Source organism: Micrococcus terreus, assembly GCF_900116905.1.
Taxonomy (GTDB): Bacteria; Actinomycetota; Actinomycetes; order Actinomycetales; family Micrococcaceae; genus Citricoccus; species Citricoccus terreus.
The window spans coordinates 1-114767 of record NZ_FPCG01000007.1; the positions used below are offsets into that span (position 1 = coordinate 1).

Below are 114767 nucleotides of genomic sequence, written 5' to 3' on the forward strand. Positions count from 1 at the left end.
GATCCCACTGCTCGTCCGTGAACACCCGATACCGCGATCCCGTTGACCTCACCCGACCAGCCTGCCCCGAGCCTCATCACCGATAAGGGAGACACGCCCTAGTTGACCTGCTCTGGTCGTGGGCGAACCCACGTAGTCGCACCACGTGGGGGGCACCTGTTGCGCCGTCTTTGCTAGTTTTGCGAGTTTTGCCAAGCCCTCAAGCCTGCCGCTCCTGCTCCCTCACTGCGCCCGTGTTCCACGGTGACGAGTTCTCGCCGTCGTACTCCACCGCCACGGACCCTTCCGCGTAGTCGGCCTCGCCCAGAGCCTCGTCCACGGTGCCACCGGTGGCCGCCCCGCCACCGCGCACCTTCCAGTACAGGTACTCGCCGATCGCCGCGACGATCATCTTCGACGGGTCCCCGCCGCGCCCCACGATGTCCGTCATCTTCGCGAAGGCGTCCTCGTTCGCGTACACGGCGCCCATGGCGGACCGTTCCAGGTTGGGGCTGGCCAGGAACTGCTCCAGCGAGTTCGCTCCGGCCTGGCCCAGCAGCTTCTCGTCCTCCATGAGCGGCGCCACGAGGGCACTGACCCACGCCTCCTGCTGGGACGGGGAGGCGTCCACGCCTTCACCGGCGAAGATCTCGTTGATCTTCTCGATCACTTCCTCCAACGGACCGCGCTGCTTCTCCCGCACCTGCCCGCCACCCACAGCGGTCGTCCCCTTCAGCGCGGCCCCACCGGTCAGCCCGATGTCCCCCGAGGACGTCTTCTTCTGCCGAATGCTCACCAGCTGCACATCACTCAGGTCAATCAGCTCCTCACCGCCGGGCTGATCGCCCACGAGCTGCACCAGGTGCCGCAGGAACAGCGCCCGCTTGTAGTGCTCGGTGTCCCCGAACTCGTAGATCTGGGAGAGGAAGTCGTAGAGGCTGACGAAGGACCGCATGTCCTTGCGCACCAGCACGAGCTCAGTCACGCGCGTCTCGTCCTGGTTCATCCGCGCATGCGCCAGCTCCTTGCGGAACCGGTAGGCCACGGGCTCCAGCGCGGCCTGCAGGCCCTCCTGCCCGCTCCCCGGCTTCCATGCCACCCACACGTCGGCGAACGCGTCGACCTCGTCCCAGTCGTACAGGCCCGCGGCGTCGAGCTTCGTCCCCAGGTCATGGATCAGGTTCGGGTCCGTCACCGTCTCCAGCTTCGCGCCGGCGTAGTACGGCTCGAAGGCGGCCTGGATGTCGTCTTCGGTGTTCACGAAGTCCAGCACGTAGGTGGTGTCTTTGCCGGGCGCCGCACGGTTCAGCCGGGACAGCGTCTGCACGGCCAGCACGCCGGAGAGCTTTTTGTCCACGTACAGGGCGCAGAGCTTCGGCTGGTCGAAGCCGGTCTGGTACTTGTTGGCCACGATCATCACCTGGTAGCCGTCCCCGTCGAACGCCTTCGCCAGGTCGCCGGTCACGGACGGGTTCATGGACCGCTCGGTGACCTTCTCGAGCCCGAACTCGTCGTCGGTGATCTCACCGGAGAACGCCACCAGCGTGCCCACGTCCGTGTACCCCATGTCCTGGATGTACTGGTCCATCTGGCGCTTGTACCGGACGGCGGCGGCGCGGGAGTCGGTGACCACCATGGCCTTGGCCTGCCCGTCGAGCAGTCCGGCCACGTTGGCGCGGAAGTGCTCCACGATGATCTTGACCTTCTGCGCGATGTTCGTCGGGTGCAGCTTGACCCACCGCATAAGCTTCTTGCTCGCCTCGGTCTGGTCCACTTCGGTGGTCAGCTTCCCGACGGCGGCCCGGTCGCCTTCCGGACGGAACTCGCCCTTCTGTCCGGCCAGGGCCAGCTTGAAGGCGGTGTCATAGTTGGTGAAGTTCTTCAGCACGTCGAGGATGAACTCCTCCTCGATGGCCTGCTGCATGGTGTACCGGTGGAAGGATGCCGGGATCTCCTGGCCCTTCTCGTCGTACTCGCCGGAGGGGCGGCCGAACATCTGCAGGGTCTTGTCCTTCGGGGTGGCGGTGAAGGCGAAGAAGCTGATGTTCTCCGGGCGCCCCGTGGCGGCGACCTCGGCGGCGAGGATGGACTCGGTGTCCACTTCTCCCCCGTCGGCGAGGTCGGCCTGCTCGTCCGGGGTGAGCACACGCTTGAGCTTGGCTGCGGCGGAGCCGGTCTGGGAGGAGTGCGCCTCGTCCGCGATCACCGCGTAGGTGCGGCCGGCGAGCGTCGAGTCACCTTTGAGGAGCTCGAGCACGGCGGGGAAGGTCTGCAGTGTCACCACGATGATCCGGTTGCCCTGCAGCAGCGTCTGCTTCACCAGGGCGGACTTGCTGGTGGCCTCTCCCCCGAGGTTCTTGCGGTCCACGGCCACCACGGTGCCGGAGGTCCGCTCGATCTGCCGGACGGCCTCCTGAAGCTGGTCGTCCAACACGGTGCGGTCGGTGACCACGATGACCGAGTCGAACACCCGCTGCTCGTCCGCCCCGTAGGTGGAGAGCAGCCGGTGGGCGGTCCAGGCGATGGTGTTGGTCTTGCCGGAGCCCGCGGAGTGTTCGATCAGGTAGGACTGCCCGGCGCCCTCTTCGCGGACGGCGGCGAGCATCGTGGTGACGGCCTCCCACTGGTGGAAGCGCGGGAAGATCAGCGTGGACTTCCGGCGCGAGCGGCCATGTTCGTCCTCCACGGTCTCTTTCTTGAGGAAGACGAACTTTTGGAGGATCTCGAGCCAGGTGTCCCGCTGCAGGATCCGTTCCCACAGGTAGGCCGTGGAGGAACCGCCGTTCGGGTTGAGCGGGTTGCCGGCACGGCCGTTGTCGCCCTGGTTGAACGGCAGGAAGAAGGTGTCCTTCCCGGCCAGCTTGGTGGTCATCCAGACCTCGCGGTTGGAGACGGCGAAGTGGACCACGGCGCGGGTGCCGAAGCCGAACAGCGGCGTGGCCTTCGGGTTGCGCTCGCGGTACTGCTTCTTCGCGTGGCCGATGGACTGGGTGGAGTCGGTCTTCAGCTCGATCGTCGCCACGGGCAGGCCGTTGACGAACAGCACCAGGTCCACGGACTGGTTGGTGGCCGGGTTGAAGTGCACCTGACGCATCACGCGCAGCCGCATGCGCTCGTAGGAGGCGACGGCGGCCGGGTTCAGGTTCGTGGCCGGCCGCGGCTCGGCCATGCGCAGGGTGGCGGAGGTGCCGACCTTGAAGCCCTTGCGAAGCACGTTGAGCGTGCCGCCGACGCCGGTGTCCTGCGGCTTGTTCAGTACGTCGATCAGACGGGTGGTGATCTGGTCCCGCTGCGCCTGCTGGGCAGAGGCCGGGGCATCCGCCTTCACGATGCGCCCGTAGTCCTCCGGCTGGTTCTCGGCCAGCCAGGCGTGGACGTCCTCGGGGAAGATCGCGTTCTTGCGGTCGTAACCGTCATCGTTGGCCGAGTAGAGCCAGCCGTGCTGCTCCAGGTACTCGCAGATGTAGGTCTCGAGCTCGCTCTCGTTGTGGATGGCCATGGCGGTCAGTCCTCCGTGGGGATCTCGATCTGGCCGGTGACGGCGGCGGTGATGAGCGCGGCACGACGCTCCTGGGCGAGCTCGATGAAGCGTTCGGCCTTGGCGATGAGCGCGTCGATCTTCGCGGTCTCACGTTCCCAGCGCAGGACGATGTTGGCTCGAACGTCGGGGGCGGGCACCGCGATCGGCAGCTGCGCGGCAACCGTCGTATTCATGCGTTGGCGCGTCGATCCGTGCGCCAGCTGGAGCACCATCTCACGAGTCTGCGGAGCGTTCAGCGCGATCACCATGTAGCGGGGATCCGCTCCCGGCCGAAGTCGCAAGCGGAAGCAGTCCGCCTTATTGATCGCCGGACCAAGCCCGTCTGGGACTACGGCGGTTCGACCGAGTGGGACGCTAGAGTCCCCGAGCCCAGCCATGACGAGGTCGCCAGGGCGGACCGAGTACCGCTTCAGCCGCTCGCCATACTCCGGGGAGATATAAGCTTCGTCCTCGTTTTTAAAAACGCCAGCTCCGATATTGCCCAGACGGATGACGCGCACGCCCCCATCGGTGTAGTGGGCAGAAGTAAGCGCAGAGCCAAACGGGCCGTCCGAGATGGCATAGACATGACGCTTCAGCGGCAATGGAGGCACCGTCTCAAGAACTGTGGCGTAGATTTTCCGCCACGACGCCTCCATGCGCTCTCGCAGTCCCGCGATGAGATGCCGTTGTTTCTCGATCAGGGCGTCGATCGTGGCGGTCTCGCGGTCGAGGTAGTCCGCGATTCGTTGCTGCTTTGCGAACGCAGGCACCGGAATCGACATTCGACGGAACTTGCTCGCGCTGAAATTGTCGATGGTGGAGCGGACTGCCCCCAGCTCCAATTGATCGAGGTGGTCGCGCGATTGCGTCCACCAAGCCACGTAACGCGGGTGGACTTTCGTGGTGTCTGGCCGGAACCTGACGAGATAACCGGCAAAGCAGATCTCTTGGCCAGCAGGGACTAGATAGCTGGTGCCAAGCGAACCTGCAGCAGTCATGAGCAGGTCACCAGTTGAAGCCATGGCTGCACTCGCGATCTCAGCAGGAAGCCCCATAGCTTTCGACTCGTCGAGAGTAAACAAGCCGCTGATGTCTGTCGTCCGAACGTAACGAACCGATCCTTCGTCGAGCCCCTGGGCTGCTTCACCTAGGCCGTTCGCTATGGGCACTTTGCTTACGTACCCGAGATGTACACGCGGCGTTTTTTCAGGTTCAGATCGCGTACTCACCGCTCCACCTCCTGCAACAGCTGGATGATCTCGGCGGTGAGCTGCTTGAGCTCGGCGTCGATTTCCTCGAGCGGACGTGGCGGCACGTACCTATAGAACAGTCGGGTGAAGGGGATCTCGTAGCCGATCTTCGTCTTGGACTCGTCGATCCAGGCGCCGGGCACGTGGGGGACGACCTCGGCCTCGAAGTACTCGTGGATGTCCCGGCCGAAGGGCACGAGTTCGGTGTCGCGCAGCGAGGTGTCCGGCTCCGGCTCGCCCTTCCCGTTCTTCACGACCTCCGCCTCGGGGTCGTGCACACCGATCGCCCCGGTCAGGGCCTTCACCAGCGGGGCGCCGGCGGTCACGCCGTGCTCCTTCAGCGCCTTCTTCAGGTCGATCACGAAGGTGGGCTGGTGGTTCCAGTCCCGGCCACGCAGGGAGGCGAGGGCGGTTTCGAGAGCCGAGCGGCCGTCGTCGGGAAGCTTGTCCACCGGCTTGGTGGCGAGCGCCGCCGCGATGGTGGCGTCCTCCACCTCGAAGCGCAGCTGCAGCGGGCGCTCCACGGTGATCTCCCGGTAGCCGAAGTCCTGCGCGGTGAGGACCTTGGAGAATTCGGCGTTGGCCTCGGACTGGGCGTCGAAGTCTCGGTAGATGTCCAGCACACGCTGGCGGTCCGCCTTGGACAGCTCCTTGTTCTTCGAGCCCACGTTGCGGCGCAGCTTGGTGAAGAACGTGCGGGCGTCGATCAGCTGCACTTTGCCGCGGCGGTCTGCCGGCTTGTTGTTGTCCAGCACCCACACGTAGGTGGCGATGCCGGTGTTGTAGAACATGTCCGTGGGCAGCGCGACGATCGCGTCCACCAGGTCCGACTCCAACAGCCAGCGGCGGATCTCGGACGGGCCCGAGCCCGCCCCGCCCGTGAACAGCGGGGAGCCGTTCAAGACGATGCCGGCCCGACCGCCACCCTCCGAGACCGGACGGAGCTTCGAGGCCACGAGCTGGAGGAACAGCATCTGGCCATCGCTGATGGCGGGGGTGCCGCCCGGGAAGCGGTTCGTGGCGCCACCGGCGGCGATCTCCTTCTCCACCGCGGTGCGGGAGGCCTTCCAGTCGCCGCCATAGGGCGGATTGGAGAGGACGTAGTCGAAGCGTTCAGTCAGGTGGGCGTCATTCTTGAGGGTGTCCCCGCGGGCGATGCCGTCCGCGTCCTGACCCTTGCCGAGCAGCTCGGACTTGCAGATGGCGTAGGACTGGTCGTTGAGCTCCTGCCCGAACAGGCGAACCTCCGCGTTCGGGTTCATGCGGCGCAGCCGCTCGTCCAACAGGGACAGCATGCCGCCGGTGCCGGCCGTGGGGTCATAGACGGTGCGGACCGGGTAGCCGGTGAGGACGTCGTCGTCGTTGGCCGTGAGCAGGTCCACGAGGAGCTTCACCGCGTCGCGCGGGGTGAAGTGCTCACCGGCGGTCTCATTGGAGGCGGCGGCGAAGCGGCGGATCAGGTCCTCGAAGAGGGTCCCCATCTCCGCGTTGGACACGGTCTCCGGGGAGAGATCGATGGAGGCGAACTGCTGCAGGACCAGGAAGAGGCGGTCGTGCTCGTCCAGCTTGGCGACCGTCTTGTCGAATTCGTAATAGGTGAACAGGTCCGCCACGTTCTGGGAGAACCCGTCCACGTAGGCCAGCAGGTTCGTGCGGAGCAGGTCCGGCTCCTGCAGGATGCGGTCCAGGGTGAAGGGGCTGAGGTTGTAGAACGTCAGGCCCGTGCGGGACTCCACCAGGTTGTCCAGGACGAAGTCCGGATGACCCTTGGCCGCCAGCTCCGCGAAGAACTCCCGGTGCGGGTCCATGACCGCCTCCATACGGCGCAGGATCGTCATGGGCAGGACGAGGGTGCCGTATTGGTTCGGCTTGAACACGCCACGCAGCTGATCCGCGATCCCCCACACGAAGTTCGAGAGGTTCTGGGGAGAGGGCATGGCGGCGGGGCCTTTCGGAGCACGGCGGGGTGGTCTGTTCCGGCCATTCTTACACTGACAGGCCGTCCACCCCGGTGTCTTGGACTGAGTTGAGTCCCTCGGCGCCTCACCGCGGCGCGGAACCTCTACCTACAGTTCTTGTACGCATCGCTGACCGGCAGAGGCGATCTTCACGCGAAGAACGCATCCGTCCTGCAGAGCGCCTCCGGACGCTGGGACATCCCTCGCCCGCCCTGTCCGTCATTCCGGTCTGCCACAATGGGGCCGTGCCCCTGACGTCCCCGCTGCCCGTGCGCAACGGGGTCAATGCCACCCGGCTGCGCCTGCCGGACACCGGCTGGGACACCGCACTGGACTACGTGCTGCACCGGTTCGGGCACGTGGACCCGGAGGGCATCCGCCGCCGCTTCCGCACCGGGGAGGTCCGTGCCGCTGACGGCACCGCCCTCACCGAGACCACGCCGCTGGGCGTCCACGAGTTCCTCTGGTACTACCGTGAGGTCCCGCACGAGGACCCCATCCCGGGTGAGCTGACCATCCTGCACCAGGACGAGCACCTGCTGGCCGTGGACAAGCCGCACTTCCTGCCCACCACCCCCGGCGGCCGGTTCATCCAGCAGTCCGCCCTGGTCCGGCTGCGCAACGAGCTCGGCCTGGACCACCTGGTGACCATCCACCGCCTGGACCGGGCCACCGCCGGCGTGCTGCTCTTCTCCACCAACACCGAGACTCGCGGGGCCTACCAGGTGATGTTCGAACGCCGCCACATCCACAAGGTCTATGAGGCGGTCTGCGCGGTCCCGCAGGCCCCGTCCCCCCACGGTCAGGAGCGTCCCGACGACGCCACGCACCCGGCGCTGGCACGGTTCCCCCTGGTCTTCCGCAACAGGATGGAGAAGACCAAGGGCGTGCTGACCGCCCAGGTCATGGAGTACTCCGCGCAGGACTCCGGCCGCTCCCCCGGCGGAGCGGCCCGTTCCGGACGGAAGACGAACCGGCCGCCGGTGGGGGCGAACGCCGAGACCCGGATGGAACTGATCCGAGCGGGTGTCTCCGCGGGCACCTGGGAGGGGGCCGCCGTCGGGCATGTCAGGCTCTTCCCCCGCACCGGCAAGACCCACCAGCTGCGCGTCCACCTGGCCGCGCTGGGACTGGGGATCCTGGGCGATCCGTTCTATCCCGTCCTGCAGGATGTGGCGCCGGATGACCACTCTCGGCCGTTGCAACTGCTGGCCCGCTCGATCGGGTTCACGGACCCGCTGAGTGGTCAGGAACGGGAGTTCACCTCTGGACTGGAGCTGCAGGAGCGGCCTCGGTGAGCGGTGAGTCGCTGGACCCGGCGTGGGTCGAGTCCCTGGGCTGGTGGTTCCACGCCCTGACCGCCCTGCTGGTGGCCCTGGATGCGCCCATCCCGCCGGTGCCCAGCGAGCTGTTCGTGATCGGCTCCGGGGCGCTGGCGCTGAACGGGTCCCTCGGGCTGGTGCCGTCGGTGCTGGCGGCCTGGCTGGGCTGCTGGGCCGGGGATGTGGGTCTCTACGCCCTGTTCCGGCACCGGCTGACCGGACTGCTGGACCGCGCCTCCTGGGGCCAGCGGATCCACCGCGGGATCCTGCGCCTGCTGGACAAGGCCGGACCCGCCCCGAGCTACGCCCTGCTGTTCGTGCTGCGCTTCGTCTCCGGGGGTCGGACGGCGTCCATGGCCGCGGCCGGGATCGCCGGGATCCCCTGGCGGCCGTTCCTGTTGCTCTCCGGCGTGGGTTCCCTGGTGTGGGCGGTGTACATGGTGGGCCTGGGATGGTTGACGGGCTCGGCGACAGGCCTGCCGTTCTGGGTCAGCGCACTGATCGGGATGGGTTTGGGTACTCTTGCAGGGTTGATGATCGCGGGGATCATCGCGGTACGACGACGCTCCCGGGAGGCCTGAGTGACGGACGAGCAGTCCACCTCCTCTGCCGCGCTGGAACGCATGAAGGCGGCGGCCGAGGCACGGTCCGCACCGGCGAACCCGGTGGCGGAGCCCCGGACGAGCGCGCCCTCCGGCAGCTCTGCCCCCGTTGAAGCAGCCCCGACCGGTGAACCAGCCCCGCAGACCACCCGGCCCGCACCCCCGGCCTCTCAGCCCACGCGCTCGCCCAGCTCCGTCACGCGACTGCGCCACGCCCGGCTCGAGGAGCAGCAGGACACCCGCACCCAGGTGAACCGGTGGCTGGACTCCCTGGGCGGACCGGACTGGGACGAGGTCTCGGACGCGATCTATGAGTCGCCGGCACGCACCCGCGAGGCCCTGAGACAGGCCCGCGAACGCCGAGTGGAGAACCAGCGCCGCCGGGCTGAGGAGAAGGAACGTCTGGCCGCCGAGCGTGCGCGCGAGGCCGAGGAGCGGGCCGACCGCGAAGCCCGGGAACGCGCTCAGGCCGAGGCGGATCGCCGTGAGGCTGAACGCCTGGCGGCCGAACATGCGCGTGAAGAGGAGCTGCGCCGTGAGGCCGAGGCGATCCTGGAGCAGCAGCGCGCCGAAGAGCAGGCCCTGCGTGAGGAGATGGAGCGCGAGGAGGCGGCGGCCGCCCTGGTCCGTCAGCAGGAGCGCGAGACTGCCGCCCTGCGCCAGGCCGCTCGCGAGGAGGACGGTTCCGACCACGTCCCCCCGGCCCACCGCCGCCCCATGCTGCAGCAGCCCGGTGAGGACCTGACCGACGCCGAGCTGCTGGCACGTGCCCGCGAGTCCCTGCCCGAATGGCGCCGACGTGACCGGATCGTGGAGAAGGCCCAGGCGATCGAGGCCGCCACTCAACGGCATCAGAGTGCCCTGGCAGCCCCCGTCTCCGAGCCGATGCACGAGCCTGCGCCCCGGGCCTACATCCCCCCGTACAACCTGCCCTCCACCGATCCGGACCCGGAGCCCACCAGCGGTGACCTGCTCCGGCGGATCGCGGTGACCCTGGCCTGGGCCGGGTTCGTGGTGGCCGGCATGTGGAGCCTGGGCATGCTGGGCGAACGCCCGATGCTGCACGAGCTGGCAGACGGCCGCTACGGCTCCGACGTCTCCATGCTGTCCATGGCCAGCTGGCATCTGGCGATCTGGCCCATCCTGTGGCTGGCCCTGGGTGTCCATGTGATCCACCAGTGGCTGCCCTCCCAGATCTCGGCGGACCGGCAGCGCACCACCGGCTGGAGGCTCACCGCCGCGATGGCCGGAGTGGGCCTCTGGCTGCTGCTGACCCGGCTGGGCCTGGCCTGGTTCGACGTCTTCGTGTGGCTGGCGATCGGGTACCTGCTGGTGGACACCGTCCATCAGCTGAACCTCTACACCGCGCGGACACGCACCGAGCGCGTCATCACCGACGGCATGATCGGGCTGTTCACCGGCTGGGCGATCGTCTTCACCGCCTCGGTGGTCTCCACCTGGCTCCAGCGCGCCGGGGTGGACATCCTCTGGATCCCCGGGTCCCTCTGGGCCGTGCTGACCCTGGTGGTGGTCATCTGGGGCACCGCCATGCTGACCATGACCGAGCGCGGCCGCATCACCATCGCCCTGGGCCTGGCCTGGGGTCTGGCCGCCATCCTGGGCACGCGCCTGATCGGCCCCATGCAGTCGGTGTGGGTGGCGATCGTGGCGGCCATGGGCGCGTTCATCGTCCTGCTGGCCACCGAGAGCCGGCGGTACCGGATCAACCACGCCGAGCACCGGGCCGCCCTGGGCCACGAGGTCGAGGACTTCTGATCGCCTGAGGTGACCGGCCGTCGTCGGGACCCTCTGTGCACAGCCTGATCGGCCGCACTCAGCGGCTCAGCTGACCGGTTCCCAGCGGCCCCTGCTGCGGCGCAGGATCTCCAGCCGCCCCGTGGTGGCGACCTCCTGCACGGCCTCTCGCATCCGGTGCGCGGCGCCGATCGCGTCCCGGGCCTCGCCCTGCCAGGTGGACTCCGGCACCGTGAACCGCAGCACGATCCGCGGCACCCGGGCCACCACCTCGATGTCCTTGGCCTCCACGGTGTGCGTGGCGGCGACGGCGAGCTCGGCCTGTTCCATCACCTCGGGAGGGGTGTGGCCGGGCAGCAGGTCGCCGATCTGGAGTCGGGCGCGGAAGGAGGGCATGGGTCCAGTCTAGGAATCGGGGCAGACTGGGGGCATGCCTGAGACCGCACCGCGCACCGGACCGTACACCGCCGAGGAGACCGCCGCCTGGGAGGACTTCCGGCGGCAGCGGTGGGAGGGTCTGGCCGTGCGCCACGGGTGGCTGTCCCTGACCGGGTTCCAGTGGCTGGCCGAGCAGCCTGCTGCCCTGACGGTGGACGGTGAGGACCTGCCGGGCCGCTGGTGGACCCAGGACGGTCAGGCGGTGCTGGAGGCCGCTGCCGCTGACGGCTGGGTGCTGCGCGAGAGCGGTGAGCCCGTGGACGGCCAGGTGCGGGTGGGTGCCCAGGAGAACGGCTCGGTGATGTGGGTGGAGCGGGGCGCCCTGCTGGTAGAGGCCGGTCTGCGGGATGGCCGGTGGATGCTTCGCGTGCGCGACGGCGGCGCCGACCTCCAGCGGTTCGCTCCCCTTCCGGTGTGGCCGGCCGAGGGTCCGTGGCGGCTGCCAGCACGGTGGGAGCCGTGGGAGCGGCAGCAGACCCGACGGATCGGGACCATCCGCCCGGACACCGGCGGCTGGGCGACCCTGGACGGGGAGCTGGTGCTTCAGGTGGACGGTGTGGAGCACCGACTGGCCGGCAGTGCTGGCGGCGTGGAGGCGGACGGGACGTATGACCGGGTCACCGTGACCTTCCACGACCGCACGAACGGGGTGAGCTCCGCGGCATGGCGGTTCCTGACCGTGGAGCTGGACGAGCGCGCGCGGCCGGGCGGTCCGGCGGTGAGTGCCGTGGCGGACTTCAACCGGAGCCTGAACTACCCCATGGCGTTCAGCCCGCACGCCACCTGCCCAGCGCCCGTGCCGGAGAACCGGCTGCCCTTCGAGGTGTCAGCCGGTGAGAAGGCCGTCCGCCGCTGATCCGTCAGACCCTCTGCGACTCATCAGGGCGGATGCCGACCTGATGAGTCGCAGAGGCTGAGACGGACGGACCGGACGGTGCTGCCTGCGCTCGGAATAGCGCACGGGGCCTGCGGGGTTGTGCCGGGCATGACCAAGCTCTTCGATCCCGTGTCCCTCGGCGCCCTGACCCTGCGCAACCGTCTGATCCTGCCGCCCATGTGCCAGTACACCGTGGCCGCCAAGGACGGCGTGCCGGTACCGTGGCATCTGGCCCACCTCGGTGCGCGTGCCGCCGGCGGGTTCGGGATGGTGGTGGCCGAGGCGACCTCGGTGACCCCGGAGGGCCGGATCTCCGACCAGGACACCGGCCTGTGGAACGAGGCGCAGGCGGACGCCTGGAAGCCCGTGACCGAGTTCATCCGCTGGCAGGGTGCCGTGGCCGCCGTGCAGATCGCCCACGCCGGCGCCAAGGCCTCCACTCCCGCAGATCACCCCGGCAATTCCCGCCAGCCCCTGCCCGTGGGTGAGGGAGGCTGGGAGACCGTGTCGCCGTCGGGAATCCACCCGGTCTCCGGGCTGGGACCCACGCGCGCGCTGACCGATGACGGCGTGGAGAAGCTCATCGGCGCCTGGGGCGAGGCCGCACGCCGGGCGGTGGAGGCCGGGTTTCAGGTGGTGCAGATCCACGCCGCGCACGGCTACCTGATCCACCAGTTCCTCTCCCCCGTGACCAACCGGCGCACCGACCGGTGGGGTGGCTCCTGGGAGAATCGGACCCGGTTCCTGAAGCGGATCGTGGACGCCGTGGTGGACGCCGTCCCGGACGAGGTGCCCGTGGGCGTCCGGTTCTCCGGCTCGGACTGGCTGCAGGACAGCTGGGGCATCGAGGACACCGTGGCCCTGGTGCGCGAACTGGTGCCGGCCGGGGTGCAGTGGGTGGACCTGTCCTCCGGCGGGATCGGGGACACCTATCAGGGTCCGAAGGGGCCGGGCTACCAGGTGCCGCTGGCCGAGCAGGTCAAGCGCGAGACCGCCGATCTGCGCACTGTGGCCGGACAGCCCCTGCTGATCTCCGCCGTGGGATCCATCACCGATCCGCAGATGGCCGCCGACGTGGTGGAGGAGGGCCGCGCGGACGCCGTGGGGATCGGACGGGCGGCCCTGGTGCGCCCGAACTGGCCCGTGGAGGCCGCTCAGGCACTGGAGGACGAGCGCTACCGCGAGCAGATGGCCCCGGAGTACCACCGCGGTGTGTGGGGCCGGCTGGACCGCCCTGCGGAGGCCCTGGCCTCCCGCTGACCTGCGGGGCACCCCTGGTGCACCGTCATGCTCAGGTGGGGGCCGTCGTCGGGAACTGCGCATGTCCTGCCCGGATTAGGCTGGATCCGTGCTCCCCTTCCTGCTGATCCAGACCCGCTCCGACGACTCCGCCGCGGCCGATGAGCTGCGTTCCACCACCGAGCTGGGCGGGTTCGCGGAGGGGCAGCTGGCGGCGCTGCGGCTGGACCAGGAAATGGCCCCGCATGTGGGTGATCCCGGCACGGACCAGCGGCCCGGGTACGACTGGTCCGCCCTGCTGGCCGAGCATTCCGGGGTGATCCTGTGCGGCAGCCCCTACAACTCCTCGGACCCGGACGAGCTGAAGTCCGACCTGCAGCTGGCCGTGGAGGCGGAGCTGCGGCGGATGCTGGACGTGGTGGTGGAGCAGGACGTGCCGTTCATGGGGGCCTGCTACGGCGTGGGGACGCTGGGGCTGCATCAGGGCGCCACCGTGGACGGCACCTACGGGGAACCGGCGGGCGTGGTGTCCGTGAGCGTGACCGAGGCCGGGTCTGCAGACCCGCTGCTGGAGGGCTTGGACCCCGTGTTCGATGCCTACGTGGGCCACAAGGAGGCGGTGAGTCGGCTGCCCGAGCACGCCGTGGTGCTGGTGCGCGGAGAGAGCTGCCCGGTGCAGATGTTCCGGATCGGGCAGAACATGTACGCCACCCAGTTCCACCCCGAACTGGACCAGGAGGGGCTGCTGCACCGGCTGGAGGTCTACGCGGACCGCGGGTACTTCGACCCCGCCGAGGCCGATCAGCTGTTCGCCTCCATCCGCGCCTCCGTGGTCACCCAGCCCCAGCGCGTGCTGTCCAACTTCGTGCGCCGCTACGCGCAGTAAGGGTCTGCCCCGGCCAGTTCTGCGTCCCCACGGTCCGGCGGCGTGACCGTGTCCGTGGACTCGGGTAGAACAGAGGGCATGAGCGTGCGCACCCCTGACCCGAATCCCGGGTGGCTGTCGGAAGAGGATCTCTATGAGGCCCGACGCCGCCTGCCCATGGTCTACGTGGAGGCGCTGCCCGTGCGGCTGGACGCCCTCGGGTACGTCTCGGAGATCGGCCTGCTGTACGTGGCGGACACGGACGGCCACTTCTGCCGCACCTTCGTCTCCGGTCGCGTGATGTACCGCGAGACCATCCGCGCCGCCCTGATGCGCCACCTGGAGAAGGACCTCGGCCCCTTCGCCCTGCCCCAGCTGCCGCCCTCGATCACCCCCTTCACTGTGGCCGAGTACTTCCCGGCACCGTCCGAGACCGGGCTGACCGATGACCGTCAGCACGCCGTCTCCCTGGCCTACCTGGTCCCGGTGGCCGGTGAGTGCAGCCCCCGCCAGGACGCCCTCGAGCTGACCTGGCTGACCCCGGAGGAGGCTCTCAGCCCAGAGATCCAGTCCGAGTTCATCGGCGGCCGCGGGAACCTGGTGCGCCAGGCCCTGGCCCACGTGGGCTGGGGGCGCTGAGACATGGCAGAGTCACCTTCCCGTCAGTCCGCTTCGCGCCGTCCCGACGGCGGCGGAGACTACCTGAGGTCAGTCCGGGCCGCGCAGGTCCAGGCAGGCGATCGCTTCCTCACCCGGCAGGGTGATCCCTCGGCCCCGGTGGAGTCCGTGCGGACCACCCGGGACGACTTCGGCACCCCCGCCCTGGTGGTGGCCACGCTCTCGGACGGACGCGAGGTCCGGATCGCCTATGGCTCCACCATCCGCGTGCGCACCGCCCGGCCGGCCGCCGCGCTGGATGCCGCCACCGACCTGGCCGAGGTGGAGGAGGGTTCGCCGGAGGCCGTGATCGTGCAGATCGCCCAGCGGCATCCGGATGAGCAGCGGGTGCTGGGACTGGCCGCCAAGCTCTCCCGCGGGATCAACATGCGCTCGGGGTCCCAGCTGGAGGACATCGACACCCTGGCCAAGTACCTGTTCACCGACCTGGACGACTCCGACGGTGCTCTGCAGGCCACCGAGCTGCTCACGGACCTGCCGTTCGACGGTGCCATGGGCCGCTGGAAGTCGATCGAGTCCGCCCTGGCTCTGGCCGCGAACATCCACCACCACCGCGGCGAGGACGAGATGGCACGTGCGTTCGGCTCCCGCCTGGCCGAACCGGATGAGGCGGAGACGGACCACCTCAAGGCCAAGCTCACCGCGGAGTTCCGACAGCGCCAGCTCAACGAGCCGAACCTGTACGACCGGGAGATCGCCCGCGCCCACGCCATGGGCGATCTGGAGACCGAGCGCAGCTGGCGCGACCAACGCCTGGCCACCCTGATGTACCTGCGGGCCCGCGGCGGCTCCGAGACGCTGAGTGACGAGGAACTGGACCGCCGGGTGAACCGCGAGGTCGCTGCGGTGCGTGAGCTGGCCCAGCGCATCGCCGCCCAGAACCAGGGCTGAGCATCTCCCTTCCACGTTGACCCAGAAGTCGTGGTGACCATCAGAGGCCATGGTCACCACGACTTCTGGGTCAAGAGAGACCCGCACCCCGGCGGCTCCTGCACAGCCGCCCCTGCGTGCCTCGTTCTCCACAGTCCGCTCAGTCATCGCTGACCTGACGGCGCAACGCGGGACAGGGTGGAGCCATGCCCTCACGCCCCACCCCACTTCCCGACGATGCGCCGCAGACCGTGCTGAGCACGCGGCGTGCGAAGCGGATGGGCCTCTCCCGCAGCCGAACTCGTGCCTCTGACATGGATCAGCTCGGACGGGGTCTGAGGCTGCGCGCTGGCACGGTGCCGGACGAGTTCGAACTGCTCACAGCACTCCAGGAGCTGTACCCCCAGGCCGTGTTCTCGCATGAGACGGCGGCGCGTCTCTGGGGCATGTGGCTGCCCTCGAACGGCCCGCGTCCGAGGCCTCACCTCTCCCGAACCCGCAGTCGTGGAGGAACGGTCCGCAGCCCCCACGCCATCGGCCACGAGCTGTCGGATGCGGCACCGGTCCTGGAGCACCGGGGCCTCAGGGTCACCTCACCGGCCTGGACCTGGACTGACCTGGCCCATCCCCTTCCCACGGTCCATGACCTCGTCGCAGCAGGGGACAGTCTCCTCCAACGTCAGGACGGTCCCTCGGGGCAACGCCACGTCGGCATGCACCCGCTCTCGCAGCTCGACGACCTGCACCGACTGGTGTCCACTCGACGACGTTTCAGAGGACGCCGGGCAGCACTGGATGCGTTGCCACTGCTGGTTGAGAACGTCGATTCAGCCGCCGAGACGTCCACTCGGCTCATGGTGGTCGAGGCCGGGTTCCCTCCGCCCCTGGTCAATCCGCAGCTTCGGTTGGATGACGGGACCTGGTTCCGTCCAGACCTGGCCTGGCCGGATCTGAAGATCTGCATCGAGTACGAGGGAGACCATCACCGCACCGACCGTGACCAGTTCCGCAGAGACATCAGCCGAGACCGCCGGATGAGGGTGAACGGCTGGATCCAACTCCGAGTCACGGGCGCCATCTTCACCCACTACGGCCAGCAGCAGTTCCTGAAAGACCTGCGGGCCGCCTTCCGACAAGCCGAGTCAGGCTCACGTCCTTGAGCCAGAACCAATGGTGGGCATCAGAAGTGAAGGTCACCACTGGTTCTGGATCAACAGGGGGGCTAGGGCTGCGTGCGTCAGCGGCGTGCTACGGCAGCTCGCGGGCAGGGTCTGGGGAGCGGCGGACCCACTTGCGCCAGGCCCAGGGATAGAGCACGCACACCATGCCGACCACAGCACCGATCACCGTCTCCACCGCACGGTCGTAGATCAGGCCACCCCGGTCCACACCCAGACCCGGCACCCCAGCCTCTGCCGCAGCGCCTGCAGAGGCCAGCACGGTGGAGAGAAGCGCCAACGGCGTGACCACCATCTGCGCCAGCACGTACTGCCGCGCGATGTACATCTCCGCCAGGAACTGCAGCAGCGCGATCAGCACCACCACGGCCCACAGCGGCGGGTCCAGCCACAGCACCACGGCCAGCACCCCGAGGCCCAGGAACGTCCCGATGATGCGCTGCAGACCACGGTTGACGCGGTACCGCGTGGAGTGGCCCACCAGGGGCACCACGGCGGCCACCATCGCCCAGTAGGAGTGCCCGATCCCCAGCACCGGTCCCAACAGGGTGGCCAGCACACCGGCCACACCGGCGGCGATCACGTACCACATGGCCTCCAGGCGGATCAGCCGCCATCGACCCGCCGGAAGGGGTTCGCGTTCAGGCCAGTGGAATGGCGCACGCCGGGACGGCAGGACCCGGGAGGACATCCCCACGAACACCGAGAACGCCACCACCAGCACTGCCGTCAGCATGGCCTGGCCCAACGGCGGCTGATACGGGACGGAGGCCACCGCGGCGAACGCGAAGATGTGGAACAGCGAGCCCGCAGGCCGCTGGTCCCAGTACGCCGCGAGCACGGCGCAGACGCCGGCCACCACGGTGGCCCAGGCGACCAGGGCCCAGGGGGCGCGTGGCATCCGCCCACCCGGCGCGGGCCACCAGGGTCCCAGCCAGCAGCACCGCGACCATCAGTCCCCCGCCGCGCAGCTGCGAGCGGAGGCGCAGCCCATGCGGCTGGTTCCGCCCGTAGATGGCGGTGAACGCACCGAACGAGGCGAATACCGCCAGGTCCACCCGGTCCAGCACCAGCAGCAGGATCAGTGGGACGAACACAGAGACCGCACACCGCACGCCGACCTCGTGGTCGCGGTTCGCCGGGGCGATGGTGAACAGCGAGGGGATCGGGTTCACATCAGCCAGTCGCATGCTCCGTCACCTTCCTGTACACCGTGTCGTCATCGGTCGTCTGCTGCCCGCCCACGAGCACCTGGTGATCCAGAACCAGTGGCGAGCATCAGCTCTGATGGTCACCACGACTTCTGGTTCAACGGGGGGTGGGGAGGTTCAGGGCCAGCCCGGTCAGCCCCGGTCACCATCAGGCCCGTCCGATACATACCATGGAGACCATGCCCTCAGAACAGCCCTCGGCCCCCACTGTGACCGATCAGACGCCCGGATCCACGCTCGGCGAACCCGGCCCGGCACCTGCCGCCGCCTCACCGCGGGACTTCAGCTTCGCCGTCGGGAAGCGCCTGACCGGACCTGACGGGAGCCCGCGCCTGGGTCGGACCGGGACCATCACCACACCCCACGGGCAGATCCAGACCCCGGCGTTCATCCCGGTGGCCACCCAGGCCACGGTCAAGGCGGTGCTGCCGGAGGCCATGTCCGCCCTGGGGGCACAGGCACTGCTGGCCAACGCGTACCACCTGTACCTGCAGCCCGGCGCGGACCTGCTGGACGAGGCCGGCGGGCTGGGCGCGTTCATGAACTGGCGCGGGCCCACGTTCACGGACTCGGGTGGGTTCCAGGTGATGAGCCTGGGCTCGGGGTTCAAGAAGGTGATCGACATGTCCGGACCGAAGGCGCCAGAGGGCCAGGGTGCGGACGACGCCGTGGCTCCGGGCAAGGAGCGCCTGGCGAACGTGGACGAGGACGGGGTCTGGTTCACGTCGCACCTGAACGGGGACCGGCACCGGTTCACCCCGGAGGTCTCGGTGGGGATCCAGCATCAGCTCGGCGCGGACATCATGTTCGCCTTCGACGAGCTGACCACCCTGCACAACTCGCGCGGCTACCAGGAGGAGGCGCTGGAGCGGACCCGGAAGTGGGCCCAGCGCTGCCTGGACGAGCACGCGCGGCTGACCCAGGAGCGCGCCGGCAAGCCGTACCAGGCGCTGTTCGGGGTCATCCAGGGCGCCCAGTACGAGGATCTGCGCCGCAAGGCCTGCCAGGACCTGGCGGGGATGCGCACCGAGTTCTCGGTGGACCAGGCAGGGCTTCCCGACGACGGCCAGTCCACTCCCAGCGCGGCGTCCGGCACCCTGGAGAACGGCTTCGACGGCTACGGGATCGGGGGCGCGCTGGAGAAGGAGAACCTGGGGACCATCGTGGGCTGGTGCTGCCAGGAGCTGCCCGAGGACAAGCCCAAGCACCTGCTGGGCATCTCGGAACCGGATGACATCTTCACCGCCGTGGAGAATGGGGCCGACACCTTCGACTGCGTCTCCCCCACCCGGGTGGCCCGCACCGGCGCGTTCTACACCTGGGACGGCCGCTTCAACCTGCCCGGGGCCAAGTACAAGCGCGACTTCGGCCCGCTGATGGAGGGCTGTGACTGCTACACGTGTGCGCACTACTCCCGGGCGTACATCCACCACCTGATCAAGGCCAAGGAGATGGTGGCGCACACGCTGATGTCCATCCACAACGAACGGTTCACGGTGAACCTGGTGGACCGGGTGCGCGCGTCCATCCAGGACGGGACGTTCTACGAGCTCAAGGACGAGGTCCTGGGGCGGTACTACGCGGCCAAGGCGTGATCCGCGGCTGCACCGAGCCGGACTGGTGCCCTCCTGCGGTCAGGACAGCGCCTTGCGGACGGCCTCCACGATCTGCTCGCGGTCGGCGTGCTCGCCCACCAGCGTCACCACGGCCACGGGGCGCTGGGGGGCTTCCTCGATGGTTGACCGGGCCGCGTCCGGCCCGGCGGCATAGCCCTGCAGGAGGACCTGGATGAGCTTCTGTGCCTGCTCGGAGAGCTCGTCCACCACACCGTCCTGAGGGTCGCGGATCCAGCGGCGCAGGCAGGCGTTGTGCAGGGCCACCCCGGCTCCGGCCAGCGAGGCTGAGAGCGCCTCGGCATCGGCGGGACCCAGGCGCGGACCGCGCAACGAATCCTGCTCCAGCCGGCCGCGCAGCCACCGACGGAACACCCGTTCGTACCCGTGGGAGGTCAGCAGCTCACGGTTGCGCAGCGCCGGGGACTGACGCAGGAGACGATGCCGGACCTGCGTGCGATCCCGGTCCTCCAGGTGGTGGCGGAACACCAACAGCAGTCCCTGCCGCAGGGCGGAGGCGGTGTCATGGTCCGTGGTGGAGAGGTAGGCCTCGAGCTGCTCGAGCATGGTCTCGTGGTCCAGGAACACCAGGTCCTCCTTCCCCCCGAAGGTGCGGAAGAAGGTCGCCCTGCTCATGCCGGCCTCACGGGCCAGCTCGTCCACGGTGGTGGCATCCCACCCCTGAGTGTCCAGGCGTTGGAGCAGCGCGGTCAGGTGCTGATCCACCAGGGCTCGCTGACGCGTCCTGGCCAGCTCACTCATCGCAGTGGCCTCCATGGCACGCCTCCTCGGTCCGAACTGCCCTGCCCCTCATGATACTCAATACCTTGACATGAGACTCGGTCTCACCGCACAGTAGGGGAAGTTCCACCTGCCGTACCGATCACTCACAGGGAGACTCCATGAGCGCGCAGCACCCCACCGCCGAACCTGACTACCAGGTCAGCGACGCCCTCGACACCGATGCCTACGGCATCTACGCCGGGCTGACCGCCGAGGACCGGGCCGTGGCCGACCGGGTGCGCGCCTTCCTCACCCCGGAGGTGCTCGGTGAGATGCGCCAGGCCTGGGACCGAGCCGAGTACCCCCTCTCAGTGGTCCAGCAGATGGGGCAGCAGGACCTGCTGCGCGACGGCGTTCCCGTGGAGGGCATGCCCGAGGTCTCCCGCGTGGCCGCCGGCCTGGCCACCATGGAGATGGCCCGGGGTGACGGCTCCCTGGCCACCGTCATCGCCGTGCAGGGCGGTCTGGCCATGCGCTCCATCCAGCTGTGCGGATCCGAGGAGCAGAAGCAGAAGTACCTGCCCCCGATGGCCCGCGGCGAGCTGCTCGGCGCCTTCGCCCTGACCGAGCCCACGCACGGCTCGGACGCCGTGGGCCTGGAGACGACGGCGGACCGCACCGACGGCGGCTGGGTGATCAACGGACACAAGAAGTGGATCGGCAACGGCTCCGCCGGTGGCATCACCGTGGTGTGGGCCCGCTCCACCGAGGACCAGAAGGTCCGCGGGTTCATCGTCCCCCAGGAGTCCGAGGGATACAGCGCCAGCCCGATCCTGGGCAAGGTCTCCCTCCGGGCCATCCACCAGGCCGACATCGAGTTCCGCGACGTGTTCGTCCCCGAGGAGAACGTGCTGCCGGAGGCCACCTCCTTCCGGGACACCTCCCGCGTGCTGTTCTCCACCCGCGTGGGCGTGGCCTGGTCCGCCATGGGCCTGGCCCTGGGCTGCTTCGAGTCCGCCCTGCAGTACGTCCAGCAGCGTCAGCAGTTCGGCCGCCCGCTGGCCGCCTCCCAGATCGTCCAGGAGCGCCTGGCCCGCATGCTCTCCGAGCTGACCCAGGTCCAGCTGCTGGTGCTGCGCGCCGCCCAGCTGGAGGAGCGTGAGGAGCTCACCGGCGCCCAGGCCTCCCTGGCCAAGTACTCCGCCACGCGCGCAGCCCGCTCGATCGCCCAGAACGCCCGAGACCTGCTGGGCGGCAACGGCATCCTGCTGGAGCACCGCGTGGGACGGCACTTCGCCGACATCGAGGCCCTGCACACCTATGAGGGCACCGAGACCGTCCAGGCCCTGATCATCGGACGCGACCTGACCGGACACTCCGCCTTCGCCTGATCCGCCCGCCGAACCCCACAACGGCCCAGCCCTGGCCCGCCGACGGCCAGGAGCCCCGCGGCACACACCCCGAGAGGAACGGACCATGACCGCTGAGCAGCAGCCCACACCCCCGACCGACCAGGACCCGCCGCTGCAGGCCCAGCACGAGGCCCTGACCCCGCTGGCCTTCCTGGGGCGCTCGGCGGCCGTGTTCCCCGACCGTGAGGCCATGGTCTACGGAGACCGCCGCTCCACCTACCGCGAGTTCGGAGAGGAGGTCCAGCGCTTCGCCCGCGCCCTGCAGACCCACGTCCAGCCCGGTGCCACCGTCACCGTGATCGCCCCGAACATCCCCGAGATGCTGATGGCCCACTTCGCCGTGCCTCTGGCCGGCGGAGTGCTCAGCCCGCTGAACCCACGGCTGACCTCCCGGGAGCTGGCGTACATCCTGGACCACTCCGAAGCCGCCGTGGTCCTCGCTGATGGTGAGGTCTACGCCTCGGTGCGCGACGTCGTCGGGACACTGGACCGTGAGGTCCTGCTGGTGGAGATCGTGGACGAGCAGGCCGGGCAGAGTGCCACCGAGGGTGCCCTGACCTACACCGACTTCCTGGCCCAGGCGCCCGAGGGCCCGGAGCTGCCCTGGCGGGTGGCGGACGAGCAGGCCTCGATCAGCCTGAACTACACCTCCGGGACCACCGGTCCACCCAAGGGTGCCCTGTACACCCACCGCGGTGCGTACCTGGCCGCGCAGAGCTCGGTGTTCCACAACGGCTACACCGGCCAGACCCGCTATCTCTGGACCCTGCCGATGTTCCACTGCAACGGCTGGTGCACCCCGTGGGCGGTGACCTCCGCCGCCGGCACCCATGTCTGCCTGCGCGCGGTCCGTGAGGACGCCGTGTGGGATGCCTTCGACCACGAGGGCATCACCCACCTGTGCGGTGCACCGATCGTGTGCGCCATGGCCGTGGAGTCCCCGCGCGCCCACCCGCTGGACCGCCCCGTGCGGATGACCACCGCCGGGGCCGCACCGCCACCGAGCGTGATCGAGGGTCTGGAGGCGCTGAACATCACCCCCGTGCACGTCTACGGGCTCACCGAGGTGTACGGTCCCTTCACCATCTGCGAGCCGCAGGAGGACTGGGCTCAGCTGCCGGCCCAGGAGCGCGCGGTGCTGATGGCCCGGCAGGGCGTGCCGATGGTGCACGCCGGCCAGGTGGGCATCATGGACCCGGGCGGTCAGCTGCTGCCGGCCGATGGGCAGTCCCTGGGCGAGGTGGTGCTGCGCGGCAACGGGGTGATGAAGGAGTACTTCAAGAACCCGGAGGCCACGGCGGAGGCGTTCCGCGGCGGCTGGTATCACACCGGGGATCTGGGGGTGATGTTCCCCGACGGCTACATCAAGCTGATGGATCGGCTCAAGGACATCATCATCTCCGGCGGAGAGAACATCTCCTCGATCGAGGTGGAGTCCGTGCTGCACGCCCATCCGCAGGTGACCGACGCCGCCGTGGTGGGGGTCCAGGACGACAAGTGGGGTGAACGGCCGGTCGCCTTCGTGGTGTGCGAGGCCGGCTCCGGGCTGACCTCCGACGCTCTGCGCGCGCACTGCAAGGAGAGCCTGGCCGGGTTCAAGGTGCCGGACCGGATCGAGTTCGTGGACGAACTCCCCCGCACTGCCACCGGCAAGATCCGCAAGAACTCGCTGCGCTCGCTGCAGCAGGGTGGGCAGACGCAGGGCGCCTAGGGGCTCCTGATCAGTCCTCGATCTGCAGCTCGCCCATCTGGTCCCAGTCCTCGCCGTCCACCTGGCGGGAGATGATCTGCGGGGTCTTGACCAGCAGCGGGCGCATGGCCTCCAGCCCGGCCTGGAAGTGCTCGCTGCTCACGTGGGCCTCGGCGGCATCGTCCTTGAAGGCCTCCAGGAGCACGAACACCTGGGGGTCCTCCGGGGAGCGGTACCAGTCGAACCACAGGTTGCCCTCCTCGGCGCGGGTGGCCTGGGTGAACTCGGCCACCTCGTCCAGGAACCGCCCTTCGGCGTCGGGCTTGACGGTGAACTTCACGTTGATCAGGATCATGTCTCCAGCCTGTCAGGGGTGCGGCTGGGCTGCAACGTGGCCCCGGCCGATCAGCCGCCCACGCGGTAGTGCCGGCTCGGCGGGACGGCGTTCACCTCCCAGTCGCCCAGGATCCGCGCCCGGTAGATCAGCGGATTGTGGTTGGCCAGCACTCGGGCATTGCGCCAGTGCCGGTCCAGCCGCCGGGTGCCACTCACCGCGGATGCCCCACCCACCTCGAACCAGGCTGAGGCGATCTCCAGCACCTGCTGCGCGATCACCTGCTGGGCCTGGTAGACCCGCACGTAGACCTCGTTCAGCTCCGCCTCGGGGATCTCCACCCCCACGCGTTCCCCCGCCGCCTCACGGTCCAGCAGCCCGGCCAGCAGCGGCAGCACCGCATCGAACGCCGCCCGTGCGCCGAACGCACCGGCGGAGACCTCCCCCACCACCTGCAGCACCTGCGGGTCCTCGCGCGGCAGCCCACCGGCGCCGTGGCTGAACGAGCGCGTCCGCGAGCGCACGTACTGCACCGCATCCCGCACCACCGCCTGCCCGATCCCGGCCAACGTCCCCAGGTGCACCCACTGGGCGATCGCCTGACCGCCCACCACACTGGCCCCGTTGTCCAGTGGACGCTGGGAGACCTCCTCCGGGTCCACCGCCACGTCCTCGAACACCGTGGTCCCGGAGGCCGTCAGCTGCTGCCCGAACCCGTCCCAGTCATCCAGCAGCCGCACGCCCGGAGTATCGGCGCGCACCGTCACGGCGATCTCCTCGCCGGCCTCATCCACCGCGGAGACCATGATCCAGTCCGCGTACAGCGAGCCGGTGGAGTAGAACTTCGTCCCGTTCAGCCGCAGCGTCCCCGCCGCGTCCCGGGTCAGGCGGGTGCCGGAGGTCCCCACCGCATTGCCCACCTCGGTGATGGCATTCCCGACGACGGCTCCCTCACCGATGCGGCGCAGCCATCGGTCCCGCTGAGGTGAGGCCGGAGAGGTCAGCACGCCCTCCAGGTGCAGCAGGTGGGCGCGCAGCGCCTGGGCCAGGTTGGAGTCGGCGGCACCCAGGTCCACGAGCAGGGCCGAGGCCTGCACGAAGTCCAGCCCCGAACCGCCGAACTCCACGGGCACTCTGGCCGCGGTGTACCCGGCGTCCACGAGCGCACGCACGGCGTCCCGGTCCAGATGCCGGTCGGCCTCCCGTGCGGCCGCCCCCGCGGCGATCCGCTCGAACACGGGGGTGAGCCGTTCCCGCAGCCGAGCGAAGCGCTCGGCGCCGGACCCGTGGCACGGGCCGGCCGTCGTCGTGGTGTCTGAGGTGGGGTGGGTGGTGGTGGTCATGACTGGTCCTTCCGGTCTGCCGGAGTGGCCTCGGAGGTGCGGATGGTCATCGGCGGCACGGTGCCGCTGATTCGGTGGTCCCCGACGGCGCGCAGCCGGTAGGCCACCGGGGAGTGGGAGGCCACCGTGCGGGCATTGCGCCAGTGCCGGTCCAGCTGGTGGGCGGCGTCCAGCACCGAGGCGCCCCCGACGTCGAACACCTCGGTGGCCGCTGCCAGGGACAGATCCGCCACCACGGAATAGGCCTCGCTGACCGCCACATAGGCTCGCGCGTACTGCTCCGTGAAGGCGGGGTCGGTCAGGTCGGAGATGCCGCGGGTGGATTCGAAGGCCTCTGCCAGCGTGGCGGCGGTGGAGACCACGATCGCCCGGGCGGCGGAGGCCTTCGCAGAGATCTGTCCCACGGACTGCTGCATCAGCGGATCCTGCGCCGTGGAGGAGCCGGAGGCGTGCTCATAGGTGCGGGTCCGTCGTCGGGCGAAGGAGGCGGCGTCCTCCGCAGCCGCCCGGGCGATCCCGGCACCGGTGGCGGCCAGGATCAGCCAGACGAAGGAGAAGCCGAGCAGGTTGGCGGGAACGGCCATGGTCATCAACCGCTCCGCGGGTGCGGTGGCCCCGTGCAGGCGGGTGGTGCCGGAGGCGGTGAGCCGCTGGCCGATCCCGTTCCAGTCGTCCACCAGCTCCACGCCCTCATCCAGGGTGCCCAGGATCAGGGCAACCCGCTCCGGCGTCTGCGGGTCGGATCCGGCCAGCACCCCCTCAACCAGCACGTGGTCCGAGAGCAGAGTGCCGGTGGAGTAGAACTTGTCCCCCGTGATCCGGTAGGAGCCGTCCTGCAGAGGCTCGATCACCGCCGGCCGGGCACCGGTGCTGGCCGGCTTCTCCACGATCGCGTTGCCGAACACCTTCCCCGCGGCCACCTCGGAGAGCCACCAGTCGGTCAGGGCACCCTGACTCTGGTGCTGGTGGGTCTCGGTGAACAGGAAGTGCCCGTGCAGGGCCTGCGGCAGGTTGGAGTCGGCTTGGCCCAGGTCCACCAGCAGCTCGATCAGCTGCGGCAGGGTGGCGCCGAGCCCGCCGTGCTCCACGGGCAGGCGCACCCGGGTGAAACCGGATTCGGAGAGCAGCCGCACGGCCTCATGGCCCAGGGTGCGGTCCCGTTCGCGGTCCCGGGAGCCCTCGGCGATCCGGGCGAACACCGGGGCGAATCGCTGCTTGAGCTCAGCGGTGGTGGGGTGAGTGGTGGTCCGTGCAGGCGGGGCGAGGGTGAGTGTGGTCATGGGAGGTCCTTTCGCGGACAGAGGTGGAGGAACGCAGGATCACGTGCACGACAACTGCGGTCTGGCACGGCGTGTCGCCCGAGATAGAGCGCACGTGATCCCAAGGGGGAGCGAGGTGAGGCGGAGGGGTCAGACCCCGACGGCGGCCGGGGCCTGGCGCTCGACGCTCGCCTCGGCGAAGGCACCGCGGTAGCGCGCGGCCGGGTGGGTGTCCGGCAGGCGGTCGCGGCCGAAGAGCTTCTGCCGCAGCGTGCCCGGCCGGTACTCGCTCTGGGCCAGTCCGCGCTCGCGCAGCACCGGCAGGACCTTCTCGGCGAACTCCTCGAAAGAGCCCGGGATCACCCAGTTGATGACGTTAATCCCGTCCACCCCGGCGTCCTGCCAGAGCTGCAGCTGATCGGCGATCTGCTCCGGTGTGCCCACCAGGCGGTTGTTGCGGTGACTGCGCCAGGCCACATCCGCCACCACGGGCTCACGGTCGGTGATGGCCTTGGAGACCCACTCGGTGAAGCCCTTCTGCGTGTTGGTGTCCACTGCGGAGAGCGGGGTGTCCGGCGGGTAGACGCGGCCGTCGGGGTCCACCAGGGCGGCGTGGGCCAGGTAGCCGTCCACCGAGGCGAACTGCTCGGCCTCCGCCAGCTTGGCCTGCGCCTCCTCCTCGGTGTCCCCGATGATGAAGCTGAGCCCCTGGAAGAACTTGATGTCCTCCGGTGCGCGGCCGGCCTCCACCGCACGGCGGCGGGTGTCCTCGATCTGTTGCCGGGCGATCTCCGGGGTGGCCGCGATGATGAACACGGCCTCGGCGTTGCGGGCGGCGAAGTCCCGGCCGGACGCGGAGGAGCCGGCCTGGTAGAGCAGCGGGGTGCGCTGCGGCGAGGGTGAGGGCAGGTGCGGTCCTTCCACGGTGTAACGGTGGCCCACGTGGCGGATCTTGTGCACCTTGGCCGGGTCCGAGTAGCGCGAGCCCTCGCGGTCCTTGACCACGGCGCCCTCATCCCAGGATCCCTCCCAGAGCTTGTAGGTCACGTCCACGTACTCCGCGGCCCAGGCGTACCGCTCGGCGTGGTCGGTCAGCCGGGGCAGGCCGAAGTTGCGGGAGCCGTTGTCCTGGGTCCCCGTCACGATGTTCCACGCGATCCGCCCGTTGGAGATGTGGTCCAGGGTGGAGAGCTGACGGGCGAACTGGAAGGGGTGGGACTGGAAGACGTTGGAGGTGGTGGCCAGGCCGATGTTCTCGGTCACCACGGCCAGGGCACCCAGCAGCACGGTGGGGTCGTTGGAGGGAATCTGCAACCCCTCGTTGACGTAGACGGAGTAGTCGGCGTCCGCGTCCCCGTAGTGGCCCACCACGTCCGCGAAGAACATGGCGTCGAACTTCGCTGCCTCCAGGGTCTGAGCCAGCTCGATCCAGGTGTTCACATCGGTGAACTCGGTCTGCCCGGCATCCTCGCGGCGCCACTGACCGTGGTGGATGTGGCTGGTGGTGTTCATGACGAACGCGTTGAAGTGCAGCGGCGTGGGCGAGGACTGGTGCGGCTGGGCCATGGCGGCGAACCTTTCGATCGCAGCGCGCCGCAGGACCAGCCGGGCAGGACACAGCAGATCGGTGACATTCGCATCTGGTGCCCACGGGAGCGCTGTACTTGCCGGTCACGTTCGTGCCGGCCGAATCATCACCTGGAGCACCCCGCTACAGCGAGAGGGTTGCTGTCCGGCCAGCCAGGGCTTCGCACCGGAACTCGTGATTCTGTGCCTGACCCTAGGCGCGCCCGGCGAGGGGTGTCCAGTGGGCCACGTCACGGGCCGTCATGTTCGCCGCGTCCTCCGCGGGGACGCGCTCAGCGCAGGTCGAACAGGTCCCGCAGCTCGTCCAGCGACCCCGGCACCACCGAGTAGTGCGCCCAGCGCCCGCGCTGCTCCCGGGTGAGCAGCCCAGCTTCCACGAGCTTCTTCAGGTGGTGAGAGACAGTGGGCTGGGAGAGCCCGACGTCGGCCCCCAGGTCACAGGAGCAGACCTCGCCACAGCCTCGGCTCGTCAGATGCGAGAGCAGCTGGAGCCGGGACGGATCCGCCAGCGCCTTGAGCTTGACGCTGAGCCGTTCGGCATCGGGCCGCCCCAGCGGCGTCCTGCCCAGGCAACAGCCGCCCTCCGAGGACCTCTCGTCAGCTGCTTCGTCACCTGCGCAGCACGGAGGCGGACCCTTCAGCGGAAGGTGCGTGGCCGTCGTCGTGGTGGTCATCACCTCACCATACATTGACGACCATCAATATGTCAGGCATCCTGAACCTGCCCCGCTCCCGCCCACCGAAGGCCCACCAGATGACCACCGCACCCCCGCAGCCTGCGCCCACGCACACCCCGGTGGCCGCACGGATGTCCTTCCTCGACCGTTACCTGGCGGTCTGGATCCTGCTCGCCATGGGCGCCGGACTGGCGCTGGGCGCCCTGATCCCCGGTCTGGACCAGGCGCTGGAGTCGGTCCAGGTGATGGGGATGTCCCTGCCGATCGCCGTCGGTCTGCTGGTGATGATGTACCCCGTGCTGGCCAAGGTGAGGTACGACGAGACCCACCGCGTGACCGGGGACAGGCGACTGCTGGCCCTGTCCCTGGTGCTGAACTGGATCATCGGCCCGGCACTGATGTTCGCCCTGGCCTGGGCGTTCCTGCCGGATCATCCCGAGTACCGGACGGGACTGATCATCGTGGGCCTGGCCCGGTGCATCGCCATGGTGCTGATCTGGAACGATCTGGCCTGCGGGGACCGGGAGGCCGCGGCCGTGCTGGTGTTCATCAACTCGGTGTTCCAGGTGATCGCGTTCTCCGGGCTGGGCTGGTTCTACCTGCAGGTGCTGCCGGGCTGGCTGGGACTGCCCACCACCGGCGTGGACTTCAGCGTCTGGGCGATCTTCCTCTCGGTGCTGGTGTTCCTGGGCATCCCGCTGCTGGCCGGGTTCCTCACCCGCACGGTCGGTGAGCGCGCGAAGGGACGGACCTGGTACGAGGAGCGGTTCCTGCCGCGGATCGGCCCGTGGGCGCTGTACGGACTGCTGTTCACCATCGTGATCCTCTTCGCCCTGCAGGGGGATGCGATCCTGTCCCAGCCGTTGGACGTGGGTCGGATCGCGATCCCGCTCGTGATCTACTTCGTGGTGATGTTCCTGGGCTCGCTGTTCGCCGCGCGGGCGGCCGGCGTGGACTACGCCCGTTCCACCACGGTGGCCTTCACCGCCTCCGGCAACAACTTCGAGCTGGCCATCGCGGTGTCCATCGCCACCTTCGGGGTGACCTCAGGCCAGGCGCTGGCCGGCGTGGTGGGCCCGCTGATCGAGGTGCCGATCCTGGTGGGCCTGGTCTACGTGGCCCTGTGGCTGGCCCCGAAGCTGTTCCCCGGCGATCCCAGTGTGCCTGGCACCGCCACCTCATCCGCCCCTCCCCACACCGCCCGCACCGATCGAGAGGCCGCCCGATGACCGGCACGCTGCTCTTCATCTGCAACTCCAATGCCGGCAAGTCCCAGATGGCCGGCGCACTGGCCAGGCAGCAGGCCGCCGAGCGGGGGCTGGCCATCGCGGTGCACACCGCCGGCGCCCAGATCTCTCCGGGCAATCCGGACGGCACCACTCTGAACACCGAGGCGGCGGCCTCCCTCAAGGCGGTCGGGGCCTCGTTGGACGGCGAGCACCCCAAGCACATCGACCCGGAGATCCTGCGCTGCGCAGACCGTGTGATCGTGGTCGGTCCGGCCCAGGTGGAGCCGGTGGATGGGATGAGGGCCGAGATCGAGGTCTGGGGCACCGACGAGCCGAGCCTGCGGGGGATCGAGGGCCAGGAACGGATGACGATGATCCGGGACGAGATCTCCCGTCGCGTGTCCGGACTGCTGGACGAGTTCGACACCCGCCCCACCGTCCTGTTCGTCTGCGTGCACAACGCGGGCCGTTCGCAGATGGCCGCCGGCTACCTGCAGCATCTGGCCGGCGACCGCATCCAGGTGCTCTCGGCCGGATCCGCCCCGGCCGCGTCGGTCAACCCCTCGGCCGTGGCGGTGATGGCCGAGGAGGGGATCGACATCTCCGCCGAGCAGCCCAAGGTCCTCACCACGGACTCGGTGCGCGCCTCGGACGTGGTCATCACCATGGGCTGCGGGGACACCTGCCCGATCTTCCCGGGCAAGCGGTACGAGGACTGGGAGCTGGACGACCCGGCCGGCCAGGGCGTGGAGGCCACCCGCCTCATCCGCGACGACATCAAGTCCCGCATCCAGCGCCTCATCGCCGAGCTGGACGCCACCGTTCCACAGCCATGATCACGTGCGCGCCACCTCGGCTCCGGCCCGGCGTGTCGCCACAGTTGGCGTGCACGTGATCACTGCTGGGTGTCAGGTGAGGTGGTTCCCGACGACGTCACGCGGCTCAGGCAGTCGCCTCGCCATAGTGGGGCTCGGCTCGCTTGACCAGTCCCATCACCCACATGGTCACGGGCGAGAGGATGATCTCCACGGCGGACTTGAACAGGAAGCCGACCAGAACGTAGTTCAGGAAGTCGGGCAGGCCGGTGATCCCGATGACCCCGGCGGCGATCGAGCAGAACACCAGGGTGTCCACGAACTCCCCGGCCAAGGTGGACAGGGCGATGCGGCCGAACAGCAGCCTCTCGCCCGAGCGGCGCTTGAGCCGGACCATGGACCAGGCGTTGGTCAGCTGGCCGGCCAGGAAGCCCAGCAGCGAGGCGAGCACGATCATCGGCACCGGGCCCAGCGTGCGGGCCAGCGCCTCCTGTCCGTCGTACCACTCGGCGCCGGGCAGGGCGATGATGATCCAGTAGCAGATGGCGGCGAACGCGGAGAGGGCGAAGGTGGTCAGGATCGCCCGGCGGGAGGCCTTCAGGCCGTAGACCTCGGAGACCACATCGCCCACGATGTAGGCCAGCGGGAACAGGAAGAACCCGCCGTCGGTGATGATCGGTCCGAAGGTCACCCCCTTGGAGGCACCGATGTTAGAGAGCAGCAGCACCACGGCCATCACGGCCACGAAGATCGCGTAGAGACCGGTGCCGGTGGGAGCGAAGTGGGCGCGCTCGGGCGCGCGGGAGACAGATTCAGTCACGGTGGGTTCCTCTGGGGGTGGTTCGCCGGACCCGGGGGTCGGCTGTATTAGCACGTCCAATGGCTCCGGCCGCTGCGGTGGAACGGCCTCGACGGCCCCGCAGACACCTGCTGCCCCAGGTGGCGGTGGAACCCAATGATTCTCCCACAGTCGGGGGTCCTGGAGCTCCTCCACCGCCCCCAAAATGGCCAGAGCGCGTGCGGATCTCCGTCTCCGGGCGGATCCCTTGCGGGCCCGCTGGTCCGTAGGCTCAGAGCATGATCCCTGGAATACCTTCCCGCTACCGCGACCTGTCCCCCACCTCTGAGACCATCGCCTCCACCCCCGCCTTCGGTGCACTGTCCGCCGCGGCCGTGGCGGGCCTCACCCTGGTCGAGCACCGGAACCTGGGCCCCGTGGCCAAGGCCGCCTACCGCCTGGCCTACGCCGGGTTCGCCGGAGTCTACGGCGCAGCCATCACGCAGCAGCAGAACGTCGTGTCCACTGCCAAGGCACTGTTGATCGAGGACGAGCCGTTCCCCCCGGAGTCCATCCGTCCGAGCGTGGTCGGCCCCTTGGCCGCCGGGGCCACCCTGGGGCTGGCCGAGCTGAACGAAGCGATCGACGGGAAGCTCGTGGACTGGATCGGCAACCGCGGTGTCTCCCACCCTCGTGCACTGCTGGCCGGCGTGGGCGCGGCGCTGATGGGCGCGATGTGGTTCACCGACCGCCGCGAGACCCTGCAGATGACTCATGACCTGGATGCTCAGGAGATAGAGCCGGGCCCCTCTCAACCGTTGGACCGCAGGGTGATCGCCATCCTGGAGCGCCTGCTGCGTGATGACCTGCCCGGTGCTGTTGCCCTGCGGCAGCAGCTGGACAGCGTCCTGCAGCTGCACCCGGAGCTGTCATCGGACACCGACCTGGAACTGGAGGTGGACGAGGACGCACCGCGCGCGGTTCCCTACACCCAGGTCTGGCCAGTGCAGGGCCGTTTCACCCGGGACGGAGAGGAACTGGCCATTGAGCTTCAGATCCACCAGGGCCGCCTGTCGATGATCTCCCTGATGGTCCCGGATGCGCCCTGGGGTGCGGACCGCGACGAGGAGGACACTGACTACGCCGAAGGTTCCGAGCAGGAGCGTGCGCATACCATCCTGGAGGAGATGACCGAGTGGCCGGAGGTCACCGAGGTCCGTTTCGTCCTGGACGGCGAGAGCTGACCAGAGCTGTCCGCTGACCGACGGCTCGGTGAGCCCCGTTGAGGCTACGCCGCGAAGCGGCGGTCCTCCGGGCTCAGCGAGCCGTCTCTGCGTCCACGTCCGAACAGCCGGCGGGCCAGGTACCACAGCCCCACCAGAGCGCCGATCAGCAGGATCACCACGAGCACCGGCAGGAACACGGCGGCCAGTGCCAGCGAGGTGGAGGCGGCGTCCTCGACCGTGGAGAGCACCGGGGCAGCCGCGCCCGCCGTCACGGTGTTGGCACCGGCACGCGTGGTCGCCTTGAACAGGTGCACCAGCAGGGCCATGCCGGCACCGATCACCACCGGAACCCAGGCCTCTCCGGCGAACAACGACCCGGGGTCCTGCACCGTCACGGTCTCCGATCCCATGCCGGAGGCAAAGGTGATGCCGCCAGCCGCCGGTCGAATGACGGTCTGCACGGCGTCGTTGACGCTGTCCAGCACAGGGATCTTGTCCGCCACCACTTCCAGCACCAGCAGACCGCCGATGATCCAGAGGGTGACGTCAGCCGAGAGCCAGGCCCAGGCGGACGGGAGCTCCACGAAGGAGGTGAACCGGTCCATCAGGCCCAGCACGAGCATGGGGATGTAGGCGTTCAGCCCAGCGGCACTGGCCAGGCCGGTGCCGGTGAGGAATTCGAGCATGGTGCACCCGGTCTTCTGCAGCGCACCGTCGTCCCGCGGTTCGGATCCGTCCTCTCGGCGCCCTGCACTGCACATTCAACACCCATGGGGCCGCAACGCGTCCCGGATAGACTGAGGCGGCCCGTTCTGTGCCGTCCCGCACGCCGGGCTCAGCCCGATCCCCACCCCTTGGAGTCCTCCTCATGACCACGCCCATCCCGGAGAAGCCCTCACGTCGCCAGCGGGCTCGTGTCCAGGATGCCGAGCGCCCACGGCTGCGGCTGGGGCTGATGGGCTTCCTGGTGGCGTGGTTGCTGCCCAACCTGGTGATGGCCGTCGTCGTCATGGTCCTGGGCCTGATCCCGGACCTGCAGGTCTACGGCTCGCTCTCCCCGCTGCTGACCGTGGTGGGGGTGGCCGGCCTGGTGATCGGCCTACCGCTGTGCCTGCTGGTGAATTGGGTATTCCGGCACCAGCTCAACCAGTGGGTGCACGTGATGGGCTACGCCCTGGTGGGCATGCTCTACGGTCTGGCCGTGCTGCTCTATGGCGGCTCGGGCCTGCTGCCCATGCTCATCCCGCTGATCGGCTTCCCGGCTGCCGTGCTGATGGCCCTGGGACGCACCCTGGCCCGCCCGCTGGCCCACGTCGTGGACGCTGAGGGCGAGCCGATCGAGACAGACCTGGACGAGCCGGCCCCCTCCCCGTCGAACAGCACTGACTGAGCCGAACGGGGCTGTGCGCGTGCACAGCAGAAGCACCTCGCGGGCAGGAGTACCATGGTCGGCATGTCCAGCCCTGATGCCCGCACTCCCGGCCAGCCCTACGATCTCTCCTCCCCCGCCCTGGCGCTGACGATCGCCGGATCGGAGGCCACCGGCGGCGCCGGCGCCCAGGCCGATCTGAAGACCTTCCAGGAGCTGGGAGTCTTCGGCATGGTCGCCCTGACCTGCATCGTCTCCTTCGACCCGAAGAACGACTGGGGCCACCGGTTCGTGCCCGTGGAGGCCCAGGTGATCGCCGACCAGCTCGAGGCCATCCAGGGCGACTATGCCGACCAGCTGACCACCACCAAACTGGGCATGATGGGCTCCCCCGCCACCATCTCCACGGTGGCGACGGCGCTGAAGAACCAGCAGTGGCAGAACATCGTGCTGGACCCGGTGCTGATCTGCAAGGGTCAGGAGCCCGGCCACGCCCTGGACACCGATCAGGCCCTCAAGGCCGAGCTGCTCCCGCTGGCCACCTTCACCACCCCCAACCACTTCGAGGCCGAGCAGCTCTCCGGCATGAGCATCTCCTCGGTGGAGGACCTGCTGCAGGCCGCCCGGCGCATCCATGAGGTCTCCGGAGCCGCCGTGCTGGCCAAGGGCGGCATCCGTCTGGACGGCCCGGATGCCGTGGACGTGTTCTACGACGGCACCACCGAGGAGATCCTCTCGGTGCCCAAGATCGGTGAGCACGCGGTCTCCGGCGCCGGCTGCTCCCTGGCCGCGGCCGTGACTGCCGAACTGGCCAAGGGCGCCACCCCCGTGGAGGCGGCACGTCGCGCCAAGGAGTTCGTCACCGCCGGCATCCATCAACGGGTGGCCGGCAACACCCCGTTCGATGCCCTCTGGCAGGGCGGACTGCGGTGAGGATCGAGATCTTCTCGGACGTCGGCTGCCCATGGTGCTTCATCGGCAAACGGCGTTTCGAACGGGCGCTGGCCCAGTTCCCCCACCGAGACCAGGTGGAGGTGGAGTGGAAGAGCTATCAGCTGGATCCGTCCCTGCCCGAACATGATGCCCGCTCGGAGGTCGAGTACCTGACTCAGGCCAAGGGGATGCCGGAGGGCCAGGTGCGCCAGATGCTCGGTCACGTCACCGCCCAGGCCCTGGACGAGAACCTGCACTACGACTTCGACTCCCTGGTGGTGGCCAACTCCTGGAAGGCCCACCGTCTCATCCAGCGCGCCAAGGCGGTCTCACTGGCCGCAGCGGAGGAGCTGGAGGAGCAGCTGTTCTCCGCCCACTTCGAGCGCGGCGAGGACATCGGCTCGGAGCAGGTGCTCGCGGAGCTCGGCCAGGCGGCCGGGCTGACTGCCGAGCAGGTCGGGGAAGCGCTCTCGGACTCCAGCTGGGAGGACCGGGTCCGCGCGGACCTGCAGGAGGCCCGGGCCCTGGGTGTGACCGGGGTGCCCTTCTTCGTCCTGGACCGGAAGTACGGCATCTCCGGGGCGCAGCCCACCGAGCTGTTCGCCCAGGCACTGGAGCAGGCCTGGGCTGAACACCAGCCCCTGCAGATGGTCTCCCCCACGGCCGGTCCCGGCCAGGGTCCCGACGACGGCCCCCAGGCTGGTCTGGATGGTCAGGTCTGCGGCCCCGAGGGATGCGACTGAGCACCGTCACTCCGGGCCCCCGCAGCAGGGGTCCCAGCGCCTCAGTCAGTGTGCCGGAAGTCCAGCCCCAGTCGGCGGGCCCCGAGGAAGCGCACCGCCAGCGCGATGCCGATCAGTGAGGCGGCCAGCGTCATGGTCCAGGACAGACGCCACCCTCCGCTCGCCGTGGCGATCGCGGCGAGGATGATCGGCCCGACCAGATTGGCCGCGTTGTAGATCTGCTGCATCAGCCCCATCACGGCCGCCGGCGATCCGTCCTCGGGTGCCACGTCCACCGCGATCCGCGTCAGAGTGGCCGGGATCAGGGCACCCACCCCGGAGAAGAGGGTGACGGCCACGATCTGCACCACCAGTCCACCGGGCACGGACGTCCAGTCCGGGGCGAAGGTGACCACCGTGGTGACGGCCATGGTGATCAGTCCGATCAGCAGCAGCGGCAGGGCCGAGACGCCCCGCTGATGGAGTCGGCCGGAGAGGATGTTGCCCACCGCGTTCATTCCGCCCACCACGGCGGTGACCACCCCCGGCCAGAGTCCACCCACACCGGCTTCGCGGAAGATGGTGGGCAGGAAGCCGATCACCGCTCCCCACTGCAGGGTGTAACAGGCGAAGACGATGCCGGCGATCCACGGCGTCAGGGTGGCCACGGTACGGCGGATGCGGACGACGGCGGCGCCCACCTGGGGCGGTCCGGTGTCCGGATCCGCAGGGACACAGGCGAGGATGAGCGGGACGGTGATCGCGGTGATCACGGCCATGATGATCCACCAGGTGTTCCACCTGACGCTGGTCAGCAGCAGCGTGGAGGCCAGCACCGCCAGAAACGTGGCCATGCCCTGGAAGCCGGCCCACCAGCCCATCGCGATGTTCGCAGAGGCCGGGTGCGCCACCCGGCGGATGAGGGCCGGTGCCACCACCCCGGCCATCAGGAAGCCCACGCCCTCAAGCATGCGGGTCAGCATCAGGAACCAGGTCTCCGTGGCGAAGGCACCGGCCAGAGAGCCCACGGCGAGCAGGACCATGCCGACCACCAGGGTTCGGCGCAGCCCCCAGATCTCCGAGAACAGGGAGGCGGCCAGCCCGAGCAGCATGGAGCCGACCTGCACGATGCCCAGCAGCACACCGGAGTCCACGAGGGACAGGCCCAGATCGGCTCGGATGAAGTCCAGGGCGCCGGGCAGCTTCCAGATGTGCATGGCCGAGGCGACTCCTGCGACCACGACGATGATCCAGGCACGTGATCCGCCAGAGGCCGTGGCGCATTGCGGGGCCGAAGGGGGCATGTCGACACCCTAGTGGGACACGACACGACAGTGGCGTGCGCACCGGCCCGTTAACGGCCTGAGAGGCGGCAGCCGTGGCTGCCGCCTCTCAGCGGATCTGGATCAGTGGAGCCCGCATCCCCCCGGGCTGATTCCATCTGATCTGTTCCGTCGCACCGTCTCATGGGGCTCTTTCAGAGTAGTCAGCGCACAGTCTGCACAGGTAGTGGACCTTTGGACAGACTTTCTGCCCCGAGTGTGGTCCACATCACATCCGACGGGAGGAGTGCCCGTTCGAGGGGATCGGGACCCCCGCACGCACCCACCACCAGTCCTTCTCTCGACCGGAGGTGAAGGTCCCTCCGAAGGCCCTCACGCGGTCCCTCATCCCGATCAGCCCATGACCGGAGGACATCCAGGCACCTCGTCCGCGCGGTGTCATGCCCAGACTGTTGCCCACGGCCAACCGCACCTCCTGGTCATCGGCGTCGAGCTCGATCACCGCTTCGCTGCCACCTCCGGCATGCTTGGCCACATTGGTCACCGCCTCCTGCATGACCCGGTACAGGGCGGTCTGGACACTCTGGGAGATGCCTTCGGACAGGCCCTCCGTCCTGACGGCCGTGGAGATCCCCAACGATTCCAGGCCCCGCCCGAACTTCACCGCTCCATGTTCGAGGTCCAGAGCCGAGGCCCCGTCCTGCGCGTCGGTCTCGGAGGCGTTGGCGGGATCGGCCACCAGGCCCTCGGCCTGCAGCAGCGTCAGCATCCGGCGCAGGTCGCCCAGCGCCTCCTTGGCAGAATCGCCGGCCACCTGCACCGCCATCCGAGCCGCCTCGTCCGTCCCCACGAACTGTGCCGTCCTGGTCTGCATGGCGATGATGGTCAGGTTGTGCGCCACGATGTCATGCAGGTCCCGGGCCAGCAGTCTCCGCTCCTCCTGGGCCGCCTCAGCGGCACGGCGCGTGGCCTCGGCGACGCGGCGCAGGTCCCGCTCACGGCGAGCCAGGCTCTGCTGGATGAAATGTCCGATGGTCCAGCCCCCGGCCAGCAGAGGCACCACCACCCACAGGCTGCTGGAGTCCTCGGGCGTGGTGATCGGGATGGACGCCGCCCAGGAGATCGAGACGGCCAGGGCGAACAGGCTGAACGGGAGATTCGCCGACGCCGCCACCAGCACCAGGATCACGGGCAGCAGCAGTGACGGTGAGACGTGCAGCCCGAAGACGTGGCTGGCGATCAGCCCCGGGATCAAGGCGGTGAAGGCCACGGTGCTGCGGATCCACAGCAGGAAGAAGGGGATGCCCGTCAGCAGGGTCAACAGCACGTTGGGGGCACGGTCACCCTGAGTCCAATCGCCCAGGACCATGTCCGAGACCATGGACGCGCCCATGAACACGGTGATCAGGATGAGCACGACCCGGTTCAGGGGCCGCGCACGCCAGAAGTCGCCTGACCTCTCCAGGAGATCAGGCGACGCCGGTGCCGTCATGCGATGGAAAGACCTGACTCAGCCGCAGAAGATGCCGAAGACCTTGCACAGCCACTTGCCTCCAGCGGAGGTCACGCCAGTGGGGCTGGCGGTCTCCGGAAGAGTGACCGACACGGAGGGGCCAGGGGCCACCGGGGCAGGCGAACCCGCGGGCGTGGCCGCAGCCGGGGAGGCGATCAGGGCGACAGAGGCGGCCACAGCGGCCAGGGAGGTGTAGACAGTCCGTTCCATGACACCAGTATTCCGCATGACACCCAGTCAGACCAGAGGTGCAGGTCACCGTCTGGGTCACTCTCCGTGCGGCACTGCGGCCCGGTACGCTGACGCCATGGTGCAGACTCCTCCCGCGATGACTCCGGCTCCCGGGCACAGCCGCCCCTTGACGGTGCTGGTGGTGGACGATCAACCCCTGATGAGCGGGGCTCTGAAGACGCTGATCGGTTCGGCACCGCACATGGAATGCGTGGGGGTGGCCGCCAACGGCGAGGAGGCGGTCGAAGCCTGCATCGCGGTGCGGCCGGACGTGGTCCTGATGGACATGCAGATGCCGGTCATGGGCGGCGTGGAGGCCACCGCCCGAATCACCGAGGCCTGCCCGGACACCCGGGTCCTGGCCATCACCACCTTCACGTCCGAGCAGTACCTGGTCCCGGCCCTGCGTGCCGGTGCCGCCGGCTACCTGCTCAAGGATGCCGAGCCCACGGTCATCCTCGGGGCGATCTGGGGTGTCCACCGCGGTGAGTCCGTGCTGGCCCCGGCGGTCACCGCCAAGCTGCTGGCCTCCATCGAGCATGACCGTCCCGTGGTGGGACGGGCCCAGCTCAAGCCCGGGGATCCGGACGGTTCCGATCTGACCCCGCGGGAACGGGAGATCCTGCAGCTGCTGGCCCGGGGCCGGTCCAACCCGGAGATCGCCCAGTCGCTCTCCCTCTCCGAGTCCACGGTCAAGGCCAACCTCACACGGATCATGGACAAGCTCGAGGTGCGCGACCGCGTCCAGGTGATCATCCGCGCCGCCCAGCTGGGGCTGGTGACCCTCTCGCTCGACTGAGCTCCGCGGATCAGGCCCGGACCACCGGTACCTCGGCGAACCGGGTGGTGTACTGCGGGGAGGCGAACTCCCGCCGCATGCTCCATTGGCCCTGTTCCACCAGCCCGCCCTGGCCCAGACCGATCGCCCCCGCGCCGAAGCGGCCTCGGACCGCCCCGAGCACGTCCTCCACATGCCGATCCGGTTCTGCCGACTCGAACACCTCCAGCATGGGATTCTGCTGGGCGGCGGACTCCAGGCCGGAGAGCATCACCCCGGCACGGTTGTAGGGGATGCCCTCACTCATCACCGAACGCATGGCGGCGGCCGCGGCACGGGTGATGGCGACCGGATCCGCCGTGGCCCGGTCCAGGGCGACCGTCCGGGCCACGGATCCGTCCTCGCCGGTGAACCGGGAGGTCCCCGCCGTCACGGTCAGCACGCGTGCCCGCTGGCCCTGAGCGGCCATGCGGGCCGCAGCGCGCTGGGCGTAGACGTTCATCACCTCGGCCATCTCGGCCTGGGTGGTGACCGGGCGGGAGAAGGACCGGGAGAAGATGACCTGGGCCGGACCGGCGCTCTCATCCACGTCCGGCACGCAGGGGGTGCCCCTCAGCTCCAGGACCGTGCGCTCGAGCACCACGGAGAATCGAGACCGGATCCACCCCGGATCGGCATCGCGCAGGTCAGCGATCGAGTGGATCCCGAGCTGCTCCAGCCGGGCCGAGGTCTTGCGTCCCACACCCCACACCTCCCCCGCTGGAAGACGGCGCAGCAGCGCCTCCACCGACCCGCGGGGCACACTGTCCCAGGCCATCACCCCACCCAGCCGGCCGTCGTCGGGATTGTGCTTGGCCACATGGTTGGCGAACTTGGCCAGCGTCTTGGTGGGGGCGATGCCCACACACACCGGCAGTCCCACATGCCGGGCCACGGCCTCCCGCAGCTGCCGTCCGGTGGCCTGCAGCCGCTCAGCATCGCCCTGCAGTCCCAGGAACGACTCGTCGATCGAGTACACCTGCTGCCAGGTGCCGAACCGGCCCAGCAGCTCCATCACCCGGGCGGACATGTCCCCGTAGAGCTCGTAGTTGGACGAACGGGCCACCAGGCCCCAGCGTTCGGCTTGCCGGGCGATCTGGAACCAGGGAACGCCGGTCTTCAGTCCCAGGGCCTTGGCCTCCGGGGAGCGGGCGACCACGCAGCCGTCGTTGTTGGAGAGCACCACCACGGGACGGCCTTCGAGGGAGGGGTCGAAGGCCCGCTCACAGGAGACGTAGAAGTTGTTCACGTCCACCAGGGCGATCCGGTCCAGCGTGGCAGGACGGGACCCGACGCCGGGCATCGCGCTCACAGCCGGTGCAGGCAGCAGGTGGCCACGCCCCACACCTGCAGCCGATCAGGATCCTCCAGGACCAGCGGCGCAGCGCCGTCCTCCGTGGCCAGGGCGACGGCGCGCTCGCCCCCGCGCACCTCCAGCAGGAGCCGACGCACCAGCAGCTCCCCGTCCACCACGGCCACCACCACGGAGCCGTCCTGGGGCACGGCGGCCCGGTCCACGATCAGCTCGTCGCCGTCGCTGATCCCCGCCCCGGACATGGCCTGTCCGGCCACGCGCAGGATGAAGGTGGAGGTGCGGTCCCGGATCAGCTCTCGGTTCAGATCGATCCCGCCGTCCAGGTAGTCCCGGGCCGGGGAGGGGAAGCCGTGGGCGCGAGGAGACTGTCCTGCTCCGGCGGGCTGGACGGTCATGCTCGCCTCACTCGTCCTCGTCCTCGTCTTCATCCGGGGACGGCGACGGGGAGGGCGAGCTCGACTCGGTGGGGCTCGGCGAGGGCGACGCACTGGACTCTGTGGCGCTCGGCGAGGGCGAAGGGCTCTCGGACGGAGACTCGCTGGGCGAGGCGGAGGCACTGGGTGAGGGGCTGGGCGAGGCGGAGGCGCTGGCCTGGTCTCGGCGGCGGGCCTCCTCCTGGCGGCGCTGCTCCTCAGCGGCCCGCTGCCGAGCGGCCTCCTGCTGGCGAGCGATCTCCTGCTGACGCGCGATCTCCTGTTGGCGGGCGATCTCGCGCTGCCGTGCGATCTCGGCCTGACGAGCCTCTTCGGCTCGGCGGGCCTCCTCCTCGCGCTGACGCTGCTCGGCAGCCAGCAGAGACTCCTGGGTGTTCTCCAGGGAGACCATGCGGGCTTGGGCCTGGGAGAGTGTCGTACCCAGGCGCTCCTGCAGTCCCTCCTTGTCTGCGGCCCAGGCCAGCGAGCTGAGGGTGGAGCCCTCGTCCGGCACGGCGGCGATCATCTTCTGTGCTGCGGTGCCCCGCTCGAGCAGTGCCGCCAGCTCCGCGATCTCCTCACTGGCGGCAGCTGATGTGCCCGGCTGGACGCTCTCCAGTTCCTCCAGCTCCTGCACCGTGGGCAGCACCTGCCCGGGCAGGGTGCACTCGTACCCCGCCGAGTACAGACCCTTCTTGGCGGACCGGGCCTCGGCCTGGGCAGCGCGCACGGACTCCCCCAGCTCGGCGAGCGGCTGCTCCCGGACGGGGACGGCCAGTCCTTGCTCGACCTGCTGGACATTGACGATCTGCCCGGCATGGTGGACCTGCGCCAGCAGTGTCCCGTGGGGTCCGGTGCGCTGGTCCGGGAACTCCAGGCGGACGGAGTCGCCGGGTTCGAGCACCGCGCGCAGCTGGTCGACGGACTCCTGAGCCAGGCACTGCTCCGGCCCCGGCTCCTCGCCCTCCCCGGCGAGCACGGGCGCCATGATCCCGGCCAGACGCACCGTCTCCTCATTCCCGTTGAAGTTGACCACCACCGTCTGGCCGTCCTGCACGGAGATGACCTGACCGGCCGACTCAACCGTCCGGATGTCCTTGAGCGCGCTGAGCACGGCAAGGGTCAGCAGCAGCGCAGCGAGCGCCAGGAAGGCGATGGTTCCGATGAGCGGGAACCGGCGGCTGGTGGACTCGGACATCTGATTCCTGGAGTGAGGGGTGCCGAAGGGCGGGTGGCCGACGGGCCGGTCTGGGGTCACCCGATCCTATCAAGCACGCCGCTTCGGCCGACTCAGCGCTCGCGCTGATAGAACGGCAGCTCCACCACGGTGAACGCCTCCGGGCGTCCTCGCAGGTCCACCTGCAGAGCGGTGCCCACGGCGCTGTGCCGGGCGTCCACGCGAGCCAGGGCCACGGGGTGCCCCAGGGTGGGGCTGGGCGCCCCGGAGGTGACCTTCCCGACGACGGCTCCGTCACCGTCCAGCACCGGGTAGCCGGAGCGGGCGGCACGGCGGCCCTCGCCCTGCAGCCCGACCAGGACCTGACGGGTGTCCGTACCTTCGGCGGCCTCCGTCTCGGCGCGTTCGCGTGCGGCCTCCAGGGAGGCTCGGCCGACGAAGTCGCCCTCCTTCTTGTAGGCGACCACCGGGCCGACACCGGACTCTGCGGGCAGGTGCTCCAGGTCCAGTTCGTTGCCGTACAGCGGCATGCCGGCCTCCAGGCGCAGGGAGTCACGGCTGGCCAGCCCGCACGGGAGCAGATCGGCCCCGCACTGCTCGGCGGCGGAGACCAGTGCGTTCCAGACGGCGGTGGCCTGCGCGCTGAGCTGCTCAGCGTCCGGCTCCGGTCCGATGATCAGCTCGAAGCCGTCCTCCCCGGTGTAGCCGGTGCGGGCCACCAGGACCGGCACCTCGCCCTGCTCGGTGCGGACCGTGGACTCCAGCGCGGAGTAGTACTTCATCTCGACGATCTCCACAGCGGCGGACTCCACCAGGGCACCGGTGAGGATCCGGGCGGCCTCCGGACCCTGCACGGCCACCAGGGCGGACTGAGCGGACTCATCCGTCACGGTGGCCTCGAACTGGGAGGCCCGCTCACTCAGCGCCGCCGCCACGGCTGAGGCGTTGCCGGCGTTGGGCACCACCAGGAACTCCGTCCCCGGGTCCACCACACCGTCCGCGTCCGGCTCGGCGGCGTCCAGGCGGTAGACGATGACATCGTCCAGCACGGTCCCGGCCTCGGTGCAGACCAGGGAGTACTTGGCCTTGCCCGGCTTGACGGCGGAGATCTTCCCGACCAGGGCGTAGTCCAGGGCCGCTGCGGCCTCGGGCCCGCTGACGCGCACCTCGCCCATGTGGGAGAGGTCGAACAGGCCTGCCGAGGTGCGTACGGCCTGGTGCTCGGCCAGCTCCGAGCCGTACTTCAGGGGCATCAGCCAGCCGCCGAAGTCGGTGAAGGAGGCACCGGCCTGTTCGTGGACCTGGTGCAGGGGGGTGGTCCGCTGGGACGGGGTGGTGGTCATCTCAGACTCCTGTGTGCTCGATCGGTACCGCCGGGGCTCAGTCTTCGAACGCCTCGGGCGGCGGGCAGGTGCAGATCAGGTTGCGGTCGCCGTGTGCGCCGTCGATCCGTCCCACGGGCGGGAAGTACTTGTCCCGGCGCAGCGACTCCACCGGGTAGCCGGCCTGCGAGCGCGGGTACTCCCGGTCCCAGTCGTCGGCGGTGAGCACCGAGGCGGTGTGCGGGGCGTTGCGCAGAACGGACTCGTTCAGGGTCTCCTTGGTGGTCGCCTCGATCTCGGCGTGGATGGAGACCATGGCGTCGATGAACCGTTCGATCTCCGCCAGGTCCTCGGACTCGGTGGGCTCCACCATCAGGGTGCCGGCCACCGGGAAGGCCAGGGTGGGTGCGTGGAAGCCGTAGTCGATCAGGCGCTTGCACACGTCCTCGGCGGTGACACCGGTGCGGGCGGTGAGCTCGCGCAGGTCCAGGATGCACTCGTGGGCCACCAGCCCGGAGTTGCCGGTGTAGAGGATCGGGTAGTGGTCCTGGAGCCGCCGGGCCAGGTAGTTGGCCGAGAGCAGCGCCTGGCGGGTGGCCTCGGTCAGGCCGTCGCCGCCCATCAGGTGGATGTAGGCCCAGGAGATCGGCAGCACGCCGGCCGAACCGTACGGAGTGGCGGTGATGGGGTGCTCTGCGTCCGGCAGGTACGGAGTGAGATGCTCGGCCACGGCCACTGGGCCCACGCCGGGTCCGCCTCCGCCGTGCGGGATGCAGAAGGTCTTGTGCAGGTTCAGGTGGGAGACGTCGCCGCCGAACTGCCCGGGCTGGGCCAGTCCGACCAGGGCATTGAGGTTGGCGCCGTCGATGTACACCTGGCCTCCGGCCTCGTGGACCTTGCGGCAGACCTCGCGCACGTCGGCGTCGTAGACACCGTGCGTGGAGGGGTAGGTGATCATGATGGCCGCGACCTTGCCCTCGTTCGCCGCGATCTTCGCATCGAGGTCCTCGGCGCTGATGGTGCCGTCCTCGGCGGTGGCCACCACCACGACCTTCAGACCGGCCAGGACGGCTGAGGCGGCGTTGGTGCCGTGGGCCGAGGCCGGGATCAGGCAGACGTCCCGCTCGCCCTGGCCCTGGTCCAGGTGGTAGCGGCGGATGGCCAGCAGGCCGGCGTACTCGCCCTGGGAGCCTGCGTTGGGCTGGACGGAGACACCGGCGTACCCGGTGATGGTGGCCAGCTTGGCCTCCAGGTCCGAGATCAGGTGGCGCCAGCCCTCGGTCTGGTGGTCCGGGGCGAAGGGGTGGATGGAGCAGAACTCCGGCCAGGAGATGGACTCCATCTCCGCGGTGGCGTTGAGCTTCATGGTGCACGAGCCCAGCGGGATCATGGTGCGGTCCAGGGCGAGGTCGTACCCGGAGAGGCGGCGCAGGTAGCGCAGCATCTGGGTCTCGGACCGGTAGGTGTTGAACACCTCGTGGGTCATGTACTCGGACTCGCGCCGCAGGGAGGCGGGCAGGTGCTGGGTGGAGGCGGCGTCGTCGTGCTGGCCGTCCGCCGGCACGGAGGCGCCCTCCAGTCCGGAGGCGTCCACACCGAAGGCGGAGAGCACGGCCACCAGGTCCTCGTCCGTGGTGGTCTCATCCGTGGAGACGCCGACGGTGTCCGCGTCGACCAGGCGCAGGTTGACTCCGGCCTCCTCGGCGGTGCGCACGATCTGCTCGGCCCGGCCGGCAACGCGCACCTGAACGGTGTCGAAGAAGGACTCGTGCACCAGCTCCTGGCCGGCGCCGCTCAGCGCAGTGGCCAGACGTGAGGCCTGCCGGTGGGCATGCTCGGCGATCGCCCGCACACCCTCCGGGCCGTGGTAGACGCCGAACATGGAGGCCACGATGGCCAGCAGCGCCTGGGCGGTGCAGATGTTGGAGGTGGCCTTCTCCCGGCGGATGTGCTGCTCACGGGTCTGCAGGGCCAGGCGGAAGGCGGGCTTGCCGGAGGAGTCCTGGGAGACGCCCACCAGCCGACCGGGCAGCTGGCGCTGCAGTCCGTCCGTGACAGCCATGTAGGCGGCGTGCGGGCCGCCGAAGAACAGGGGAACGCCGAAGCGCTGGGTGTTGCCCACGGCGATGTCCGCGCCCTGCTCGCCCGGGGGCACCAGCAGCGCCAGGGAGAGGATGTCCGCCGCGACGGTCACCATGGCACCGCGCTCCTTGGCGGCGGCGATCACGGGTGCGTGGTCGGCGATCCGGCCGGAGTCACCGGGCTGCTGGAGCACGATGCCGCACAGTCCGCGCTCCTCCAGCTCAGCGGCCACGTCCTGCGGCAGGTGCTCCAGCCCGGCGGTCAGGTCCACGGTCCGCACGGTCAGGCCCAGGGCCTGTGCGCGCCCCTCCACCACGGAGCGGGTCTGCGGGAACAGGTCGGCGTCCAGCAGGGTGATGCCGTCCGAGTTCTTGCGGTTGGCGCGGTGCATCAGCAGGACGGCCTCGGCGGCGGCGGAGGCCTCGTCCAGTAGGGAGGCGTTGGCGATCGGCAGACCGGTCAGGTCCGAGACCATGGTCTGGAAGTTCAGCAGTGCCTCGAGTCGACCCTGGGAGATCTCCGGCTGATAGGGCGTGTAGGCGGTGTACCAGGCCGGGTTCTCCAGGACCTTGCGCAGGATGACCGGCGGGGTGACGGTGTCATAGAACCCCTGGCCGATCATCTGGGTCTTCATGATGTTGCGGCCGGCGATCTCCCGCAGCTGCTCCATCACGGCGGCCTCGGTCAGCGGGGCGGGCAGGTCCAGCGGCTGCTCCTGCCGGATGTCCTGCGGCACGGCGGCGTCCACCAGGGCGTCCAGGGAGTCATAGCCCAGGGTCTGCAGCATGTGCTGGGCGTCTTCGGCGCGCGGACCGATGTGGCGTGCGGTGAACGGAGCCGAGGCGGTGTCACGGGGCTGATGGCCGGCAGGGTGCCCGGCCGGAGTGGCGGGGCTGGCCGACGGGGTGGAGGCGGTGGCGGTCATGGCTTCTCCCATGCTGAGGCGGACAACGGTGCGGCAACGTTCATCCTCCCCGCTCTGTCATGGACCTGAGAGATTTCGACTGTCAGGTCCTGTGGCGGCGTGCGCCCGGGGCCGGAGGTCGTTGCACCGTCGGTGGTCGCGGCTGGCTGCCGTGACGCTTTCCAGAGACGCCTTCCCGCACGGTTCTGGGGCCTGAGAGATTCCTGGGGAGGAGTTGCTCCTTCGGCGTCCGATCCGGCCGGTGTCCGACCCGATCAGCACTCTCCCGTGCGGGGACAGTGGCGTGCCTCCCAGTGTGTCACACCGCACGTGCCCGGTCACCCGCGTTCACCTGGACGTAGCCCAGGACCACCGGTTCCGTCACGTGAAGACCACCGGGGATTCGCCCGGGCGGGGCATGCTGTGTTCGCTCTGCCCCACCCCCCGGACCATGAAGGACTCAGCCATGACCGCACCGCACCCCACTGCCCGCAGCCGTCGCCGCCCTGTCCGCGGCCTCCGGCCGCTGCTGGCGACCGCCGTCATCACCGGAACCCTCGTGGCCACGCCCGCGGCCGCCGTCGGGCCCTCCGTCACGCTGCCTGCGGCCCCGCAGACCGACGCCTCCCCGGCTCCTGCACCCCAGGACGGGTTCCGGGTGCTGCCGTACCTGATGGAGCCCACTGCAGACTCGATGGACCTGGTCTGGTTCTCCGAGACGGACCAGCCCGGCACCGTCCAGGTCTCCGGCCCGGGCCTGGGCGGCGGGAAGGGCAAGGGCAACGACGCCGGCCGCTACACCTCGGATCCTCAGTACCGCCCGTTGCTGGAGTACACGGACAAGGAGCTGGACCAGTCCATCACCGGCCTGGTGAAGGGCTCCTGGCTGAAGGCCGACTCGAACTACCGGCACCGGGTCTCCATCACCGGGCTGAAGCCGGGCAAGACCTACCGGTACACGGTCATCCAGGGCGGACAGACCCGCTCCGCCAGCTTCGAGACCGCCCCGAAGGCCAACTCCTGGGACGAGATCCGGATCATCGCCTTCTCCGACTCCGAGACCGAGCCCTACGGCCGGGTGGAGCACCGCGAATGGGAGCTCTCCCCCGTCAACGGCTACACCGAGGACTCGCTGCCGCGCCCGGGCGAGGGCTCGGCATGGGACCGGATCTTCGGCCACACCACCCGGTACGGGCAGTTCACCCTGCGCTACCCGCTGAGCCAGGACACGGCCATGCGGGAGAACATGAAGCACATCGAGGCCGCGGACCCGGACCTGATGATGATCGCGGGGGACCTGTCCCAGGGCTCGGGGTACCAGCCGGCGTGGGATGAGTTCTGGCGGTACTTCGCCGGGGAGCACGGCACGCTGGCCTCCACCACTCCCCTGCTGACCGCGCTGGGCAACTGGGAGACCTAAGCGGCGCTGAACGGGGGCTACGGGACCCCGCAGGACCAGTCCCCGGCCGTGATCAGCCGCAACAAGTACCACGAGTACTTCGAGCGCACCGGGGAGGGCACCGATCAGGCGAACCCCCAGTACCGGGGCTCCTACTACCGCACGGACCACGGGCCGGTCACCGTGCTGACCCTGGACTCCACCAACGGCCTGCCGGATGAGAACACCAAGACCGGGACCCTGTCCGGACCGGTGTTCTCCGGGGACGACACGAACCTGACCGAGGAGAGCCTCTCCACGGACACCCAGGGCGAGTTCACCCGCGAGGACTATGACCGTGCGTTCACCGAGGTCTTCCCCGGCACCACCACCGCAGACTCGGATCTGCCCAACGTCAACGAGGGCACCGCTCAGTGGGAGTGGGCCCAGGAGCAGCTGGCCGACGCCCGGGAGAAGGGGCAGATCGTGCTGGTGCAGTTCCACCACGCGGCCTACTCCAACGGCGTCCACGGCACTCCGCCGAACCACGAGCACGCCGACAACCAGTCCGGTGTGGCCATGCGCGCCTACACCCCGATGTTCGAGGAGTATGGCGTGGCCGCGGTGATCTCCGGGCACGACGAGATGTTCGAGCGTTCCTGGGTGGACACCGACGGGGACGGACGGGGCTTCCACTCCTACGACGTGGGCGTGGCCTCGGACGGACTGCGCGGCGAGCAGCTGGCCCGGAACGAGGACGGGGTCTACGAGCCGATCCGCTTCAACTCCCACTCCGAGTGGATGGCCGCGGCGGACGAGCCCGAGCACTGGGAGGACATCGACGGGGTGCGCCAGCTGGTGGACGGCGGCCTGCACTACGGCCACCTGCAGATCGACATCACCCGTCAGGGTCAGGGCGCCGAGCTGACCCTCACCCCCGTCTACGTGTTCCCGGTGCTGGACGAGGACTACGAGCTGGTGCGCACCGAGCGCCGGGAGTACGACGACGTCATCACCTTCTCCGTGGACCGCAACGGCCTGCCCCAGCAGCAGGGCTGAGACCGGTGGGACCGTCATGATCGTGACGGTCCCCACGAGCGTTTCAGCGGACGGCTGAAGCCGGTCGACACGCGGGTGACAGGGGCGGGGAGACTTTCCTAGGGTCGAAGGACAGCACGATCCCATCTGATCCCCACCGAGAGGAATGCATGTTCACCCGTACCCGCGAACAGTCCGAGACCGTCGACTGGGGAAGCGGCACGAGTGACCGACTCCTGGTCGCTGACGACAACATGGGCTTCGCCGTCGCCCACACTGTGGTGAAGGCGGGCACCTCGTCCAAGCTGCAGTACACCAACCACCTGGAGGCCTGCTACTGCATCGCCGGCTCCGGCTCCGTGGTCGAGGAGGACGGCACCGTCCACGAGATCACCCCGGGCACCATCTACGTCCTGGACGAGCACGACGCCCACGACCTGCGCGGCGGCGAGGACGAGGATCTGGTCCTGGTCTCCATCTTCAACCCGCCGATCACCGGCAACGAGAAGCACACCCTGTCCGAGGACGGCTACTCCGGATACTGATCCTGCGTCCGGCTCCCCCGGACCAGCACTTTCCCGACGACGGCCACCCCGGCATCTGCCAGGGTGGCCGTCGCGCTGTGGTCACCGGCGCATAGGGTGTCCGTCAGAGGTCGGTCCTCGTTCGAGGACAGTCCGCGTCCTCGAACGAGGACAGACCTCAGAACACGGGCATGCCCCCGGTCACGCCGAGCACTGACCCGCTGACGTAGCTGGCCTCTGCGGGGCAGGCCAAGAACACGTAGGCCCCGGCCAGCTCCGCTGGCTGGCCGATCCGTCCCAGTGGAGTGTCAGCACCCATGTGGGACACTGCTCCAGGCTCCTTGGTGGCCGGCTGCAGCGGGGTCCACACCGGCCCGGGGGCCACAGCGTTGACCCGAATGCCCTTCTCCCCCAGCTCGCCGGCCAGGTTCGCGGTGACGTTGTTCAGCGCGGCCTTCGTGGCGGCGTAGTCCACCATCGTCTCCGAGGGCTCGTAGGCCTGCACCGAGGTGGTGTTGATGATGCAGTCCCCGGCAGACAGGTGCGGCACGCAGGCCCGGGTCAGCCACAGCGTCCCGTAGAGGTTGGTCCGCACCGCGCGGTCCAGGTCCTCGGTGCGCAGCCCCTCGATCCCCGCTTCGCCGCGCGCCCAGTGGTAGCCGGCGTTGTTGACCAGGATGTTCAGCCCGCCCAGTCCGTCCACCGCCTCCTGCGCGATCCGCGCACAGGTGTCCTCATCCCGCAGGTCACCCGGGATCAGCACCGCGGTCCGCCCGGCCTTCTCGATCCACCCGGCGGTGTCCTGGGCGTCCTCAGCCTCCTCCTCCAGGTAGTTGATCGCCACGTCGGCCCCTTCGCGGGCGAAGGCGATCGCCACGGCCCGCCCGATCCCGGAGTCACCGCCGGTGATCAGCGCCTTCAGGCCCTCAAGCCGTCCACGTCCCACCCAGCTGGACTCACCGTGGTCCGGCACCGGGTCCATCTGCGCGGTCAGTCCGGGCGGCTCCTGCTGCTGGGCGGGCATGGTCCCGTCCGCGTCGGTCATCGACTCGGCGTGCCGTTGCACTTCAGGCTGGTCGTTCATGACGTTCTCCTTGCTCTGGCGCCGCGCCGGGGTGTGAGGCGCGTGCTGACGCTGACACCACCCTAGGAACCCGGGCCCGCCCGCACCAGGGGCGTGCCAGCCTCCACGCCGGAAGCAGAACGCACGCTCATCGGGGCCGGGGAGCCTCACCCCGGGCGATGCGCAGCAGGTCTCCGGCCAGCCCGATCGGCTCGCGCACCCCGTACCAGACAGCCCGCAGCTCCCGGCCGAGCTCGCCCCCGGCCACCGGGACGCGCAGCAGACGCCCGTCCTGCAGGACCTGACGCACGGCCAGTTCGCTGAGGACCGCTGGGCCCAGCCCGGCGGCCACCGAGTTCAGGATGGCGGCGTTGCCGTTCAACTCGGCCACCGGTTCAGCGCGCACCGTCCCGGGAAGTCGAGCCGCCAGCACCGCCTCGTAGGCGGCCCGCGTGCCCGACCCTGCCTCACGCTCCACCAAGGGGGTCCGGGCCAGCTCGTCCAGCGAGAGCGCACCACCGCGGTCTGCCCACGGGTGCCCAGGGGCGACCACCACCACCAGCTGGTCATGACGCACCAGGGTGCTGCGCACATCCCCGGGGATCTCCGGGGTCTCCACGAACCCCAGCGGCACGGCGCCCTGGCGGACCTTGGCGATCACGTCCCTCGAGTTGGAGATCTCCAGCACGGGGTGCACACCGGGGTGGGTGTGGGTGAGCTGGCTGATCCACTCGGGCACCAGGTACTCGGCCACCGTCATGGAGGCGCCCACCCGGAAGAGCTCACCGCCGCTCGGAGCCGTCGCCGTCAGCGCCGCCACGGCAGCGTCCATCTGATCCACTGCGGAGAGCACCGTCCGCGCCCACTCCACCGTGAGCGCGCCCTCGGTGGTCAGCGCCGACCCCTGCGGCGAGCGCACCAGCAGCGGGTACCCGAGCCGACGCTCCATCAGCGCGATGGACCGCGACGCATTGGACTGCGCCACCCTCTGGGCCCGCGCTCCTGCTCCCAGGCTCCCCTCATCGGCGATCGAGACCAGCAGCCGCAGGGTGGGGATCTGCACCCATCGAGCCAGTGATGCCCCACGCGCCGCCCGAGGTGTCTCAGATGTCATATCGTCAGCATATCCCCCCATGTGCCGTGGGAGTCTCCCCACTCCGCAGGATGGCGGGTGGACTCGGATCATGTCCGCTCCCTCTGACACCGGCTCTGCCCGCACGCCCGATGCCGTCCGCACCCACTGGTGGCAGAAGGTGCCCCAGCTGTTGCCGGGCATCGTGGTGTCCTTCATCGGCGCCGGCCTCGCCTGGGGCATCGCCCAGCTGGTGCCCGGGCTGAGCACCCTGCTGGTGGCGATCCTGCTCGGTGTGATCTGGTGCAACCTCGCCCCCGTGCCCGCCGCGCTCAAGCCCGGCACCGCCTTCTCCGCCCGGCACATCCTGCGGGCCGGGATCATCCTGCTGGGCCTGAAGCTCTCCCTGGGTGCCATCGCCGAGCTGGGCGTGGGCGTGATCGTGGTGGTGGTGGCCGCCGTCGGGATCACCTTCGGCGTGACCGTGCTGGTGGGCCACTGGCTGAAGATCCCCACCCCGCTGACCCTGCTGGTGGCCTCTGGCTTCTCCATCTGCGGTGCCGCCGCCGTGGCCGGCGCCGAAGGCGTGCTCAAGGCCAAGAAGGAGCACGTGGCCGCGGCCATCGGGCTCGTGGTGCTCTTCGGCACCCTGATGATCCCCACCATCCCGTTCCTGGTCTCGCTGTTCGGGCTGGACGAGGAGGCCGGCGGGCTCTGGGCCGGCGCCTCCGCGCACGAGGTCGCCCAGGCCGTGGCCGCCGGCGGCATCATCGGCAGCAGCGCGCTCGCCGTGGCCGTCACCGTCAAGCTGGCCCGCGTGCTGATGCTCGCCCCGGTGATGGCCGGCATGGCGTGGTGGATGCGCCGCGCCGCCACCCTGGAGACCGCCACCCACAGGTCTGACGCCGAGGGTGGCAGGACCAAGCTGCCCCCGATCGTCCCTGGGTTCGTGCTGGGCTTCCTGGCAATGGTGCTGCTGCGCACCTTCGGGCTGGTCCCGGAGGCCCTGCTGGGACCGGCAGACGTCCTTCAGAGCCTGCTGCTGACCGCCGCGATGTTCGCCCTGGGGCTGGGCGTGCACCTGCGCACCCTGACCCAGGTCGGCCCTCGCCCGGTGCTGCTGGGCGTGATCTCCACGGCCGTGATCCTGACCATCGGCGGGCTCGGCGCGGTCCTGGTGGGCTGAGCCCCAGCCTGCTGAACCCGTGGGCCACTGAGCTCCAGGCCGTACGCTGACTCCATGCGCATCTGGAGCCTGCACCCGTCCCTGTTGGACCAGAAGGGTCTGGTGGCGTGCTGGCGGGAGACCCTGCTGGCCCAGAAGGTGCTGCAGGGCCGGACCTCCGGGTACCGGAACCACCCACAGCTGGAGCGGTTCCGCGCGCATCCGGATCCGCTGGCGGCGATCGGCTCCTACCTCTCCGGGGTGGCCGACGAGGCCGATGCCCGCGGGTACCGCTTCAATCGGGACCTGATCGTGTGCCCGCCTCAGCAGTCGTCAGGGACCGACGACGGCCCCGCGCCGATCGCTGTCACCACCGGTCAGCTGGACCTGGAGTTCCGCCACCTGCTGGCCAAGCTCGAAGTCCGCGATCCGGACCGCCATGCCCGCCTGAGGAAGGCACCTGCCGGTGCGACGTCGTCGGGAAGGCCTGGCCCTGAAGGCACCCTGTGCGCCCATCCGCTGTTCACCGTGGCTCCCGGCCCCGTGGAGAGCTGGGAGCGGAACGAAGGCTGAGCACACAGCACGGGGCGGGACCGACCGTGATGGTCCGTCCCGCCCCGTATTGCGGTGCTGCTGTCCGCTCGGTGAGGAGCTCCCGGATCAGACCAGGGCGGCGTCCTCGTTCTCCTCGCTGAAGCCGAACTCGGTCAACGGGGTGCCGGTGGCGACCAGCTCCAGGATCTCGGTGGCGCGGTCCTGGTCGACTTCCAGGGCCAGCGCGACCTCGGCGACCAGCGGGGACTGGGCGTCGCGGAACAGGTCCTTCTCGGCCATGGACAGGCCCTTGGAGTCGCGGCGGCGGCCCAGGTCACGGACCACCTCGGCCACGCGCTCCAGCTCACCGGTGGCGATCTTCTCCTGGTTGGCCTTCATCCGGCGGGACCACTGCTGCTCCTCGGAGGTGGTGGGCTCCTGGATGATCTCCAGCAGGCGGCGCAGTCGGACGCGGTCGCAGACCTCGCGCACGCCGACCTCCTCCGCCTTGGACTCCGGAATGGAGATCGTCAGATCCTGATGATGGATCTGGAGCGTGATGTAGGCCACGTCATCCCCCTTGACCTTGCGCACCTTGCGGTCGGCGATGGTCGCCGGACCGTGGTGGGGGTGGACAACGAGCTGGCCTGGAGTGAACTGCATGAATCTGGACCTTCCTGACGACGGGCACCACCCTCGACGACACCGGGCCCGGCGGGGCGCTCACGCACTCCCCCACTGGTTCGGGGACAGTCATCCCGAGACAGCTGCCCGTGTCAGCAGTCTCAGGCACGCTGTGACCGGTCAGCCCCGTCATGAGGCGGTGGCGACCATGCGATCTCAGCGAGTTGGCTCACACCATTTTCTCACACGTTGCTCAGATGGTTCGCTCTGAGTGGATTCGCATGTAGGCTTCGCCCCCTTGACAACGGCGGGAACATCCTCCCCGACGGCGCCACGCCCCTCATCCGGGCAGGTCACCTTGCAGATCGACCTGGTCCTGGGCCTGCAGGAACTCGAAGACCTCCACCTCGTCCACCCCGGGGAAGGCCCCGGAGGGCATGGCCGCCAGCAGGTGGGCGTTGGCGCGGGCGGCCGGCCAGGCATGGCCTCCCCAGGCGGCCTCCAGTTCGGCGTTGGGCTGACGGCAGCAACTGGGGTCAGGGCACCGGGAGATCGAGCGGGAGGTGGTCTCCTTGCCCCGGAACCAGCGCGCGGAGTCGAAGGGCACGCCGATGGAGAGCGAGTAGAACCCGGAGGAGTGCCCCTCCACCACGGCGGTGCACCAGAACGTCCCGGCGGGGGTGTCGGTGTACTGGTTGAAGGCGCGGAAGCCGTCGCCGACGTCGAAGACCTCACGGGAGGTCCAGTAGCGGCAGACCTGCTGCCCCTCGATCGCCCCGGTGTGGTCGGCGGGGAAGGAGACGCCGTCGTTCTCGTAGGCCTTGTGGATGACCCCGGACTCGTGCACCTTCTGGAAGTGGCAGGTGATGCCCAGGTGCTCGGTGGCCAGGTTGGTGAAGCGGTGCGCGGCTGACTCATAGGAGACCCCGAACGCATCGCGGATGTCCTCGATCGCCAGATCCCGCTCGGCCTTGGCGCTCTTGAGAAACTTCACGGTCTCCTTCTGCGGCATCATCAGGGCCGCCGCGAAGTAGTTGGTGTAGACCCGCTGGCGCAGGAAGTCCGAATAGTCCGTGGGCTCACCGTGGCCCAGCACATAGGAGCCGATGGCCCCCAGCAGGACCGACCGGGCGTCATGGTCCGGGTGCCGAGACCGAGCCAGGTAGAACCGGCGGTTCTTCAGGTCGGTCACCGAACGGGTGGAGTGGGGCAGATCGGAGACGAAGCGCACGCTGAAGCCCAGATGTTCAGCCAGGCCGGCCGCCGCACGGTGGCTCAACGGTCCGCCGGAGTGGCCCACGGCGTCCAGCAGCTCCTGCGCACGGCGCTCCAGCTCGGGGTAGTGGTTGTCCCGCTCCTTCATCTCCTGACGCAGCTCGGCGTTGGCACGGCGGGCCTCCTCCGGCGTGGCCGCCTGCTCCTCCAGACGACGGCGCAGCTCCCCTTCCAGCCCTGCGATCACCTCCAGCACCTCGGTGGGGGTGCGCGGGGTGATCTTGATCTGGGGCAGGCCCAGGGTGGCGTAGTGGGCACCGCGTTGGGCCTTCTCCACCGCGATCTCCAGGGCGGCTCGGCGGCTGGGCGCCTCCGCGGAGAGCAGGTCCTCCAGCGTGGTTCCCAGGGCGGACGCCAGTCGGGTGAGCAGGCTGATGCGCGGCTCGCGCTTGCCGTTCTCGATCAGGGACAGGTGGGACGGGGTGGCCTCCACCGCTGCGGCCAGTTGGTCCAGGGTCCGGCCGGTCTGCTTGCGCAGATGCCTCAACCGCCGGCCCAGCACCACGGGATCCAGTGCGGGGACGGTCTCGGGGCCTGCCGAGGTTCGATCTGCCATGCACGCATGCTAGTCAAGAACGTCGGGATTTTCGCCCGCACTGCCGTTCTGCTCTCCGGGCAGCCAGAAGGGGCGGTAGATTGCTGCGGTGACCTCTGCTGACGATGCCTTCCATGATCGCCCTGCACCCGGCGCCCGCGGTCCGCTCGGACACGTTCTGGGCCGAACGGAACGGCTCCTGCGGGTCCGGCTGTTCCGCGATCCGCTCGACGGCGTCCAGGGCGCACGCACCGGCCTGATGACCACCGGGCCCTGGGTGCTGGACCCGGACGGACGTCCCACCGGTGCCGCTGCCTCGGTCATCATGGACAACACCCTGGCCACGTCCCTGCACGCCGCAGAACCGGCCCTGCAGTGGCTGGTCACCACCGAGCTGCAGCTGAACGTCCTGCGTCCGCTCCCCCAGGACGGTGCCCAACTCGAAGCTTGGACCCGCACGCGGGTGGCCGACCACGGCGGCGGGCTGGCCACCGGGACCCTGATGGGCACGGACGGCACCGAGTACGTCCAGGCCTCGGGCTGGTTCCAGTCGGTCGGTGAGAGCCCGGCACAGGCCCTGCGCGACTTCGAGCAGGCGGCTCAGTTGCCGCTGGGACCGGAGACCGAGTCACCGCTCGGGATGCTGCTCGGCCTGGACTCCGACTCTCTGACTCCCCCGGGCGCGGACCGCCCCGCTGTCACCGATCAGTTCCAGGACGGACTGCGGTTCCAGGAGCTGCCGCAGCTGCGCAATCCCCACGGGGCGGTGCACGGCGGGGCGATGACAGCCATGGCCGCCCTGGCGGCGCAACAGGCCATGCCGGACCGGCTGGACTTCGACCTGCAGTCCCTGCGGGTGGTGTTCCTGCGCCCCGCCGGTGGCCCCATCACGGCCCGGACTCGCGTCCGGCACGCGGGCCGGTCGCTGCGCGTGGTGGAGGTCGAACTGATCGGAGTGGCCGGCAAGCCGTTCATCCACACCGAATCGGTCTTCCGCACCACCCGTTGACGGGGCGCCCCCGACGGCTCAGCGGTGGGTGAAGTCCGCCTCGCGCTTCTCCACGAAGGCCGCCATGCCCTCGCGCCGGTCCTCCAGGGCGAAGCAGGCGAAGTTCAGGCGGCGCTCCAGGCGGACACCCTCGGCCAGGGAAGACTCGTAAGCGGCGTCCACGACTTCCTTGGCGAGCATGGCGACCGGCCGGGACATGGAGGCGATGGCGGTGGCCATCTCCAGGGCCGTCTGCTGCAGCTCGGCCAGGGGCACCACGCGTGCCACCAGTCCGCTGCGCTCGGCCTCCTCAGCCTTCATGGTCCGGCCGGTCAGCACCATCTCCATGGCCTTGGACTTGCCGATGGCGCGGGTCAGGCGCTGAGAGCCGCCCATGCCGGGGATCAGGCCCAGCTTGATCTCGGGCTGGCCGAAGGAGGCGTTGTCCGCGGCGAGGATGATGTCGCACATCATCGCCAGCTCGCAGCCGCCGCCCAGGGCGTGCCCGGACACCGCGGCGATCACCGGGATGCGCGTGGCGGCGAAGCGGTCCCAGAGGCCGAACAGGTCCTCTGCGTAGACCTGGGCGAAGTCCTTGGAGGCCATCTCCTTGATGTCCGCTCCGGCGGCGAAGGCCTTGTCCGAACCGGTGAGGATGATCGCCCCGATGTTCTCGTCGGCGTCGAAGGCGGCCGCAGCCTGGACCACCTCGCGGCAGAGCTGGCTGTTCAGGGCGTTCAGCGCCTTCGGACGGTCCAGCTGGATGATGCCCACCCGGCCCTCGGTGCGGACCTGGATGGTCTCGTAGCCGGTGTCGCTGCTGGTCTCGCCGTGCGTCTGCTGATCGGTCATGCGGAAGGCTCCTGCGTCGTCGTCGTGGTGTGTCTGTGTGGTCCGGTCTTGCTGGTGCTGGTCAGGGCGCTGTTCAGGCACGCAGCCCGAGGTCTCCCCCGGCAGGCTCGGCGAAGTAGGAGTCCACCGTCTCGGCGGAGACCTCCTCCAAGGTGGCGGGGCTCCACTGCGGGTTCCGGTCCTTGTCCACCAGCTGGGCGCGAATGCCCTCGGGCATGTCCTGCCCGCGCATCATGTGGTGGGTGAGGCGGTACTCCACGTTCAGCGCCTCCTGCAGTGAGCGCAGGCCCCGGGCGCGACGGATGGCGGCCAGGGTGACCTTCACCGAGGTGGGGGACTTGGACAGGATGGTCTCGGCGGCCTTCTGGGCGGCGGGATCCTCGTGGTCCTGCAGGGCTGCGACGATCTTCTCGGCCGTGTCCTGCGCATAGGCGGAGTCGATCCAGGGGCGGTGCTCCCACAGCTCGGAGGGCGGTGCCTGCTCAGCCACGGCGACGATCGCCTCGTCCGCCGGGGTGGTCTCCAGCGCCTGAGCCAGCTCGTCCAGGCGGTCCGAGGGGACGTAGTGGTCGGCCAGGCCCAGCGCGCAGGCGTCCGCCCCGGAGATGTGCTCGCCGGTCAGGCCCAGGTGCAGGCCGAACTGCGAGGGCGTGTGAGAGAGCAGCCAGGTGCCGCCCACATCCGGGAAGAACCCGATCCCGGTCTCCGGCATGCCCATCCGGGTCCGCTCGGTGACGATCCGGTGGGAGCCGTGCGCCGAGACGCCCACGCCGCCGCCGAGCACCAGTCCGTCCATGAACGCCACGTAGGGCTTGGGGAACTGCGAGATCAGCGAGTTCATGGTGTACTCCGTGCCGAAGAACTCGTCAGCCTCCTCCGGGCGGCCCTCCAGAGCCGAGGTGCGCACCGAGAGGACATCGCCCCCGGCGCACAGGCCACGCTCCCCCGCACCGCTGACCAGCACGGTCTGGACGGAGTGGTCGTCCTTCCAGGCCTCGAGCCGGTCCTTGATCTCTTCGACCATCTGCCGGGTCAGCGCGTTCAGGGCGCGGGGCCGGTTCAGGATCAGGTGGCCCAGACGGCCCTGCTGACGGACGATGATCTCCTCGGTCACGGCATGACTCCTTCACCGGGTTCGGGACAGGGGTGGCGAGACGGGGTGTGGTGCGCGTCTCAGTTCTTGGTCACAGTACCGGTCTTCTGTGCCAGGGGTGCGGTGAAGACCGGGCGGGTGAGGAACCAGGCGGCGGCGATCACGGCCACTGAGCCCAGGAAGATGATCAGTCCCCACCAGTCGGTGACGTCCCGGGAGGTGTACATGTGGTTCAGGTTGCGCAGGGCACCGGTGAAGAAGACCAGGAACACGTGCACCAGGGTGAACCCCACGAAGTAGAGCATCACCGGGAAGTGCAGGGCCCGGGCGGCCTCAATGGGGAAGACCCGGTTCAGCCCGGTGGCCTTCTGCGGCCACCACGTGGACATCCGCAGCCCAGTGAGGATGGCCAGCGGGGCGGCGATGTACACGGTGATGAAGTAGGCCATCACCTGCAGGGCGTTGTAGTGGATCCACCCGTTCTCGGTGGGCCAGTCCAGGGAGGCGTACTGGATGGCCACCGAACCTATGTGCGGGAAGATCTCCCAACTGGTGGGCACGATCCGCGCCCAATGCCCGGTGATCGCCAGCAGCACGATGAACACCGCACCATTGGCCACCCAGGCCACATCCAGCACCTGGTGCAGCCACTGGGAGAGCGAGACCTTCTTGACCGTGTTGCCCTTCGGGGAGAAGAACCCGCCCTGCTTGGGCTTCCAGTACCCCGGAGGACGCTTCTCCATCCGCACCTGCAAACCCGTCCGGACGATCAGCACGATGAAGAACATGTTCAAGAAGTGCTGCCAGCCCAACCAGGCCGGGATCCCCTCCGGCGTGCCCTGCGGCTGCGGGGCATGCCCGTCATAGGTGGCGATGAACTCCTGCACCCCCGGCATGGTCCTGGCCCACCGGGCCAACAGCACCATCACCAGAGCGGCCAGCACCGCAACGCCCACCCCGACGACGGCCCGCTTCCACAGCGGCCACGGCACCTTCTCCTCAGGCTCGGTCTCAACGCCACCAGCGGCGGCAACCGGCTTCTGGACGGCGGCAGCGGCCGGCTTCGGCGCGGCCGGGGCCTGCTCCTGTTCCTGCTCCGAGGGGCTCGGCACAGCAACCGGGGCCGATGAGGCGGTGTCGGCCGAGCCCGCAGCAGCGGCCGGGGCGGAGGCCTGCGCGGCTGAGGGGGCAGCAGGTGCCCCCATCCGCCGGGGCTGTCCGCCCATCCGCTGCTTCGCCGGCGCCGGGGCAGCCTGGTCGCTGGCCGGGGCCGCAGCGGGGCTGGACTGCTCGGCGGCCGAAGTGGAGTCCATCGCCGCCGGCGGCACGGACTGAGCTGCGGGCGCGGTGGTCTGCGCTGTCGCCGCGGTAGCCGGTGCCTGCTGTGTGCGCAGGGGCGTGTACCCGGCCATGCGCTGTTTCTGCACCGCAGGAGCGGACGGTGCCGCCTGGGCAGGAGCCGGTGGGGCCTGCGTTGCAACCGGAGCAGGGTCCGAGGACGCCTCCTGCCTGGCTGCTGTGCCCTCGGTGGCGGCCTGTACCGCAGGGGCGGTGGTGGTCGACTGTTCGGCGGCCGGCGCCGGCGCCGCTGCGGCGGTGCCCGGGGTGCTCGGGGCGCTGGTGCCACCGCGCAGCGGGGTGTACCCGGCCATGCGCTGCTTCTGCACGGGGGCGGCCGGGGCTGCCGCTGCGGCCGGGGCGGTCTCCGCTGTTGTCGAGGACTCCACCGGCGCCGCAGAGTCCATCGTGGTCTCCACGGGCGCTGACGCCGTAGCCGAGCCCTCCTGCGGGAGGTGTGTGGCCGTCGTCGGGACCTGCTGGGGGCGGGCCTGGTGGGCCAGGGTGTCCGACTCCTGTTCAGGGGCCTGGGGCGCGCCCCGCAACGGCGTGTAGCCCGCCATGCGCTGCTTGGCCATGTGTTGTCTCCTGATGCTCGTTCAGCGGAAGGCTGGGCTCGGTGGGGTCTGGATCAGCCGGAGCGGCGGGCCTGGATCTGCTCGATCACAGCCGGGACCACCTCGAAGGCATCCCCGACCACCCCGAAGTCGGCGATCTCGAAGATCGGGGCGTCCGGGTCCTTGTCGATCGCCACGATCGTCTTGGCCGTCTGCATGCCCGCCCGGTGCTGGATGGCACCGGAGATCCCCAGGGCCACATACAGGTCCGGGGTCACCGAGACACCGGTCTGACCCACCTGCAGCTCCGGGGCGGCATACCCGGCATCCACCGCGGCACGGGAGGCACCCACGGCGGCACCGAGGACATCGGCCAGCTGCTCGGCCAAGCCGAACCCCTCGGCCGAACCCAGGCCGCGACCACCGGAGACCACGGTCTTGGCCCCGCGCAGCGCCGGACGATCCCCAGCCGGAGCGTGCTCGGAGACCTCACGGATCTGGGCACCGGCGGCACCCTGGGACAGCTCCAGCGTGGCGGTGTGGATCTGCGGGGCCTGCACCGGCTGGGCACGCTGGGAGATCGAGCCCGGGCGCACGGTGATGATCCGGGGCCCGCCCTCCACGGTGGACTCAGAGGTGAAGTCACCGCCGAACACCGAATGCTGGGCAATCACCTCCTCATCGGCCCAGCGCAGTCCCACCGCATCGGCGCAGACCGCACCGTTCACCCGCACCGCCAGACGGCCGGCCACCGCGCGGGACTCCGGAGTGTTGGGCACCAGCACCGCCTCCGGAGAGAACTGCCCCACGCCTGCGGCCAGCGCGGCCACCTGCACCGAGCCCAGCTGCGCACCGGCCTGCTCGGACTCAGCCACCAGCACCTGGGTGGCACCCAGAGCACCGAGCTGCTCAGCCACACCCTGACCAGCACCCGGAGCGGCCGTCACCACCGCCACCGGCACTCCCACCAGGGATGCCGCACCCAGCAGTTCAGCGGCCATGCTGGACGGGCGGCCATCAGCCACCGCCTCCACCAACACCAGGATCGGTGCGGCGCTGGCGGTGCTCTGCCGGTTCTGCTCGTTCTGTTCAGTCATCGTCCTACTCCAGTCTTCTCAGGTCGCTCAGATACAGGGGCGCGGCAGTCGGCTCAGACCAGACGCTGGGCGGCCAGGAACTCCACCAGCTGAGCTGCGGCCGTGCCGTCATCAGTCACCTTCGGCCCGGCCTGCTTCTCCGGGCGGGCCTGAGCCGAGACCATCACCGAACGCACACTGGCCTGCTCCGGACCGGCCTGAATGCCCAGATCCGACAACGACCAGCTCTCCAACGGCTTCTTCTTCGCGGCCATGATGTTCTTGAAGTTCGGGAACCGCGGCTCAGCGGCCTTCTCCGTCACGCACGCCACCGCCGGCAGCGGGGCCGCCACGCTCAGCGCACCGGACTCGGCCTGCACCACACCACTCACCTCAGAGGCGCTGATCTCCACGTGATCCACCGAGGGCAGCACCGGGATCCCCCGCAGCTCCGCGATCATCGCCGGCACCACACCACCACGGCCATCCGTGGCCTGATCTCCGGCCAGCACCAGATCCGCACCGATCCGCTCCACCGCCGCGGCCAGCACCTGCGCGGTCTGGACCACATCCGAACCAGCCAACACCGGATCAGTCACCAGCACCGCCGAATCCGCCCCCATCGAGAGCATCTTCCGCAACGTCTTGGTCGCATCCTCCGGCCCCATGCTCACCGCCACCACCTCAGTGTCAGCGTGGGCATCCTTGAACTGCAGAGCCACCTCCATGGTCCGCTCACTGATCTCATCCGGCACCGGCTCCGAGACAGCACGATCCAACATGCCCGTCTCCAGATCCAGCTTCCGGTCCGACCAGGTGTCCGGAACCTGCTTGGCCAACACGACGATCTTCACTCGGGGGTCCTTCCGTGGGCGGCATGGGGTCAGTGCGTCACTGCATGTCTCTGCCAGTCCACGTTACCCGCGGGTCGGCTCCGGCGTCAGGGGACGCGTGGGTGCGGCTGTGCCGTGGCTGGCTATCCTCAGGGGAGGCCAGCGATCAAGGAGACAGCAGTGAGCCGTTCCGGACAGGACCACCACCACGACGACGGCCCCCCACCGGTGCGTCCGGCCGCCACCATCCTTCTGGTCCGGCCGGTGGAGACACCCGAGCGCCCCGGGCTGGAGGTGCTGACCCTCACCCGGTCCACGCAGCTGGTGTTCAGTGCCGGAGCCACAGCGTTCCCCGGCGGACGGATCGAGGACACCGACCCCTCACCGGAGTATGCGGCGGTGCGGGAGACGTTCGAGGAGACCGGCGTGCTGCTGGCCGTGCGCCCGGACGGCTCCCCCGCGGACGTGGACCTGGCGGTGCTCCCCGCGCAGACGCAGGGCCAGATCGAGGAGGACGCGGCGCGCTTCAGCCCGTTCTTGACAGATCTGGGCGTCCAGGCCGATGTGTGGAGCATGCATCTGATCTCCCGGTGGGTCACCCCGGAGGATCAGCCGCGGCGCTATGACACCCGGTTCTATGTGGCCGCCGTCCCCGCCGGGCAGGAGCCGCGCCAGCTCAGCTTCGAGTCCGTCTCCTGGCAGTGGCTCACCCCCGAACAGGCACTGAGCGACTTCCGGGCGGGCGAGCGGTTCCTGATGCCCCCCACCTGGGCCCAGCTGCGGCTGCTCGCCCAGGCCGCCACGGTGCAGCAGGCCCTGCACCTGCCCGGTCAGGAAGAACCCGTCACGCCGCGCTCCGAGGGTGGGACGCCGCGGCGGATCGTGGACTTCCCGGACCATGAGGTCTATGCACTGGACCTGGAGCAGTTCCACGCGCATCGCCCTCGCTCCGCCTGAGGCCGATCCTGCCGCCGTCACCATCACGCCACCGACGACCCCACCCTGAATTGTCATGTTCACCATTTTTTGCAACCAGAGGGCGCCATCTGACGGGCGCAGGTGCGAACGCTTGCCACTAGACGACGTTTCTTGACTGGTGTCATCTCTGGGTGATCTTTTCCTCTGAAACCGGCCTGCGCGGCGCCGGACGAGTGAAGACTTGAGGGCAACGGAGCAGCACCACCGCTCCACCCGCCCCTCAGACCTGCGGACCCCGGCACCTTGCCGGGCCGCCCCGGACCACTCCGGGTCACACCATCAGCAAGGAGTCGATCATGACCGAGCAGACCACGCACACTCCCGCTTCCGCCGAGCAGCTCCAGCACGACTGGGACCACAACCCGCGCTGGGCCGGCATCGAGCGCACCTACACCGCCGAGGACGTCGTCAAGCTGCGCGGCCGGGTCCAGGAGGAGCACACCCTGGCCAAGCGCGGAGCTGAGAAGCTCTGGAACCAGCTGAGCTCCGAGCACGCCGAGGGCGCGTTCACCAACGCCCTGGGCGCCCTGACCGGCAACATGGCCGTCCAGCAGGTCAAGGCCGGCCTGCGCGCCATCTACCTCTCCGGCTGGCAGGTCGCCGCGGACGCCAACCTCTCCGGCCACACCTACCCGGACCAGTCCCTCTACCCGGCCAACTCGGTCCCTGCCGTGGTCCGCCGGATCAACAACGCCCTGCTGCGTGCCGACCAGATCGAGTTCTCCGAGGGCATCCAGTCCGTGGAGGACTACCTGGTGCCGATCGTGGCCGACGCCGAGGCCGGCTTCGGGGGCCCGCTCAACGCCTACGAGCTGATGAAGGCCATGATCGCCGCCGGTGCCTCCGGTGTGCACTGGGAGGACCAGCTGGCCTCCGAGAAGAAGTGCGGCCACCTGGGCGGCAAGGTGCTGATCCCCACCGGTCAGCACATCCGCACCCTGAACGCCGCCCGCCTGGCCGCTGACGTCTCCGGCGTCAACTCGGTCATCATCGCCCGCACCGACGCCGAGGCCGCCACCCTGATCACCTCGGATGTGGACGAGCGCGACGCCGAGTTCATCACCGGCGAGCGCACCGCCGAGGGCTTCTACAAGGTCCGCAACGGGATCGAGCCCTGCATCGCCCGCGCCAAGGCCTACGCCCCGCATTCGGACCTGATCTGGATGGAGACCGGCACCCCGGACCTGGAGCTGGCCAAGCAGTTCGCCGAGGCCGTCAAGTCCGAGTTCCCGGACCAGATGCTCTCCTACAACTGCTCGCCGTCCTTCAACTGGAAGAAGAACCTGGACGATGACACCATCGCCAAGTTCCAGCGCGAGCTGGGCGCCATGGGCTACACCTTCCAGTTCATCACCCTGGCCGGATTCCACGCCCTGAACCACTCCATGTTCGATCTGGCCAAGGGCTACAACGAGCGCCAGATGTCCGCCTACGTGGAGCTGCAGGAGCGCGAGTTCGCCGACGAGGCCCGCGGCTACACCGCCACCAAGCACCAGCGCGAAGTCGGCACCGGCTACTTCGACGCCATCTCCACCGCCATCAACCCGGAGAGCTCCACCACCGCACTGACCGGCTCCACCGAGGCCGGGCAGTTCCACTGAGCCGCACCTGGATCGGCGAGGGGTCCCATCGGACCCTGACCCGCTGAGCACCGGTGGCGGCCGGGCCCCGGCCTGGCCGCCACCTGGTTCTCCCCACCTGTCACCTCACCTCCCGCGTCACCCGCCTTCACCCCAGCTTCCCGACGCCGGCCGCCTCACCTGTGGCGACGTCGTCGGGACATCCTCCCCTCACCACCCGCCACGGGGCACCTGACACCACTCCCCCGGCCCCCGCGCACCGCGCGGTGTGGGCCCCACTCCCCAGGAGAGCACCATGTACCCCACCGATCAGCCCATCACCATCAACGGCGTGACCCTGCAGGGTCCGCATCTGCCCCGCCAGGAGGAGATCCTCACGCCCGAGGCACTGGACTTCCTGGCCATGCTGCACCGCCGCTTCGACTCCCGACGCCGTGAGCTGCTGCAGGCGCGCGGCGAGGTCCGCCGTCGGATCGCCGAGGGGTGGACCCCCGGGTTCCTGCCGGAGACCCGCACCATCCGCGAGGACGACTCCTGGCGCGTGGCCCCGCTGGCCCCCGGGCTGAAGGACCGCCGCGTGGAGATCACCGGCCCCGTGGACCGGAAGATGACGATCAATGCGCTGAACTCCGGGGCCAAGTGCTGGCTGGCCGACTTCGAGGACTCCTCCACCCCGTCCTGGGAGAACATGCTCGCCGGACAGGTGAACCTCAAGGACGCCATCCGCCGGCAGATCGACTTCACCACCCCCGAGGGCAAGGAGTACCGGCTCGGCGGCGTGCAGCTGGTGGACCGCCCCACGATCATCGTGCGTCCCCGCGGCTGGCACCTGGAGGAGGACCACCTGCTGGTGGACGGTCAGCCGATGGCCGGCGCACTGGTGGACTTCGGGCTCTACTTCTTCCACAACGCCAAGGAGCTGCTGCGCCGCGGCCGCGGACCGTACTTCTACCTGCCCAAGACCGAGAACCACCTCGAGGCCCGGCTGTGGAACTGCATCTTCGTGGTGGCCCAGGACGCCCTGGGCATCCCGCAGGGCACCGTGCGCGCCACCGTGCTGATCGAGACCATCACCGCCGCATTCGAGATGGAGGAGATCCTCTACCAGCTGCGCAACCACGCCGCCGGTCTGAACGCCGGGCGCTGGGACTACATCTTCTCGATCATCAAGAACTTCCGGGATCGCGGCGAGGACTTCGTGCTCCCGGACCGCGCAGACGTGACCATGACCGCCCCGATGATGCGGGCGTACACCGAGCAGCTGGTGCGGGCCTGCCACCGCCGCGGTGCCTCGGCGATCGGCGGCATGGCGGCCTTCATCCCCAACCGCCGCGACCCGGAGGCCAATGAGGCCGCGCTGCGGAAGGTCCGTGAGGACAAGACCCGTGAGGCCGCAGACGGCTTCGACGGCTCCTGGGTGGCCCACCCGGACCTGGTGCCGGTGGCCCGCGAGGTGTTCGACGAGGTCTTGGGCGAGCTGCCCAACCAGATCCGGGCGCGCCGCCGGGACGATGTCCAGCCGGATGCCCAGGCGCTGCTGGCCGTGTCCCAGACCCCGGGAGCGATCACCGAGGCCGGTGTGCGGATGAACATCGAGGTCGGCATCCGCTACGTGGAGTCCTGGCTGCGCGGCAACGGCGCCGCCGCCATCCACAACCTGATGGAGGACGCCGCCACCGCGGAGATCTCCCGCTCGCAGATCTGGCAGTGGATCAACGCCGGGTCGCAGGCCCAGCTGGCCTCCGGTGAAGGCACCCGGCGGGTCACCCGCGACTGGGTGGAGACGCTGATGGAGGAGGAGTTCGCCCGGATCGAGCGCCAGGAGGGTGATCGGTTCGACGACGCCCGCGAGGTGTTCGCCGCCTCCGCCCTGGCCGAGGAGTTCCCGGACTTCCTGACCCTGCCGGCCTACCGCCAGTTCCTCTCCGCCGAGGCCCCGCTGCGCCGGGAGCTCTCCGGGGCGGCTGCCTGACGCAGGCGTTCCCCTCTTGTCAACGGGAGGTCATCTTTCCACCCCATCGGCCCTGGTTCAGGGCGGTGAAGGTGAAAGATGACCTCCCGTTCGGGTGCGCTGGTCCGGTCTCTCCCTCTGGCCGAGGCGATGGATCGGTGACAGGCTGACGGGAAGGTGACGTCCCGTCGTCGGGCCGTCCATACCCCGACCGGAAGGCCGTCATGAAGGTCGAAGCACTTGTCGTCCAGGAGAAGGACGCTCCGTTCGTCCGCGAGACCCTCGAGTTGGACGGGCCCGGCCCTGGTGAGGCCCTGGTGCGCGTGGTCGCCACCGGCGTCTGCCACACAGATGCGAACACCCAGGCCGGCGACATGCCGCTGCCTCTGCCCGGCGTGCTGGGCCACGAGGGATCCGGAGTGGTGGAGCAGGTCGGTGAGGGCGTCACCCATGTGCAGGTCGGAGACCATGTGGTGATGGCCTGGCCCTATTGCGGTCAGTGCCGCAACTGTGTCCGCGGGGAGCACCGCTACTGTGAGTTGATCGGGCCGGCCCTGGTGGGCGGGCGCCGGTTCATGGGCCCGCAGGAGGGGACGACCGGCTACCGCCGCGAGGACGGCAGCGAGCTCTCCGGACACTTCTTCGGACAGTCCTCCTTCGCCACGCACGCGCTGACCTACGCGCACACATTGGTGGAGATTCCCGACGACGTCCCCGTGGAGTTGGCAGGTGTCCTCGCCTGTGGCATCACCACAGGGGCAGGGGCCATCCTGAACACCGCCCGGCCGGCGCCCGGTGAGTCCGTGGTGGTATTCGGCACCGGTGCTGTCGGGCTGGCAGCGGTCATGGCCGCCCGGAACACCCCGGCCACCAAGATCATCGCGATCGACCTGCACGACTCACGTCTGGAGATGGCCACCCGCTACGGCGCCACCCACACCATCAACTCAGGACAGGAGAAAGCGATCGAGCGGATCCTGGAGATCTGCGACGGCCCGGCAGACTACGTCCTGGACTGCACCGGAAGTGTGAAGGTGATCGAACAGGCCATGGAAGCCGTCGGGATGCTCGGCACCATGATCCTGATCGGCGGAGCACCGGTCGATGCCCGATTCAGCTTGGACCACTTCCGCACGCTGTGGGGCCAACGGGTGGTCGGCACCCTGGGCGGATCCGGGACCTCGAATGAGCTGATCCCAGCCCTGCTGGCGCTCTACCAGCAGGGCCGGTTCCCCTTCGACGAGCTGGTGGAGTTCTACGACTTCGACCAGATCGACCAGGCACTGGCCGACTCGAAGTCCGGCAAGACCGTCAAGCCGATCCTGCGCATCAGCTGATCAATCATCCACGTCTCACCACTGCACGAAGGAGCACCCCCATGTCTGTTCTTGATCCGTCTGTCTGGGGCGGGAAGATCTACACCGATGGTTGGACCACGGGTTCGGCTGAGTCTGCGGAGGTGATCGAACCGGCCACCGGGTCCGTGCTGGGCACCGCCGGGATGGCCACCGCTGATGATGTCCACGCCGCGGCCACCCGGTCCGCTCAAGCTCAGAAGGCCTGGGCGGCCACCAAGCCAGAGGAGCGGGCGGCGATCATGCGCCGGGCCGGGGAGTTCTTCGAAGCCAACGCCCAGGAACTGGGTGAGTGGGTCCAGCGCGAGACCGGGGCCATCGGGGCCAAGGCTGGATTGGAGACCCATGTGGCCGCCAACGAGTGCTTCGATGCAGCGGCCCTGCCCCACCACGCCGCCGGCGAGGTGCTCACCTCCGATGCCGACCACTGGTCCTTCGCCCGCCGTCAGCCAGCCGGGGTGGTCGCGGTGATCTCCCCATTCAACTTCCCGCTGATCCTCTCCATCCGTTCCGTGGCCCCGGCACTGGCCCTGGGCAACACCGTGATCCTCAAACCCGATCCGCGCACTCCGGTCTCCGGTGGCGTGATGATCATGCGGGCCTTTGAGGATGCCGGACTGCCGCCCGGTGTGCTCCAGCTGCTGCCCGGTGGAGCCGATGCCGGGATCGCCCTGACCGAGGCCCCCGAGGTGCGCATCGTCTCCTTCACCGGATCCACCCCGGCCGGACGCAAGGTCGGGGAGGCCTGCGGACGCAACCTCAAGCGCGCCCACCTGGAGCTGGGCGGGAACAATGCGTTGATCGTGCTGCCCGGGGCAGATGTAGCCGCAGCCGCCTCCGCTGGAGCCTTCGGCGCGTTCCTGCACCAGGGACAGGTCTGCATGACCGCCGGCCGCCACCTGGTCCACGAGTCCTTGAAGGACGAGTACGTCGCCGCCCTGCGGGAGAAGGCCGAGAATCTGCCCGTTGGAGACCCGATGAGCGGACAGGTCGCCCTGGGCCCGATCATCGATGAGCGCCAACGGGACAACATCGACAGGATCGTCCGAGCCGCTAAGGACGCCGGAGGCTCCATCGAGGCCGGAGGCACCTACGAGAACCTGTTCTACGCCCCCACCGTGATCGCCGGTGTGGGACCGGACAACCCCGCCTGGGACGAGGAGATCTTCGGGCCCGTGGCCCCCGTGGCCTCCTTCGACTCGATCGAGGAGGCCGCCGAGCTCGTCAACGCCAGCGAGTACGGACTCTCCGTGTCCATCCTCGGAGACGTGGGTCAGGCGATGAAGCTGGCGGATATGGTCCATTCCGGCAAGGTCCATATCAACGAACAGACCGTCATGGACGAATCCAACGCCCCCTTCGGTGGCGTCGGAGCCTCCGGCACCGGCTCCCGGTTCGGCGGCTACACCGCCAACATCGAGGCCTTCACCGAGACCCAATGGCTCACCGTCCGACCCGACATCGCCCCCTATCCGTTCTGATCGGCACCGCTGCGGGCGGCCATACCTGGCCGTCCGCAGCCTGCGCGGTGGACACTGGGAGGCAGGTCGGACCGTGAGCCAATCGACGTCAGGAGGACCCCATGACCACCCTGCACCCAGAGATCCCGGAGGGATCGGGCACCGAGGACCTCACCGTGGCCTCTGCGCCGACCTCGCCCCTGCCCGGCGAGGGTCTGGAGCCCACCCGGGCCCCGGCAGAAGACGATCAGCGCGAGCCCTTCACCTTCCCGGACAGCGACGCCGCCGGCGGGATGGACATCGTGGATGAGTGGGACCGGGAGTCGTTCCCGGCCTCGGATCCGCCCTCGAACTACTGAGCAGCGGCGCCGACCGTCAGGCGCGGCGGCCGTCCACGGGGTCGCCGTCCCCGTCGAGGGCGTCCAGGATCAGGTCGCGAGCCTCTCCGGTGGCCGAGCGGCGGGAGAGCCACAGGGAGACCGCCCAGGCGATCATCACGATCACCGCGGCACCGGCGGCGGTGATCGCCACCGAGGCCGAGTTCAGTCCGGTCCCGTCCGAGCGGCCCACTGCCACCCAGACCAGACCCCAGGCCAGACCCACGGCGGGCATGAGCCGACCGCCGCTGTACACGGCGGTGAAGGCACCCACCAGGGTGGCCACCACGATCATGATGTTGGTCCAGACGATCGGTCCCAGGGGCGAACCGGTCCAGCCCATCGAGGCCAGCCAGGCGGCCACGTTGGCGACGGTGGCGATCGAGACCCAGCCCAGGTACAGGCCCTGCACGCCGTCCACCAGGATCCGCTCGCCCCAGGCGTTGACGCGCAGGTTCTCCTTGATCACCAGGATCCGGCACAGCACTGCCAGCAGCACGGCGATCACCAGGACACTGATGGCCAGCCAGCCGGCCTGCACGGTCCAGATCCACAGCGAGTTCAGCAGGATGCCGGCCAGGATCCAGGGGCGCAGGCGGTCATGCCGAGCGCTGTCGGATGAGGGCAGGAACTGCCAGACGGTGTAGGCGATCAGACCGAGGTAGATCACGCTCCAGATCGAGAACGCCGTGGAGGCCGGTGCGATCCAGGTGCCGTCCGGGCCCAACCAGCCACCCGCCGCATCCTGGATGGGGGTCCCTCCGAACGCGCCGGCGCCGAAGGCCGCGGTGACGATCGCGATGACGGTCAGGGCCGCCGTCGTGACCTTCCCGGGGAGAGTGGACAGGAAGCCGCCACGTCCGCCGGAGCCGGAGGCGGCGGGGCGGTCTGCGGTGCTGGCGGGGGTGGAGCTCATGGTGCTGCCTCCTGCTGGGACGCCGGCCGGGCCGACACGGTTGGTCAGGCCCAGCGTAGTCGCGAACGGGTGGAACCGGTCAGGAGCGCGCGGCCTCGGCGTCCGTGCCGCCCTCGGGCCAGGTCCACTCCTGCAGATGCGCGCGTTCGGCATCGGTCAGCGGACGGGCACGATGGTCTTCGCCCAGCACCACCATCACCGTGTCCACGGTGAACACCGCGCGGCCGTCCTGGTGCCCTTGCTGGCGCAGGGTGTAGGAGGAGGTGCCGACCCGCACCACGCCCACGTGCATGGTCAGCTCCGGGCCGTAGTGCACCGGCGCGTGGTAGTCCACGGTCTGCCGGGCCACCACTCGAGCCTCGCGTCTGCCGTCATCCTCCCGCCCGGCGGTCTCCAACGCGAAGCGCACGCGCGCCTCCTCGGCCAGGGTCACGATCCGGGCGTTGTTCACGTGCCCGTAGAGGTCCTGATCCGACCACCGCAGCTCCAGCGGGAAGGTGTAGACGGGGGCCTCGGCGGGCTGGTCCGACTGCTCACGGGGATGCTGGTCCATCGATCTCCTCAGGTCTGACGCGCGGGATGTGCTGAGATAGGAGTCAAGCAGATGTTCAGACTGCAGGACAGATCGCCACCACACATCCGGAGAGGACACCCCGTGTCGACCCAGAACCACATCGATGAGACCTTGGACACCGCAGACGCGCCCGCGGCGGACAGCAAGAAGAAGCCGCAGACGCCCGTCAAGCTCAAGGGCACCAGCTGGAAGTACGCGTTCAAGCGCGCCGTCAAGGAGTTCACCGCGGATGGCGGCACCGACCTCGCGGCCATGCTGACCTACTACACGGTGCTCTCGCTGGCCCCGGCGCTGTTGGCGATCTTCTCGATCGTCTCCCTGGTGCTGGCCAACAACGCGGACACCGTGACCGGACTCGTGGACGACGTGGTCACGCAGTACGTCCCCGCCGACTATCAGGGTCTGGTCACCAACCTGGTGGAGACCATGACCAGTTCGGCCACCGGCGGCGTGATCGCGCTGATCATCGGTATCGCCACCGCACTGTGGTCCTCCTCGGCGTACGTCAAGGCATTCTCCCGCTGCATGAACACCATCTATGGCCGCACCGAGGGCCGCACCCTGATCAAGCAGACCGGCACCATGCTGCTGACCACCCTGGCCATGCTGCTGGGGATCGTGCTGATCCTGGTCTCCATCGCCCTGAACGAGACCGTGGTGACCGCAGTGCTGGGCCCGATCGCCGAGCCGCTGGGCCTGGGCGGGATGCTGACCTTCCTGACCCAGTCCTTCCTGCCGATCTGGGCCTGGGCCAAGTGGCCGTTCATCCTGGCACTGGTGATCGGCATGATCGCCCTGCTGTACTACACCACCCCCAACGTCAAGCAGCCCAAGTTCACCTGGATCAGCATGGGCGCCGTGGTGGCGATCATCGGCATCGCGATCGCCGCGGTGGCCCTGTCCATCTACTTCGCCCAGTTCGCCGGGTACAGCTCCTACGGGGCGATCGGCTCCGTGATGGCCCTGCTGTTCGCACTCTGGGTGTTCAACATCGTGCTGCTGCTGGGCGCCGAGGTGGATGCCGAGGTGGAGCGGGCCCGCGAGCTGCAGGCCGGTATCCCCGCCGAGGAGTCCATCCAGCTGCCGCCGCGGGACACCGCCAAGGTGGAGAAGATGAAGGAGACCCGCGATCAGCTCGAGACTGAGGGCCGGATCCTGCGCATGACCCACGGCGAGCAGTCCTCCGCAGACTCGCAGTCCGGCCTGGGTGAGCCTGGCGGCGACCGCCCCGGCGCGGTGGGGCCGAACCTGGGCGCCACCGGACGCGGCTCCAGTGCCGCGAACGACTGATCGACCCCCCGGAATATTCTTCAAGTTTGAACAGTTCGGTCAGATGACTGCGGAGATCCCCTTCTCGGCACCACCAACGAAAGGTCGACTCCCATGACACTTCAGGACAAGTCCGTCATCATCACCGGCGCAGGCTCGGGCCTCGGCGCCGCAGCCGCCGTCTCCATCGCACGCCAGGGCGGGAAGCTGACCCTGGTGGACATGAACGCGGACGGCCTGAAGGCCACCGAGTCCGCCGTCAAGGAGGCCGCACCCCAGGCCGAGGTCCTGCTGGTCACCGCCGACGTCACCGACGAGAAGCAGGTCCAGGACTACGTGGACCAGCATGTGAAGGCCTACGGTGCCATCGACGGCTTCTTCAACAACGCCGGCATCGAGGGCAAGCAGAACCTGACCGAGGACTTCACCAACGCCGAGTTCCAGAAGGTCATCGCCGTGAACCTGACCGGTGTCTTCCTGGGCATGGAGAAGGTGCTGAAGGTGATGGGCGAGCAGGGCCACGGCGCCATCGTCAACACCGCCTCGGTGGGCGGCATCCGCGGCGTGGGCAACCAGTCCGGATACGCCGCCGCCAAGCACGGCGTGGTGGGCCTGACCCGCAACTCCGCCATCGAGTACGGCCAGAAGGGCGTGGTCATCAACGCGATCGCCCCGGGCGCCATCATGACCCCCATGGTCGAGGGATCCCTGCGTCAGATGGGCGGGGACAACTGGGAAGAGGTCGGCAAGGAGTTCGTCCAGCCCAACCCCATGAAGCGCTTCGGCAAGCCGGAGGAGGTCGGCGCCCTGGTGGCCTTCCTGCTCTCCAACGAGGCCGGGTTCATCAACGGCACCGTCATCCCGATCGACGGCGGCCAGCACATCAAGTACTGATCCTCGGGCCTGAACTTCACGGTCAGATTCCCGACGACGGCGGGGCACCTTCCCGGACCACGGTCCGGTGGGTGCCCCGCTGCTCTGTTGTCAGGGGTCGATCAGCCGCAGGGCTTCCAGACCTGACCGCCCGGCGCGTAGCAGCGCGGGCCGGTGTAGCCCGGGAAGTCGGCATCTGTCCCGTAGCCCGAACCGCCCGGCGCAGGCCTCGGTGCGAGCTTAGGGGCCGGCTTCGGTGCGGGCGCAGGTGCCTGTTGGCGTGGAGCCGGGGCCGGCTGGCGTGGAGCAGGACGCGGGGCCGGCGCCTGCTGCTGCCGCTGACGAGCAGCTTCACGCTCGGCAGCCGCCCGCCGCTCAGCCTGGATCTTGGCCTGACGCTCGCGCTCGGCCTGGGCCTTCTTGGCGGCCTCAGCGCGTTCCGCCTCGCGCTTCTTCGCCTCGGCCTTCTCCTGGGCCGCTCGTTTCTCGGCAGCCTTCTTCTCCGCCGCCCGCCTCTCCGCGGCCTTCTTCTCCGCCGCGATCCGCTGCTCGGCAGCCTGTTCGGCGCGCTGCAGATCGCCCTGATAGCCCCGGGCGTCAGCCAGCGCCGCAGTCACACGGGGCTGGAGCTGTTCGGCGCGCTTGCCGTAGGCGGCGTGCAGATGCGGCATTCCCGCACTGCCGACCAGACCGAGCATCGCGTCCAGCCCCTCGCCCGCGGCGATCACCGGTGCCACAGCCGCCAACGCTGAAGCGATGGCCGCCGGATCGGTGGGGATCTCATCCAGCGGGAGCGCCTCGAGCGGTGCCAGGGCCGGCTCGTGGGCTGGCAGGGTGCAGTCGATCTGGGGATCGAACAGCCCGTCGCCGGCGGCCTCGGCCTCCTGCTGCGCCTCCCAGACCTCGTCGTAGAACTTGCGGTTCGGCTCATACAGCACCGCCACGCCCAGACCCGCGCGCGCCAGGTCGGCGTTGACCAGTGAATCGTCCTTGAACACTCCGGCCAGGGTGCGCCCGTAGCGGTCGGTCCGCTCGATGTCATACTCCAGCTTCACCCGGTCTCCGGGCTCGAGCAGGTCCTTGAGCATCTCCGTGGCCTCGGGGCCCATGCACTGCACCGGCTCCTGCGGGTGCTTGGTCTCCGGGGTGTCCACATTGAGCAGACGCACCGTCTTCTGCTCACCGGCGATCACCCCTTCGAACGTGTCACCGTCCACCACCCGGACCACGGTGGCCCAGGTGTCGTCCTTCGCCCGCTGGCTCTGGTTGACGGCGAAGGCGCCACCGGCACCCAGCACACCGACCACCAGGACCGTTCCGGTGCCGACCTTCCACCACGATGTCTTCTTGACGGCCTCTGCCGCCACCTCTCCCGCAGGACTCAGGATCGAATCCTCACCGGATGCGCTGCTGTTCACGTGTTCCTCATGTCTTCAGTTGTGACGCCCGATGCCCCATTGCGACCGGGCACTCCCATTCTCGCCGAGCAGCGGTGCCCTTCCGCTCTTCTGAGGTCAGATGTCACCGTTGTCCCGAGGTGACACTACGAACTGGTGACGGCGGACCGCTGAGGAGAGGTGGCGCCGAGCGCACGTGAGCGCCAGGTCAGCAGCACCGCCGGAACAGTCAGCAGACCCACGGCCACCCAGAGCGAATGCAGTCCGATCTGCGTGTAGGTCCAGGATCCGGCGAGCGCCCCCAGAGCGATGGCGCCCCACAGCACCAGGAACCTCAGCCAGGCGGTGGGGTGACCGCCGGTCAGGGCCATGGCCAGGTGCTGGCCGGTCTTCACCAGGGTCCCGGTCATGTAGGTCAGCCCGACGGTGACCTCTCCCCCACGGGTGAAGGTGCTGTTCACCGCGCCCATGGCTGCGGCCACGGCCGGCGGGACGGCGGCCTGGGTTCCCGGGACCATCGCCAGCACGGCTGAGAGCACCAGAAGCGCCCACGAGGTCCAGACCGCCAGGGTCCGAGGCGAGTTCTCTCGGCTCAACCCGCTCCGACGGTCCTGCAGCTGCAGCGCCAACGAGGAGATGACCACGCCGACCACGAAGAACGCCACCAGGCCCATGGCCTTGGCCCAGCCCCAGGGATCACCCTGCACCAGGTCGGAGCCGGCCCGCGTGGAGTTGCCGGACATGAAGGAGACGAAGTAGCCGCCCAAGTGGATGAAGGCCAGCCCGTCCACGAACCCGGCGGTGGCGGTCAGGCCGGCGGCCAGCAGCGCCTGACGGCGGGACAGTCCATGGGCCACAGGTCCTCCTCGGGCATCGCGACGTGCGGATCAGCAGATCTCGCCCCTCACCTTACGGTCGCCGTCAGGTCAGAATGGACGCATGAGCACGAAGACCACAGCGCAGAAGCTGTTCATCAAGCCCGGCGACACCCTCTTCCTGGCCGGCGGCAACCAGGGCCTGCACGCGCTGCTGGACCCCCTGCCAGAGGGCACCGAGGTGACCGGACAGATCGACCAGGCCTCCGCCGTCGTGCTCTTCGCCCAGGACCAGACCACGCTGGATGGCCTGCTGGACGACTGGCTGGATTCCGGGGCCGGAGCACGGGTGTTCTGGATCGGCTACCCCAAGGGCGGACGTTCGGACCTCAACCGGGACTCGATCTGGAAGGATCTGGAGTCGCGCGGAGGGACGCTCAACGCCAACATCTCCCTGTCCGAGGAGTGGTCCTCGGTCCGCGTCAAGACCGGCTGAGCCCCTTCGATGGGGAGTTCTCCCCATCGCGTCCAGGTGCCCGAACCGCAACGATGGGATCGGGAAGGGGGCCACATGTCCTACGAGGTCACACCCGGAATCATCCACGCAGTCCTGGTCGACGTCGCCGCTGACGGCGAGAGCCTGCGCGGTAGCGCCGAGATGGCCACGACCGCCGGCGACAATGTCAGCGGCCAGTTCGGCACAGCTGCAGAGGTCTCCTCCGCCTTCTCAGCGTTCTGGGCGTCCCGCAATGACGTCGGCACGAGGATCGCCGCCCTCGTGCTCCGCAAGGCTGGCTGTGTCGCCACCGCAGCGGAAGCCTTCATCGATGCAGACGGCGAGATGACCGACGCCGCATCCACCGCACTGTCCAATCTGCCGGCTGTGAGTGGATCGTGACGACGCTGGCATCTTTCCCTCACATCGAGGTCCCGTGGACGGATCTGGACGAGGCTGCCCACGACATGGCCAGCCACGCCGAGAAGGCCGACGAGTATCTCGGCGATGCACAGATCGCATGGTCCCGGCTGCGGTCGGGGTATCAAGAGGCCCAGACTCAGGCGCAGGTCTACGCCGGTCTGGACGACCTCAGTACCCCTGCCGCAGAGTGGTCCGCAGCCCTGGTGGCCGCCCGAGACGCGCTGGTGGACTTCGCCTTCACAGGCCCCTCGTTGCAGAACGAGTCCGAGGCCCTCACCCAGCTCAAACCGTCTGTGGAGGCTCAGTTGGCGGCAGCCACGGGGTCGGACGACCCCTCCGTCATCGCAGCGGCCGAAGCCGCCGCGGCCGCGTTCAACGGTCGTGCCACGGCCCTCACCACCTCGTGGGACAACTGTGTGGCCGAGACCGCAGCCGCCCTGCAGTCCATCACCGGCGGAGACGGTGCCGACCTGCCCAGCACGGCGGCCCTGGACAGCCTCGCCCAGTCCGGCTGGGCCACCTTCACCTCGGGCCTCAATGAGCGCTTCGGCACCGTCACCCCAGCCCAGCTGTTGGCGTCACTGCGCGGACTGAGCGACGATGAACTGCGCGCCTGGGCCGACGCCAACCCCGAGGCGGCCCAGCTGCTCGCGAACAACGTGCTGATGGGGCCGTTCGTCCCCGGTTCCGCCGAAGACATCATGAACAAGGCCATGTCTGGAGACGCTGCTCTCACCGAAGAGGGCATCGCGGGCATCCGGACAGCTTTTGCAGGCCTCCCGGACCACGAGCAGGAACGGCTGCTGCTGCTCTACCCCGGCGTCTTCGGCAATCTCAACGGCATCCCCTTCTCCCAGCGGGTCACCGCCAACACCATCAGCGTGGCCGGCCACCGGGAAACTGTCGCGCAGGCGCGACAGGAGCTTGGATCCGAACCGACTCTGCAGGACTTCTTGGACGAAGCCAGCGGGACCCACCGGGCGGACTACCACCAGGCCTACAACGCATGGCGAGCGGCCCACGCAGCCTGGAGCGCTGAGGATCAACGACTGACCGCCCTGGCCCAAGGCCTGGACTATGCCCTGGACCATGACACTCAGGTGCTCTACGTCTCGCTGGAAGGCGATGGCCGGATCGCCACGATGGTGGGCACTCCCTCGGCGGACACCCAGATCGCCTCGGTCATGGTGCCCGGAACTGGCGCTGATCTGGGCAGCCTCGAGTCCTACACCGACAAGCTCGACGCCGTAGACGGAGCTGAGGGAGATGACCGTATCTCGATCTACTGGCAGGGCACCGATCTGCCCGACGAGATTCCGGACAACCTCACCAGCAGCTACAACGAGCAGGGTGCGCCTCACCTGGCAGCCTTCGACCGCGCACTGGACCTGGAACTGTCCCCGGACGTGCGCTCGACCTACATCGGGTACAGCGCCGGCGGCTCACTGCTGGGTACGGCCGAACGGGAGGGCTTGGACTCGACCAATATCCTGTACGTGGCACCTGCAGGAACGGGGCACAACGTCTCCAGCCCTGGTGACACCGCCAATCCCGACGCCCACCGATACCTGCTGCAGACCCGTGACGATCCGATCGCCTACGCCCAAGGCTTCGGCGGCGGCTACCACGGCGGATCCTTCCTCGAGGGGTCGAACCCGGTCCACCAGATGGGTGCCACGCGGCTGGAGACCGGATTCAAGGACCCCACCGATCCGACCAGCGTCATGGACGGCCACACCGACTACTTCATCCCTGGCTCGACCTCGGCGCAGAACATCCAGGGCGTCATCGAAGGGACCCAGGTCTCCGAGTTCGTGCCCTACGAACACCACTATGGCTTCGGCTACAGCTACCTGGAATCACCCCTGGAGACCCGTCCCGAGGACTACACCGACGGACAGCTGCCGACTGTGCCCACGGATACCCTGGAATGAGGACTGCACCTGCCATCGAGGGGCTGAACCCATGACCACCCGACCTCAATGCCGACCGCGCACCCTCGGCGTCGCGATCGCAGCCCTGTTGACCACCACTCTGATCGGAGGCTGCTCCATGGATTCCACCACCGGAGAGACCACCCCGGACGCGGTCTCCACGGCCTCGGACCACCAGCACGCACTCGAGGAGCTGCTCTCGCCCCTGCCGGATCTGGCACCAGAGGGCTCGCAGGTCCAGATCACCCAGTTGCGTGAGACCACATGCCTGCGTCCTGAAGCCGAGGCGCCGCAGACCGAGACCTCCTGGGTGGGGGTGGTTTCCGGTGCCGTCCCGTCCGGTGCGGCCGGCTACCAGTCCCAGCTCGTGCAGCAGCTCGAGGAGGCCGGATTCGAGGTCCGCAACACCGTGGCGGGCCCCACCGACGGCGGATCCGGACAGAACGGGGACCTCACCACCACCTACACCCGCCGCGGTGAGCTCTCCGCCGTGGTCACCCACTCGCTCAGCGGCGGCACGGACCAGGTCGAGCTGCTGGCGAAGTCCCCGTGCCAGCCACACCCTGAGGACCATCAGATGCTGCGCTCGGAGCTGGATCCCGAGTACGGCCTGTCCAGCAGCCTCTACCCCGACGGACGGTGAGATGCACAGGACCCCCGGAGCATGCGGCTCCGGGGGTCCTGATGGTCAGGGCGACGCTGCCCTGAGGCGGGTCACTCGCCCGGGACGGTGTCCGGGGTCTGTGTCGAGACGGGGTCCAGACGCACGTCATAGGTGGTCTGCACGCCAGTGCCGGACTCGGCCGGCTGGATGTCCAGCATCAGCTCAGGCTTGACCGCGGTGGCGATGTCGTCGTCGTTGTGCTCGTCACCCGGGAAGTACAGCTGGGCGGTGAGCAGCTCATGGCCCTCGGCCGAGAACTTCAGGTGCAGGTGGGCCGGACGCCAGGCGTGCCAGCCGGCGGCGGCGATCAGCTTGCCGCAGGCGCCGTCCGTGGGGATCTGGTACGGAGCGGGCTGGACGGTGTCGATCTCGAAGTTGCCCTGATCATCCGCGTGGAAGGTGCCGCGCAGGTTCCACTCGGGCAGGTCCGGGGCGAACTGGGAGTAGAAGCCCTCGGCGTCGGCGTGCCACAGCTCGATCTTGGCGTTCGGCAGCGGGGTGCCGTCCGTCGAGGTGATCTGGCCCTTGAACAGCAGCGGGGTGCCCGACTCGTCCTCACGCATGGGGATGGTGCGGTTGTCCTGCGGCTGCGGGGCGTCCGGCACGTAGTACGGTCCCTCGATCGAGCCCTTGTTGCCCTCGCGGTGGCTGGTGGCCACCTCCTCCACGGAGTGCTCCAGCCACACGTCCAGGAACAGCGGCCATTCGCCGTCCTCGCCGACCTGGATTAGCCAGGACTTCAGCGCGTTGTACTCGTCGTAGGTGACCTTCTTCTCCAGGACGATGTCATTGGCGGCCTGGATCAGGGCCGAGGCCAGCTCGTTGACGCGGGCCTGATCGGCCACGGCATGCCCGGTCTTGCCGGACTGGCGGAAGCGGTCGGTGGCGGCTGCGCCGGAGGCGGCGGCTGAGGCCTCGTGCTCGTTGGGGGTCATGGTCAACCTTCCTGGGGTCGGTGTCTGGGTGCGGGTTCCGGTGAGATCCCGGTCACACCCTGTGCTGTGAGCCTAGGGTCACGGGTCAAGAGTGGGTAGGTCGAGTTGCGCGGCCATTGAGACGACCAGCGTCTGGATGGCCCGACGACGGCCCCGCACCTCAGCGATCGGTGCGGTACCGCTCCAGCTTGGCCTCGTCGATCCCGGCACCCACGCCGGGCTCGTCGCGGACGGAGATCCGGCCGTCCTGGATGGTGATCGGCTCGGCCAGCAGGTCATCGGACATGTCCAGGAAGTTGGAGAGCTCTCCCGCCCGGCGCGAGGTGGCCTGGTGCGCCGCGCCGAAGGTGACGGTGGCCAGGGAGCCGACCTGGGTGTCGATCTGGTTGCCCATGGTCACGTCCACACCGAGGCCGGTGCACAGTCCCAGGATCTCAGTGGCCTCGGTGAACCCGGACCGTGCGGTCTTGATGCAGATGGCGTTGCAGCCACCGGAGAGCAGCTCGCGGGAGACGTCTCCGGCCGTGGGCACGGATTCGTCGCCCACCACGGGAATGGGTGAGTGCTCCACCAGGCGGCGCCGGCTCATGGCCTCCTTGGCGTCGCAGGGCTCCTCGAGCAGGCTCAGCCCCAGCCCCTCGGTGCGGCGCAGCACCTCCATGGCCTCATTGGCGGTCCAGCCGCGATTGGCATCCAGGTAGAGCTCCACGTCCTCCCCCAGGCCCTCGCGCAGCACGTGGCAGGCCTCGATGTCCAGGCTCAGCGGACGGCGTCCGACCTTGAGCTTGAAGGTGGTGATCCCGTGCTCCTGGCCGAAGCGCAGGGCCTCGTCCAGCAGCTCCTGGGCGGGCTTGAACCCGAGCATGTGGCTGACCCGCATGCTGTCCGTCCAACCGCCGAGCATCTTGTGCACCGGGGTGCCCAGCGCCTTGCCGGCGGCGTCCCACAGGGCGATGTCCACGGCGCCCTTGGCCACCTGGTTGTGGATGGTCCGGTGCATCACGGCATGGACCTTCTCCCGGTCGAACACGTCCAGACCCACGATCTGCGGAGCGAAGACCTCCTCGACGATGGTCTTGATCGAGGTCTGGGTCTCACCGTAGGTGTAGGGACGTGGCGGGGCGTCGGCCTCGCCCACCACACCCTCGTCCGTGTGGACCCGGATGAGCACGTGGTCGGCGGTGTGCACCTCGCCCGAGGCGAACTTCAGCGGGTGGTGGTACGGGATGGCGTAGGGGATGGCCTCGATGCGCTGGATCTTCACGGTGTCTCCGGTTGGCTGGATGGATCGGATGGATCGGACAGGTCAGGGGCCGCCGGCGCGCCCTCCACGGGGGCCAGCGGTGAGGCGAGCAGGTCCTGCCGGACCTGGTCGGCGGCTCGGTGGGCGATCGCCTGGAAGGCAGGGATCAGGGGCGAGGTGGCGCCGGCCTTCCAGGCCAGCGAGAGCCCGACGGCGGGAGCATCGGCGAGCGCTCGATAGGTGACCCGGGCCGCGGTGGCCGGCCGGGCGCCGTCGGGAACCAGGGCCACTCCCATGCCCGAGGCGACGAAAGCCAGCAGCGTGGAGGTCTCCGTGGCCTCCTGCACGATCCGGGGACGGAACCCGGCCCGGCGGCAGGCCTCCCAGACGATGGAGGAGACTGCGGACTGGCGCGGGTAGCCGACCAGGTCCTCACCGGCTAGGCGCTCCAGCTCCACGGGCCCGGACTCGGCGGCCAACGGGTGCGCGTTGGGGATGGCCACCAGCAGCCGGTCCTCGGCCACCTCGTCCAAGGCCAGCTCGGTGGACTCCACGGGAGGACGCAGCACGGCCACGTCCAAGCGGTTCTCCAGCAGCGCCTGCTCCATCTTGGGGGTGAGCAGCTCGCCGATCACGTGCAGGCGCACGCCGGGCAGCTCGGTGCGGGCCAGACGGACGATCGAGGGCATCAGGCGGTAGGTGGCTGAGCCGGCGAATCCTACGCGGAGCACGCCCGCGGCGCCCTGGCCGACCTCGCGGACATCGGCGATCAGGTCCTCGGCATCGGCCAGGAGCTGCCGGGCCCGGTCCAGCAGCAGACGCCCGGCGTCGGTGAGATCCACCTTGCGGGTGGTGCGCTCCAACAGCTGGACGCCCAGCTCGGCCTCGATCTGCTTGATCTGCTGGGACAGCGGGGGCTGGGCCATGTGAAGGCGCTCAGCGGCGCGGCCGAAGTGACGCTCCTCGGCCACGGCCACGAAGTAGCGCAGCTGACGCAGGTCCATGGCTCCTCCTTCGGTCGGTCCGGTGGCCCGGCGTGTGCCGGACCTCACGTCAGAGCGTAGGTCCGCACACCGGGCGGGGTGAAAGACCCATCCAGGCCGGTTTGAGACGCTCGACCTCTCAATGTGTGGTGAATGTGTACTTCTGAATCTTGATCAGGCATCCTACGGTGAATCTCATCACCTGGACGCGTGAGGTGGTCCACACGCAACGCTTGCCCGCATGACGAACGCTGTGCCGCCCCACACGCCGGGTCCCATCGCTTCTACACACCGAGGTCCTCATGTCCGTACCACAGAACCCCTCCGCGGCGGCCGCTGAACGCAGCCCACGCGACACTGCCCCTGCCGCGCACGCCCCGGATGCCCATCAGGCAGTCGCTGACGATGCGGCCGCCACCGCCGCCCAGGCCGACTCCCTGGACGCCGGCGGCAAGCGCAACTGGTGGCTGCTGGCCCTGGGGCCGGTGGCCGGCCTGGTGCTGGCACTGGTGTTGCCGGCGTCGTTGTCCTTCGAGGGCCGGGCCGTGGCCGGCTGTGCCCTGTGGATGGCGATCTGGTGGATGACCGAGGCCGCGCCGATCCCGGTCACCTCCCTGCTGCCGCTGGTGTTGTTCCCGCTGTTCGGCATGGCGCCGATGAAGGAGGTGGCCGCACCGTACGCCGACTCCGTGGTGTTCCTGGTGATGGGCGGCGTGATCCTGGGCCTGGCCACCGAGAAGTCCAACCTGCACCTGCGCGTGGCGCTGCTGACCATCCGCACGATCGGCACCAAGCCGGCGCAGATCGTGCTGGGCCTGATGGTGGCCTCGGCGTTCATCTCCGCCTGGGTGTCCAACACCGCCACCGCCGTGATCATGGTGCCGATCGCCGTGTCCATCCTGACCCTGGTCCGCCGCGTGGACCCTGCCGCGGCCGGCCCCAAGTTCGCCGCCTCCATGCTGCTGGGCGTGGCCTACGGCGTGACCATCGGCTCCACCGCCACCCTGATCGGCCAGCCGCCGATGGCCCTGATGAAGGCCTACCTGGGCGAGTCCCAGGGCTTCGACATGGAGTTCGGCCAGTGGATGCTGGTGGGCGTGCCGTGGGCTGTGGTGATGCTGTTCGTGGCCTGGCTGGTGCTGACCAAGCTGGTGTTCCGCCCCGAGGCCAAGGTGATCCCCGGCGGCGCTGAGATGATCCGTGACGAGCTGGCCCAGATGGGCCGGATGACCACCCCGGAGCGCCGGGTGGGCCTGATCTTCCTGGTGGCCATCTTCTTCTGGGTGTTCGTGCCGTTCATCGCCGACATCCCCGCCGTGGCCGAGGCCATGCCGTGGCTGGGCTCGATCTCCGACACCCAGGTGGCCATGGCCGCTGCGATCGCCTGCTTCCTGGTCCCGGCCCAGAAGCGCTCAGTGGACGCCAACGGCACCCCGCTGCTGCGCTGGTCCGCCTCCAAGGAGATCCCCTGGGGCCTGCTGCTGCTCTTCGGCGGCGGCCTGTCCCTCTCGGCGATGTTCTCCGCCACGGGCCTGTCCCAGTGGATCGGCGAGCAGGTGGGCGGGCTGTCCGGCGTGCCCAGCTGGGTCATCATCCTGGTGGTCATCATCGTGGGTCTGGGCCTGACCGAGCTGACCTCCAACACCGCCACCGCCGCCGCGTTCTTCCCGATCTTCGGTGCCGTGGCCGTGGGCCTGGGCATCAGCCCGATGCTGATGACCATCGCCGTCACGCTGGCCGTCTGCTCGGCCTACATGCTGCCGGTGGCCACGCCGTCCAACGCCGTGGCGTTCGGCTCCGGTGAGGTCTCGATCAAGCAGATGGTCCGCGCCGGCGTCTGGCTGAACGTGATCTCACTGGGCCTGGTCATGCTGGTCATGTACACGCTGGTGCCGCTGGTGTTCGGCGTGAGCCTGTAAGGACGGCACCTCGCCGCCTCACCTTCCCGGCGACCCTGCCGAGCGGCCCTCTGACTCGCCCTGACCGGGTGACTCAGGGGGCCGTCGTCGTGGTGGAGGCAGACGAGGTCTGCCCCTCGGTGTCCGGCTCGGGGCAGAGCAGCGGCCCGGCGGTGGTGTCCACGGCGTCCTCGGCCACCAGCTGCTGGTAGCGCACGCCCAGCACGAGGTCCACGGAGTCATCCTCACGGTCATCGGGCTGGAACTGGGTGCCCTCGATCATTCGCTGCACGGCCAAGGCGGTGTCCTGTCCCTCCGGGCCGGCCGTGACCACCCCCACGCGCTGCTGGTTCCCCAGGCGCTTGTTGCCCACGGTGCCGATGGTGAACCCCCTGGCCTCGAGGTCGTTGGCCACCTCACCGGCGAGCCCGCCGATCGAGGTGCCGTTGTACACGTGCACCGTGGAGGCCTGGCTGAAGGAGACCGGATCCACGGGGCAGGACAGCGGGGCCGGCGGGGGCGCCGCCTCCCAGCCGGGGATCTCCCAGTTCCCCCGCAGCACCTGCCAGGCCGCCAGCAGCACGCCCACCAGCAGCAGCACCAGGACCACGATCACCGCCGCGTGCCGACGCCTCCGCCGGCGGCGCACCTGGGCGGCCGCACGCGGATCCTCCTGTTCGAAGTAGCGGCCCAGGTCCTCCTCGGTGAAGATCCGCTGTCCGTGCCATTCCTTGTGGGGCGCCGGCTCACCGGGCGCGCGGGAGGACGGCGTGGGTGGGGTGGACACCGGCTGATTCTCCTTCGGATGCGGTCGGGAGCCTACCCGCACAGACTATCCCGACTGTGAGTCGCGTCTCATCTGCAGATTTCGGCGCCCGGAGCCTCACCTGGCTGCGGGTGGCAGGCTGGTGCCATGCGCACTCTTCCCCCGGTCGGCCTCCTGCTGGATGTGGACGGCCCCCTCGCCTCCCCGCAGACCCGCGCCGTCCCGGACGGCATCCTGCACACCCTGGTGGAGCTGACCGACCGCGGCATCCCCGTGGTGTTCAACACCGGCCGTTCCGCCCAGTTCGTGCTCCACCAGCTGCTGGCTGCCCTGCGCGAGGCAGGCCTGTCCCCCACCGCCCGCGTGCACGCCGTCTGCGAGAAGGGAGCCGTCTGGTTCTCCGCGGCGCATCTTCCGGACGGCCCGCTTCCAGAGGTCACCCCGGCGGGGTCGGTCCCGGAGTGGATCCGTCCCGACGACGGCATGCGAGTCCGAGCCGACCTCGCCGAGCGCTTGGCTCAGCAGATCCGCGAGACGCACGGCGAGAGCATGTTCTTCGACGACACCAAGCTGGCCATGGTCAGTGCAGAGATGACCGTGGGACTGGCGCTGGAGGACTACCGTCCGGCGCAGGCCGAGTTCGAGGAGTTCGCCCAGGCGGCGCTGGCGCAGGCCGGGCTGTCCACCGCGTTCCAGGTGGACTCCACGATCATCTCCTCGGACATCGAACACGTCCGCAGCGGCAAGGACCTGGGCGCCGAGCGGGCCTGGGAGCTGCTCTCGGCCGACGGGGAGATGCCGGTCCGCTGGATCACCTGCGGGGACTCGCGCACGGACTATGCCATGGCCGAGTGGCTGCACGCGAGAGGTGCCTCCGTGACCCATGTGGACGTCCGGCCCGGGGACGGTGTGCCGGAGACCGCCTACCCGGTGCTCACGCCGGCGGACCTGGCGACCGAGGGGTTCGGCCGTGAGGACGCGATCCATGAGGAGGCCGGTCAGGCGCTGCTGGAGCAGACATTGTCCCGGATCACCGGCTCGATGACCAGAAGATGACGGCGTGACGTCACGGGGCGTCGCGCGAGGCAACCCGCGCTGGGAAGGGGTGCCGTCGTCGTTCACTGGTGTCCATGACTTCTGACACCGCAACCCTCACTGCCCCAGCGGACACCGCCGAGCTGGAGATCCCTGTGCTCTCGCTGGCCCGGATGCGCCGTGAGGATGGGTCCTTCAACCCGGAGTTCCTGGATGAGCTGCGCCACGCGGCACACCACGTGGGGTTCTTCCAGATCGTGGACTACGGGGCCGCCGAGGGCCAGGTCGACGAGCTGTTCCAGGTCAGTGCGGACTTCTTCGCCCGGCCGGAGCAGGAGAAGCTGGCGCTGCACAACCAGAACTCACCGCACTACCGCGGGTACTCCAGCGTGGGCGCCGAGCGGACCCAGGGCCGTCCGGACTCACGGGAGCAGATCGACTTCTCCCCCGAGCGCGCGCCGGTGCCGGCCGAGCAGATCCAGCCCGGTGAGGACTACTGGGTGCTGCAGGGCCCCAACCAGTGGCCGGCGGACATGCCCCAGCTGGAGCGCACCGCCATGGAGTGGACCGCACTGATGGACCGCGTGGGCGAGGACCTGCTGAAGGCGCTGTCCGTGGCGATCGGGCTGGACGAGGACCACTTCGCCGAGGCGTTCACCGGCAACCGTGCCTGGATGGCCAAGCTGGCGCACTATGTGGGCGGGGTGAAGGAGGCCGGCACGCAGGGCGTGGGGCTGCACGCCGACTACGGGTTCATCACCCTGCTGCTGCAGGACCAGGTCGGCGGGCTGGAGGTGCGCCCGTACGGTCAGGACAAATGGCTGCCGGTGGAGCCGATCCACGGGGCGCTGGTGGTGAACCTGGGCGAGATGCTCGAGGTGGCCACGAACGGCTACCTGATGGCCACCATCCACCGGGTGATCGCCCCGGACCAGGGTGTGGACCGGTACGCGGTGCCGTTCTTCTACTCCCCGCGCCTGGACGCCGTGATCGAGCCCGTGGAGCTGCCGGCCGAGCTGGCCGCTGCCGCACGCGGGGCCTCGGACGACCCGGAGAACCCCATGCTCTCCTCGTTCGGGGCGAACATGCTCAAGGGCTTCGCCCGGGCTCACCCGAAGGTCACCGAGAAGTTCCACCCGCAGCTGCTGGCGCGCTGAGCACCCCTTCGGCCGCTTTACAGCACCAAGACGGTTCTTGCGAGCCCCTGCATGGCCCGGTAGAACCGTCTTGGTCCTGTTGAGCCCCGGACGCTCCTGCGCAGACACCGGCAACGCTCTGTCCCTCCTCGGCGGCAGCCACGTCAGTGGCCCAGCAGGATGAGCGCTCCACACCATGGAGCATGCGCACATCCGACCTGCACCGCGGGGCACTCGCAGACCCCCTGGTCCGGGCCGCCGCCGATGTGATCTGCCGGGTCCCGCTGGAGAGGCACTGTCCGTGGTGGACAGCGTGCTCAGGGGACGCACAGCTGGCGGCCGACGGCTCACCGCGCCCGAGATCCCGCACTGGATCGACCTGATTCCCGTCCGATGCAAGCTGGAACGGGCCACGCTCGCCATCGAGCTCGGTGATGCACGTGCAGAATCCCGGGGCGAAGCAACCTCACACGCCCAGATCTGGGAGGCAAGGCTGCTGATGCCGGGGCTGCAGACCACTCACAGTCTGGAGGACGGACGCCCCGTCCGCCCGGACGTGGAGTGGTGCGAGGCCGGAGTGTTCGGCGAGTTCGATGGACTCATCAAGAACAGCCGGTCCGCCTCCCTCTCCCGTCAGAGCACCCATCAGGTCTTCGTGGAGGAGCGGCGCCGTGAACGAGCAATGGACGGGGCAGGCCGCCGGGTCATCCGCTGGACCTGGGCCGACGTGAAGGTTCCCGGGCGTGTCCCGGGCTGGCTGCTGGCGGCCGGGGTGCCCCTCCGTTGATGCCCCGGCAGCGCAGGGACGACTGTGCCCCGGTGGCCAACGTGGTCACCCGGGCACAGTTCGGGCCGTCAGGTCCTCAGGAGGAGACGTTCATCGCTTCGAGGCCCGATACCCCGCCGCCTCGGCTGCCGCCCGAGTGGCGAAGCACTCCTCGGCTCTGGTGACGGCGTAGTACGCCCCTCCGGGGACGTGATAGATGCCGGAGTTGGCGTTGCCCTTGATCGGGTAGGCCGCAGGGCAGCTTCCCGTGGAGGTGGGCGGCGTCTGCGTGGCCACACGAACAGTGGCGGAGGTCCGGGCGACGGTTCCATAGCCGGCCTTCGAGCCGGTCACGCGCACCGAGATGTTCCGGCCCACATCAGCTGAGGTGAGTCGGTAGCTGGTGCCCGTGGCTCCAGGGATCGCCACTCCGTTGCGCAGCCACTGCTGGCGCAGCGTGGTCCCGGAGGTCCAGGTGCCCCGGGCGGCACTGACCGTGTACCCGGCGCGGGCCGTGCCCGAGAGCTTGGGCGTGGGGGCCGTCAGCACGCCCAGCGCCACAGCACCCGTCCTCGAGCTGACCGTGGTGACGGTCGTGTATCCGGCTTTGGAACCGGTCACTCGCACGGAGATGTACTTGCCACGGTCGGCAGCTGTCAGCATGTACTTGGGGCTCGTGGCACCGGTGATCGGCACACCGTTGCGCAGCCACTGCTGGCGCAGCGTGGTCCCGGAGGTCCACGTGCCACGGAGCGCGGTCAAGGTCTGCCCCACGCGCACTGTGCCGGAGATCTTCGGGGCCGGTGCGGTCAGCGTGCCCAGGGAGATCACCGCGGTGCGGGGAGTCAGCTTCGTGACGTTGTCGTACCCCGTCTTGGACGCTGTCACCCGGACGGCGATGCGAGCACCACGGTCAGCAGCCGTCAACGTGTACTTGTAGCCGGTGGCACCGGTGATCGGCGCACCGTTGCGCAGCCACTGCTGGCGCAGCGCGGTCCCGATGGGCCACGTCCCGCGCAGCACGGTCAGGGTCTGCCCCACCCGGGTCGCCCCGGCTATCGTGGGGTTCGGTCCGGTCAGGACGCCGGGCGAGACGGCAACGGTCGCTGGCGTCAGCTTGGTGACGTCCGCGTGTCCGGGCTTGGATGCGGTCACTCGAACGGCGATGCGAGCACCACGGTCAGCAGCCGTCAACGTGTACTTGTAGCCGGTGGCACCGGTGATCGGCGCACCGTTGCGCAGCCACTGCTGGCGCAGCGCGGTCCCGATGGGCCACGTCCCGCGCAGCACGGTCAGGGTCTGCCCCACTCGGGTGGTTCCGGCGACCGTGGGATCCGGGCCGATCAGCACGCCGGCGGCAACCACACTGGATGCACCGGCCGCGCTGGCCACGGCCGGGATTGTGCACCCGCCGCGTGAGCCGCTGATCTGCACGGTGATCGACCGGTTAACGTCCGTCACACCCAGCGTGTAGGTGGGCTGGGTGGCGCCGATGATCTCCACGCCGTCGCGCAGCCACTGGTAGTGGATGGTCGAGCCAGAGGGCATCGGACCCGGAACGGCGGTCAGGGTCTTCCCCAGAGCGGCCTGCCCCTGGACGACCGGCCGAGTCAGCTGTGACTCGAGGATCTGGACGGGACCGACCCCGTTTGTGTCCGCAGCAAAACCGTTCTGCGTGATGCGAGCGGAGATGATCGAGCAGGTGTCCTCGAGGACCAGGCGGTAGTCCGCACCCGTCGCTCCAGACAGTGGAACCCCGTCACGCATCCACTGGATCTGGCTGGTCGGATCCAGCTCCCCGGCGAGGGAGAGCAGCTGTCCGACCACGGCGTTGCCGACGACCTCTGGGGTGGTGACCGTGAGGGCCTGGGACGGGGCAGCGCTGGCAGCGCTGGGAGTGGCCGCGAAGGCCGGGACGGCACTGGGCACCATCAAGGAGCAGACCAGTGCAACAATTCCCAGAACATGCTGGGATCTTATCAAGGGGCGAACCATACACTCATTATCGCCCACGTATCAACCTCTACGCGCCAGCGGCTCCCATGTCGCCGCGAGCTGGAGTCGTGGCCTGTCAGATGCGAACAGCCCCGGCGACTCAACCGAGTCACCGGGGCTGTTCCCACTGCGGAGGATGGGGGATTTGAACCCCCGAGGGCGTGAACCCAACACGCGTTCCAGGCGTGCGCCATAGGCCGCTAGGCGAATCCTCCTCATGTACTCACACGCCGATCACCGGGGTGACCGTCGCACGAGCAGAGTCCATCATAACGGACGCCGCCCCTCGGGGACCAATCGGCCCCGGGAGGCCGCCACCGTCCCAACGCTGGTAGTATGGTCGGCGGCCCCTCACGTGGTGTCATCTCGCTGAACTCCCCCAGGACCGGAAGGTAGCAAGGGTAGGTGGGCTCTGGCAGGTGCGTGGGGGGTCTTTGACGTTCTCGGAAAGGTCCCCCACCCATGCGCGCAGGACGGTACGCCCCCAGCCCCACCGGTCAGCTGCACCTGGGCAATCTGCGCACGGCCCTGCTCGCCTGGCTCTTCGCCCGGCACACCGAGCGCACCTTCCTGCTGCGGATCGAGGACCTGGACCGGGTTCGCGCCGGCGCCGAGGCCCAGCAGCTGCGCGAGCTCGAGGCGATCGGCCTGAACTGGGACGCCGAGCCCGTCCGCCAGTCCGAGCGCATCGACCTCTATGAGCACGCCCTGGACGTCCTTCGCGAGCGCGGCCTGGTCTACGAGTGCTTCTGCTCGCGCAAGGACATCGCCGAGGCCACCAGCGCCCCTCATCCCACGCAGTCCCCCGCCTCCTCTGCACAGCTGCCCGACGACGGCCCCTCGCCTCACAGCGCGGGTCGCCTGCTGCTTCCGCCCGGCTCCTATCCGGGCACCTGCCGGAACCTCTCGGAATCAGAACGCGAGCGCCGTCGTCGGGACCGCCCTGCAGCCCTGCGGATCGACGCCGCGCGCGCCGCGGGAACCGACGGGGCACCGGCCCATCAGGTGACCGATGTGCTGCACGGGACGGTGCGGGCGGCGGTGGACGACTTCGTGCTGCGGCGCAATGACGGCGCGTTCGCCTACAACCTGGCTGTGGTGGTGGACGATCTCACGCAGGGCGTGGACCAGGTGGTGCGCGGCGACGACCTGCTCAGCTCGGCTCCGCGTCAGGACTGGCTGGCCGGGGTCCTGTGGGATGCCGGGGCGATCGAGGTGCCCGGTGAAGCACAGGACAGGCCCGTCACGGAGTACGCCCATGTGCCTCTGGTGCTCAACGCCGAGGGGAAGCGGCTGGCCAAGCGGGACGGCGCGGTGACCCTGGAGGACATGGGCGTGCTGGACGGCCTGGACGGCCAGGACATCCCGGACACCGAGCCCGCACCGTGGACGGCCGACCGGGTGCGCACGGTGCTGTTGGAGTCCGTCGGACTGCCCGGGGAGAGTCTGGACGCCGCCCTGGACGCGTTCGCCCCGGACCGTCTCCCCCGCACCCCCTGGATCTTCACCGGCCTCGACTGAGCTCGGTGCAGGCTCAGAGCACCTGGGCGGCCTGCTCGAACTCCAGCCGGCCGGCACGCGGGCGCTGGGCGTCCTCATCCTCGGGGTTCGGGGCGTGACCCACATTGATCACCAGCAGGGTCTTCCAGCCGTTCTCCGCATGGAACTCGGCGTCCACACCGGAGGTGTCCAGGCCGCCCATGGGGCCGACCTGCAGGCCGTGGGCGCGCAGGGCCAACATCAGGTAGCCGGTCTGGATCAGGGCGTTGGTGCGTGCCATGCCTTCGCGGACCTCAGCCTTGCCCTCGAACTGCTCGCGCGCGCCCTCGCGGTGCGGCGCCAGGTGCGGCATGTGCTCGTGCCAGCGGGGGTCATAGGCGGCCACCAGGGCCAGCGGTGCGGCCGCGGTCTTGTCCTGGTTCCCCGGGGCCATGTGGGCGATCAGACGCTCGCGCGCCTCAGCCGAGTCCACCACGGTCAGACGCAGCGGCTGGATGTTCATGGCGGTCGGCGCCCACCGCAGGTCCTCGTACACCTTCTGGACCAGGGCCACGTCCACCGGCTCGTCGGTGAAGGTGTTGGTGGTGTGCGCGCCCTCGAACAGCACGGCGAGCTGCTCCTGGGTCAGGGCGGGGAGGTCGGTCAGGGTGGCGGCAGAGGTGGTCACGGCCGGGCTCCTCGGGGAGTCGGGGTCAGGGTCCACCAGTGGTCAACCCACCCTGCGGCACGGTTCTTCCCGGTCCCCTTGCGCGTGCCCTCCGTTCCTGTGGACCGACCGTGCAGCACCGCCCTGCAGCGACTAGGGTGCTGTGGGTGACCACCGCCCTGTATCGCCGCTACCGCCCCGACTCCTTCGAGGACGTGATCGGGCAGGAGCACGTCACCGGACCCCTCATGCAGGCGCTGTCCAAGGACCGGGTCAACCACGCCTACCTCTTCTCCGGCCCCCGCGGCTGCGGCAAGACCACCTCGGCCCGCATTCTGGCGCGCTGTCTGAACTGTGCCCAGGGCCCCACCCCCACCCCGTGCGGTCAGTGCGACTCCTGCCAGGAGCTGGCCACCGGCGGCTCGGGCGCCCTGGACGTGATCGAGATCGACGCCGCCTCCCACGGCGGTGTGGACGACGCCCGAGATCTGCGCGAGCGGGCCACCTTCGCCCCGGTGCGAGACCGCTACAAGATCTTCATCATCGACGAGGCCCACATGGTCACCTCGGCGGGCTTCAACGCGCTGCTGAAGATCGTGGAGGAGCCGCCGGAGCACATCAAGTTCATCTTCGCCACCACCGAGCCGGACAAGGTGATCGGGACCATCCGTTCCCGCACGCACCACTATCCCTTCCGGCTGGTGCCGCCGGAGCCGCTGATGGAGTACCTGGAGCGGCTCTGTGCCCAGGAGAACGTGGCCGTGGCGCCCGGTGTGCTCTCGCTGGTGGTGCGCTCGGGCGGTGGGTCCGTGCGTGACACCCTCTCGGTGCTGGACCAGCTGATGGCCGGCGCCACCGAGGACGGGCTGGCCTATGACCTCACCGTCAACCTGCTCGGGTACACCCCGGATGCCCTGCTCGACGATGTGGTGGACGCTGTGGCCGCCTCCGATTCGCAGACCGTGTTCCGTGTGGTGGACCGGGTGGTGCAGTCCGGTCAGGACCCGCGCCGGTTCGTGGAGGACCTGTTGGAGCGGTTCCGCGACCTGGTGATCGTCAAGGCCATGCCGGATGCCGCCTCCTCCGTCCTGCATGGCATGCCCGAGGACCAGCTGCGTCGGCTCGAGACCCAGGCTGCCCAGCTGGGCGGCGGCGAGCTCTCCCGCGCGGCGGACATCACCAACCACGCCCTGACCGAGATGGTCGGCGCCACGAGTCCGCGGCTGCACCTCGAGCTGCTCATGGCCCGGCTGATGCTGCCCTCCACCGATCAGACCGAACGTGGCCTGGCCGCGCGGCTGGATCGGATCGAGCGCCGCCTCTCCTACGGAGGACAGGCAGAGGCAGGGCTTCCCGACGCCGGCCCCGCACCCTCTCCTGGCGCCTCACCTCAGCAGGGTGGCCAGGGGATGGATCAGGGTGCTCCGGGTCAGCAGGGCCTCTCCGGTGCCGCGCTGGCCCGCGCGGCGATGCGCCGGGACCAGCAGGGCGAAGCGCCAGCCGAGCGACCCGACCAGGCGCCGCAGACCCCGCAGTCGGCCGCGCGCCCACCGGCGGTCCAGCCCGCTCAGGACTCCCCCGTCCCGCCGTCCGAGCCGAACACCCCCACCATCCCTCCGGCCGCTGTGTCCGGCGAGGCAGAGCAGGAGCGCGAGGAGCAGGCCGAACAGCACCCCGCCGCCGCAACGCCCGTGCCGCAGAGCCAGCGTCCCGACGAGCCCGCGGCCGGCCCGGACCACCAGCCCGGCGTGCCCGAGCATGATCAGTCCGCACCGCGCCAGCAGGACGAGCCGGTGCAGACCGATCAGGCCCCGGCGCCCTCCCAGTCATCACCGCAGACTCAGCGTCCCGCTGCCCCTGCACCGTCCGCCGACTGGGGCGGCACCTGGGCCGTGCCGCCGGAGGAGCCCGCCCGCCAGGACCGGCCGGCGCCGTCTCAGGCACAGCATCCCGCACCGGCCCAGCAGGAACCGCAGGCGCGGCAGACCCCGCCCAACCAGCGCGAGCAGCTGCGCCCCGCACCGCCGGCCCCGGATGGCCCGTCGGCCTCGGCTGCCGATCGTGGGGCACCGCAGCACCAGCAGGCTCCCGGCCAGCAGCCCGAGTCCCCTGCGGGCCCACCGCAGCAGCCCTCCGGTGGCGGCAACTCGGTGGAGATGATCCGCCGTGCCTGGCCCGAGGTCCTGGACGTGCTGCAGGAGAACGCCCGGTTCATCTGGATCGTGGTCAGCCAGAACGCCTCCGTGGCCGGGTTCGACGGCCAGCTGCTGACCATCGGCTTCGCCAATGACGGCGCCCGCGACCGCGTGCAGCAGCGCGGGGGCGATCAGGACATCGCCCGTGCGGTGAACCAAGTCCTGGGCATGCAGCCGCAGATCGACCTCATCACGGGAGGGGCTGCTCCGGCAGGTGGTCCTGGCCCAAAAGCTGAGGGCCGCCCCACCCCGGCGGCCCCCCAGCCGCAGCAGTCCCCTGCCCCGGCACCCGCAGCAGGCCGGCAGCCAGCCGCACCGGCCCCAGCCCCGGAACGTGAGCATCAGCCAGCGGCCCCGGCTCCGCAGTCAGACCGTCCGGCCGGTCCCACCGGTGGCCGCCCCGCCGAGCCTCAGGGACCCCCGCCTGCTGACGAGAACCCCTGGGCCCTGCCCCCGGAGCCGGACGAGGATCCGTTCGATCCCTACGAGGAGCAGTACGCCCCCGAGGACGATCCCTACGCTCCCCTGGACACCTCTGCCTCATCCTCGGACCAGGATCCGGACCGTGGCGTCCTGGACGCCGAGGACATCCCGGTGTCCGACGCCGCTGCCACCCCTGCGTCCGACTCTCCCGCCGCTCCAGCACCCGCCGCTCCGGCAGCAGCAGAACCGACGCTCGAGGAGTCGGCCCCCGAGGAGCCGAAGGTCTCCCGGCCCGAACCCGGCTGGGGCATCCCGGTGTTCGCCCGGCCCGAGGCCGAGATGCGTGCCGAACGTGCCGGTGGCGCGGGATTCACCGCCGCATCCACCGCAGGCGAGTCCTCCGCCACGACGTCCGATCAGACCGCCCCGGACAGCTCCGGTACGCCGCACGGCCGCCGGGCCAGCAGGTTCCAGCAGATGATGGAGCAGTACAACAGGACCCAGGCCGGGGCCGCGGCGCCTCACCCCGGGACCAGCCCGCAGGCCTCCTCGATGTCCGCCGGCACCCCGGCCGGCGCGCCCACAGCGTCATCCTCGGCAGACGAACCCGGCGCCTCAGAGCCGTCCGCCTCCTCACCGCAGGCGGACGCCTCAGGTGAGGGGCCGTCGTCGGGACGCCCTGGCGGAGCCGGAGGCGCCACCGGCGCGGCCCACTCCACCGGCGGGGTGAACGCCCCGGGCGGGAACGGCTCCGTAGACTGGTCGGACGAGACCCCCAGTGATGACGATGAGACCATCGAGGACTCCGGCCTGGCCGGACGCCCCGTGGTGGAGCGCATCCTCGGGGCACGCCTGATCGAGGAACGCAGCCTCGACGGCGGACCGCTGGGCTGAGGCCCCGTCAGACCGACCCACCGAAAGGGGCACCGTGTACGAGGGCGCCGTCCAGGACCTGATCGACGAGCTCGGACGCCTCCCCGGGATCGGGCCCAAGTCCGCCCAGCGGATCGCCTTCCACATCCTGGAGGCCGATTCCGAGGACATGATCCGCCTGGCCGACTCCATCCGCACGGTCAAGGACAAGGTCAAGCTGTGCCGGATCTGCTTCAACGTCTCCGAACAGGAGACCTGCGGGATCTGCCGGGACGAGCGGCGTGACGGGACCGCGATCTGCGTCGTCGAGGAGTCCAAGGACGTAGTGGCCATCGAGCGCACGCGCACCTTCCGTGGCCGGTACCACGTGCTCGGCGGTGCCATCAACCCGATCGGCGGGATCGGCCCGGACCAGCTGCACATCCGTGAGCTGCTCACCCGTCTGCAGGACGACACCATCCAGGAGGTCATCCTCGCCACCGACCCCAACCTGGAGGGCGAGGCCACGGCCACCTACCTCTCACGCATGCTCGGCTCCACCGGCATCACCGTGACCCGTCTGGCCTCCGGCCTGCCGGTGGGCGGAGACCTGGAGTACGCGGACGAGGTGACGCTCGGCCGAGCCTTCGAGGGCCGCCGCAATGTCACCGGCTGAGGACCGCCAGCGTCCCGACGACGCCCCTCGCCTCTGGACGCCCAGCTTCTGGGCCGCGGTGGTCGCCATGTTCGGCGTGTCCATGGTGTTCATCACCACGATGACCTACATGGCCCTCTACGCCGTGGAGCGGTTCGGGGTGCAGGACGCCGTGGCCGGATTCGCGGCCAGCTCGTTCATCCTCGGCGCCGCACTGGTGCGGATCATCTCCGGGAAGTACCTGGACTTCATCGGGCGCAAGCGGCTGCTGCTGATCGCCCTGATCGTGTTCCTGGCCTGCTGCCTGGTCTATCCGTTGACGTGGGACTTCACGAGTCTGGTGGGGCTGCGGCTGCTGCACGGCATGGCGTTCGGCGGTGCCGGCACCGCCCTGACCGCCTCCGTGGTGGACCTGGTCCCGCGGGCCCGGCGCAGCGAGGGCGTGGGGTACTTCGGGGCGGCCTCCACCATCTCCACCGCCCTCGGACCGCTCGCCGCCGTCCAGCTCTCCGGGATGTTCGGCGCGGACGCCGTGTTCTGGTTCATCTCCGGCGCCTCAGTGCTGGCCCTCGGCGCGGTCCTGCTGGGCCGCTTCCCCGAGCGGACCCCCACCCCGGAGGAGCACGCCCGCCGCTTCCGTCTGAGCCTCTCGGATGTGCTGGACCCGGATGCCCTGCCCCCGGCGCTCGTGCTGCTCCTGGCGGCCTCGGGCTACGCCGGGGTGGTCACGTTCCTGAACACCGCCCTGCTGGAACGGGGCATGGTCACCGCCGCGTCCCTGTTCTTCGTCGCCTACGCCGCCGGCATGCTCCTGGTCCGACTGTTCGCCGGGCGCATCCAGGACACCCGCGGGGACAACACCGTGATGCTGCCTCTGTTCGCCCTGTTCATCCTCTCCCTGGTCATGCTGGCGGTCGCCGAGCACACCTGGGTGGTGCTGGCCGCCGGTGTGCTGGGCGGGATCGGGTTCGGGGGCATCACCCCGGCCCTGCAGGTCATCGGCGTCACCCGCGCCCGTCCCGAACGACTGGGCATCGCCACCTCCACCCACTACATGATGCTGGACCTGGGCGTGGCCATCGGACCCGTGGTGTTCGGCCTGCTCATCCCCCTGGTCGGCTACACCGGGATGTACCTGGCCCTGGCCGTCACCGGCACACTCTCCGTGGTCCTCTACTGGCTGGTCCACGGGCGGGCCGCCTCACCCGGCCACCGTCCCTCCTGATCCCGACGACGTCACGTGCGTGACGTCGTCGTGGTCACCTTCAGGAGGGCGCAGGTCTCGGGATCTAGACTTGCCCCCAGTTCCCCACCCATCGGGCCGCGGCGCGGCCCAGACGCAGCGAGGTCTGCATGAGCCTGATAGTCCAGAAGTACGGCGGTTCCTCCGTCTCGGATGCCGCCGGCATCCAGCGGGTGGCACGCCGGATCGTCCAGACCCAGCGGGCCGGCCACGAGGTGGTCGTGGTGGTCTCCGCCATGGGTGACACCACCGATGAGCTGCTGGACCTGGCCGCTCAGCTGACCGAGGACGCTCCGGCGCGCGAGATGGACATCCTGCTCTCGGCCGGCGAACGCATCTCGATGGCGCTGCTGGCCATGGCCATCCACGCCGAGGGATCCTCGGCGCAGTCCTTCACCGGGTCCCAGGCGGGCATGTTCACCGACTCGCTGCACGGCCAGGCCCGGATCATCGACGTCTCTCCGCACCGGGTCAAGACCGCCGTGGAGCGCGGGGAGATCGCGATCGTGGCCGGGTTCCAGGGCATGAGCCGGGAGTCCAACGACATCACCACCATGGGCCGCGGCGGCTCCGACACCACAGCGGTGGCCCTGGCGGCCGCCCTGGACGCCGAGGTGTGCGAGATCTACACGGATGTGGACGGGATCTACACCGCGGATCCGCGTGTGGTCTCCTCCGCGCGCAAGATCGAGGAGATCAGCTCCGAGGAGATGCTGGAGATGGCCGCCTCCGGCTCCAAGATCCTGCACCTGCGCTGCGTGGAGTACGCCCGCCGCTTCGGCGTCCCGCTGCACGTGCGCTCCTCCTTCTCCCAGAACGAGGGCACCTGGGTGCGGCCCAACCCCGACGACATCATCACCTTTGAGGAAGGCGAACCCATGGAACAGCCGATCGTCTCCGGCGTGGCACACGACCGGTCCGAGGCCAAGGTCACCATCGTCGGCGTCCCGGACATCCCGGGCAAGGCCGCGGAGATCTTCAACGTGATCGCCTCCGCCAACTCCAACATCGACATGATCGTGCAGAACGTCTCCCGGGCCGGCTCAGGCCGGACGGACATCTCCTTCACGGTGCCGATCGTGGAGGGCAAGGCCGCCATGCAGGCCCTGTGCGACGCTCAGGAGCGCATCGGGTTCGAGGACGTGGTGCATGACCGCAACATCGGCAAGCTCTCCCTGATCGGGGCCGGCATGCGCTCCAACCCCGGCGTCTCCGCACGGTTCTTCGAGGCGCTGCACCAGGCCGGGGTGAACATCGATCTGATCTCCACCTCGGAGATCCGCATCTCCGTGGTCACCCGCGAGGACCTGCTGGACACTGCCGTGCGCGCTGTCCACGAGGCCTTCGACCTGGATGCCGAGGAAGAGGCGACCGTCTACGGCGGCACCGGCCGCTGATCCCGGGCGACTCAGGCGCGGGCTGCGCCCACCGGCGAGGCCGTGGCGCGTCGGGTCCCCTCGCGGATCCACAGCCACAGTCCGGTGGCGGCGTGTAGGAGGATGCCCAGCAGTGACAGGGCGCCCGCGCTGATGGAGTCGGGACTCGTAGCCAGGTGGGCCGCCGCAGCCGCCAGGATCGACAGGCTGCTGAGCACGCTCAGGGCGATCAGCCCCGCCTCCGACGCGCGGTGACGAAAGAGACCGCTGCGGACGCGGATGACGGTCATCACCGTTGCGGTGACGGAGAGCAGTCCGAAGACGATGTTCAGCCAGCCGCCCCGGTCCTCGAAGGGCAGCCGGGTGACCACCACGAACACCGGCAGGAACGCCAGGTGCAGGGCGCTGGCCCAGTAGGACAGGGTTGAGGGACCGGTCAGGCCCTGGGGGTGGTTCATGGGTCTCCATCGTCGTGAGCTGGTCTGAATGAGACTGAGCCCCCCCAGGCCATACGGCCTGAGGGGGCTCAGTGCTGTTGAGCAGTGATGCCGTCCGGGTCAGGAGGACTCAGTCTCCCGACCCGGACGACGGGTCACTCGCCCAGGGACTGGTCGAGGCGGTGCAGGAACGCAGCCACCTCGCCACGGGTGATCGGGTCGTTGACACCGAAGGTGCCGTCGACTCGACCGTTGGTCAGCTCCTCGGACTTCATCCAGGAGATGGCCTCATGATGTGCGGTGCCCGGGGCCACGTCGGAGAACGGGGCCTCGTTGGTCGCCGAGAACTCGGCACCGGCGTACCGGTACACGAAGGAGGCGAACTCACCGCGGGTCACCGACTGGCCGGAGCGGAAGGTGCCGTCCGTGTAGCCGGTGGTGATGTCCTGGGCAGCGGCCCAGGTGATCGGGGTGTAGTGGGTGTATCCGGCGGACACATCCTCGAAGGGGCTCACTGCCGGAGCAGAGAACTCGTCACCGGAGTGGCGGTACAGGAAGGCCACGGACTCAGCGCGGCTGATGTCCTTGCCCTTGCGGTACGTGCCGTCGGAGTAGCCGCGGGTGATGTCAGCACACTGCATCCAGCGCACGTCGGCGTAGTACTGCGAGCCGGGTGCGTTGTCGGTGAAGTCCTCCAGCGTGCACTCACCGGGCTCGCCGGCACCGGCGCCCACGGTCACGGAGACCGCGGTGGTGACACCCGGTGCCCAGGTGACGACGCCCTTCCAGACGCCCTCGGTCAGACCGGACCAGGCCAGCTCGGCCTCAGTGGTCTCACCCTGGGTGATGTTCACCGGGTCAGGGTTCACGGTGAGGTTGCCGGCGTCGCCCGCCAGCTGCACGTGCTCCAGAGTGGCAGTGGCTTCGCCGTTGCCCTCAGAGCTGTACAGGTTGGACACCACCAGGTAGCGGCCTGCAGCGGGGTTCGGGATGACCAGCTCCTCGGAGCCGGCTGCCGTCGCCACGTTGATCTGGCGGCCGGCCGGGGTGATGACGAACATGTCCCAGTCAGCGACCCCGTCATGTGCCTGCAGCTTCAGCACCAGCGAGTTCACGCCCTCGCCCACAGCGATCTGCTGCAGGTCGTTGTGGGCGTTGTTGCCACCGAAGAGAGCTCCGGGGACCTTGGTGAAGGTCACGGACTCGGCCTTGGCCAGACCATCGATCGTGGGATCGATGGCACCCGTGACGCCGCCCTGCAGCTCCACGGTCTCAGAGCCCTGGGCGCCCTCGCCCTCCACGGAGGAGGTTGCGGACAGATCCAGCGCGCGCAGGGTCACCGGAGAGGTGACGGACTGGCCCGCAGGCTTGATCCAGGTCAGGGAACCGTGGTTCCACTCATTGTGGTTGGCCGTGGTGCGGCTGAAGGTGATGGTCACCTCAGCGGACTCGCCCTTGGCCAGCGAGACGGTGGCCGGGGAGACGGACACGTCGAAGCCCGGGACATCGGCCTCAGCGGCCCAGGTGCCGGCCTGAGTGGCGGTCACGGTGCGCTTGACGGTGGCGGTGTTCACCAGGTCGGACACGGCGATGGACGGGACGTTGACGTCACGACCGCGCATGGTGCCCAGCAGCAGGGCATCCCACTGACGGGAGTCCGACTCGTAGACCAGACCCGGCTGGGCCATCTTCGCCGGGTCGGCAGAGCCGGCACCGGTGGCGAAGTTGTCCAGGTTGACCGAGCCGTTGGCGTTCTTGACGTCACCGGCGGTGGTCATCATGGCCGACTTGATGGCCATCGGGGACCAGTCAGGGTTCTTGCCGGCCATCAGCGCCGCCATGCCTGCCAGGTTCGGGGCAGCCATCGAGGTGCCGGACATCAGACCGAAGGAGTCCCCACCGTAGTTGGGGTCCAGCGGCGAGACGCCAGCGATCACGTTCACGCCCGGTGCGGCGACATCGGGCTTGAGCAGCTCGAGGTTCACAGCGTTGGACGGTCCACGGGAGGAGAATCCGGCGATCTGAGGCTGAGGGGCACCCGGCAGTCCGGTGGTGTCACCGGAGACGAGGGTGGCCTGAACGTCGGTGTCGCGCACGTGGGTCTTGATGGACTCATCCGAGGTGTGGACGGTGGGCACGGAATGCAGATCTGCATCCTCGGAGCCGCCACCGATGTTCACCAGGACCATGCCGACGCCACCGGCCTCGTCGACGGCCTGGGACTTCTCCACGCGAGCCGTCTCACCGCGGTCGCAGACCACGATCTTGCCGTCGGCCTTGGCCGGGTCGAGTGCACCGAGGTAGCACAGACGGACCTCGTTCGCGGGCTTGCCCTCCAGGCCGACCTCTTCGGCCAGCACGATGTCAGCCGGGCCGACACCGTTGGCCATGGAGCTGACGCCCCGGAACTTCTTGCCGTCGGCGAACTCCACGGTGCCGGTCAGCTCATTGGAGAAGGTGGAGGCCGCCACCGAGGTCAGCCACGGCGAGGAGTGGGCCACGGTGTCCGGGGTCGGGCCGGAGTTGCCGGCCGACGCCGAGACGAAGATGCCAGCCTCAGCAGCGGACTTGAAGGCCAGAGCGACCGGGTCCACCACCGAGTTGTTGTTGCCGGAGATCGAGTAGTTCAGCACATCGACGTTGTCGGTGATGCCGGCCTCGATGGCGGCGACGGAGCCGGAGCCGTAGCAGCCGCCGGTGTCCGGATCGGTGTCCTCCCAGCAGACCTTGTAGGCGGCGATCTTGGCGGCCGGAGCCACACCGGATCCCATGCCGTAGGACTGGTCGCCGTTCATGATCTGCTCGACGCCATGGTTGCCTGCGGCGGTGGTCGCCGTGTGGGTGCCGTGAGAACTGATGTCCAGGGGCGAGATCCGCTCATTGGGATCGCGGTCCGTGGGCGGGACGTAGGCGAGGAAGTCGTCGGCGAAGTAGCGAGCGCCCACGAGCTTGTCGTTGCAGTCGTCGGCCGTGAAGTCCTCTCCGACCTCACATTCGCCGCGATACGTGGTGCCATCGGCCTTGAGCATGGCGATGCGTCCGCTGGACTCCAGGTAGGGCACACCCACCTGAGGAGCACCGGAGAGCGGCTTGACGGGTTCGCCGGCCACGAAGGGATTGTCCGGGTGGATGCCGGTGTCGATCACACCGACCACCACGCCCTTGCCGGCCTGTTCGATGCCGCCGTAGGTCTTGTTCCAGGTGTCCCCGGTCTCCGGAGTCAGTCCGAGGAACTCGGTGGACGAGTAGTCCGGCGCGAGCTCCTCATCCTCGGAGACGGCCAGGACACGGTCGTCCTGGGAGAGGGCCAGTGCCTGGTCTGCGGTCAGCTCCGCCACGAAGCCGTTCAGCGCCGTGGTGAAGTGGTGCTTGACCGCGACGTCAGCAGTCGAGGCGACCGCCGTCTGCTGAGCCGTCAGGTAGTTGTCGTACTTCTGGACCGCCGGCGAGTCCGCGCGGAACTCTCCGCCGGACGAGGTGACCGAGGTGGCGGGAATCCCCTCCACGCCACCGTCATAGGTTGCTGCCGGCTGCTCCTTCAGGATCACGAAGTAGCGGCCGTCTTCATACTTCTTGACGCCCTGGAGCTGCTGCAGCAGCTCGTGCTGTGCTGCGTCCGGCTTCTCTGCCGAGGGCGCTGCTGCCGCTGGCAGCGCCGCGAACGACGCTCCCAGCATCCCGATCCCGGCGGCCGCCGAGACCAGTGCCCGGAGGCGCCGGGGCTGTGTGGGGTTCGTAGACATGAACCTCCGCCTTTCCTCACCATGATGTTGTCTGGGCGCTCGCGCGGCCCGGACCGAATGAGGTCCGTGCAGTCGAGACCGCACGGACCGCCCAGCCAGCGGCGTGTGATGCACGACACGACCTGGGGATAACCTGACAGTACCTGAGCGTTCCCTGAGTCGGTAGGCCTGAAACGCATCTTTAACATGAATGACGTCCGGCTGACGAAGGATGCGCAGGTCACCTCGCGGCCGGAAGCCCCTTCAGTCCCCTGAACACGACTCATCCCCGGAGCCTCACGGGCGCCGGGGATGAGTCGTCTCAGGGCTGGGTCAGTCGATGTCGACCGTTCCGGACCTCATCAGTCCTCCTGGCTGAGGTCATACCGGTGCATCAGTGCAGCCACCTCTGCGCGGGTGATGGGCTGGGTCGGACGGAAGGTCCCGTCCACGTAGCCGGTGGACAGCCCCTCTCGCTGCAGCCACTCGATGGCGACCCGGTGAGCGCTGCCCGCCGGAACGTCGTCGAAGCTGTCCGCACTGGCCTGGGCACCGCGGTTCTCCACCACTGCGCGGTAGAGGAACGAGGCGAACTCTCCGCGGGTGACCTCACGGCCCGGCTTGAAGGTGCCGTCCGTGTAGCCGGTGGAGACCTTGGTCTCCTTCGCCCAGGAGATGGGCTGGAAGAAGGTGTGGTTCACCGGCACATCGGTGAAGTCCTTCGCCTGGGCGGCCGTGAACTCCGGGTCCACATACCGGTAGATGAAGGCCACCGACTCACCGCGGGAGACATCCTTGCGGGGCTTGAAGGTGCCGTCTGAATAGCCGAGGGAGATCTCCGAGCACTGCATCCAGCGGATGGCGTCGTACATCGGCGCCGTGGCGGGGTTGTCGCTGAACTCCGGCAGCTTGCAGGTCGGAACGGGCTCCGGCTCAGGCTCGGGCACGACGACGGCCTCCACCGTGAGCGTGAAGGTCTCGGTCACGCTCTCCTCGCCGAGCACGGCGGTCACGGTCACCTCGAAGGTGCCCGGTGCCGTGGGGGCGCCGGAGATCACACCGGTGGAGGAGTCGAAGCTCACCCCGGCCGGCAGGCCGGCCACGGTGATCTCGGCGTCGTCACGGTTCACCTCGACGGCGATCGGGGCGATCTGCTCACCCTCGCTCGCGGCGACATCGGCGATCGGCGAGATCGCCAGGGCAGGCACCGCCTCCTCGACCGTGAGCGTGAACGTCTGCGTGGCCGTCTCTGCGCCGACAGTGGCGGTCACCGTGATCTCGAAGGATCCGGACTCGGCGGGGGTTCCTGCGATCGCACCGGTGGCGGGATCGTAGGACACGCCCTCAGGCAGCCCGGTCACGGTGACGTCTGCGTCCTCGCGGTTCAGTTCGACGGAGATCGGTGCGATGGCCTGGCCGACCGTTGCGGTGGCGTCGGCGATCGGGCTGAGGACGAGGTCAGGCTGAGGTCCGACCTCCACGGTCAACAGCGTGTTGACGCCGGGCCGCCACTCGACGGCACCGTACCAGGTGCCCTCGGACAGTCCCTTCCAGTGCACAGTGGCCTCCATGTCCTGACCGGCGGTGACCACCAAGGGGTCCGGGGTGACGCTCAGATTGCGGGCGTCGTCACGGACGACGGCGATGCCCAGATCGGCGGTGGCCTCGGACCGGTCCGAGGTGGCGAACATCTGGGTCAGAGTCGTCCATTCACCGGGCTCCGGGTTGGGGACCACGATCCGCTCCGACATCGCCATGGTTGCACCCGTGGTGATCAGTGAGCTGGACGGGGTCCGCAGACGCAGGTCCCAGTCGTCCCCGGCACGCTGGGAGTCCACCGCGACCACCAGGGCCTTGGTGCCCACCGGAACGGTGACCTTCTTGACTCGGTTGGAGGCGTCCTCTGTCAACGAGACGTTGCCGGGAGCCTTGGTGATGGACTCCTTCTCCCCCTGGGTCAGACCCGCGAAGGCCGGGGTCAGGGTGCCGCTGATGCCCGGCATCAGCTCGACCGGGGCCGAACCACTGGGGCCTTCACCGGTCACGTCCGACGGAGCGACCAGATCAAGGCCGCGCAGCGTCACCGGCGAGGTGACGGTCTTGCCGGTGGCACTGGTCCAGGTGAAGGACCCGTGCACCCACTCACTGGGAGCTCCCTGCCGGGTGAAGGTGAGGGTGACCTGGGCCTTCTCACCCTCCTTCAGCTCCAGGGTCGCCGGAGCGGCGGACACCGCGTAGCCCGGGATGTCCCCGGAGAGGGTCCAGGTGCCGTCCTCGGTGGCGGTCACCGTACGCTCCACGGAGGCGCTGGCACCCACATCAGGGATGGCCACGGACGCCAGGTTCACCTGACGCGCGGGCAAGGGGTTGATCGTGGAGCCCACTCGGGTCCACTCATCCAGGGTGGACTCGTAGACGAGACCGGGAGCGTCCATGGCCTTCGGGTCCACGTGACCGGCGCCGGTGGCGAAGTTGTCGGCATCGACGCTGCCATCGCCCTTCTTGACGTCGGTGCTGGTGGTCATCATCGCGGACTTGACCGCCATCGGTGACCAGTCCGGGTGCTGGGCGGCCAGCAGCGCGGCCAGGCCGGCGACGTTCGGAGCGGACATGGATGTTCCGGACATCAGACCGAAGGTGTTGCCGTTGGCGCCAGGGTCATGGGGGCTGATGCCGGCCATCACGTTCACGCCGGGTGCTGAGATGTCCGGCTTCAGGAGTTCGTTGTTCACGGCGTTGGAGGGCCCGCGCGAGGAGAACCCGGCGATCTGGGGCAGCGGCGCCTCAGGCAGCCCGGTGGTGTCGCCCACCACGATCGAGGCCTTGAGGTCCGTGGTGGAGACCTTGGTCTTGATGGACTCGTCCGAGGTGTGGACCGTGGGGACCGAGTGCACGTCGGCATCCTCGGAGCCGCCACCGATGTTCACCAGGACCATGCCGACGCCACCGGCGTCCTTGACGGCCTGGGACTTCTCCACGCGGGCCGTCTCACCGCGGTCGCAGACCACGATCTTGTCCTCGGCCTTGGCCGGGTCGAGTGCACCGAGATGGCACAGGCGGGCCTCGTTCGCGCTCTTGCCCTCCAGTCCGACCTCTTCGGCCAGCACCACGTCCTTGTCCTCCACCGCGACTCGGGTGGAGGAGGCGCCGCGGAACTTGGTGCCGTCGGCGAACTCAGCGGTGGCCGTCATCTCGTTGGAGAAGGTGGAGGCCGCCACTGTGGTCAGCCAGGGGGATGAGTGGTTGACGGTGTTGGCCGTCGGCCCTGAGTTGCCTCCGGAGGCCGCCACGAAGATCCCTGCCGCCGCAGCTGAGCGGAAGGCTCGGGCCACGCTGTCGGTGGTGGAGTTGTTGTTGCCGGAGATCGAGTAGTTCAGGACGTCCACGTTGTCCTGAATGGCTGCTTCGATGGCACCCACGGAGGCACTGGTGTAGCAGCCACCGGTGTCCGGGTTGGTGTCCTCCCAGCAGATCTTGTACACCGAGACCTTGGCTTCCGGGGCCACACCGGAACCGGTTCCATAGGTCTCGCCATCGATGGTCTGCTCCACACCTGCGTTGCCGGCGGCCGTGGTGGCGGTGTGCGTGCCGTGGCCTCCCACATCCACCGGAGAGTTCTTCTCGTGCGGAGCGATCTGGGTGGGCGGGACCAGGCGGATGAAGTCATCGGCGAAGTAGCGGGCCGCCACGACCTTGGAGTTGCAGGTGTCTGCGGAGAAGTCCTGGCCCTCCTGACATTCACCCTTGAACGTGCCGCCGTCGGCCTTGAGCATGGCGATCCGGCCGTCGCTGTCCCGGTACGGCACGCCCACCTCGGGGCTGGCGCCGTCCGCCAGCGGCTGCACGGGCTCTCCGGCCAGGAACTCCTGCTCCGGGTAGTAGCCCGAGTCGATGATGCCGATGACCACGCCCTTGCCGGCGTTCTCCACGCCACCGTAGGTCGAGTTCCATGTCCCGTTCTCACCCGGCAGCCCCAGGTAGTCGGTGGAGGAGTAGTCCGGTGCGTTCTGCACGTCCTCCTCCACGGCCAGCACGCGCGGGTCCTTGGACAGTTCCAGGGCCTGCTCTGCCGTCAGATCCGCCACGAAGCCGTTCAGTGCCGTGGTGAAGTGCGTGCCGATCTCCACACCCTGTGAGGAGGCGACGCTCTGCTGCTGCAGGCGCAGGTGACGGTCGTACTTCTGGACCGCTGCGGCCTCAGTGTCGAACTGATTGCCTTCCGCCGCAGTGGGGGCCAGGCCCTTGATGCCGCCGGTGTAGGTGACGGCCGGCTCGCCCGCCAGGGTCACGATGTACCGGCCCTCGGTGAATGCGGACGCCGCCGCATCGTTCACCTGGCCCGGCCCTGTGGGCTCTGCGCCACCCGGTGCGGCCACAGCCGGAAGGGTGGCCAGCGAACTGGCCAACAGTCCGGCTGACGCCACGGCGGCAGCCAACGCCCGGCGGTGCCGGACGCGTGGGGGTAGGGGGGTCATGGTCATTCCTCTTCTCACCAGATGCGATCCGTGCTCGATACCGCACGGCAGCCCGGCAGTCTGGACGAGTGTGATCCACAACACAGGCGGGCCTGGCCCCGACCCTAACCTCACAGCGAGCATTCAGGGAAGGTCTGAAATGGTTACTGAACAGCATTTCCTTCACATTGTAACCTCCCCGTGACCTGGGCGCTTGCGTCGGCAGTCCCACTGCCCCGTTCTGCGAGGGCTCAGCTGCTCCCCGGCATCTAGGCTGGAGGGCATGCCCTCCGCAGCCGCCACCGCCCACCGCACGGTCCTGGACCCGTCGGACTGGACTGCCCGCGCGCAGGCCCATCGGGCCCGGATCGCCGCCTACACCGACCCCATCGTGGAACTGCATCACCGTGGTGAGAAGCACCCGGTGCACGACTTCCTCTTCTCCTACTATTCGCTCACCCCTGGTGCGCTGCAGCGCTGGCACCCGGGGACCGGCGTCGTGCTGGCACGCAGCGCTGGTGAGGGCACCCACCCAGACCAGGAGATTCCCGACGACGGCCCCGCCACCTGGCGCTTCTACCGCGAGGTGGCACCCTCAGACCAGGCGCCGCAGGGCGGCTGGGAGGTGGATGTGGAGGAGTTCTGCGAGCGGCGGGCATCCATGGTGGAGTTCGGTCGGCGGATCCTCTCCGCCACTGCCTCACGACCAGCACGGCTGGCGTGCTTCGGCCTGCACGAATGGGCGATGGCCTACCGTGCGGAGGTGCACGGCGTGCGGCACTCCACGGTTCCCCTGCGGCTGGGCGCGGAGGGGACGAATGCGGTGGTGGAGGGCAGCCGCATCACCTGCTCGCACATCGACGCCTTCCGATTCTTCGCGCCGGAGGCGGTGGAGCTCAACGAGCTGCAGCCCACGCGGGCTCGGCAGGTGGAGCTGGAGCAGCCCGGCTGCCTCCACGCGAACATGGACCTGTACAAGTGGGCGTACAAGCTGCTGCCGGCCATCAGTTCGGACCTGGTGGCGGACTGCTTCGAGCTGGCATGGGACATCCGCGGCGTGGACATGCAGGCCTCACCCTATGACCTGGCCGACTGGGGCTACGAGCCCATCCGGATCGAGACGGCCGAGGGGCGAGCGGAGTACGTCCGGCATCAGCGCGCCTTCGCCGAGCGGGCACAGGAGCTGCGCGAACGCCTGCTGGCCGCCCTGGACCACCTGGAGGCGCTCAGCGACGATCTTGTAAAGCTAACTTGACGTCAAACAGACTTGACTGTCAAGCTTGCTGTACACAGCCGAGCCTCGACGATGCGATCGGCTCAGTCAGCAGGAGGGACACCATGGACCGCAGTACGGGTGCACAGAGCAGTCAGTCGACCGAGATCCACCGGCACAGCTCATTCTGGGGACGCTCCGCGCGGCTCGGTGGCGGTTCGGGGCGGCTGATCACCGTCAGCCTCTCCCTGGGCCTGGCCAGCGCGTTCGCCCTGGCAGCGGGAGCCACCGCTCTCGGACGTGCGGCCAGCCCCGAGATGCCCGAGGCCTGGACGTGGCTGTTCCCGGTCATCTTCTTCTGCCTCGCGGCGCCGGTCGCCTGCATGGCGGCTTGGGCACTGCTCGTGGACCGGAGCACGGTCCGAGGCGCCACGAGCAACCCCGAGGACTCGATCGAGAACCGGTGGTACGACCGCGCAGCCCAGGCCACCTTCCATGTGGTCCTGCCTGTGGTGGGGGTGGGCGCCGGGCTGGCCTCCATCACCCGCTGGCAGGCCGACACCGGGCTGCTGCTGATGGCTATCGCCGTGCTGATGATCCTGGTCTTCGCCGGCTCCTACCTGTGGGCCAAGCGGGTGGACTCCTGATGGAGAACAGCCTCAAGGAGGCCCGGGAACGGGCGGGCTGGTCCCAGCAGCGCCTGGCCGATGAGCTGGGGGTCTCCCGGCAGACGGTGATCTCGCTTGAGAAGGGACGCTACGACCCCTCCCTGCCCCTGGCCTTCCGCCTGGCCTCGGCGTTCGGCTGCCGGATCGAGGACCTCTTCACCCCTGGCGACGAGCAGGCCTGAGACCGGGCGGTCAGCGCTCCCTCACCCCACGCGGACGGTGCGCTTCCTTCAGGAAGGAGGGGCGCCGTCGTCGGGAGGCCAGGCCTGGATCAGACCGGGCTCGAGCCGGAGGTCACCGGGTGAAGATGGGGCGGAAGAACTCCATCAGCTCGTCGGTGGCGCTCAGCGGCAGCACGTGGGCCACGTACTGGTCCGGACGGACCACCACCACCACGCCGTCACGGCTGAGCTCGCGGCCCTCGAAGATGTCCTGCTCGGGGTCCACGCCGTAGACCTTGTTCAGGTTGGTGACCTGGAACGGACCGACCTGCGGACGGAAGACCCGCGGGGCCTTCATCAGCTCGACCTCCTGATGCGGCTGCTGGTAGATCACCGAGACGTCGAACACCGAGTCGGGATCCCAGCCCTCCGGGGTGAAGGCGCGAACGGGACCGTTCTCCCCGCCCATCCATTCGGCCCAAGTGCGCACCGCCGAGTCCTGGGAGCCGGAGGGGGCGGCGTCGGCGAAGACGTACACCCGCCAGCGGCCGTCAGCGGTGTGCTGGTGACCCAGGTACTTGCGGTTGGTGTCCGAGACCCGGTGCACCGGGTGGGCCTTGAAGCGCTTGCCCAGCGTGAAGCCGCCGGCCAGCTCCTGGTGGGTGTTCTCCCCCACCAGCAGTCCCGGCTTGTACTCGGTCATGAAACCGGCCGGGAACTCGGCGGTCTTGGTGTAGAAGTCCTCCAGGGCCGAGGCGCTCTCCAGCTCCTCGGGCTTGGCGGCCATCATCGAGGACCACTCGCGGTCGAAGTCGATCAGGTTCTGGGCGATCTCCTGGCGCTCGGCGGTGTAGGTGGCCAGCAGCGACTCCGGGGCCAGGCCGGTGAGCACGTGACCCAGCTTCCAGGCGATGTTGAAGCCGTCCTGGATGGACACGTTCATGCCCTGGCCGGCCTTGGCCGAGTGGGTGTGGCAGGCGTCGCCAGCGATGAACACGCGCGGGGTGCGGGTGCCGGCCTCCTCGGTGGGGACGTCGTCGAACCGGTCGGTGACGCGGTGTCCGACCTCGTAGACGCTCCACCAGCCCACGTCCTTCACGTCCACCGAGTACGGCGAGACGATCTCGTTGGCCTTGCGGATGATGGTCTCCAGCGGGGTCTTGCGGACGGCACCGTTGTCGTTCTCATCCACCTCACCCAGATCCACGTACATGCGGAACAGGAACCCACCCTCACGGGGGATGTGCAGGATGGAGCCGTGCTTGGACTGGATGGCGCACTTGGTGCGGATGTCCGGGAAGTCGGTCTCGGCGATCACGTCCATCACACCCCAGGCGTGGTAGGACACGGCACCAACGTGCTGCGCGCCGATGGCCTTGCGGACGCGTGAGTGCGCGCCGTCACCGCCCAGGACGTACTTGGCGCGCACGGTGCGCTCCTCGCCCTGCGCCGTGCCGCCGTTCGGGGCCTCGCCGGAGCGCTTGAGGGTCACCGTGACGGGGTACTCGCCCTCGCCGACCTCCAGGGAGACGAACTCCCAGCCCCAGTAGGGCTCGGTGCGGGAGGGTGCGTTCTTGGCGTAGCGGGCGAAGTAGTCCAGCACGCGGGCCTGGTTGACGATCAGGTGCGGGAACTCGGAGACGCCGGCGGGATCATCCACGGTACGGGCGGTGCGGATGATGTGCTCCGGGTTCTGCGGGTCCGGCTTCCAGAAGTTCATCTCGGTCAGGTCGAAGGCCTCGGCGATGATCTCCTCGGCGAAGCCGAACGCCTGGAAGGTCTCCACGGAACGGGCCTGGATGCCGTCCGCCTGGCCGATCTCCAGACGGCCGTCGCGGCGGTCGATCAGGCAGGTCATGACCTCGGGGAACATGGCCAGCTGGGCGGTGGCGGTCATGCCAGCCGGGCCGGCGCCGACCACGAGGACGTCCATGGTGTCCGGCAGTTCGGGCGAGCGGTCCACGCCGACGCCGGATGCGGGCAGCACGCGGGGATCGGTGGAGACATATCCGTGGTGATGGAACAGCATGGGGGCTCCTGGTGATGAGAGGATGCGAGGGTCTGAGCTGTGTTCTATAATCGAACGAGTCGTTCATATACCGAACACGTGACTCAGATCATATACGTTAGGTGACTGTGGTCACAAGACCCTGTCGTCTGGGTCATCCTCCCCCACCGTCCACCTCCTGCTCAGGTCCAGACGACTGGACCTCTCCGCCTGCGACTCCCGAGACGAGGCCACCTCATGGTCACCCCTGTCACCGCTGCCGGCCCTGCCGGCACTCCCCGTCCCACCTCGGGCGCGCACTCCCAGACGCTCTCCCGCGGACTGCAGATGCTGGAGCTGGTGGTCTCGGCTCCAGAGCCGCCCACCATCGCCGAGGTCGCCGCGCAGCTGGGGGTGCACCGCTCCATCGCGTACCGGATCCTGCGCACCCTCGAGGACCACGGCCTCCTCACCCGGGACACCTCGGGGCGGCTGATCGGCGCGCCCGGTCTGGCGGTGCTGGCTCGCGGGGTGCAGCAGGATCTGCAGTCAGCCGCCCTGCCGGAGCTGACCACACTGGCCAACGAGCTGCAGATGAGCGCATTCGTGGCGGTGTGGGGCCAAGGCGAGTGCATCACCCTGGTGACGGTGGAGCCCTCCCACGGCCACGCCGTGACGCAGCGGCCCGGTACGCGGCACCCCCTGGACCGCGGTGCTCCCGGGCTTGCCGTGCAGGCGGGCATGGGCCTGGAGGAGCTGGATGAGCTCACCGGCGGCGTCCGACCGCGCGACGAGGTGGAGCAGACTCGCCAGCGCGGCTTCGCCGTGAGCAACGACGAGGTGCTGGACGGGGTCTCCTCCGTGGCGGTGCCACTGCGTGTGGACGGGCATCTGCCCGCCGCCGTGGCGGTGGTGTACGCGACCCGCCAGCTGGACGTGGCCGCCGTGGGTGCACGGCTCACGTCCAGCGCGGCTCAGATCGCCGCCCGGCTGGGTCAGCGCCTGGCTCAGTAGGAGCCGCGCGGCGCCTGCCCGTCAGAGTCCTCGGCGCCCGGAGCCGGGCACCAGGTGTCCGCCAGCGCCTCCGACCCGCGGGCCAGCAGGGCGACATCGGCACCCACGTTGACGAAGTCCACCCCGGCCTCCACATACTCCTGGGCGTGGGCCTGCACGAAGGCGTTCACGCCCACGATCTTCCCGGCGGCCTTGACCTCGGCGATGACCTTCTTGACCGCGGCCACCACGTCCGGGTGGGCCTGCTGGCCGATCAGGCCCATGGTGGCCGAGAGATCGGAGGGGCCGATGAAGATCCCGTCCACCCCGTCCACGGCAGCGATCGCAGCGGCGTTCTCCACGCCCGCGGCGGACTCGATCTGCACGAACAGGGTCACCTGCTCCCCCGCGTCCTGCAGGTACCCGGAGGTGCGGTTCCACCGGCCGGAGCGGGCCAGGGCCGAACCGACCCCGCGCACGCCCTTCGGCGGGTAGTGCATGGCCCGCACGGCGGCCTCAGCATCCTGGGCCGTGTGCACCATGGGCACCAACACATTCTGGGCGCCCAGATCCAGCACCTGCTTGATGATCACCTCGTCCAGGGCGGGCACCCGCACCAGGGACAGCGTCCCGGTCCCCGCGATCACCCGCAGCTGCGCCAAGATGCCCTCCAGGGACAGCGGCGCGTGCTCCCCGTCGATCAGCAGGTAGTCCAGTCCGGCACCGGCGCAGATCTCAGCTGCGGTGACGTCACCGGAGGAGAGGAACATGCCGGCCACCGGACGTCCACCGCGGGCCTGCACGGCCTCGGAGGAGAACAGCTCCTTCAGGCTGGGCTCGATGGTCACTCGAATCGGCATGTCACAGTCCCCAACGGTCCGTAGTCGGCGTACACGGTGTCCCCGGCGTAGACCCACATGGGCCGGGTGAAGGATCCGGCCAGGATGATCTCTCCGGCCTCGAGCACGTCTCCGTGGCCGGCGATCCGGTTGGCCAGCCAGTGCACGCCGTTGCCCGGGTGGTTCAGCACGCCGGCGGCCACCCCGGTCTCCACGATCTCCTCGTTCCGGGAGAGCATCCCGCAGACCCAGCGCAGGTCCACGGCGTCCGGCTTGACCGGGTTGCCGCCGATCACCATGGCGCCCATGGCGGCGTTGTCCGAGATGGTGTCGGTGATGGTCCGGCCCTCCATCTCGATCCGCGAGTCCAGGATCTCCAGCGCCGGCACCACGTACTCGGTGGCCCGCAGGACGTCGAACAGGTTCACACCGGGACCGGAGAGGGGGTCCTTGAGCACGAACGCCAGCTCCATCTCCACGCGCGGGTGGGTGTAGCGGGCCCACTCGTAGACGTGGCCGGACTCCATGACCATGTCATCGAAGATCACCCCGTAGTCCGGCTCGGTGATGCCGGTGGCGTCCTGCATGGCCTTGGAGGTCAGCCCGATCTTGTGGCCCACCTTCTTCCGCCCGGACTCCTGCTGACGCTGAGCCCAGATGCCCTGCACGGCGTAGGAGTCCTCGATCTCCATCTCCGGGTACCGCGCGGTCAGCAGCGGCACGGGCTTGCGGTCCTGTCCGGCCTGATGCAGCTCATCGGCGATCTTCACGTGTGTCTGACGGTCCAGCATGCGTTCTGCGCTCCTTGGGGGTGGCTGAAGACAAGGATGCCCGACGACGGCCGGCACCTTCCAGCGGGAAGGTGACGGCCGTCGTCGGGAACCTCATCAGGAGGTGGAAGACGGTGAGCTCAGAGCTGGTGGCCCAGCTTGTACTCGCCCTTCTTCCAGTCCGGCATGGACTCCTCGCCCTCGTCGGCGCGAGTGTAGGAGAAGCCGTCGGCACCGATGGTCACGGCCATCTCGGAGTCGTCCGTGCGGGCCACGACCTCCTGCGGGTTGCCGTCCAGGTCCAGGACCAGGGAGGCCTCGGTGTACCAGGACGGGACCACCGGGGTGCCCCACCAG

Annotated in this window: 97 protein-coding genes, 1 tRNA gene, 1 other RNA gene, 1 pseudogene and 3 riboswitches (1 of these 103 running past the window's edge); of the genes and pseudogenes, 52 read left to right on the plus strand and 48 right to left on the minus strand. The window is 69.2% G+C overall.

Annotated features, from left to right (window positions below; genetic code table 11):
- Nucleotides 1-199: 199 nt before the first annotated feature.
- The 3 genes from BM355_RS09035 to BM355_RS09045 are packed head-to-tail and all read right to left on the minus strand — an operon-like array spanning nt 200 to nt 6689.
- Nucleotides 200-3478 (minus strand): type I restriction endonuclease subunit R, encoded by a 3279-nt coding sequence (locus BM355_RS09035; protein WP_245760705.1) that lies wholly within the window; start codon nt 3476-3478, stop codon nt 200-202.
- Between the two features lie 5 nt (nt 3479-3483).
- A complete protein-coding gene (locus BM355_RS09040; protein WP_143109464.1) occupies nt 3484-4731 on the minus strand; it encodes a restriction endonuclease subunit S in 1248 nt (415 codons plus the stop codon).
- Nucleotides 4728-6689 (minus strand): type I restriction-modification system subunit M, encoded by a 1962-nt coding sequence (locus tag BM355_RS09045; protein ID WP_091697551.1) that lies wholly within the window; start codon nt 6687-6689, stop codon nt 4728-4730. The genes BM355_RS09040 and BM355_RS09045 overlap by 4 nt, the downstream gene beginning before the upstream one ends.
- Before the next feature lie 266 nt (nt 6690-6955).
- Between BM355_RS09045 and BM355_RS09050 the strand changes: the two genes are divergently transcribed.
- From BM355_RS09050 to BM355_RS09060, 3 genes are read left to right on the plus strand one after another with little or no spacing between them, the layout of a single operon-like run.
- A complete protein-coding gene (locus BM355_RS09050) occupies nt 6956-8008 on the plus strand; it encodes a pseudouridine synthase (protein ID WP_091697553.1) in 1053 nt (350 codons plus the stop codon).
- On the plus strand, nt 8005-8613 hold the full coding sequence (locus BM355_RS09055; RefSeq protein ID WP_091697556.1) for a DedA family protein: 609 nt from the start codon (nt 8005-8007) through the stop codon (nt 8611-8613). Before BM355_RS09050 ends, BM355_RS09055 begins: the two co-directional genes overlap by 4 nt.
- Entirely contained in the window at nt 8614-10410 is a 1797-nt protein-coding gene (locus tag BM355_RS09060; RefSeq protein ID WP_091697559.1) for a hypothetical protein, read from the plus strand.
- A 66-nt stretch (nt 10411-10476) separates the two neighbouring features.
- Here the strand turns inward: BM355_RS09060 and BM355_RS09065 are convergent, their stop codons facing one another.
- The gene (locus tag BM355_RS09065) at nt 10477-10785 is read right to left on the minus strand and encodes a hypothetical protein (protein WP_091697561.1); all 309 of its coding nucleotides are present in this window, start codon (nt 10783-10785) and stop codon (nt 10477-10479) included.
- 34 nt (nt 10786-10819) lie between these two features.
- Here BM355_RS09065 and BM355_RS09070 point away from each other — a divergent pair, with 34 nt between their 5' ends.
- The 6 genes from BM355_RS09070 (at nt 10820) to BM355_RS09095 (ending at nt 16516) form a co-directional block, all read left to right on the plus strand.
- Entirely contained in the window at nt 10820-11683 is an 864-nt protein-coding gene (locus BM355_RS09070; RefSeq protein WP_091697563.1) for a DUF1684 domain-containing protein, read from the plus strand.
- 129 nt (nt 11684-11812) lie between these two features.
- Complete coding sequence (locus BM355_RS09075) at nt 11813-12964, plus strand: NADH:flavin oxidoreductase/NADH oxidase (protein WP_091697566.1); 1152 nt, start codon at nt 11813-11815, stop codon at nt 12962-12964.
- Between the two features lie 88 nt (nt 12965-13052).
- Nucleotides 13053-13829, plus strand: coding sequence for a glutamine amidotransferase (locus BM355_RS09080; RefSeq protein WP_091697569.1), 777 nt, complete (start codon nt 13053-13055; stop codon nt 13827-13829).
- Nucleotides 13830-13907: 78 nt separating this feature from the next.
- The gene (locus tag BM355_RS09085) at nt 13908-14447 is read left to right on the plus strand and encodes an NUDIX hydrolase family protein (protein WP_091697571.1); all 540 of its coding nucleotides are present in this window, start codon (nt 13908-13910) and stop codon (nt 14445-14447) included.
- Nucleotides 14448-14450: 3 nt separating this feature from the next.
- Nucleotides 14451-15377, plus strand: a complete 927-nt coding sequence (locus BM355_RS09090; RefSeq protein WP_091697574.1) for a DUF6707 family protein — start codon at nt 14451-14453, stop codon at nt 15375-15377.
- Nucleotides 15378-15562: 185 nt separating this feature from the next.
- A complete protein-coding gene (locus tag BM355_RS09095; protein WP_091697575.1) occupies nt 15563-16516 on the plus strand; it encodes a hypothetical protein in 954 nt (317 codons plus the stop codon).
- An 88-nt stretch (nt 16517-16604) separates the two neighbouring features.
- On the opposite strand, the gene BM355_RS09100 is transcribed toward BM355_RS09095, so the two are convergent.
- Entirely contained in the window at nt 16605-17435 is an 831-nt protein-coding gene (locus BM355_RS09100) for an FUSC family protein (RefSeq protein ID WP_342715255.1), read from the minus strand.
- A 489-nt stretch (nt 17436-17924) separates the two neighbouring features.
- Here BM355_RS09100 and BM355_RS09105 point away from each other — a divergent pair, with 489 nt between their 5' ends.
- Nucleotides 17925-19340, plus strand: coding sequence for a tRNA guanosine(34) transglycosylase Tgt (locus BM355_RS09105; protein WP_091697578.1), 1416 nt, complete (start codon nt 17925-17927; stop codon nt 19338-19340).
- Between the two features lie 39 nt (nt 19341-19379).
- Here the strand turns inward: BM355_RS09105 and BM355_RS09110 are convergent, their stop codons facing one another.
- Nucleotides 19380-20135: a TetR/AcrR family transcriptional regulator gene (locus BM355_RS09110; RefSeq protein ID WP_091697581.1), complete on the minus strand. Its 756-nt coding sequence runs from the start codon at nt 20133-20135 to the stop codon at nt 19380-19382.
- Between the two features lie 125 nt (nt 20136-20260).
- On the opposite strand from BM355_RS09110, the gene BM355_RS09115 reads away from it, so the two are divergent.
- The gene (locus BM355_RS09115; RefSeq protein WP_091697583.1) at nt 20261-21472 is read left to right on the plus strand and encodes an acyl-CoA dehydrogenase family protein; all 1212 of its coding nucleotides are present in this window, start codon (nt 20261-20263) and stop codon (nt 21470-21472) included.
- 85 nt (nt 21473-21557) lie between these two features.
- Entirely contained in the window at nt 21558-23204 is a 1647-nt protein-coding gene (locus BM355_RS09120; protein WP_091697586.1) for an AMP-binding protein, read from the plus strand.
- Between the two features lie 10 nt (nt 23205-23214).
- Here the strand turns inward: BM355_RS09120 and BM355_RS09125 are convergent, their stop codons facing one another.
- From BM355_RS09125 to BM355_RS09145, 5 genes are all read right to left on the minus strand, one after another.
- The gene (locus tag BM355_RS09125) at nt 23215-23538 is read right to left on the minus strand and encodes a putative quinol monooxygenase (RefSeq protein WP_091697589.1); all 324 of its coding nucleotides are present in this window, start codon (nt 23536-23538) and stop codon (nt 23215-23217) included.
- Nucleotides 23539-23588: 50 nt separating this feature from the next.
- Complete coding sequence (locus BM355_RS09130) at nt 23589-24860, minus strand: acyl-CoA dehydrogenase family protein (RefSeq protein ID WP_091697591.1); 1272 nt, start codon at nt 24858-24860, stop codon at nt 23589-23591.
- Nucleotides 24857-26140, minus strand: coding sequence for an acyl-CoA dehydrogenase family protein (locus BM355_RS09135; RefSeq protein WP_091697593.1), 1284 nt, complete (start codon nt 26138-26140; stop codon nt 24857-24859). The genes BM355_RS09130 and BM355_RS09135 overlap by 4 nt, the downstream gene beginning before the upstream one ends.
- Nucleotides 26141-26269: 129 nt before the next feature.
- Complete coding sequence (locus BM355_RS09140; RefSeq protein WP_091697595.1) at nt 26270-27685, minus strand: LLM class flavin-dependent oxidoreductase; 1416 nt, start codon at nt 27683-27685, stop codon at nt 26270-26272.
- Between the two features lie 89 nt (nt 27686-27774).
- Nucleotides 27775-27887, minus strand: a riboswitch (SAM riboswitch).
- A 91-nt stretch (nt 27888-27978) separates the two neighbouring features.
- The gene (locus tag BM355_RS09145) at nt 27979-28380 is read right to left on the minus strand and encodes an ArsR/SmtB family transcription factor (RefSeq protein WP_245760706.1); all 402 of its coding nucleotides are present in this window, start codon (nt 28378-28380) and stop codon (nt 27979-27981) included.
- Nucleotides 28381-28460: 80 nt separating this feature from the next.
- On the opposite strand from BM355_RS09145, the gene arsB reads away from it, so the two are divergent.
- The 3 genes and pseudogenes from arsB to BM355_RS14645 all read left to right on the plus strand — a co-directional run bounded on the left by arsB (nt 28461) and on the right by BM355_RS14645 (nt 30448).
- On the plus strand, nt 28461-29612 hold the full coding sequence (gene arsB, locus BM355_RS09150; protein ID WP_091697855.1) for an ACR3 family arsenite efflux transporter: 1152 nt from the start codon (nt 28461-28463) through the stop codon (nt 29610-29612).
- Nucleotides 29609-29899: pseudogene (locus BM355_RS14640) on the plus strand (arsenate-mycothiol transferase ArsC); the annotation flags it as partial. The gene arsB and the pseudogene BM355_RS14640, both read left to right, overlap by 4 nt.
- 84 nt (nt 29900-29983) lie before the next feature.
- Nucleotides 29984-30448 carry an arsenate reductase ArsC gene (locus BM355_RS14645; protein ID WP_245760723.1) on the plus strand — a complete coding sequence of 155 codons (465 nt, stop codon included), beginning with the start codon at nt 29984-29986 and terminating at the stop codon, nt 30446-30448.
- 106 nt (nt 30449-30554) lie between these two features.
- Here BM355_RS14645 and BM355_RS09160 read toward each other — a convergent pair whose 3' ends face one another.
- Nucleotides 30555-31247, minus strand: a complete 693-nt coding sequence (locus BM355_RS09160) for a queuosine precursor transporter (RefSeq protein ID WP_245760707.1) — start codon at nt 31245-31247, stop codon at nt 30555-30557.
- A 257-nt stretch (nt 31248-31504) separates the two neighbouring features.
- Between BM355_RS09160 and BM355_RS09165 the strand changes: the two genes are divergently transcribed.
- Nucleotides 31505-32449 carry a hypothetical protein gene (locus BM355_RS09165; protein ID WP_091697601.1) on the plus strand — a complete coding sequence of 315 codons (945 nt, stop codon included), beginning with the start codon at nt 31505-31507 and terminating at the stop codon, nt 32447-32449.
- 44 nt (nt 32450-32493) lie between these two features.
- On the opposite strand, the gene BM355_RS09170 is transcribed toward BM355_RS09165, so the two are convergent.
- Complete coding sequence (locus BM355_RS09170) at nt 32494-33117, minus strand: DUF4126 domain-containing protein (RefSeq protein WP_091697860.1); 624 nt, start codon at nt 33115-33117, stop codon at nt 32494-32496.
- A 182-nt stretch (nt 33118-33299) separates the two neighbouring features.
- On the opposite strand from BM355_RS09170, the gene BM355_RS09175 reads away from it, so the two are divergent.
- From BM355_RS09175 to BM355_RS09185, 3 genes are all read left to right on the plus strand, one after another.
- A complete protein-coding gene (locus BM355_RS09175) occupies nt 33300-33821 on the plus strand; it encodes a hypothetical protein (protein WP_091697603.1) in 522 nt (173 codons plus the stop codon).
- A gap of 63 nt (nt 33822-33884) precedes the next feature.
- Nucleotides 33885-34733, plus strand: coding sequence for a bifunctional hydroxymethylpyrimidine kinase/phosphomethylpyrimidine kinase (thiD, locus tag BM355_RS09180; protein ID WP_091697862.1), 849 nt, complete (start codon nt 33885-33887; stop codon nt 34731-34733).
- Entirely contained in the window at nt 34730-35476 is a 747-nt protein-coding gene (locus BM355_RS09185) for a DsbA family oxidoreductase (RefSeq protein ID WP_091697606.1), read from the plus strand. The genes thiD and BM355_RS09185 overlap by 4 nt, the downstream gene beginning before the upstream one ends.
- A gap of 41 nt (nt 35477-35517) precedes the next feature.
- Here BM355_RS09185 and BM355_RS09190 read toward each other — a convergent pair whose 3' ends face one another.
- The 3 genes from BM355_RS09190 to BM355_RS09200 all read right to left on the minus strand — a co-directional run bounded on the left by BM355_RS09190 (nt 35518) and on the right by BM355_RS09200 (nt 38461).
- The gene (locus BM355_RS09190) at nt 35518-36759 is read right to left on the minus strand and encodes an MFS transporter (protein WP_091697608.1); all 1242 of its coding nucleotides are present in this window, start codon (nt 36757-36759) and stop codon (nt 35518-35520) included.
- Nucleotides 36760-37006: 247 nt separating this feature from the next.
- Nucleotides 37007-38155, minus strand: coding sequence for a sensor histidine kinase (locus tag BM355_RS09195; protein WP_177227905.1), 1149 nt, complete (start codon nt 38153-38155; stop codon nt 37007-37009).
- A 93-nt stretch (nt 38156-38248) separates the two neighbouring features.
- Nucleotides 38249-38461, minus strand: coding sequence for a hypothetical protein (locus tag BM355_RS09200; RefSeq protein WP_091697611.1), 213 nt, complete (start codon nt 38459-38461; stop codon nt 38249-38251).
- 97 nt (nt 38462-38558) lie between these two features.
- Here BM355_RS09200 and BM355_RS09205 point away from each other — a divergent pair, with 97 nt between their 5' ends.
- Entirely contained in the window at nt 38559-39281 is a 723-nt protein-coding gene (locus BM355_RS09205) for a response regulator (protein WP_245760708.1), read from the plus strand.
- 10 nt (nt 39282-39291) lie between these two features.
- On the opposite strand, the gene BM355_RS09210 is transcribed toward BM355_RS09205, so the two are convergent.
- The 5 genes from BM355_RS09210 to gcvP all read right to left on the minus strand — a co-directional run bounded on the left by BM355_RS09210 (nt 39292) and on the right by gcvP (nt 46533).
- Nucleotides 39292-40602, minus strand: coding sequence for a Y-family DNA polymerase (locus BM355_RS09210; protein ID WP_091697865.1), 1311 nt, complete (start codon nt 40600-40602; stop codon nt 39292-39294).
- Between the two features lie 5 nt (nt 40603-40607).
- Nucleotides 40608-41009: a LexA family protein gene (locus BM355_RS09215; RefSeq protein ID WP_245760709.1), complete on the minus strand. Its 402-nt coding sequence runs from the start codon at nt 41007-41009 to the stop codon at nt 40608-40610.
- A gap of 7 nt (nt 41010-41016) precedes the next feature.
- Nucleotides 41017-42225, minus strand: a complete 1209-nt coding sequence (locus BM355_RS09220) for a thermonuclease family protein (protein ID WP_091697619.1) — start codon at nt 42223-42225, stop codon at nt 41017-41019.
- A gap of 92 nt (nt 42226-42317) precedes the next feature.
- Nucleotides 42318-43547: a glycine cleavage system aminomethyltransferase GcvT gene (gene gcvT / locus BM355_RS09225; RefSeq protein WP_091697622.1), complete on the minus strand. Its 1230-nt coding sequence runs from the start codon at nt 43545-43547 to the stop codon at nt 42318-42320.
- Nucleotides 43548-43584: 37 nt separating this feature from the next.
- Entirely contained in the window at nt 43585-46533 is a 2949-nt protein-coding gene (gcvP, locus tag BM355_RS09230) for an aminomethyl-transferring glycine dehydrogenase (RefSeq protein WP_091697868.1), read from the minus strand.
- 52 nt (nt 46534-46585) lie between these two features.
- Nucleotides 46586-46700: riboswitch (glycine riboswitch) on the minus strand.
- A gap of 3 nt (nt 46701-46703) precedes the next feature.
- A riboswitch (glycine riboswitch) is annotated at nt 46704-46811 on the minus strand.
- A 167-nt stretch (nt 46812-46978) separates the two neighbouring features.
- Between gcvP and BM355_RS14650 the strand changes: the two genes are divergently transcribed.
- The 3 genes from BM355_RS14650 (at nt 46979) to BM355_RS09240 (ending at nt 49473) form a co-directional block, all read left to right on the plus strand.
- Entirely contained in the window at nt 46979-47932 is a 954-nt protein-coding gene (locus BM355_RS14650) for a fibronectin type III domain-containing protein (RefSeq protein ID WP_245760710.1), read from the plus strand.
- A gap of 48 nt (nt 47933-47980) precedes the next feature.
- Nucleotides 47981-48949, plus strand: coding sequence for a metallophosphoesterase family protein (locus BM355_RS14655; protein ID WP_245760711.1), 969 nt, complete (start codon nt 47981-47983; stop codon nt 48947-48949).
- 149 nt (nt 48950-49098) lie between these two features.
- Nucleotides 49099-49473 (plus strand): ectoine synthase, encoded by a 375-nt coding sequence (locus tag BM355_RS09240; protein WP_091697624.1) that lies wholly within the window; start codon nt 49099-49101, stop codon nt 49471-49473.
- Nucleotides 49474-49630: 157 nt separating this feature from the next.
- Here BM355_RS09240 and BM355_RS09245 read toward each other — a convergent pair whose 3' ends face one another.
- Both BM355_RS09245 and BM355_RS09250 read right to left on the minus strand, forming a co-directional pair.
- Nucleotides 49631-50536 carry an SDR family oxidoreductase gene (locus BM355_RS09245; RefSeq protein WP_091697627.1) on the minus strand — a complete coding sequence of 302 codons (906 nt, stop codon included), beginning with the start codon at nt 50534-50536 and terminating at the stop codon, nt 49631-49633.
- Between the two features lie 127 nt (nt 50537-50663).
- A complete protein-coding gene (locus BM355_RS09250) occupies nt 50664-51629 on the minus strand; it encodes a LysR family transcriptional regulator (RefSeq protein ID WP_091697629.1) in 966 nt (321 codons plus the stop codon).
- Nucleotides 51630-51699: 70 nt separating this feature from the next.
- Between BM355_RS09250 and BM355_RS09255 the strand changes: the two genes are divergently transcribed.
- Nucleotides 51700-52773: a YeiH family protein gene (locus BM355_RS09255; protein ID WP_091697632.1), complete on the plus strand. Its 1074-nt coding sequence runs from the start codon at nt 51700-51702 to the stop codon at nt 52771-52773.
- A gap of 54 nt (nt 52774-52827) precedes the next feature.
- On the plus strand, nt 52828-53325 hold the full coding sequence (locus tag BM355_RS09260; protein ID WP_091697633.1) for a pyrimidine dimer DNA glycosylase/endonuclease V: 498 nt from the start codon (nt 52828-52830) through the stop codon (nt 53323-53325).
- Between the two features lie 87 nt (nt 53326-53412).
- Here the strand turns inward: BM355_RS09260 and BM355_RS09265 are convergent, their stop codons facing one another.
- Both BM355_RS09265 and BM355_RS09270 read right to left on the minus strand, forming a co-directional pair.
- Complete coding sequence (locus BM355_RS09265) at nt 53413-53949, minus strand: CarD family transcriptional regulator (protein WP_091697637.1); 537 nt, start codon at nt 53947-53949, stop codon at nt 53413-53415.
- A 301-nt stretch (nt 53950-54250) separates the two neighbouring features.
- Complete coding sequence (locus tag BM355_RS09270) at nt 54251-55741, minus strand: helix-turn-helix transcriptional regulator (protein WP_091697638.1); 1491 nt, start codon at nt 55739-55741, stop codon at nt 54251-54253.
- Nucleotides 55742-55829: 88 nt separating this feature from the next.
- Here BM355_RS09270 and BM355_RS09275 point away from each other — a divergent pair, with 88 nt between their 5' ends.
- A complete protein-coding gene (locus BM355_RS09275; protein ID WP_091697640.1) occupies nt 55830-56729 on the plus strand; it encodes a PaaI family thioesterase in 900 nt (299 codons plus the stop codon).
- Between the two features lie 18 nt (nt 56730-56747).
- On the opposite strand, the gene BM355_RS09280 is transcribed toward BM355_RS09275, so the two are convergent.
- From BM355_RS09280 to BM355_RS09300, 5 genes are all read right to left on the minus strand, one after another.
- Nucleotides 56748-57560 carry an enoyl-CoA hydratase gene (locus tag BM355_RS09280; protein ID WP_091697642.1) on the minus strand — a complete coding sequence of 271 codons (813 nt, stop codon included), beginning with the start codon at nt 57558-57560 and terminating at the stop codon, nt 56748-56750.
- Between the two features lie 73 nt (nt 57561-57633).
- Complete coding sequence (locus tag BM355_RS09285; protein WP_091697645.1) at nt 57634-58674, minus strand: enoyl-CoA hydratase/isomerase family protein; 1041 nt, start codon at nt 58672-58674, stop codon at nt 57634-57636.
- Between the two features lie 59 nt (nt 58675-58733).
- Entirely contained in the window at nt 58734-60569 is a 1836-nt protein-coding gene (locus BM355_RS14810) for a cytochrome b/b6 domain-containing protein (RefSeq protein ID WP_281247573.1), read from the minus strand.
- A gap of 53 nt (nt 60570-60622) precedes the next feature.
- Nucleotides 60623-61645, minus strand: a complete 1023-nt coding sequence (locus BM355_RS09295; protein ID WP_091697648.1) for an electron transfer flavoprotein subunit alpha/FixB family protein — start codon at nt 61643-61645, stop codon at nt 60623-60625.
- Nucleotides 61646-61698: 53 nt separating this feature from the next.
- Nucleotides 61699-62478 carry an electron transfer flavoprotein subunit beta/FixA family protein gene (locus BM355_RS09300; RefSeq protein WP_091697650.1) on the minus strand — a complete coding sequence of 260 codons (780 nt, stop codon included), beginning with the start codon at nt 62476-62478 and terminating at the stop codon, nt 61699-61701.
- A gap of 159 nt (nt 62479-62637) precedes the next feature.
- On the opposite strand from BM355_RS09300, the gene BM355_RS09305 reads away from it, so the two are divergent.
- The 6 genes from BM355_RS09305 (at nt 62638) to BM355_RS09330 (ending at nt 70140) form a co-directional block, all read left to right on the plus strand.
- Complete coding sequence (locus BM355_RS09305; RefSeq protein WP_177227906.1) at nt 62638-63414, plus strand: NUDIX domain-containing protein; 777 nt, start codon at nt 62638-62640, stop codon at nt 63412-63414.
- Nucleotides 63415-63731: 317 nt separating this feature from the next.
- Nucleotides 63732-65036 carry an isocitrate lyase gene (aceA, locus tag BM355_RS09310; RefSeq protein ID WP_091697652.1) on the plus strand — a complete coding sequence of 435 codons (1305 nt, stop codon included), beginning with the start codon at nt 63732-63734 and terminating at the stop codon, nt 65034-65036.
- A 274-nt stretch (nt 65037-65310) separates the two neighbouring features.
- Nucleotides 65311-66987 (plus strand): malate synthase A, encoded by a 1677-nt coding sequence (aceB, locus tag BM355_RS09315; protein WP_091697654.1) that lies wholly within the window; start codon nt 65311-65313, stop codon nt 66985-66987.
- A gap of 203 nt (nt 66988-67190) precedes the next feature.
- A complete protein-coding gene (locus tag BM355_RS09320; protein ID WP_091697656.1) occupies nt 67191-68303 on the plus strand; it encodes an NAD(P)-dependent alcohol dehydrogenase in 1113 nt (370 codons plus the stop codon).
- A 41-nt stretch (nt 68304-68344) separates the two neighbouring features.
- Entirely contained in the window at nt 68345-69802 is a 1458-nt protein-coding gene (locus BM355_RS09325; RefSeq protein WP_091697658.1) for a benzaldehyde dehydrogenase, read from the plus strand.
- 101 nt (nt 69803-69903) lie between these two features.
- Entirely contained in the window at nt 69904-70140 is a 237-nt protein-coding gene (locus BM355_RS09330) for a hypothetical protein (protein ID WP_091697660.1), read from the plus strand.
- A 16-nt stretch (nt 70141-70156) separates the two neighbouring features.
- Here BM355_RS09330 and BM355_RS09335 read toward each other — a convergent pair whose 3' ends face one another.
- A complete protein-coding gene (locus BM355_RS09335) occupies nt 70157-71074 on the minus strand; it encodes a TspO/MBR family protein (protein ID WP_245760712.1) in 918 nt (305 codons plus the stop codon).
- A gap of 79 nt (nt 71075-71153) precedes the next feature.
- On the minus strand, nt 71154-71627 hold the full coding sequence (locus tag BM355_RS09340; RefSeq protein WP_091697662.1) for an acyl-CoA thioesterase: 474 nt from the start codon (nt 71625-71627) through the stop codon (nt 71154-71156).
- Between the two features lie 102 nt (nt 71628-71729).
- On the opposite strand from BM355_RS09340, the gene BM355_RS09345 reads away from it, so the two are divergent.
- Together BM355_RS09345 and BM355_RS09350 are read left to right on the plus strand one after the other, a co-directional pair.
- Nucleotides 71730-72938: a YihY/virulence factor BrkB family protein gene (locus BM355_RS09345; protein WP_177227907.1), complete on the plus strand. Its 1209-nt coding sequence runs from the start codon at nt 71730-71732 to the stop codon at nt 72936-72938.
- 93 nt (nt 72939-73031) lie between these two features.
- Nucleotides 73032-73811, plus strand: a complete 780-nt coding sequence (locus tag BM355_RS09350; RefSeq protein WP_091697667.1) for an SDR family oxidoreductase — start codon at nt 73032-73034, stop codon at nt 73809-73811.
- Between the two features lie 101 nt (nt 73812-73912).
- Here the strand turns inward: BM355_RS09350 and BM355_RS09355 are convergent, their stop codons facing one another.
- Together BM355_RS09355 and BM355_RS09360 are read right to left on the minus strand one after the other, a co-directional pair.
- The gene (locus BM355_RS09355; protein WP_091697670.1) at nt 73913-75208 is read right to left on the minus strand and encodes a thermonuclease family protein; all 1296 of its coding nucleotides are present in this window, start codon (nt 75206-75208) and stop codon (nt 73913-73915) included.
- A gap of 125 nt (nt 75209-75333) precedes the next feature.
- On the minus strand, nt 75334-76044 hold the full coding sequence (locus BM355_RS09360; RefSeq protein ID WP_245760713.1) for a YoaK family protein: 711 nt from the start codon (nt 76042-76044) through the stop codon (nt 75334-75336).
- 82 nt (nt 76045-76126) lie between these two features.
- Between BM355_RS09360 and BM355_RS09365 the strand changes: the two genes are divergently transcribed.
- The 4 genes from BM355_RS09365 to BM355_RS09380 all read left to right on the plus strand — a co-directional run bounded on the left by BM355_RS09365 (nt 76127) and on the right by BM355_RS09380 (nt 79498).
- The gene (locus tag BM355_RS09365) at nt 76127-76498 is read left to right on the plus strand and encodes a hypothetical protein (protein WP_091697672.1); all 372 of its coding nucleotides are present in this window, start codon (nt 76127-76129) and stop codon (nt 76496-76498) included.
- Between the two features lie 75 nt (nt 76499-76573).
- Nucleotides 76574-76900 carry a hypothetical protein gene (locus BM355_RS09370; protein WP_091697674.1) on the plus strand — a complete coding sequence of 109 codons (327 nt, stop codon included), beginning with the start codon at nt 76574-76576 and terminating at the stop codon, nt 76898-76900.
- Nucleotides 76897-78855: an alpha/beta hydrolase gene (locus BM355_RS09375; protein WP_091697676.1), complete on the plus strand. Its 1959-nt coding sequence runs from the start codon at nt 76897-76899 to the stop codon at nt 78853-78855. The genes BM355_RS09370 and BM355_RS09375 overlap by 4 nt, the downstream gene beginning before the upstream one ends.
- A gap of 118 nt (nt 78856-78973) precedes the next feature.
- The gene (locus BM355_RS09380) at nt 78974-79498 is read left to right on the plus strand and encodes a hypothetical protein (protein WP_143109466.1); all 525 of its coding nucleotides are present in this window, start codon (nt 78974-78976) and stop codon (nt 79496-79498) included.
- Nucleotides 79499-79569: 71 nt separating this feature from the next.
- Here the strand turns inward: BM355_RS09380 and catA are convergent, their stop codons facing one another.
- The 3 genes from catA to BM355_RS09395 form a co-directional block, all read right to left on the minus strand.
- On the minus strand, nt 79570-80454 hold the full coding sequence (gene catA / locus BM355_RS09385) for a catechol 1,2-dioxygenase (RefSeq protein ID WP_091697680.1): 885 nt from the start codon (nt 80452-80454) through the stop codon (nt 79570-79572).
- 160 nt (nt 80455-80614) lie between these two features.
- Entirely contained in the window at nt 80615-81718 is a 1104-nt protein-coding gene (locus tag BM355_RS09390) for a mandelate racemase/muconate lactonizing enzyme family protein (RefSeq protein ID WP_091697682.1), read from the minus strand.
- The gene (locus BM355_RS09395) at nt 81715-82701 is read right to left on the minus strand and encodes a LysR substrate-binding domain-containing protein (protein ID WP_091697684.1); all 987 of its coding nucleotides are present in this window, start codon (nt 82699-82701) and stop codon (nt 81715-81717) included. Before BM355_RS09395 ends, BM355_RS09390 begins: the two co-directional genes overlap by 4 nt.
- A 281-nt stretch (nt 82702-82982) precedes the next feature.
- Between BM355_RS09395 and BM355_RS09400 the strand changes: the two genes are divergently transcribed.
- Nucleotides 82983-84599: an SLC13 family permease gene (locus BM355_RS09400; RefSeq protein WP_177227908.1), complete on the plus strand. Its 1617-nt coding sequence runs from the start codon at nt 82983-82985 to the stop codon at nt 84597-84599.
- Between the two features lie 73 nt (nt 84600-84672).
- Here the strand turns inward: BM355_RS09400 and BM355_RS09405 are convergent, their stop codons facing one another.
- Nucleotides 84673-85365 carry a LytR C-terminal domain-containing protein gene (locus tag BM355_RS09405; protein ID WP_177227909.1) on the minus strand — a complete coding sequence of 231 codons (693 nt, stop codon included), beginning with the start codon at nt 85363-85365 and terminating at the stop codon, nt 84673-84675.
- A 126-nt stretch (nt 85366-85491) separates the two neighbouring features.
- Between BM355_RS09405 and BM355_RS09410 the strand changes: the two genes are divergently transcribed.
- The 3 genes from BM355_RS09410 to BM355_RS09420 all read left to right on the plus strand — a co-directional run bounded on the left by BM355_RS09410 (nt 85492) and on the right by BM355_RS09420 (nt 88302).
- Entirely contained in the window at nt 85492-86400 is a 909-nt protein-coding gene (locus BM355_RS09410; protein WP_091697688.1) for a Cof-type HAD-IIB family hydrolase, read from the plus strand.
- A 74-nt stretch (nt 86401-86474) separates the two neighbouring features.
- Nucleotides 86475-87536 carry an isopenicillin N synthase family dioxygenase gene (locus BM355_RS09415; protein WP_091697690.1) on the plus strand — a complete coding sequence of 354 codons (1062 nt, stop codon included), beginning with the start codon at nt 86475-86477 and terminating at the stop codon, nt 87534-87536.
- A gap of 292 nt (nt 87537-87828) precedes the next feature.
- On the plus strand, nt 87829-88302 hold the full coding sequence (locus BM355_RS09420) for a hypothetical protein (protein ID WP_143109467.1): 474 nt from the start codon (nt 87829-87831) through the stop codon (nt 88300-88302).
- A 90-nt stretch (nt 88303-88392) separates the two neighbouring features.
- Here the strand turns inward: BM355_RS09420 and BM355_RS09425 are convergent, their stop codons facing one another.
- Both BM355_RS09425 and BM355_RS09430 read right to left on the minus strand, forming a co-directional pair.
- Nucleotides 88393-90210 (minus strand): sunset domain-containing protein, encoded by a 1818-nt coding sequence (locus BM355_RS09425; RefSeq protein WP_143109468.1) that lies wholly within the window; start codon nt 90208-90210, stop codon nt 88393-88395.
- A gap of 196 nt (nt 90211-90406) precedes the next feature.
- Nucleotides 90407-90491, minus strand: a tRNA-Ser gene (locus tag BM355_RS09430).
- A gap of 127 nt (nt 90492-90618) precedes the next feature.
- On the opposite strand from BM355_RS09430, the gene ffs reads away from it, so the two are divergent.
- Both ffs and gluQRS read left to right on the plus strand, forming a co-directional pair.
- Nucleotides 90619-90715: signal recognition particle sRNA small type (ffs, locus tag BM355_RS09435), an RNA gene on the plus strand.
- Nucleotides 90716-90738: 23 nt separating this feature from the next.
- Nucleotides 90739-91797 carry a tRNA glutamyl-Q(34) synthetase GluQRS gene (gene gluQRS / locus BM355_RS09440; RefSeq protein WP_091697698.1) on the plus strand — a complete coding sequence of 353 codons (1059 nt, stop codon included), beginning with the start codon at nt 90739-90741 and terminating at the stop codon, nt 91795-91797.
- Nucleotides 91798-91810: 13 nt separating this feature from the next.
- Here the strand turns inward: gluQRS and BM355_RS09445 are convergent, their stop codons facing one another.
- The gene (locus BM355_RS09445) at nt 91811-92443 is read right to left on the minus strand and encodes a malonic semialdehyde reductase (RefSeq protein WP_245760714.1); all 633 of its coding nucleotides are present in this window, start codon (nt 92441-92443) and stop codon (nt 91811-91813) included.
- A 146-nt stretch (nt 92444-92589) separates the two neighbouring features.
- On the opposite strand from BM355_RS09445, the gene BM355_RS09450 reads away from it, so the two are divergent.
- The 4 genes from BM355_RS09450 (at nt 92590) to BM355_RS09465 (ending at nt 99187) form a co-directional block, all read left to right on the plus strand.
- Complete coding sequence (locus BM355_RS09450; protein ID WP_091697882.1) at nt 92590-95934, plus strand: DNA polymerase III subunit gamma and tau; 3345 nt, start codon at nt 92590-92592, stop codon at nt 95932-95934.
- Between the two features lie 34 nt (nt 95935-95968).
- Nucleotides 95969-96568 (plus strand): recombination mediator RecR, encoded by a 600-nt coding sequence (gene recR / locus BM355_RS09455; RefSeq protein WP_091697704.1) that lies wholly within the window; start codon nt 95969-95971, stop codon nt 96566-96568.
- The gene (locus BM355_RS09460) at nt 96555-97772 is read left to right on the plus strand and encodes an MFS transporter (RefSeq protein WP_091697706.1); all 1218 of its coding nucleotides are present in this window, start codon (nt 96555-96557) and stop codon (nt 97770-97772) included. The genes recR and BM355_RS09460 overlap by 14 nt, the downstream gene beginning before the upstream one ends.
- A 128-nt stretch (nt 97773-97900) precedes the next feature.
- Entirely contained in the window at nt 97901-99187 is a 1287-nt protein-coding gene (locus BM355_RS09465) for an aspartate kinase (protein WP_091697708.1), read from the plus strand.
- An 11-nt stretch (nt 99188-99198) separates the two neighbouring features.
- Here BM355_RS09465 and BM355_RS09470 read toward each other — a convergent pair whose 3' ends face one another.
- From BM355_RS09470 to BM355_RS09480, 3 genes are all read right to left on the minus strand, one after another.
- Nucleotides 99199-99624, minus strand: coding sequence for a hypothetical protein (locus tag BM355_RS09470; RefSeq protein WP_091697711.1), 426 nt, complete (start codon nt 99622-99624; stop codon nt 99199-99201).
- Between the two features lie 134 nt (nt 99625-99758).
- Nucleotides 99759-103346: a S8 family serine peptidase gene (locus BM355_RS09475; protein ID WP_091697713.1), complete on the minus strand. Its 3588-nt coding sequence runs from the start codon at nt 103344-103346 to the stop codon at nt 99759-99761.
- 341 nt (nt 103347-103687) lie between these two features.
- Entirely contained in the window at nt 103688-107800 is a 4113-nt protein-coding gene (locus BM355_RS09480) for a S8 family serine peptidase (RefSeq protein WP_091697715.1), read from the minus strand.
- 262 nt (nt 107801-108062) lie between these two features.
- Here BM355_RS09480 and BM355_RS09485 point away from each other — a divergent pair, with 262 nt between their 5' ends.
- The 3 genes from BM355_RS09485 to BM355_RS09495 all read left to right on the plus strand — a co-directional run bounded on the left by BM355_RS09485 (nt 108063) and on the right by BM355_RS09495 (nt 109842).
- On the plus strand, nt 108063-109034 hold the full coding sequence (locus tag BM355_RS09485) for a 3-methyladenine DNA glycosylase (RefSeq protein ID WP_091697717.1): 972 nt from the start codon (nt 108063-108065) through the stop codon (nt 109032-109034).
- Between the two features lie 83 nt (nt 109035-109117).
- On the plus strand, nt 109118-109639 hold the full coding sequence (locus tag BM355_RS09490) for a hypothetical protein (protein ID WP_091697720.1): 522 nt from the start codon (nt 109118-109120) through the stop codon (nt 109637-109639).
- On the plus strand, nt 109639-109842 hold the full coding sequence (locus BM355_RS09495; protein ID WP_091697723.1) for a helix-turn-helix transcriptional regulator: 204 nt from the start codon (nt 109639-109641) through the stop codon (nt 109840-109842). Before BM355_RS09490 ends, BM355_RS09495 begins: the two co-directional genes overlap by 1 nt.
- A gap of 112 nt (nt 109843-109954) precedes the next feature.
- Here BM355_RS09495 and BM355_RS09500 read toward each other — a convergent pair whose 3' ends face one another.
- Nucleotides 109955-111850, minus strand: coding sequence for an FAD-binding monooxygenase (locus tag BM355_RS09500; protein ID WP_091697726.1), 1896 nt, complete (start codon nt 111848-111850; stop codon nt 109955-109957).
- 216 nt (nt 111851-112066) lie between these two features.
- Here BM355_RS09500 and BM355_RS09505 point away from each other — a divergent pair, with 216 nt between their 5' ends.
- Nucleotides 112067-112822 carry an IclR family transcriptional regulator gene (locus BM355_RS09505; RefSeq protein ID WP_091697728.1) on the plus strand — a complete coding sequence of 252 codons (756 nt, stop codon included), beginning with the start codon at nt 112067-112069 and terminating at the stop codon, nt 112820-112822.
- On the opposite strand, the gene BM355_RS09510 is transcribed toward BM355_RS09505, so the two are convergent.
- The 3 genes from BM355_RS09510 to hpaD form a co-directional block, all read right to left on the minus strand.
- Nucleotides 112816-113661, minus strand: coding sequence for an HpcH/HpaI aldolase family protein (locus BM355_RS09510; protein WP_091697731.1), 846 nt, complete (start codon nt 113659-113661; stop codon nt 112816-112818). The two genes, BM355_RS09505 and BM355_RS09510, sit on opposite strands and share 7 nt — an antisense overlap.
- Nucleotides 113646-114431 carry a fumarylacetoacetate hydrolase family protein gene (locus BM355_RS09515; RefSeq protein WP_091697732.1) on the minus strand — a complete coding sequence of 262 codons (786 nt, stop codon included), beginning with the start codon at nt 114429-114431 and terminating at the stop codon, nt 113646-113648. Before BM355_RS09515 ends, BM355_RS09510 begins: the two co-directional genes overlap by 16 nt.
- A gap of 119 nt (nt 114432-114550) precedes the next feature.
- Nucleotides 114551-114767, minus strand: partial view of a 3,4-dihydroxyphenylacetate 2,3-dioxygenase gene (gene hpaD, locus BM355_RS09520; protein WP_091697734.1) — the 3' end only. 950 nt of this gene lie beyond the right edge of the window; the window shows 217 of its 1167 coding nt (coding positions 951-1167); the start codon falls outside the window, past its right edge; its stop codon occupies nt 114551-114553.

Excerpts from the sequence above, each read along its gene's own strand:
- BM355_RS09035 (WP_245760705.1), bottom strand. The coding sequence starts at position 3,478 with ATGGCCATCCACAACGAGAGCGAGCTCGAGACCTACATCTGCGAGTAC.
- BM355_RS09045 (WP_091697551.1), bottom strand. The coding sequence starts at position 6,689 with ATGCCCTCTCCCCAGAACCTCTCGAACTTCGTGTGGGGGATCGCGGAT.
- BM355_RS09065 (WP_091697561.1), bottom strand. The coding sequence starts at position 10,785 with ATGCCCTCCTTCCGCGCCCGACTCCAGATCGGCGACCTGCTGCCCGGC.
- BM355_RS09070 (WP_091697563.1), top strand. The coding sequence starts at position 10,820 with ATGCCTGAGACCGCACCGCGCACCGGACCGTACACCGCCGAGGAGACC.
- BM355_RS09075 (WP_091697566.1), top strand. The coding sequence starts at position 11,813 with ATGACCAAGCTCTTCGATCCCGTGTCCCTCGGCGCCCTGACCCTGCGC.
- BM355_RS09085 (WP_091697571.1), top strand. The coding sequence starts at position 13,908 with ATGAGCGTGCGCACCCCTGACCCGAATCCCGGGTGGCTGTCGGAAGAG.
- BM355_RS09090 (WP_091697574.1), top strand. The coding sequence starts at position 14,451 with ATGGCAGAGTCACCTTCCCGTCAGTCCGCTTCGCGCCGTCCCGACGGC.
- BM355_RS09095 (WP_091697575.1), top strand. The coding sequence starts at position 15,563 with ATGCCCTCACGCCCCACCCCACTTCCCGACGATGCGCCGCAGACCGTG.
- BM355_RS09100 (WP_342715255.1), bottom strand. The coding sequence starts at position 17,435 with ATGCCACGCGCCCCCTGGGCCCTGGTCGCCTGGGCCACCGTGGTGGCC.
- BM355_RS09105 (WP_091697578.1), top strand. The coding sequence starts at position 17,925 with ATGCCCTCAGAACAGCCCTCGGCCCCCACTGTGACCGATCAGACGCCC.
- BM355_RS09110 (WP_091697581.1), bottom strand. The coding sequence starts at position 20,135 with ATGGAGGCCACTGCGATGAGTGAGCTGGCCAGGACGCGTCAGCGAGCC.
- BM355_RS09115 (WP_091697583.1), top strand. The coding sequence starts at position 20,261 with ATGAGCGCGCAGCACCCCACCGCCGAACCTGACTACCAGGTCAGCGAC.
- BM355_RS09120 (WP_091697586.1), top strand. The coding sequence starts at position 21,558 with ATGACCGCTGAGCAGCAGCCCACACCCCCGACCGACCAGGACCCGCCG.
- BM355_RS09125 (WP_091697589.1), bottom strand. The coding sequence starts at position 23,538 with ATGATCCTGATCAACGTGAAGTTCACCGTCAAGCCCGACGCCGAAGGG.
- BM355_RS09130 (WP_091697591.1), bottom strand. The coding sequence starts at position 24,860 with ATGACCACCACCACCCACCCCACCTCAGACACCACGACGACGGCCGGC.
- BM355_RS09135 (WP_091697593.1), bottom strand. The coding sequence starts at position 26,140 with ATGACCACACTCACCCTCGCCCCGCCTGCACGGACCACCACTCACCCC.
- BM355_RS09140 (WP_091697595.1), bottom strand. The coding sequence starts at position 27,685 with ATGGCCCAGCCGCACCAGTCCTCGCCCACGCCGCTGCACTTCAACGCG.
- BM355_RS09145 (WP_245760706.1), bottom strand. The coding sequence starts at position 28,380 with ATGACCACCACGACGACGGCCACGCACCTTCCGCTGAAGGGTCCGCCT.
- arsB (WP_091697855.1), top strand. The coding sequence starts at position 28,461 with ATGACCACCGCACCCCCGCAGCCTGCGCCCACGCACACCCCGGTGGCC.
- BM355_RS14645 (WP_245760723.1), top strand. The coding sequence starts at position 29,984 with ATGATCCGGGACGAGATCTCCCGTCGCGTGTCCGGACTGCTGGACGAG.
- BM355_RS09165 (WP_091697601.1), top strand. The coding sequence starts at position 31,505 with ATGATCCCTGGAATACCTTCCCGCTACCGCGACCTGTCCCCCACCTCT.
- BM355_RS09170 (WP_091697860.1), bottom strand. The coding sequence starts at position 33,117 with ATGCTCGAATTCCTCACCGGCACCGGCCTGGCCAGTGCCGCTGGGCTG.
- BM355_RS09175 (WP_091697603.1), top strand. The coding sequence starts at position 33,300 with ATGACCACGCCCATCCCGGAGAAGCCCTCACGTCGCCAGCGGGCTCGT.
- thiD (WP_091697862.1), top strand. The coding sequence starts at position 33,885 with ATGTCCAGCCCTGATGCCCGCACTCCCGGCCAGCCCTACGATCTCTCC.
- BM355_RS09190 (WP_091697608.1), bottom strand. The coding sequence starts at position 36,759 with ATGCCCCCTTCGGCCCCGCAATGCGCCACGGCCTCTGGCGGATCACGT.
- BM355_RS09200 (WP_091697611.1), bottom strand. The coding sequence starts at position 38,461 with ATGGAACGGACTGTCTACACCTCCCTGGCCGCTGTGGCCGCCTCTGTC.
- BM355_RS09205 (WP_245760708.1), top strand. The coding sequence starts at position 38,559 with ATGGTGCAGACTCCTCCCGCGATGACTCCGGCTCCCGGGCACAGCCGC.
- BM355_RS09210 (WP_091697865.1), bottom strand. The coding sequence starts at position 40,602 with ATGCCCGGCGTCGGGTCCCGTCCTGCCACGCTGGACCGGATCGCCCTG.
- BM355_RS09215 (WP_245760709.1), bottom strand. The coding sequence starts at position 41,009 with ATGACCGTCCAGCCCGCCGGAGCAGGACAGTCTCCTCGCGCCCACGGC.
- BM355_RS09220 (WP_091697619.1), bottom strand. The coding sequence starts at position 42,225 with ATGTCCGAGTCCACCAGCCGCCGGTTCCCGCTCATCGGAACCATCGCC.
- gcvT (WP_091697622.1), bottom strand. The coding sequence starts at position 43,547 with ATGACCACCACCCCGTCCCAGCGGACCACCCCCCTGCACCAGGTCCAC.
- gcvP (WP_091697868.1), bottom strand. The coding sequence starts at position 46,533 with ATGACCGCCACCGCCTCCACCCCGTCGGCCAGCCCCGCCACTCCGGCC.
- BM355_RS14650 (WP_245760710.1), top strand. The coding sequence starts at position 46,979 with ATGACCGCACCGCACCCCACTGCCCGCAGCCGTCGCCGCCCTGTCCGC.
- BM355_RS09240 (WP_091697624.1), top strand. The coding sequence starts at position 49,099 with ATGTTCACCCGTACCCGCGAACAGTCCGAGACCGTCGACTGGGGAAGC.
- BM355_RS09245 (WP_091697627.1), bottom strand. The coding sequence starts at position 50,536 with ATGAACGACCAGCCTGAAGTGCAACGGCACGCCGAGTCGATGACCGAC.
- BM355_RS09250 (WP_091697629.1), bottom strand. The coding sequence starts at position 51,629 with ATGACATCTGAGACACCTCGGGCGGCGCGTGGGGCATCACTGGCTCGA.
- BM355_RS09255 (WP_091697632.1), top strand. The coding sequence starts at position 51,700 with ATGTCCGCTCCCTCTGACACCGGCTCTGCCCGCACGCCCGATGCCGTC.
- BM355_RS09260 (WP_091697633.1), top strand. The coding sequence starts at position 52,828 with ATGCGCATCTGGAGCCTGCACCCGTCCCTGTTGGACCAGAAGGGTCTG.
- BM355_RS09265 (WP_091697637.1), bottom strand. The coding sequence starts at position 53,949 with ATGCAGTTCACTCCAGGCCAGCTCGTTGTCCACCCCCACCACGGTCCG.
- BM355_RS09270 (WP_091697638.1), bottom strand. The coding sequence starts at position 55,741 with ATGGCAGATCGAACCTCGGCAGGCCCCGAGACCGTCCCCGCACTGGAT.
- BM355_RS09280 (WP_091697642.1), bottom strand. The coding sequence starts at position 57,560 with ATGACCGATCAGCAGACGCACGGCGAGACCAGCAGCGACACCGGCTAC.
- BM355_RS14810 (WP_281247573.1), bottom strand. The coding sequence starts at position 60,569 with ATGGCCAAGCAGCGCATGGCGGGCTACACGCCGTTGCGGGGCGCGCCC.
- BM355_RS09295 (WP_091697648.1), bottom strand. The coding sequence starts at position 61,645 with ATGACTGAACAGAACGAGCAGAACCGGCAGAGCACCGCCAGCGCCGCA.
- aceA (WP_091697652.1), top strand. The coding sequence starts at position 63,732 with ATGACCGAGCAGACCACGCACACTCCCGCTTCCGCCGAGCAGCTCCAG.
- aceB (WP_091697654.1), top strand. The coding sequence starts at position 65,311 with ATGTACCCCACCGATCAGCCCATCACCATCAACGGCGTGACCCTGCAG.
- BM355_RS09320 (WP_091697656.1), top strand. The coding sequence starts at position 67,191 with ATGAAGGTCGAAGCACTTGTCGTCCAGGAGAAGGACGCTCCGTTCGTC.
- BM355_RS09325 (WP_091697658.1), top strand. The coding sequence starts at position 68,345 with ATGTCTGTTCTTGATCCGTCTGTCTGGGGCGGGAAGATCTACACCGAT.
- BM355_RS09330 (WP_091697660.1), top strand. The coding sequence starts at position 69,904 with ATGACCACCCTGCACCCAGAGATCCCGGAGGGATCGGGCACCGAGGAC.
- BM355_RS09335 (WP_245760712.1), bottom strand. The coding sequence starts at position 71,074 with ATGAGCTCCACCCCCGCCAGCACCGCAGACCGCCCCGCCGCCTCCGGC.
- BM355_RS09340 (WP_091697662.1), bottom strand. The coding sequence starts at position 71,627 with ATGGACCAGCATCCCCGTGAGCAGTCGGACCAGCCCGCCGAGGCCCCC.
- BM355_RS09350 (WP_091697667.1), top strand. The coding sequence starts at position 73,032 with ATGACACTTCAGGACAAGTCCGTCATCATCACCGGCGCAGGCTCGGGC.
- BM355_RS09365 (WP_091697672.1), top strand. The coding sequence starts at position 76,127 with ATGAGCACGAAGACCACAGCGCAGAAGCTGTTCATCAAGCCCGGCGAC.
- BM355_RS09370 (WP_091697674.1), top strand. The coding sequence starts at position 76,574 with ATGTCCTACGAGGTCACACCCGGAATCATCCACGCAGTCCTGGTCGAC.
- BM355_RS09380 (WP_143109466.1), top strand. The coding sequence starts at position 78,974 with ATGGATTCCACCACCGGAGAGACCACCCCGGACGCGGTCTCCACGGCC.
- catA (WP_091697680.1), bottom strand. The coding sequence starts at position 80,454 with ATGACCCCCAACGAGCACGAGGCCTCAGCCGCCGCCTCCGGCGCAGCC.
- BM355_RS09395 (WP_091697684.1), bottom strand. The coding sequence starts at position 82,701 with ATGGACCTGCGTCAGCTGCGCTACTTCGTGGCCGTGGCCGAGGAGCGT.
- BM355_RS09400 (WP_177227908.1), top strand. The coding sequence starts at position 82,983 with ATGTCCGTACCACAGAACCCCTCCGCGGCGGCCGCTGAACGCAGCCCA.
- BM355_RS09410 (WP_091697688.1), top strand. The coding sequence starts at position 85,492 with ATGCGCACTCTTCCCCCGGTCGGCCTCCTGCTGGATGTGGACGGCCCC.
- BM355_RS09415 (WP_091697690.1), top strand. The coding sequence starts at position 86,475 with ATGACTTCTGACACCGCAACCCTCACTGCCCCAGCGGACACCGCCGAG.
- gluQRS (WP_091697698.1), top strand. The coding sequence starts at position 90,739 with ATGCGCGCAGGACGGTACGCCCCCAGCCCCACCGGTCAGCTGCACCTG.
- BM355_RS09460 (WP_091697706.1), top strand. The coding sequence starts at position 96,555 with ATGTCACCGGCTGAGGACCGCCAGCGTCCCGACGACGCCCCTCGCCTC.
- BM355_RS09465 (WP_091697708.1), top strand. The coding sequence starts at position 97,901 with ATGAGCCTGATAGTCCAGAAGTACGGCGGTTCCTCCGTCTCGGATGCC.
- BM355_RS09470 (WP_091697711.1), bottom strand. The coding sequence starts at position 99,624 with ATGAACCACCCCCAGGGCCTGACCGGTCCCTCAACCCTGTCCTACTGG.
- BM355_RS09475 (WP_091697713.1), bottom strand. The coding sequence starts at position 103,346 with ATGTCTACGAACCCCACACAGCCCCGGCGCCTCCGGGCACTGGTCTCG.
- BM355_RS09480 (WP_091697715.1), bottom strand. The coding sequence starts at position 107,800 with ATGACCCCCCTACCCCCACGCGTCCGGCACCGCCGGGCGTTGGCTGCC.
- BM355_RS09485 (WP_091697717.1), top strand. The coding sequence starts at position 108,063 with ATGCCCTCCGCAGCCGCCACCGCCCACCGCACGGTCCTGGACCCGTCG.
- BM355_RS09490 (WP_091697720.1), top strand. The coding sequence starts at position 109,118 with ATGGACCGCAGTACGGGTGCACAGAGCAGTCAGTCGACCGAGATCCAC.
- BM355_RS09495 (WP_091697723.1), top strand. The coding sequence starts at position 109,639 with ATGGAGAACAGCCTCAAGGAGGCCCGGGAACGGGCGGGCTGGTCCCAG.
- BM355_RS09500 (WP_091697726.1), bottom strand. The coding sequence starts at position 111,850 with ATGCTGTTCCATCACCACGGATATGTCTCCACCGATCCCCGCGTGCTG.
- BM355_RS09505 (WP_091697728.1), top strand. The coding sequence starts at position 112,067 with ATGGTCACCCCTGTCACCGCTGCCGGCCCTGCCGGCACTCCCCGTCCC.
- BM355_RS09510 (WP_091697731.1), bottom strand. The coding sequence starts at position 113,661 with ATGCCGATTCGAGTGACCATCGAGCCCAGCCTGAAGGAGCTGTTCTCC.
- BM355_RS09515 (WP_091697732.1), bottom strand. The coding sequence starts at position 114,431 with ATGCTGGACCGTCAGACACACGTGAAGATCGCCGATGAGCTGCATCAG.